Raw genomic sequence first — 115,343 nt, forward strand, 5'->3', positions numbered from 1 at the left:
GCCGAAGGCTCGGCTTTCGGCGCACCTTAAAATCTTAAGGTTGTCTTAAAACAGAGCTGGCACTATACCCTTATCTCTTCCTGTGGGTATGTACTATGTCGTTATTGCCTCTGCGTCGGCCGGTCGTCAGCCGCACGACTTATCTGATTATTTTCGCGGTCTATATCGGGCTTTTTCTTAACCTCGCCTTCTACCGCCAGGCGTATACGCTGCTGCCGGTGAACAACCTGCACACCGCGCTGGTGTTTCTGAGTATGCCGCTGGTGGCATTCAGCGTGATGAATATCCTCACCACCCTCGCCTCGTTCCTCAAGCTTGACCGGCTGGTGATTAGCCTTTTTATTCTGCTCAGCGCATCGGCGCAGTACTTCATCTGGAGCTTCGGCGTGGTGATCGACCGCAGCATGATCACCAACATCCTCGACACCACCCCAGCGGAGAGCTTTGCCCTGCTCTCCGGCGAAATGATCGTTGTCCTTGGACTCTCCGGGGTGCTGGCGGCGCTGGTCGCCTGGTGGGTTAAAATTCGTAAACCGGCCACGCTATGGCGCGGCGTGGCCTGGCGCCTGGTGAATATGGTGGCCTCCGCGCTGCTGATCGTCCTGATTGCCGTCCTCTTTTATAAAGACTATGCCTCGCTGTTTCGCAACAACAAGGAGCTGGTGAAATCCCTGAGTCCCTCCAACAGCATTGTGGCGGTGAACTCCTGGTATGCGCACCATCGCATGGACAACCTGCCGCTGGTGAAGATTGGCGAAGATGCCAAACAGAAACCGGTGATGCATAACGGTCCCCGTAAGAACCTGACGATTGTGGTGCTGGGCGAAACTTCCCGGGCGGACAACTTCTCGCTGGGCGGATATCCGCGCGACACCAACCCGCTGATGCAACAGGACGGGGTGATCTACTTCCCGCACACCACCTCCTGCGGAACCGCCACGGCGGTCTCGGTGCCGTGCATGTTCTCCAACATGCCGCGCGCGCACTATGACGAAGAGCTGGCCCATCATCAGGAAGGGGTGCTGGATATTCTGCAGCGCGCCGGCATTCAGGTGTTGTGGAACGACAACGATGGCGGCTGCAAGGGGGCCTGCGATCGGGTACCGCATCAGAACGTGACCGATCTGAAGCTAACCGGGCAGTGCATCGACGGCGAGTGCTACGATGACGTGCTGTTCCATCATCTCGACAGCTATATCGATAACCTGCAACAGGATGGCATTATTGTGCTGCATACCATCGGCAGCCATGGGCCGACGTACTACAATCGCTATCCGGCTGAATTCAAAAAATTCACCCCAACCTGCGACACCAATGAGATCCAGGGCTGTACCCGGGAGCAGTTGACCAACACGTATGACAACACCATCCTGTACGTCGACCACGTGGTGGATAAAGCGATAAAACTCCTGCAGGCGAAACAGGACAAATTCACTACCAGCCTGGTCTATCTTTCCGACCACGGCGAGTCGTTAGGGGAAGATGGGGTCTATTTGCATGGTCTGCCATACTCTATCGCGCCCGATACGCAGAAACACGTGCCGATGGTGATGTGGCTCTCTGCCGACTACCAGCAACGCTACGGCATTTCCGCGCAGTGTCTGCAGCAGCGAGCGAAAAAAGAGAATTACTCGCAGGATAATCTGTTCTCCACCCTGCTCGGCCTGCTCGGCGTCAGCACCCACGAGTACCAGGCGGCAGATGATATTTTAACGCCATGTAGAGAGGCTGGTTGATGAAAATCTTAGTCATTGAAGACGATGCGCTGCTGTTGCAGGGGTTAATCCTGGCGATGCAAAGTGAAGGATACGTGTGCGACGGCGTCTCCACAGCGCACGAAGCGGCGCTGTCGCTGGCCAGCAATCACTATAGCCTGATCGTGCTCGATCTTGGCCTGCCGGACGAAGACGGCCTGCATTTTCTCGCCCGCATGCGACGGGAGAAAATGACTCAGCCGGTGCTGATCCTCACCGCCCGCGATACCCTTGAGGATCGCATTAGCGGTCTCGACACCGGCGCGGATGACTATCTGGTGAAACCCTTTGCCCTGGAAGAGCTGAACGCGCGCATTCGCGCCCTGCTCCGTCGGCATAATAATCAGGGCGATAACGAAATCAGCGTCGGCGACCTGCGCCTCAACGTCACCCGTCGCCAGGTGTGGCTCGGTGAGACGGCGCTGGATCTGACGCCGAAGGAGTATGCCCTGCTATCGCGACTGATGATGAAAGCCGGCAGCCCGGTACATCGCGAGATCCTCTACAACGATATCTACAGCTGGGACAATGAGCCAGCGACCAATACCCTGGAAGTGCACATCCACAACCTGCGCGATAAGATTGGCAAATCGCGGATCCGCACCGTCAGGGGCTTCGGCTATATGCTGGCTAACCACAACGAGACGGAATAGACCATGGCTCTGTTTGCAACCGAAAACTGGACCATGCGCCACCGGCTGCTGTTGACCATCGGCGCCATTCTGGTGGTCTGTCAGCTGATCAGCGTCTTCTGGCTATGGCATGAGAGCAAAGAGCAGATCCAGTTGCTGGTGGCCAGCGCCATCGAAGGGCACAACAATCAGAAGCATGTGGAGCATGAGGTAAGGGAAGCGGTCGCCAGCCTGCTGGTGCCGAGCCTGTTGATCGTGGGTCTGGCGCTGTATATCAGCATGCTGGCGGTACGCAAAATCACCCGCCCGCTTTCACGTCTGCAAAGCGAGCTGGAGAGTCGCACGCCGGACAACCTCACCCCCATCGTGCTCAGCGAATCGGTACCTGAGGTGACGGCGGTGACCACCGCCCTGAATCAGCTGGTTTCCCGCCTCAATCTGACCCTTGACCGCGAACGGCTGTTTACCGCCGACGTGGCGCATGAGCTGCGCACCCCGCTGGCCGGGCTGCGGCTGCACCTTGAGCTGCTGGCGAAAGTGCATGGCATGGGCGTCGACCCGCTGATCCAGCGCCTCGACCAGATGACCACCAGCATTTCGCAGCTGCTGCAGCTGGCACGCGTCGGTCAGTCCTTTTCCGCCGGCAGCTATCAGCAGGTGCTGCTGCTGGATGACGTGGTCAAACCGCTGCAGGATGAGCTGGAGACCATGCTGGCCGAGCGCCAGCAACGGCTGCTGCTGACGGATGTCGAAAGCGAGGCCGTCGTCTCTGGCGACGCGACGCTCATCCGCGTCATTCTGCGCAATCTGGTGGAGAATGCCCATCGCTACAGCCCGCAAGGGTCGACGATCCGCGTGTCGGTGAAAGCGGGTCTGATGCCGGTGATGGCAGTGGAAGATGAAGGACCGGGAATTGATGAGGCGAAAAGCGGCGAACTCAGTAAGGCCTTTGTACGCATGGACAGTCGCTACGGCGGCATAGGGCTTGGACTGAGCATCGTCACGCGCATTGCTCAGCTGCATGACGCCCAGTTCTTTTTGCATAACCGCCAGCCGGGGCCAGGGGTCCGCGCGTGGGTGTTATTCCCGCGGCGTGCGGGTCAGAACGTCAGCACCCACTGATGGAAGAAGGCAACAATAATGACCAGGGCGGTGGCGACCGCCAGATATTCACGGAAGTTGATTTTTTGCATGGGCACTATCCTCATCAGGTTGAGGATAGTGTCGCCTGGCGAGATTAAGCAAACATTAAGAAGGCCGCTTTGCGGCCTTTTTTCTTCTCCGCCGTGGGTTATCTGGCTGCGGAACGGTCAGCGCAGCGCCGTACCTTCACTGCCCCCTCGCCTATCCCCGTCCGGCGGTATGCGCCAACACTCAGGAGGCGGCGATAAACAGTTCGCGCAGCTGATGCAGCTGGTCGCGAATTTGCGCCGCCTCTTCGAACTCGAGGTTCTGCGCGTGCTGCATCATCTGCCCTTCCAGCTCGTGGATTTTCTGCTGCAGCGCTTTTGGCGTCATATCCACGCCGCTGAGCCCGGCAGGCTCGACGGCCTTCGCTTTACCGCGCCCTTTGGCTTTGGTTTTCGCCAGGCTCTGGCCCAGCTGCAGGATATCCACCACTTTCTTGTTCAGCCCCTGCGGCACGATGCCATGCTCTTCGTTGTAGCGCTGCTGCTTCTCCCGTCGCCGCTCCGTCTCACCGATGGCTTTCGCCATCGAGGGAGTGATCTTATCGCCGTACAGAATAGCCTTGCCGTTGACGTTGCGCGCCGCGCGGCCGATGGTCTGGATCAGCGAGCGTTCGGAGCGCAGGAAGCCCTCTTTGTCCGCATCGAGGATCGCCACCAGCGACACCTCCGGCATATCCAGCCCCTCACGCAGCAGGTTGATCCCCACCAGCACGTCAAACTCGCCAAGACGCAGGTCGCGGATAATCTCCATACGTTCGACGGTGTCGATATCCGAGTGCAGATAGCGCACCCGCTCGCCGTGCTCCTCAAGGTACTCGGTTAAGTCTTCCGCCATCCGCTTGGTGAGGGTGGTGACCAGCACGCGCTCGTTGATGGCCGTGCGCAGGCGGATCTCCGACAGCAGGTCGTCGACCTGGGTGGCCACCGGCCGCACTTCGATGATCGGGTCCAGCAGACCGGTCGGACGCACCACCTGATCCACCACCTCGCCGCCGGATTTATCCAGCTCGTAGGCGCCGGGGGTCGCCGACACGTAGATGGTTTGCGGCGCCAGCGCTTCGAATTCTTCAAACTTCATCGGCCGGTTATCCAGCGCCGACGGCAGGCGGAAGCCGTACTCCACCAGCGTCTCTTTGCGCGCCCGGTCGCCGCGGTACATGCCGCCGATCTGCGGCACCGTGACGTGGGATTCGTCGATCACCAGCAGGCCGTCTGCCGGCAGGTAGTCGAACAGGGTGGGAGGCGGCTCGCCGGGCCCGCGCCCGGAGAGGAAGCGCGAGTAGTTTTCAATGCCCGAGCAGTAGCCCAGCTCGTTCATCATTTCGAGGTCGAACTGGGTGCGCTGGGTTAAGCGCTGCTCTTCCAGCAGCTTGTTGTTGGCCAGCAGCACCTTGCGCCGCTCCGCCAGCTCCAGCTTAATCTCTTCCATCGCCTGGACGATGCGTTCCCGCGGCGTCACGTAGTGCGTCTTGGGATAAATGGTGTAGCGCGGCACCGTCGATTCCACATGGCCGGTAAGCGGGTCGAACAGCGACAGGCGCTCAACCTCTTCGTCAAACAGCTCAATGCGCAGGGCGATATCGTCGGATTCCGCCGGGAAGACGTCGATCACCTCGCCGCGCACGCGGAAGGTGCCGCGCTGGAAGGCCTGATCGTTGCGGGTATACTGCAGCTCGGCCAGGCGGCGCAGGATCGCCCGCTGGTCAATCAGCATCCCCACCGTCAGATGCAACATCATTTTCAGATACAGGTCCGGGTCGCCGAGGCCGTAGATAGCCGAGACCGAGGCCACCACCACCACATCGCGCCGCTCAAGCAGCGCTTTAGTGGCCGACAGGCGCATCTGCTCGATATGTTCGTTTACCGAGGCGTCCTTCTCAATGAAGGTATCTGAGCTGGGGACGTAGGCTTCCGGCTGGTAGTAATCGTAGTAGGAGACGAAATACTCGACGGCATTCTCGGGGAAAAATTCTTTCATCTCGCCGTAGAGCTGGGCCGCCAGGGTTTTGTTTGGTGCCAGCACCATCGTCGGCCGCTGCAGATCGGCAATCACGTTGGCGATGGTAAAGGTTTTACCGGAGCCGGTGACCCCCAGCAGCGTTTGATGCGCGAGCCCATCCTCCAGCCCCTCTTCCAGGCGGCGGATGGCTTCCGGTTGGTCTCCGGAGGGGCGAAAGGCGGAATGCAGAACAAACGATTTACTCATCAATCAGAACCTGAAAAAGATTTAGCGGCCGGTGTTTAATTCTACCCCTCGGGCCGTTTTTTGCCAACAAAATATACTGGATATTTAAACAGTACGTGATTATGATAGCGCCACGATTTGGCCTTTTTTGCCGGCAACCGGGATATAAAACGCGCGCCGGGCGGAATAATCCTCCGGCCGTCAGGGTTATCCCCAGAAATTTTTACCTTTTAACATTTGTCAAGCGGACGGGTGAAAGTTTTATGGCAGAAGATGACGCTTTTCTTACACCCATTGATTTTATCTAACAAGCTGATATTTAATGCTTTTAAAGAAAAGACGCCTTTCGCGCCAATTCAGCCGCAAGCCGCGTACGCTCTAGCTTACCGCAGGTTTTCTAACTCTAATACACAAGGTTATCCACAGGAATAGTGGATAACTGTCTGCAGCCCAAGACCGCCGCCGCCCGGCGCAAATCGTCTGGCTGCCTAAACCGCGCGGCGAAAAATTTTTATCGAACTATTTTTGATAACTATCCGCTTAAAGCCGCTCGATTTTTGCTGCTTTTTGCACCACCCTTTAGCGTCGGGCACCGGAAAAGTGCAGCCCCGGCGCTGGCTGTGCCTGATGGTATCGGCGTTTAGCGTTTTTTTCCGAGCGTTCTTTTTCCTGGCAAGAGTTTTGCAGCATCTTTCTGTCGCCCTGACGCCAGGATAAGGAGAAAACGTCCATGTTGAATTTACAGGCAGTAAATCACTTTTACGGCAACCAGCATTCGCTGTGGAATGTCGATCTTGAACTACGCCCGGGGGAGTGCATTGGCGTACTGGGACGCGAGGGCATGGGAAAAACCACCCTGGTTAACTGCATTGCCGGGCACCTGCCGGTGGCCAGCGGCCGGATGACCTGGCATGACATTGGCGCCCCGCCGCAGGATCTCACCCCCCTGTCGGCCCAGTCGCGCAGCGCCATCGGTATCGGCTATGTGCCGCAGGATAAACGCATCTTCTCCCAGCTCAGCGTGGAAGAGAATCTACATATTGCCCTCGCGGCCGGGAAACCCGGGGCTAACGCCAGCGGCGGCGAAATCTATGAACATTTTCCCGAACTCTATGCCCTACGGCAGCGCAAAGGCGCCTCGCTGAGCGACGACGATCAGTACCAGCTGGCGCTGGCCAGGGCGCTGATTGTCCAGCCGCGGCTGCTGATCCTTGATGAACCCTCGCGCGGCAGAGGGCCGCGCTGTCTGCAAAAGCTGGCGGATCTGCTGCTGCGGTTGAATCGCGATATCGGCCTGACGGTGCTGCTCGCCGAGCAGCACCTGCCCTTTATCCGCCGGGTGGCGGATCGTTTCTGTGTTTTGCACCGGGGCCGTAACGTCGCCGAAGGCGATATTATGGCGCTGGATGAACCGCTGCTGGCGCAGTGGATGACGCCGGATCCAGCGCCCTGAGGTCCAGATACTGGCCGAGATCGTCGCGCTGCGCGATATCGGCAAGCCACGGTATTTCACCGAGGAACGGCGCGGCCAGCCGGTTTTTCAGCGTCGCCAGATACTCGGCGTGGCGCTTGCCCGGCGGCAGCACGTCATTGGCGATCCACCCCGCGAGCGGCAGCCCCGCCTGGCGTACCGCCTGGGCGGTAAGCATCGCGTGGTTGATGCAGCCGAGCTTGACGCCCACCACCAGAATCACCGGCAGCTGCTCCGCCTGCGCCCAGTCGGCGAAGGTCAGGGTTTCCGAAAGCGGCGTAAACCAGCCGCCGGCCCCTTCCACCAGCACCCAGTCGGCGAGGCGTTCTAACTCGCGCAGCCCGCTGGAGAGCCTCGCCGCGGCGATCGGCCGTCCTTCGTCGGCGCTGATGATATGCGGTGAGGTCGGCTCGGCGAAGGTATACGGGTTAACCTGCTCATAGCGCAGCGCGACCCGGCTATGACGCTGCAGCGCCAGCGCGTCTTCATTACGCAGCCCGGCGGCGGTAAGCTCGCTGCCGGAAGCCACCGGCTTATAGCCGGCGGTGTGAAAACCCAGCTGATTCGCCGCCTGCAGCAGGGCGCTGCTGGCGATGGTTTTCCCGACTTCAGTGTCGGTCCCGGTGACAAAAAAACGTTTAGTCACGCTCAATGACTCCTGTAAAAAGAGAATACGTCAGCGGGCAGACGCCCTGCCGCTGCGGCCAGGCCAGCTGTAGCTCGCGCAGTTTGCCGCGGCTAAGCGGGGCCGATGCCCGCCCCTGGTGCAAATGGGTGGCGCCGATGCCCTTCAGCGATCGCATGGCGCTCAGCGCATCGACGAACGGCAGGCTAATCTGATGCACCTCGCCGGACGCCCGCAGGCCGCTCAGCGCCTCGCGCACCGCCGCTTCGCTGAGAAAACGGTTGGCATGCGGCCGGTCGTCGATGGCCCGCCACGCCTGATTGAGCTCCGGCAGCGAGTCGGCCAGCAGCGTGCTAAACGCCACGCTGCCGCCGGGACGCACCACCCGGTACAGCTCGCCAAGGGCTGCGCGCAGATCGTCGCACCACTGCACCGCCAGATTGCTCCACGCCAGATCGAGGCAGGCGTCAGGCAGCGGCAGCGCCTCAATGTCGCCCAGCAGGTAATGCTGGGCGGCGTCGTTACGCTGCGCCTGGGCCAGCATCCCGGGGGAGAGATCCAGCGCGGTCACCACGCTGCCTGCCTCACGCCAGCGGCGGCTCATGCTGCCTGGGCCGCAGCCGGCATCCAGCACCCGGGGAAAATCGCGACGCGCCAGCTGGCGCAGCAGCAGTTCCGCGCTGCGCCGCTGCAGTTCATCATGTTGCGAATAGCCGCTGGCCGCCCGGCCAAACGCCGCGGCGACCGCCTGCTTATTCACCGTGGCCATGCAGCACCTCCAGTAAACGGTTAATGTCCTCAGCCTGATGGGCGGCGGTCAGGGTCAGGCGCAGACGAGCGCTGCCGACCGGCACCGTCGGTGGACGGATCGCCGTTGCCCAGCAGCCCGCGTCGCGCAGACGGCTGGCCAGGCTCAGCGCCCGCCCGTTATCGCCGACGATCAGCGGCTGGATCGCGCTGACGGAGTCGGTCAAACCCAGCGACGTCTCGCCCATCCCCGCGCGGAACTGACGGATACGGGCGGCCAGGGTGTCGCGGCGGCGCTGGCCTTCATCGCTGCGAATCACCCGCAGCGCGGCGCTCAGCGCCACCGCCTGGGCGGGCGGCATCGCGGTGCTGTAGATCAGATGGCGGGCAAACTGCAGCAGATAATCGGCCAGCGCGTCATCGCACAGCACCGCCGCGCCGCTGACGCCGAACGCCTTGCCGAAGGTAACCACCAGCAGCTCAGGGCGCACCGCCTGCGCGGCGCAGCTCCCGCGTCCTTTGTCGCCGACCACGCCGACGCCGTGGGCATCATCCACCAGCAATAGCGCCCCGGCGGCCTGCGCCGCGGCGTGAATGGCCGCCAGCGGCGCGCTGTCGCCGTCCATGCTGAAAATGCCTTCGGTGACCGCCAACTGTTCGCCCGCCAGCGGCTTAGCCAGCAGTTGAGCGAGCTCTTGCGGATCGTTGTGGCCGAAACGGCGTAGCTGCGCCGGACTCAGACTGGCCGCCTCCAGCAGGGAGGCGTGGCTCAGGCGGTCGGCCACAATCCGATCCTCTTTATCGGCCAGGGCGGCGATCAGCGCCTGATTGGCGGCAAAGCCGGAGATAAACAGCAATGCGCGCGGGTAGCCCAGCCAGTCGGCAAGTTCCTCTTCCAGCGCACGGTGGGCCTCGCTATAGCCGCTTACGTGTCCCGAGCCGCCGGAACCGACGCCATAACGTTCCGCCCCCTGCTGCCAGGCGGCGATAATCGCCGGATGCTGGCTCAGGCCGAGATAGTCATTGCTGGAGAAGTTAAGCCAGCGCTCCCCTTCCCGCTCCAGCCAGCGCCCGGCGCCGTGCGTCACCGGCAGGCGGCGGCGAAGGGCATCCGCCGCCCGTCGCTCGTCCAGCGCCCGATCGATTCGCTGCTGCCAGGTCATAGCGCCGCCGCGTTGTAATATTCCTCAGTGTCCGGGGTGAGTAAGGCCTGCTCCAGACGCTGCTGCTGCTCATTGTCGCCTTCCAGCACCGCCGTCTGTTGCGGGTTGATCCCCAGCTTGCGGAACAGCTGCAGATCGTTGTCCTCTTCCGGGTTCGGCGTGGTCAGCAGCTTGCAGCCGTAGAAAATGGAGTTCGCCCCGGCCATAAAGCACATCGCCTGGGTCTGCTCGTTCATCTGCTCGCGGCCGGCGGAGAGACGCACGTAAGAGGTGGGCATCATGATGCGCGCGATGGCGATAGTGCGAATAAAATCGAAAGCGTCGACGTCGTCGTTATCCGCCAGCGGCGTACCTTTGACTTTTACCAGCATGTTGATGGGCACGCTTTCCGGCGGCGTGGGCAGGTTGGCCAACTGCAGCAGCAGGCCAGCGCGGTCTTTCACGGTCTCCCCCAGCCCGACGATACCGCCGGAGCAGACTTTGATCCCGGCGTCACGCACTTTGTCCAGGGTATCCAGGCGCTCCTGGTAGGTGCGGGTGGTGATGATGTTGCCGTAAAATTCCGGCGAGGTATCAAGGTTGTGGTTGTAGTAATCGAGGCCCGCCTCGGCCAGGCGCTGCGCCTGGCTGTCGGTCAGAGTGCCGAGCGTCATGCACGACTCCAGCCCCAGAGCCTTCACCCCTTTCACCATCTGCTCCAGATAGGGCATATCGCGATCGTGGGGGTTTTTCCACGCTGCTCCCATGCAAAAACGCGTGGAGCCGGCGTTTTTTGCCTGACGGGCGGACTCCAGAACCTGCTCGACCTCCATCAGGCGCTCGGTTTCGAGACCCGTTTTATAACGCGCGCTCTGCGGACAATATTTACAATCTTCCGGACAGGCGCCGGTCTTGATCGACAGCAGGGTGCTGACCTGCACCTGGCGCGGATCAAAGTGTTGACGGTGGATTTGCTGCGCTTCGAATAGCAGGTCGATCAGCGGTTTATTAAATAATTCCGTAACTTGCGACATTGTCCAGCGGGGTTGGTGAGCCATTTTCCTCTCCAAAGGTCGTACACTTCTTATTTCACACAGCCTCTTTGTTGGCTGCACTCGCACACCCCAGTCAGATAGTGAACTATGCTGCTGGGGATGTTCTCGCTTGCCGCCTCGATGCTGCGCGAAATATTTTGTGTACGTTTCATTGTAAGTAAGTTCAGTGTAGACTTGTAAACCTAAATGTTTTCAAAATGGTTTACAAGTCGCTTATGACCCTGGACGATCTCGCCTTCGATCGGCGCCACATCTGGCACCCCTACACCTCTATGACTTCCCCCCTGCCGGTCTACCCGGTGGTTTCCGCCCACGGTTGCGAGCTGTCCCTCGCCAGCGGAGAACAGCTGATTGACGGTATGTCCTCCTGGTGGGCGGCGATCCACGGCTACAATCACCCGCGTCTTAATGCGGCGATGAAAGCGCAAATCGACCAGATGTCGCACGTGATGTTCGGCGGGATCACTCACCCCTCGGCGGTGGCGCTGTGTCGTCAGCTGGTGGCAATGACCCCGCAATCGCTGGAGTGCGTATTCCTCGCCGACTCCGGTTCGGTAGCGGTTGAAGTGGCGATGAAAATGGCCCTGCAGTACTGGCAGGCGAAAGGCCAACCGCGTCGTCGTTTCCTGACCTTCCGCAACGGCTATCACGGCGATACCTTCGGCGCGATGTCGGTCTGCGATCCGCAGAACTCGATGCACAGCCTGTGGCAGGGCTATCTACCGGATAACCTGTTCGCCCCCGCGCCGCAGAGCCGCTTTGACGGCGAGTGGGATGAAATGGATATGGTGCCCTTTGCCCGTCTGATGGCCGCGCACCGTCACGACATCGCCGCGGTGATCCTCGAACCGATCGTTCAGGGCGCGGGCGGGATGCGGATGTACCATCCGGAGTGGCTGAAGCGGGTGCGTAAAATGTGCGACCGGGAAGGAATACTGCTGATCGCCGATGAGATTGCCACCGGCTTTGGCCGCACCGGCAAGCTGTTCGCCTGCGAGCACGCCGGTATCGCCGCCGATATTCTGTGTCTGGGCAAGGCGCTGACCGGCGGCACCATGACCCTCTCCGCCGCGCTGACCACCCGCGAGGTGGCGGAAACCATCAGCAACGGTGAAGCCGGCTGCTTTATGCACGGCCCAACCTTTATGGGCAACCCGCTGGCCTGCGCGGTGGCCAGCGAAAGCCTGCGCCTGCTGGAGAGCGGTGAATGGCAGCGGCAGGTGGCGGCGATTGAAGCCCAGCTGCAGACCGAGCTGGCTCCGGCGCGGGGATCCGCCCTGGTCGCCGACGTCCGCGTGCTGGGCGCTATTGGCGTGGTTGAAACCTGTCGCCCGGTCAATATGGCTGCCCTGCAGCGCTTTTTCGTCGAGCAGGGGGTGTGGATCCGACCGTTTGGCCGCCTGATCTACCTGATGCCGCCGTATATCATCACGCCTGAACAGCTGTCCCGCCTGACCCGCGCCGTTAACCTGGCGGTGCAGGACGAAACATTTTTTAGCGAATAAATAGCGGAATTGCGTCGTGGTGCAGGCTACACTTCCTGGTTAATCAGCGCATTATCAATGAGGATGAAGCATGAAACTGATCAGTCACGATCTCCAGGACGGCGGTAAGCTGCCTAATCGTCACGTCTTCAACGGCATGGGCTACGATGGCGACAATATTTCGCCGCATCTGATGTGGGATGATGTGCCCGCAGGAACCAAAAGCTTTGTGGTGACCTGCTACGATCCGGATGCGCCGACCGGCTCCGGCTGGTGGCACTGGGTGGTGGCTAACCTGCCTGCGGATACGCGCGTCCTGCCGCAGGGGGCCGGTTCCGGCCAGGCGGAGCTGCCGGAAGAGGCCGTTCAGACCCGCACCGATTTTGGCAAGGCGGGATACGGCGGCGCGGCGCCGCCGAAGGGCGAGACCCACCGCTATATCTTTACCGTCCACGCCCTGGACGTTGAGAAAATTGAGGTGGATGCCGAGGCCAGCGGCGCAATGGTCGGCTTTAACGTCCATTTCCATTCCCTCTCCAGCGCCTCCATCACCGCCCTGTTCAGTTAATCTTCCCCCGGATAGCGGCTTGCGCCTTATCCGGGCTACCTGCTCACAGGCTCATACCTCGTAGGCCCGGTAAGCGCAGCGCCACCGGGCGATGACAGCAGGCACAGAGCCGATTTTGTGCCGGGTGGCGGCTGCGCCTTACCCGGCCTACAGGGTCCTCTCCCAGGCCAACACCTCGCAGACCCGGCAAGCACAGCACCGCCGGGGAAAGTATTGATTACCTTCCAGACAACCTTGTTGCATGGTTGTTTTGCCGGGTGGCGGCTACGCCTTACCCGGCCTGGAGTTCGTGCGACCTGTCGTTCATTTATTCACCAGCCTTGCTGAAACTGCCGGTGCTGGCGGCCTCAAAATCGCTGAGACGTTCCCGGAAGGTCGGGGCAGCCCGCATGGATGCGGGCTGAGGGCCGTGTTTTGCACGGACGCTGCCTCGGCCCGACCCGAAGCCTGAAGGGATAAGTCGAAGGTACCGCGTAGCGGCGATTTTGCTGGCCGGAGCCCGGGGGTACAGGGGGCGGCGGCGACTGGCCGCCCCCTGTGCGCTCCCTGCGCCATGATTGACATAACGCAGACGATTAGCCGGGAGCGCAATCTGCCCGGAATTAACATAGAAGTTGTAGCCCTGCCAGGCGCAGTGCGAACAAGACATTTCCGGTTGTGCCGTTATTTTGCCGGGTGGCGGCTGCGCCTTACCCGGCCTACAGTTCCCTCTCACAGGCTCATACCTCGTAGGCCCGGTAAGCGCAGCGCCACCGGGCGATGACAGCAGGCACAGAGCCGATTTTGTGCCGGGTGGCGGCTGCGCCTGACCCGGCCTACAGGGTCCTCTCCCAGGCCAACACCTCGCAGACCCGGCAAGCGCCGCGCCGCCGGGGAAAGTATTGATTACCTTCCAGACAACCCTGTTGCATGGTGATTTTGCCGGGTGGCGGCTGCGCCTGACCCGGCCTGGAGGGTCCTCTCACAGGCCAACACCTCGTCGCCCCGGCAAGCGCCGCGCCGCCGGGGAGATCTGATTTACTGCTCAGTGACAACCTGCAGCGCGGTTTTACGCACCCGCGCGTACCACACCACCGTCAGCAGCCCGAGCCAGACCAGGCCGGCGATCAGCGCCATCCGCGTCTCGGCAAACATCCCCAGCACAGCGATGACCAGCCCCATAAACAGCAGCGTTAACAGCGGCGCCACCGGCCAGAACGGAACGGGGAAGGCAATCTGGCTGCGCTCTTCGGCAGACAAACTACGGCGCATGGCGAAATGGGAGAGCAGGATCATCAGCCATACCCACACCGTGGCGAATGCCGCCAGCGAAGCAATCAGCACAAATACCTGCTCGGGGATCAGATAGTTCAGCACCACCGCCGCCAGCAGCGCGCCGCCCATGACCACCACCGTCATCCAGGGTACGCCGTTGCTGGCGATGCGCTGGAAGCTTTTCGGCGCCAGCCCCTCCTTCGACATGCCATACATCATGCGTCCGGCGCCGAAGATATCGCTGTTAATCGCCGAGATGCTGGCGCTGATCACGATGATGTTAAGGATTGTCGCCGCCGCCGGGATCCCCAGACCGTCGAAAATCAGCACAAACGGACTCCCCTGCTCGCCAAAGCTGTTCCACGGGAAAATCGCCATCAGCACCGCCAGGGTGCAGACGTAAAACAGGATAATGCGCAGCGGAATGGTATTGATGGCCTGCGGGATGACCTTCTTCGGATCCTTCGCTTCCGCGGCGGTGACGCCGATAATCTCCACCCCGCCGAAGGCGAACATCACGATGCCAAGCGAAGCGATAACGCCCTGCCAGCCGTTAGGGGCAAAGCCGCCGTGGCTCCAGAGATTTTCCAGCCCGGTGGCCGGGAAGCTATGGCCGAAGCCAAAGAAGATGATCCCCGCCCCCGCCAGCATCATGGCGATAATCGCCACCACCTTCACCAGCGACAGCCAGAACTCCATCTCGCCGAACACCCGCACGTTGCACAGGTTCATGGCGCCGATAAAGAAGATGATGCTGAGGATCCAGATCCAGCGCGGGACATCGGGATACCACAATCCCATATAGATGCCGAAGGCGGTCACGTCGGCCAGGGCGACGATTACCATTTCAAAAGTGTAGGTCCAGCCGGTAATAAACCCGGCCAGCGGGCCGAGATACTGGCGGGCATAGCTGCCGAAGGAGCCGGAAACCGGGTTGCGCACCGCCATCTCGCCCAGCGCGCGCATGACGATAAACACCGCCGCGCCGCCAATCAAATAGGCCAGCAGCACCGCCGGGCCCGCCGCCTTGATGGCGGAAGCCGAGCCATAGAACAGCCCGGTGCCGATCGCGGAGCCGAGCGCAATAAATCGAATGTGTCGGGCATTGAGCCCGCGCAGCAGATGTGGCTTGTGTTGTTGTTGCATATACAGGTGTCCTGGTTTTTTTATTTGACGACAAATATGCGATGTAGGGCGGTCGGGGGAATGATTTCCCCCGACGCGGGTACAGAGAACAACGGTGATTAGTGCAGGCCTGGCAGTACCGCAGGCAGCAGACGCGTCAGGTGACGGGCCGCCAGAAGCGCTATGGCATTATCGATATCCGGGGCGAAGTAGCGATCCTGCGTATAGTGAGGGACGCGTTCGCGCAGCAGATGGCGCGCCTCTTCCAGCAGCGGGCTGGTGGTCAGCCCTTCGCGCATATCCAGCCCCTGCGCCGCCGCCAGCCACTCGACGGCCAGTACGCCGCGGGTGTTCTCGGCCATCGCCCACAGGCGGCGACCGGCCGCCGGCGCCATCGAGACGTGGTCTTCCTGGTTGGCGGAGGTCGGCAGGCTGTCGACGCTGTGCGGGTGCGACAGCGCTTTGTTTTCACTGGCCAGCGCCGCCGCCGTGACCTGGGCAATCATAAACCCGGAGTTCACCCCGCCGTTTTTGACGAGGAACGGCGGTAGCTGCGACATATGGCTGTCCATCATCAGCGCGATGCGACGCTCGGAGAGCGAGCCGATTTCGGCAATCGCCAGCGCGATATTATCCGCCGCCATCGCCACCGGCTCGGCGTGGAAGTTACCGCCGGAGATCACGTCATTCTCGGCGGCGAAGACCAGCGGGTTATCGGACACCGCGTTGGCTTCGGCCAGCAGCACCTCAGCCGCCTGGCGGATCTGGGTCAGGCAGGCGCCCATCACCTGCGGCTGACAGCGCAGGGAGTACGGGTCCTGCACCTTGCTGCAGTTATGGTGCGACAGCGAGATCGCGCTGTCGTCGGTCAGCAGATGGCGATACAGCGCCGCCGCGTCAATCTGCCCGCGCTGGCCGCGCACTTCATGGATGCGCGCATCAAACGGACGACGGGAGCCCAGCGCCGCTTCGGTGGTTAACGCCCCGCAGACGACCGCGGAGGCGAACAAATCTTCGGCTTCGAACAGACCGCGCAGGGCAAAAGCGGTCGACGCCTGGGTGCCGTTGAGCAGCGCCAGCCCCTCTTTCGCCGCCAGGGTAATCGGCTCCAGCCCCGCCTGACGCAGCGCTTCGGTGGCCGGCAGCCAGTCGCCGCCGCGTACCCGCGCTTTACCTTCGCCAAGCAGGGTCAGCGACATATGGGCCAGCGGCGCGAGGTCGCCGGAGGCGCCGACGGAGCCTTTCGCCGGGATCCACGGCGTCACGCCGGCATTCACCAGGCCAATCAGCGCCTGGATCACGCTCAGGCGGATCCCGGAGAATCCGCGAGACAGACTGTTAATCTTCAGCACCATAATCAGGCGCGCCAGGTCATCGTCCAGCGGCTCGCCTACGCCCGCCGCATGGGACAGCACCAGCGAACGCTGCAGGTTCTCCAGATCTTCCGTCGAGATACGGGTCTGCGCCAGCAGGCCAAAACCGGTGTTGATGCCGTAGGCGGTCCGCCCTTCGGCAAGGATAGCGTTGACGCAGGCCACGCTCTCGTCAATGGCGGCAAACGCGCCGCTGTCGAGGGCAATATTCACCGGGTGGCTGTAGATGTCGCGGAGCTGCGACAGGCTGAGTTGACCCGGGATCAGAGTTAAAGATTTCATTTCGCGTTCCCCTGCGTTGCCGCCACCATCGGAAGATTCAGACCCTGTTCTGCCGCGCATTCAATGGCAATCTCGTACCCCGCGTCGGCATGACGCATCACGCCGGTGGCCGGGTCGTTGTGCAGGACGCGGGCGATACGCGCTGCCGCTTCATCGGTGCCATCGCAGACGATAACCATCCCGGAGTGTTGCGAGAAGCCCATGCCTACCCCGCCGCCGTGGTGCAGCGACACCCAGGTCGCGCCGCTGGCGGTGTTGAGCAGCGCATTCAGCAGCGGCCAGTCAGAGACCGCGTCAGAGCCGTCGCGCATCGCTTCGGTTTCGCGGTTCGGGCTGGCGACGGAGCCGGAGTCAAGATGATCGCGGCCAATCACGATCGGCGCGGAGACTTCGCCGCTGCGCACCATTTCGTTAAACGCCAGGCCCAGCTTCTGCCGCCATTCCAGACCGACCCAGCAGATACGCGCCGGCAGTCCCTGGAAGCTTATGCGCTCGCGTGCCATATCCAGCCAATGGTGCAGATGCTTATCATCCTTGATGATCTCTTTCACTTTCGCGTCAGTCTTGTAGATATCCTGCGGATCGCCGGAGAGCGCCACCCAGCGGAACGGACCGATACCGCGGCAGAACAGCGGGCGGATATAGGCCGGCACGAAGCCCGGGAAATCGAAGGCGTTGCTGACGCCCACTTCCTGAGCCATCTGGCGAATGTTGTTACCGTAGTCGAAAGTCGGCACCCCCATCTCATGGAAGGCCAGCATCGCCTGCACATGGTCGGCCATCGAGCGTTTCGCCGCCAGAATGGTGCCCTGCGGATCGGATTCAGCTTTCTGCTGATACGCTTCCCAGCTCCAGCCTTTCGGCAGATAGCCGTGCAGCGGGTCGTGGGCGCTGGTCTGGTCGGTGACCATATCCGGGCGCACGCCGCGTTTCACCAGCTCCGGCACGATCTCCGCGGCGTTGCCGCACAGCGCGATGGAGATAGCCCGGCCTTCGGCGGTGTATTTCTTGATACGCGCCAGGGCGTCATCCAGAGAAGTGGCTTGTTCGTCCACGTAGCGGGTGCGCAGACGGAAATCGATGCGGCTCTGCTGGCATTCAATATTCAGCGAGCAGGCGCCGGCCAGCGTCGCGGCCAGCGGCTGCGCGCCGCCCATGCCGCCCAGCCCGGCGGTTAGCACCCAGCGGCCTTTCAGGCTGCCCTGATAGTGCTGGCGACCGGCTTCGACGAAGGTTTCGTAAGTGCCCTGGACGATGCCCTGGCTGCCAATGTAGATCCAGCTGCCGGCGGTCATCTGGCCGTACATCGCCAGCCCTTTGGCATCCAGCTCGTTAAAGTGTTCCCAGGTCGCCCAGTGCGGAACCAGGTTGGAGTTAGCGATCAGCACGCGCGGCGAGTGTTCATGGGTTTTGAAAACGCCCACTGGCTTGCCGGACTGGACCAGCAGGGTCTCGTCGCTTTCCAGGTTCTTCAGCGCCTTCACGATAGCGTCATAGCATTCCCAGTTGCGCGCTGCGCGACCAATACCGCCATAGACCACCAGTTCGTGCGGGTTTTCGGCGACATCGGGATCGAGGTTATTCATTAACATACGCAGCGGGGCTTCGGTCAACCAGCTCTTCGCGGTCAGCGTCGTGCCTCTTGGCGCACGGACGTCCAGCTGGCGATATTTGCTTTGCGACATCGGGGTTTCTCCTGACAATGAACGTTGTTTACGTAGATACATATACTTGTCTATACAAGCATGCGCAAGCCAGGATTTAACAGAAATGATACAATTTTGTTATATTGCGTCAGCAATCACGTTTTGCTGACGCCAGCGTGGATCAGGAGCCAAAGCGGCCCTGCAGACGATAGCGGCTACCGGGGAACAGCAGGCGCGCGTGGGAGACGATGTGGGTTGTCGACCAGGTGCGGCGGCGGATCAGCAGGCAGGGATCGTGGGCGTGAATATGCAGCAGCGCGCACTCTTCCGCCGTGGCCTGCACCGCTTCAACAATATGTTCACCTTCTGTTAACGGGGCGATCAGCGACAGATAATCATGGGGCGTGGTGGCGGTATAATCCTGCTGGAGATAGTCCGGCACCACCGCGGCATTGACGCAGCGATCTTCGATTTGCACCGGCACCTCGTTTTCGTAATGCACCATCAGCGAGTGAAAGATGCGGGTGCCTTCCGCTACGCTGAGCGCCGCCGCCTGAATATGATCCGCCCGGGTCTCCTCCAGCAGCAGCACCTCGCAGCGGTGCTGATGGTGACGGGCAATAATTTCTTCGGCAATGCTGCGCACCTCAAACAGCGCCGACTGCCCTTTCGGTTCGGCGACAAAGGTCCCCACCCCTTGCAACCTGACCAGCAGGCCTTCATCCGTTAGCTCGCGCAGCGCGCGGTTGATGGTCATCCGGCTGAAGCCGAACTGGGCCACCAGCTCCGCTTCCGAAGGGATACGGTCATGCGGTCGCCAGACGCCGCTGTGAATTTTTTCACCGATAGCCTGCTTCACCTTCTCATAAAAAGGCGCGGGCGCGGAACGGGGTTGCTGTGAAAACATAGCCTGGCTTTCCTTTTGCAAAATGGGCGGCGAAACACCCAGAATATACCGGAATGGCTACTGCCACCAATGGGCGATTTGCCATGCCAGACGGGCCGCCGCGCGGGCGCCCTGACCGTCAATGTCAAACTGCGGGTTGAACTCCACCAGATCCACCGCCTGTAGCTTACCGCTGCGGCACAACGGCTCTACGATACGCAGCAGGGTCGCCAGCGGCACGCCCAGCGCCGCCGGCGCGGATACCGCCGGCATTTCGCGCGCCGGCAGCACGTCGAGATCGATAGTCAGATACAGACGGTCGAATTGCGCGATATTGCGCTCAAGCTCGGCCAGCACCCGGGTTTCGAAGGCCTGTAATACCTGTAGATCCTCCACAATAGCCACCTCGCGCCGCGCCGCTTCTTCCCAGAGCGCCTGGGTGTTGGCCGCCCGACTGACCCCAATGCAGGTATAGTGAAAACCGCGCTGCTGCGCGTCACACTCCAGCGCCAGCTGGCGGAACGGCGTCCCGGAGCTGGCGCACTCGGCAAAGCGCAGATCCAGATGCGCATCGAGGTTAATAATGCCCACTTTTTCGCCGGGGAAGGCATCCAGTATCCCGGCGCCGTGACCGAAGGCGGTCTCGTGGCCGCCGCCCAGTACCAGCGTGCGTTTGCCGGCGCGCTGGCAGGCGGTCACCGCCTCGCGCAGCGCCTGATGCGCGGCTTCCAGCTGGTCGCCTTCGACGCTAATCGTGCCAATATCCACGCAGCGGTCGTGGCCCTGATGGCTGGCCATATTGGCCAGCGCCCGGCGTAGGGTCGCCGGGCCGTCAGCCGCTCCGGTACGCCCTTTGTTGCGCCGGACGCCTTCGTCACAGGCGAAGCCGAGCAGCGCGATATCGCCGGGCATCTCCTGCGGCGCGAAGCGTTCGGCGCGGGGAATGGTCTGGAACAGACGCAGCGCATTCGGCGCTTCCGCGCTGTCGTCGCGACCTTGCCAAAGGTTAGCGGGGGTAGCTTGCCACAGCATCATTGTAGTTCTCCTCGTACCACACGCTGCCAGAGCGGACTGCGCCCCGGCTCATACACCATCTCGACCGGATGCTCGGCATCCCAGATGGCAAAGTTCGCCACAAAGCCCGCCGCCAGCTGGCCGTGGCTGTTCTGCCGCCCCAGCGCCCGCGCGGCATGGCGCGTCACGCCGGCCCACGCCTCTTCCGGCGTCAGGCCAAATTTGACGCAGGCCATGTTCATCGCCAGATGCAGGCTGGCGAAGGGGCTGGTCCCGGGGTTGAAATCCGTCGCCACCGCCATCGGCACCTGGAACTTGCGCAACAGTTCCACCGGCGGTTTGCGGGTTTCATTGAGGAAGTAGAACGCGCCGGGCAGCAGGGCCGCCACGGTGCCGCTCTCGCGCATCGCCGCCACCCCCTCTTCCGTCAGATATTCGATATGGTCGGCGGACAGTCCGTGATAACGGCTCACCAGCTGCGCGCCGCCCAGCGAGGAGAGCTGCTCAACGTGACCTTTAACCGGAATGCCTAGCGCCTGCGCCGCCTGAAACACCCGCTCGGTTTGCTGCGGGCTGAAACCGACGTTTTCGCAGAAGACGTCGACGCTTTCAAACAGCCCCTCCCGCCACAGCGTCGGCAGGATCGTCTCGCAGACCAGCGTAATATAGCCGTCGGCGTCGCCTTGATATTCCGGCGGCGTGGCGTGGGCAGAGAGCAGCGTCGCCGAAAGCTCGACGCCATTGTCGTCGGCCAGCTGGCGGGCGACCCGCAGCATTTTGCGCTCGTTTTGCAGATCGAGACCGTAGCCGGATTTGATCTCCAGAGTGGTCACCCCTTCACGCAGCAGGCGGGCCAGCCGCGGCTGGGCCAGCGCCAGCAGCTCGGCTTCGCTGCTGTCGCGGGTGGCGCGCACGGTGGCATTAATCCCCCCACCGCTGGCGCTGATGGTCTGATAGGAGACGCCGTTCAGACGCTGCTCCCACTCCTGGGCCCGGCTGCCGCCGAAGACGAGATGGGTGTGGCAGTCGATTAATCCCGGCGTGACCAGCCGGCCTTCGAGATCGATCCTGCGCCCGCTGGGGAGGTCATTTTCGGGGACGATCGCCGCAATGCGACCGTCGCGGACCAGCAGCGCGTGGCGCTCCAGCAGACCGTATGGTTGAGCGTGGTCGGGGTTCAAGGTGGCGAGACGGGCGTTTCGCCAGATAACGCGTTCGGAGGTGGCTTCAGTCATAGCGTTCAACTTGTCATGGGTTGTATAGACATTTATTTTCATAACGCCGGGAATGTCAACAAAAGCGCGACTAAATGTTATTTATTTGTGACTAGGGACCGTCCCGGAACAGCGTTCATTGCGTAAAGAAGGTAAGTTTTTCAGCCCGCATCTTCCCGTTTCGTTCAAGTTAGTATAAAACAGCAGGTTTTAAAGGACTTATACCCTGGCGTCTCAGCCGGGGTATTTCACTACGCTTAATTTTGCCCGGAGCAACATGAACACATATTCCGTTTCCCGTCTGGCGCTGGCGCTGGCCTTCGGCGTGACGCTGTCCGCCTGTAGCTCGACGCCTGCCGATCAACAGCCCTCAACGCAGACTGCACCGGGCACCACCGCGCGTCCCATTCTGAACGCCGATGAAGCGAAAAACTTTACCCCGGCGGCCTATTTCCAGTCGCTGAACCCCAATGCCGCGGCCTGGACGCCGTCCGCCATCAGCCTGCCGGCGCAACCTGACTTTATCGTCGGCCCGGCGGGAACCCAGGGCGTGACCCATACCACCGTCCAGGCAGCGGTGGATGCGGCAATTGCCCGCCACTCTAACCGTCGCCTGTTTATCGCCATCATGCCGGGCGAATACCCGGGCACCGTCTACGTTCCGGCGGCGCCGGGCGCCCTGACCCTGTATGGTACCGGCGATAAACCGATCGACGTGAAGATCAGCGAAGCCATTGATTCCGAAATGGATCGCAACACCTGGCGTCGTCTGGTCAATCCGGGTGGCAAATACATGCCGGGCAAACCAGCGTGGTATATGTTCGACAGCTGCCAGAGCAAATCCACCGCCACCGTCGGCGTGATGTGCTCCGCGGTCTTCTGGTCGCAGAATAACGGCCTGCAGCTGCAGAACCTGACCATCGCCAACAACCTGGGCGACAGCGTCGATGCCGGCACCCACCAGGCCGTTGCCCTGCGCAGCGATGGTGACCAGGTGCAGATTGATAAAGTGAACATTCTTGGCCGCCAGAACACCTTCTTCGTGACCAACAGCGGCGTGCAGAACCGTCTGCAGGACAACCGTCAGACCCGCACCCTGGTGACGAACAGCTATATTGAAGGCGACGTGGATATCGTTTCTGGCCGCGGCGCCGTGGTGTTTGATAACACCGACTTCCGCGTGGTGAACTCGCGTACTCAGAAAGAAGCCTACGTCTTCGCGCCGGCCACCCTGAAGAGCGTGACCTACGGCTTCCTGGCGACCAACAGCCGCTTCACCGCCTCCGGGGATAACGTCGCGCAGCTCGGCCGCGCGCTGGACGTTGACGGCAACAGCAACGGCCAGGTCGTGATCCGCGACAGCGCCATCAATGAAGGCTTTAACATCGCCCAGCCGTGGGCGGCGGCGGTAGGCTCCGGCCGTCCGTTCAGCGGCAACACCGGCAGCGCGGATGACAAAGGCAATCTGCAGCGCAACCTCAACGACAACGGCTTCAACCGTATGTGGGAATATAACAACCGCGGCGTGGGAAGCAGCGTGGTCGCCGAGCCGAAACAGTAACGCGCAACAAGCGTGAACCATAATAAAAGAGAGGGCGATGCCCTCTCTCAGACTGCTGACAACGTGCAATCTTCAGGAATTGCCCGGCGGCGCTGCGCTTGCGCGGGCCTACAGCTAACTGCATAACGGTTTGATATTGAAGTCTTTCGTAGGCCGGGTAAGGCGAATGCCGCCACCCGGCAGAAATGCGAGCACAATGACGAAACAGGTTTGTCGTCAGCCAGAGAGGGGGCGATGCCCCCTCTTTCCTTTTTCGTTCAACGCTTCACGCCGTCAGGCGGTTCGCCATTTGCGGGTCAGCGGTTTTTCCAGCTCCACAATCAGGAACATGGCGAAGCCGATGATAAAGGTGATCACCCAGTAGCGGAACGGCAGCCCGGTGGTGCCGAACAGCATCTGCATAAACGGCGCATAGATAATCAGCAGCTGCAGCACCAGCAGCACGCCGCTAACGATCCAGATCCCTTTGTTAGCCAGCAGACCTTTGGTCAACGAGAAACCATCCGACACGCGGCAGTTCAGCATATAGAACCACTGGGCGGTGACCAGAGTCTGCAACAGCACGGTACGGATAAACTCCGGCGAATAGCCGCGGGGCTGCAGCCAGGCTTCGAGAATAAAAGCGCTGACCGCAATCATCGACCCCACAAACGCCACGCGCCAGATGGCAAAGCCGTCCATCACGTGCAGTTTCGGGTCGCGCGGCGGCCGCCGCATAATATTTTTCTCACCGGCTTCAAACGCCAGACCAAACGACAGCGTGGCAGAGGTGGCCATGTTCATCCACAGGATCAGCACCGGCGTCAGCGGCAGTACGTTGCCCGCCAGCAGCGCGATCACGATCAGTAACCCCTGCGCAAGGTTGGTCGGCATGACAAAAAGAATGGTTTTTTTCAGGTTGTCATACACCCGGCGCCCCTCGCGGACCGCGCTGGCGATGGTGGCGAAGTTGTCATCGGTCAGCACCATATCGGCGGCTTCCTTGGTCACTTCGGTCCCCTTGATCCCCATCGCCACGCCGACGTCAGCCTGCTTCAGCGCCGGGGCATCGTTCACCCCGTCTCCGGTCATGCCGACAATCTCTTTCTTGCTCTGCAGAGCCTGCACCAGACGGAACTTATCTTCCGGGCTGGTGCGGGCGAAGATATCGTACTGCTGCGCGGCCACGCTCAGCTGCGCGTCGTCCATCACCTCCAGCTCGCGCCCGGTAATGGCGTTCCCCGCATTGCCAATCCCCAGCATTTTGCCGATGCTCATCGCCGTTTGCGGGTGGTCGCCGGTGATCATCTTCACGCGGATCCCGGCCTGCAGGCAGTCGGCAATCGCCGTGATCGCTTCCGGACGCGGCGGATCCATCATCCCGGCAACCCCTAATAAAATGACCCCCTGCTGTAGATCCTGATGGGTCAGCTCGGTCTGGCCTGCGGCAGCCGGCTTCCAGGCCGCGGCCACCATTCGCAGCCCCTCCCGGGCGTACTCTTCAATTTTGCTTTCCCAGTACGGGAGATCCAGCGGCTGCAACCCGCTGTCGCTCTGCTGATACTGGCACAGGCGGAACAGAACATCCGGCGCGCCGGTGACCAGCACCACCTCCTCTTCGCCCAGCCGGTAAAGCGTCGACATGTATTTATATTGCGAATCAAAAGGAATTTTACTGCGCAACTCGCTGGGCTGCGGCGGCAGGGTTATCTTCGCCGCCAGCACCTTCAATGCCCCCTCGGTGGGGCCGCCGGTGATTTTCCACAGCCCGCTTTCCTCTTTGATAAGCTGGCTGTCGTTACACAGATCGATGGTGCGCAGATAGCGCTCAAGAAGCGATCCTGGCGCCACCGCAACCGGCGTCGGGTCGTCGATAGCATGGATTTTACCGACCGGCTCATAGCTGTCCCCTTCCACCCGATAGACGCTGTCCGCGGTGATCACCGCCTTCACCGTCATTTCGTTCATGGTCAGGGTCCCGGTTTTATCCGAACAGATAACGGTCATCGCGCCGAGGGTTTCTACCGTCGGCAGCTTGCGGATAATCGCTTTCTGGCGGGCCATCGCCTGCACGCCGAGCGACAGAATAATCGAGATAATCGCCGGCACCCCTTCCGGGACCGAGGCCACCGCGAGGCTAATCAACGACAGCATCAGTTCGGAGACCGGCATATCACGGAACAGCAGGCTAAAGACGAACAGCGCTGCCATCATCACCAGAATCAGGATGAAGATGGCTTTGCCCAGCTTGTCCATCTGCACCAGCAGCGGCGTGCGGTGCTTCTCAATGCCCGCCATCATTTGGTTGATGTGGCCCAGCTCGGTATCGCCGCCGGTGGCCACCACGATCCCTTTCCCCGCCCCTGAGCTGACGGTGGTCCCGGAAAACAACAGGTTGCTGCGATCGCCGAGCGGTAAATCGCCGCTTAGCGGCTCGGTGGTTTTTTCCACCACCGTCGACTCGCCGGTGAGGATCGCCTCTTCCACCCGCAGGTTGTGCGCCTCAATCACCCGTAAATCGGCGGGGATACGGTCGCCGGCGCGGATCACCACGATATCGCCGGGTACCAGCGAGGTGGTGGGGATGGTTTCATGGTTGCCCTGTCGGATCACCACCGCCTCGCTGGACAGCATATTGCGGATACTCTGCAGCGATTTTTCCGCATTACTCTCCTGAATGAAGCCGATCAGCGCATTGACCACCGCCACCGCGAGGATCACTGACATGTCGATCCAGTGGCCCATTACCGCCTTCAGCAGCGCCGCCGCCAGCAGAACGTAGATCAGCACATCGTTAAAATGCACAATAAAACGCAGCCAGGCGGGTTTACCCGGCTTCTGCGGCAGGGCGTTTTCGCCATACTGCTGCAGGCGCGTGGCCGCCTCTGTTCCGCTAATCCCGTCCGGCGAACTCTGTACGCTGGCGAGCGTCTCCTCGACGGAGCGCTGATAATAGGGCGCCCCCGGTTTATCTGTATTCATACTCTCTCCCTCGATTTCTGAAGCGGAAGTCAGGACGACATCCCGCCGTCATCAGCGCACAACGAAAACCGGTACATGGGCATAGCGCACGATATTGGCCGCTTCCGAGCCCAGCAGGTGAGTCTGAATCCCCGGATTGCGCGAACCGACAATCACCACGTCCGCTTGTAGCTCATCGGCCAGAGCAATCACTTGATCGCGAACATTGCCACTGCGCACATAAAGATGGCTGGCGTCTTCCGCAAGGCCATTTTTTTTGACCAGCTCAGTCAGTTTTTCCTTAGCGGTATTAATCAAATGGTCTTCCATCTTTCGCGCATCAGAGATAAATCCGCGCGTTAACACCGGAGAGAATGCCGGAATGACATGGACAAGATGAATTTGCCCGGAAGAATGCTGGGCGAGGAATTTCGCATGAGAGAGGGCTTTGTCGGCCAGGCCTGCATCAAACACGTCAACGGGAACAACGATATTTTTATACATGAGATAATCCTTTTATTACCAATACAATGCGTAGTGATGAATAACCCCATACTTGGGGAGGAACGAAATCTCAACAACAGAAGCGGCGAGCGGAATAGATGTTATTAAACGTAGCACAGGAAAATTAACATTAGAAAATGACGGATTAATAGACTGAAAAATATTATAAAAACCATATATTCCCTGCAGATCTCCTGCGTTTTCCCCAACAGTGCCGCTGCCGCTCGCGGTATGCTCTTTTTTAACACTTCACCTTTTCTCCGACTATGCTGATTACAAGCAGGAGTGCCGCTCCGAATGTCCGGTGGTCACCGTGGGGGCCGAATTAAATGACATTCGCGGTTCGGGTGGGAGTAAAGGGAGAAAATCATGTTTGGTTATAGCCTGTTACGTCTGGGATTATTTGTCGCGCTGGCCATTGTCGCCTGCACGCTGGTGGGACTATTCACCTATCTGGTTGTCGCCGCCCTCGCCGAATAAGCGTGCGCCGCGTAATAAAAATGTAAAATAAATCCTGAATCTGAGGGGAATACTGTGAACCGTTATTTTTCTCTCATCCCGGTTGTTATTTTATTTACAACCGCTTGCGATCAGAAATCGCCGTCCGTCGAGTCCGCCCCGCGCATGGTCAAGGTGGCGCAGGTGACCGCCGTGGGCAATACCCAGCAGCGAACATTTCCGGCACGTATCGAGTCTGGCGACTCCACCGAGCTGTCGTTTAAGCGGGGGGGCCAGGTGGAATCGCTGGATATTCGCCAGGGGGCGACCATCGCCCAGGGGCAAACGCTGGCGCGCCTGAATGCCCGCGAGGCCCAACAGCGGGTCAATGAACGACAAACGGCGGCTACGCTCGCCCAGCGTCAGTTTGATCGCTTCCAGACCCTGGCGGGACGTCAGGCGATTTCCCAGGCGGAGATGGACGTGCAGCGCGCCAATCGCGATGCCGCCAACGCGGCCTTAAAAATCGCCCGTGAAGAGCTGGCGCAAATGAGCCTCACCGCGCCCTTCGGCGGGATTGCCGCCGGCGTGCATATCCGCAACCATCAGGTGGTCGCCGCCGGCCAGCCGGTGATCACCCTGACGCGTACCGACCTGCTGGATGTGGTCTTCAGCATTCCCGAAAATCTGTTCACCTCCCTGGATATCCGCAATACCGCCTACCGCCCCGTCGTCAGGATCAATACCCTGCCGGGCCGCGAATTTACGGCGGAATACAAAGAGCATACCGGCAGCAGCGACAACAGCACCCTTACCTGGCAGATCATTTTAACCATGCCGCGGCCGGATGATTTTCCCACCGTCGGCGGGGTCAGCGGCACCGTGACGGTCAATCTCGGCAATTTACCGGCCAGCGCCGGAAGGGAAACGCTTATGGTGCCGGTAGAGGCGGTGTTTAACCCGGATAACCGGCCGAAGAATGAACCGGTCGTCTGGGTGGTAAAAGGCGACAACGCGCATCGGTTTCTTGAGGAGCGCAAGGTCACGGTCGGCGAGGTGACCTCGCAGGGAGTGGCCATCACCGACGGTCTCCGCGCGGGTGAAGAGGTGGTCGCGGCGGGCGTGAGCGAGCTGCATGCCGGGCAGCCGGTGCGGATCTGGACGCGTGAACGAGGATTATAAATGGACATTTCCCGTCAGTTTATTAATAACCCGACCCGCGTCTGGTTAGCCATTCTGCTGCTGGGGGTGGGTGGTCTGTTCGCCCTGCTCAATATCGGCCGTCTGGAAGATCCTGCCTTCACCATTAAAACGGCGGTGATCGTGACCCACTACCCGGGCGCGTCCGCTCAACAGGTGGAGGAGGAGGTGACCCTGCCGCTGGAAAACGCGATTCAGCAGCTTCCCTCACTGGATAACGTCAGCTCCATCTCCTCAAATGGCTTATCGCAAATTACGGTGAATATCGCTTCGCAGTACCATTCCAGCGAGCTGCCGCAAATCTGGGATGAGCTACGTCGCCGCGTCGGTGACGCCAGCCGACTTTTCCCCCCTGGCGTAGTGACCCCCTTCGTCAACGATGACTTTGGCGATGTGTTTGGCTTTTTCTTCGCTATCTCGGGCGACAGTTTTACCAACCCCGAGCTGGTGCGCTATGCCGAACAGCTGCGTCGGGAGCTGGTGCTGGTTCCTGGCGTCGGTAAAGTCGCTATCGGCGGCGTCATTCCGCAACAGATCAATGTTGATATCTCGCTGGCGAAAATGGCGGCGCGCGGGATCACGCTCAACCAGCTCGCCGCTATCCTGACCCGGCTCAACGTGGTGTCCAGCGCCGGAGAGATCCGCGTTGGCAGCGAATCGATCCGCCTACACCCCACCGGGGAGTTTCAGAGCATCGATGAACTGGGGGATCTGCTGGTCAGTCCTCATGGCGCCAGCGCCACCACCCGACTGCGGGATATTGCCACGCTGTCGCGCGGGCTGACTGACTCGCCGTCCAGTATTTATCATGCCAACGGCCGCCAGGCGGTGACCATGGGGGTCTCTTTTATTCCTGGCGTCAACGTCATTGACGTCGGGCACGCCCTTGAAGCCCGCCTCCAGCAGATGGCCGCCGACAAACCGGCGGGTATCGACATCGCCATTTTTTACGATCAGGCGGCTGAGGTCGCCCACTCGGTCAATGGCTTTATTACCAACTTCCTGATGGCCCTGGCGATCGTGGTCGGCGTGCTGCTGGTGTTCATGGGAGTACGCAGCGGGATCATTATCGCCCTGTCGCTGGCGCTCAACGTCCTCGGCACCCTGCTTATCATGTTTGTCTGGGGGATCGAGTTACAGCGGATCTCCCTCGGGGCGCTGATCATCGCCCTGAGTATGCTGGTGGATAATGCCATTGTCATTGTCGAAGGGGTGCTGATCGCCCGCCAGCAAGGATCGCCGCTGCTGGGCGCCATTAACTATGTGATCCGCCGCTCCGCCCTGCCGCTGCTCGGCGCCACGGTCATCGCCATCCTCGCCTTCGCGCCGATTGGCCTCTCGCAGGACTCCACCGGAGAGTATTGCAAATCCCTGTTCCAGGTGCTGCTGATCTCCCTGATGCTCAGCTGGTTCTCCGCCCTGACCATCACTCCGGTGCTCATTAAGTGGTGGTTGTTTAAACACGCCCCGCCGGCCGCCGCGCCGGCGGAGAAAGCCGATCCCTACCGCGGCCGCTTTTACCGTGGCTATCAGCAGACGCTGAGAATACTGCTGCAGCAAAAGACCCTGACCCTGGTGCTGATGGGCGCCCTGCTGGCCGCGGCGATCTGGGGCTTCACCTTCGTGCGGCAGAATTTCTTTCCGTCATCGAATACGCCCATTTTCTTTGTCGACCTGTGGCTGCCCTACGGTACCGATATTAACGCCACCGAGCAGATGACCCGCGATATTGAGCGGTCGATCGCCGGCCAGCCGGGGGTGGTCACCACCGTCGCCACCATTGGCCAGGGCAGTATGCGTTTTATTCTTACCTACAGCGGTCAGCGGCAGTACAGCAACTACGCGCAGATTATGGTGCGGATGGACGACCAGCGCGGCATCGCCCCCGTCACCCGCCACGTCGAAACCTGGATCGCCAGAAACTACCCGCAGGTGAACGCCAGCACCAAACGCATTATGTTCGGCCCCTCCGGGGATAGCGCGATTGAAGTGCGCATTAAGGGCCCTGACCCGGATACGCTGCGCGCGCTGGCCAGTCAGGTGAGCGATATTCTCGCTGAGGATCCGGCGACCGACAGCGTGCGTAACGACTGGCAGAACCGCAGCAAGGTGATCCGCCCGCAGTACTCCCTAGCGCTGGGGCGCGAGCTGGGGGTGGATAAACAGGACATTGATAACGCGCTGGAGATGAATTTCTCCGGCAGTCGCGCCGGGTTATATCGCGAGGGCGCCGATCTGCTGCCGGTGATCGTCCGGCCGCCGGCAGCGGAGCGACAGGATGCCAACCATCTGCATAACGTGCTGGTCTGGAGCCAGAGCCGCCAGCAGTATATCCCGTTGAGTAACGTCATCCATGGCTTCTCCCTGGAGTGGGAAGATCCCTTGATTCTCCGCCGGGATCGCACCCGGGTGCTGACGGTCCAGACCGATCCCAGCCCGCAAAGCGGCCAAACCTCGGGTGATATTCTCGCCCGGGTGAAACCGCGCATTGACGCATTGACGCTGCCGCATGGCTATCGCATCGAATGGGGCGGCGATGCCGAGAACTCCAGTGAAGCACAGCAAGGGCTGTTCACGACCCTGCCGCTTGGCTATCTGGTGATGTTTATCATTACGGTGCTGATGTTCAGTTCGCTGAAAAACGCTGTCGCCATCTGGCTGACCGTCCCGCTGGCGCTGATCGGCGTCACGCCCGGCTTTTTGCTGACCGGCATCCCCTTCGGCTTTATGGCCTTAATCGGCCTTCTCAGCCTCAGCGGCATGCTGATCCGCAACGGCATTGTGCTGGTGGAAGAGATAGAGCAACAAAAACAGGAGAAAGATCAACGACAAGCGATCATTGATGCGGCAACATCTCGTCTGCGGCCGATCCTGCTGACCGCCTTCACCACCGTGCTTGGCCTTGCCCCGCTGCTGCGCGATGTTTTTTTCCAGAGTATGGCAGTGGTGATTATGTTCGGTCTGGCCTTCGCCACCGTGCTAACGTTGCTGGTTCTGCCGGTGATTTACGCCTGCTTTCACCATAAGGATATGACGCCTCAACGATGAACAGTACCGGTCTGAGCATTATTAAGACACTCGGCTGTATGACAGCGGTGACTTTTTTCACCATCTATAACACCTGGGATCGCTTTGATTATGACTATCACTGGATCCTCGGGCTGCTGACCTTTGTCTCGACCATCGCCACGCCGCTGTTTTTTGTGGTGGCTGGCTATCTTGATGCGCAAACGCGACACGACGCCAACTGGCAAATTGGTAAAATTAAAAGCGTGGTGATCGTCTTTCTGTTTTGGGTGACGGTCTATTATGTCTGGGAGCCTTACCAGCGCGGCTACCTGATCCAGCCCTGGTTTATTTTCGCCCTGATTGTCATCTATACCTTCCATCCCCTGATTGCCTGGCTCAGCCAGCGGCGCGGTCTGTTTTTCTCCGTGGTCCTGACGCTACTGTGCTGCTCTTATGGTTACGACCTGCTCTCGGTGCTCTACCCGGAAAGACATCTTTTCAGCCTGGCGCCGCAGTATCGTCTGTGGACGTGGCTACTTTTTTATTTAACCGGGCAGTTGTTTAACGATCCGCGGGTCACGGAGTGGATACGCGACCCGCGGGTGATTAAAGCCGCCATTATCGCCCTGCCCTTTGTCTATTTATTTACCTGGTTTTATGAACGCCACTTTTTCTTCGCGTTGTTTAAAGCCGATCGCAATGCGTTCATTCTCACGGGGTCGCAGATTTATATTCTGATCGTCCTGCTGGTGATCGCCGCTAACGCCGTACAGTTTAAAAAGAACCGCGAGCTGAAGGAGGCCGTGCTGGCGACGGTTAGCAAAGCGATGACCGGGGTCTATATTTTGCACTACTCCGTTTTTCACCTGCTGGTGATGCTGATCCCTATTCACTCGTTAGCCACCAAGCTGGGAGTGATTGCCCTAACGTTTGTCCTGTCGGTGCTCATTTCCCTCGCCGCGCTCTCCAGTACGCTGCTCAGGAAGGTAATAACCCTGTAACAAACGACGCCGTAACTTAGCGGAAGCTCCACTGGATGCTGATCACAAACACGCTGGGAATAATAATGCCGCTCTCAAGGGCGAAATAGTCGGTAAAGTTGTACTGGATAGCATGGTAGATATAGGGTGAAAAGCCGATCCCGGTGGCGTCCTTAAAATCTTTATAGGAGCCATGATCGCCGCAATGCTCGAAGGCGTCGAAGAAGAATTCGCCGGTATAGCCGTAAACGCCTTTGAAGGTCCACCCGCTGCCGTTGTGGTACCAGTCTCTTCTCACCCCCAGCGCCAGACAGCGATCGTCGAAACTGTTATTCATGGTGCCAATCAGCAGGCTGTATTTCGAGTCGGCAGAGAATTTCCGCTCCACCGAGAAAAAGTGGTTCTCGAAATTCTCAGTATATTGACCGTGATTATTGGTCAGATGGTAAACATAGGAACCGGTATTCACCGAATAGAGGTTAATCTCTTTCGCCTGCGCGAAAGTCGCTAACCCGGCCAGGAGCATCACGCTTTTACCGCGCATTTCCCCTCCTCACACCTCAACGCCTGTCTATAGACAGACTGCCTTTGCCGTATTTACCGGTCGTGACAGAGGTAAAAGACCCGACAGGGAAATGGGAGAAAGATAACGATGCCGAACCGTCGCATCGCTATTAAAAGCCTAGCACACGCCTTATCCGCCAACAAACCGACCGAAGCGTTAACGAAATGGCCGATGTGTTGCTCTTTACCTGATTGTGCAAAAAACAGACAAAACCTCACCTGATATCCGCTATGATCAGCGTCCGACGCGGAAGAAAGCCACCTGTCGACGACAGAGTTGCTGTGTACCCCTTCCTGCGTCGGCGCGATTTCATCCAACACGCCAGCCAGCACAATACCTTCCCATTGAGCTCACGCCTGTCGTCAGCCTCTTCCCGCTAGTTTTACAGGTGGATCCTGCACAAACCGGATTTTATGTACAAGTTATGAAAGCAATTAAACTATTTAAAATCAATAACTAAAAACACAAACTAAAAATCAGCCGTTCTGTTGTACATATAGTTCTGAAAAAAGTTGTACATAATGGGATCACCGTCTATAGTTTGGAGTGTTAACTGCTTGTTGCGCAACGAAGCGGGGATGTTTAACGGTGGCGCGGCAAGTCAGGCGGTGGTTCCTGGTTTTGCATTTCCTGTTCGTGACTTGGCGCGTACCGATGGTACGTAGCGACTTTTATTGTCAGTTTGCGTTATACGTGGGAGAGTTCGAGCTATGCATATTAAAAATACCATTCCAGCAGAGTTTGTCTTCAATTCGGCCCTGATGAAGAATATTGAAAATACGCTCATTAAGCAGCACAGAACGATAAATAATGAGCGGATGATTACGGAAATTCAGCATCGCCTGAAAACGGAAAGTAATGAAATACTCTCCGACCTCTATTTGCAGGCGCTGGATATGCTGTACAGCAAACCTCATCATTAATTAAACTCGCGGAGCTGGCAGCAGGCTTAAGCCTGCGGTGCCGGCACGCCTGGGTCTCTATCGGCTAACTGAGGCAAATAAAATGTCACACCATAATACCTGCTATCGTACTGAACATTACGATCTGTGGTTTGATAATCGTTTTCTTCTCTATGGGATGTCGCTGATCCTGAATAGTCTGCCGGCATCTTACTTTCGCAAAAAACACGTTTTCTTTACCAGCGACAATTATTTCGCGGTACTGCAGCACAACTATAATCGTCGGGATACGTTATTTATTCTGTTAACCGAAGGCAACGATCTTAATTTTCTTAGTGAACTGCCTATGCTGCGCTTACCGGCCAATTCAACGCCGGAAGAGTTAAAGATATTTCTGCACCAGCCAACCCGCTACTATAAAACCCACCCGGCGCCGGGCGCCTCGGTGCAGTTTACCGAGCGGGAAAAGAAAGTGATTCAACTTATCAGCAATGGCGAAGCGGTCGCCAGCATTGGCCGGTCGCTGAATCTGCATATTAAAACCATTTATCAGATCCGGCTGAATCTGATTAAAAAGCTCGGCTGTAGCGGTAGGACCGATTTTTTTAATATCAGCCGCAGCGAAACCTTTAAATCCTGGAGCCAGATCCACCTGTAACCCGGCGCGTTAGCCCCGGTCTGCTTTGCGGATCGGGGCGATTAATTATTACCGTGAAAATGGATGCTGAAGCCCTGCTCCTGCCAGTGGCTGAGCAGCTCTTCCTGGAGAGGGGTGGCGGCGCGTCCGGTCCAGACGAAGATATGCTGCCCGGGGAACAGCTCGGGCCGCGGCGACTCCAGCGGTTCGGCGAGGACGTTGACGTGCCAGCCGCGCTGGGAAAGACGCCATGCCTCCAGCCACAGACGCGTCCTGTCCTCATTGCTCCAGCCCACCAGCAGCGTCTCCCTGCCGTTCTTTTTACGCGCTTCGGCGAGAAACAGCGCCACGCAGTCAATCAGCAGACCATCCAGCAAACTACTAATCACCAGAGAGGTATTCTGATCGAGCTTCAGACGCTGACGTACCGGCACTAACAGGCTGTCGATGAGCGTGTCGACGGGGTGTTGATGGCTTAGCGCCAGTAATTTGGCACGGATTCTGGCGGGCTGCATATAACGCAGAATGGACATCATCTCTTCCTGAAGATGCGCGGATTCGTCGCGCGCCGCCGGCAGGTTACCCTCCAGCAGCGCTTTGACTTTCCCGACGGATACGCCGCGCTCGATCCAGCGCTTGATCTCTTCAATGCGCAGGATATCTTCTTCATCAAACTGCCGATGCCCGCCTTCGCTACGCTGCGGTTTCAGTAGACCGTAACGACGCTGCCAGGCGCGCAGTGTGACCGGATTGATTCCGCAACGTTCGGCGACTTCACCGATACTGTAAAACGCCATAGCAGCCTCACATCAACCTGATACTTTAATACCTAAACTAACGAATTCAGGCATCCTGTACAACTCTATTTTCTTGTACAGATAAAGATAACAGGTTGTGGCTCACAGCGCTTGGGAAAAAGATGAAAAAATAGTTGGCTGATTTCGCGGTGGATTATTTTTTTTCCGGCCAGGCGACGGCGGGTAAGCCCCCCAGGCGCGCGCTGGCGAACAAATTCCCCTGAAACTGCGAAATACCGGCTGATTCCAGCCACATCCACTCTTCAGCACGCTCAACGCCGACGGCAGAGACCGCAATCTCCAGCGAAAAACAGCATTTGATAATCGCCTGTACAATTGACTGACGCGGTCCATCCTGGTGGATATTGCGGATCAGCTCATGGTCGATTTTAATTCTGTCGGGCTGGTATTGCGCCAGCAGCGACAGCCCGGCAAACCCTGCGCCGAAGTGATCGATGGCAAGATTGATGCCCGCCCCTTTTAGCTTTCGCACCGCATCGGTAAAATCATCCATCCGCGAAATCACTTCCCGTTCGGTAAACTCGACAATAATCTGTTCAGGAATAAGATCATTACGCTGAATTTGATCGAGCAGGAAACCCACCGCGTTCGGCGCTTTAACCAGCGTCATCGGCAGTAAATTAATACTTAACGCCTTATTGCGTAAGCCTAATTTCCCGGCCAGCGACAGCGCGACGCGTTTACTGTGCAGATCGGCGAGATAAATATCGTCCCCGGAAAGCCCGGCAAAATAGGCGCCAGGCGACTGGCCGTCCGGTGTGCGTAACAGCGCTTCCCACGAAATAATTTCGCAGGCGAAAGGGTCGACGATCGGCTGGAAGGCAAAGGACCAGCTTTCCTTATTGTCAATTATCGGCGTATCAGGATAGAAAGTATTCTGATCGGGGATAAATACCCAGCTGTCAGCGGAAGGAATCTCAAAATAGTTCGCTTTTTCCGTTGATTCGACAAAGGTGCGGAAAAATTGCAGTGCCCGGTCGTCATAGGTGAGCTGATATTTTGTGGTCCCGCGGTCCATCACCGTCTGCAGCACCTCCTCGCGATCATGTTCCCGTAAATCAAACAGTTCCATACCGACCTTACCGAAACGGCGGGACGGCGCATAATCGCACAGAAGCTCTACCAGGTTATAATGGCGGGGATCGCGGCAAATATGCTGATAAATATCCTGAACCTTTTCTTCAGGCCCCTCAATGAGTTGAAAAAAATGCGTCCCGTTAAAAAGTAAAATACCGGTGACGTCCGCCTGCCCATTTCTTTCGTTTGCCCTGGCAACCATGGCCTCGATCGATTTGAATGAGACATTGTCGCAAATATGGCTGCGATAAATGATGGTGGTTAGCATAGTGATTCCAGATGGGAGGGTAAGCATTCACAGTAGCAGTTATCAGGCTAATCGTCTTGTAAAACTACGTTTTGTCTTAACAAAAAAGATACACTAAAAATCCCTTTTTTGTGCAAGGCTTTTTCATTTTTCTTTTCTTGTACAACGTGCACCGTTAAATCCTACCTTTACAAGCCAGAATCGCACAAAACACATAAAAATAAATTATTAAAAATCAATGATTTAACTATGCCTGAATCATTATTGTTCAACTTTGTGTGTACAGGTTAACAATTATTGTATAAGTTTAATGGCAGTTAACAGATGAGTGAAATGTAAGGAGCAGATATGCAGCAGAATGGTTACATTCCAGATACAGCGAACGCAATTGCCCAGTATTTCAACAAAGCATCGTTACCTTCCCAGCAGGAAACGCTGGGTCAGATTGTGATGGATATTCTCAACGAAGGGCGTCATCTCAACCGCAAGGCGCTGTGCACTAAACTGTTGAGCCGCCTCGATCGGGCCCGTGCCCCCGAGGAAGAGAGTCACTATCAGACCTTAATTGGTCTGCTGTTTGCCGATCAGGAATAACGTCATCGATCGTCGCCTGTTGCAACCGCAGTAGCAGATGAGGGGCGATCGCTTCCATAAACCTGCTGCTGACCTGAATGTCCGTTCGCAGATTCAGGGAGAGAGTGGCATGCAGTGAGACGGTTATGAATAGCAGTGAAACTGAGGAAATCACCGATGAGATCATCGGCGAGGCGGTACTCGCGCTTCTGAAAACGAATCGCCCTATTACCACCCCGACCCTGCTGGTTCGACTTCGGTTGATGCAGGCGACAGAGTCAGACCGACAGCGAAGAAAGGTTATCGCTGCCGTGATTGAAGAAATTTGCGCGAAGCTTGCCCGTCAGCGGAAGCAAGCGCCTTTGCAGGTAAAGAAAATCAATGGCCGTTGGGAAACCCGAGGATCGCCGGCGCAAAGCGCCATGGCGCCGGAAGGTAAAAAGATCCACTGAGTATCCTAACCGTGGTGAATAACACAGAGTGAGAATGTGATGAGACAGACTATGCATCAGCAACCCGATATTTACGCAGGACTGCAGGACACCGCGCTCTCCGACTATTTCCGTAACGCCGGTGATAAGCTGGTTGATGAGTCCGCCGTGATGTCGCTGGCCATCAACAGTATTCTCCAGTCAGAAGGTCACCTGAACAATAAGGCCATTATTTTATGGCTGATTCAGGCGCTGGAAAGCACCGATGACGTGGTGACCGCAGACGTGATCCGTAAAACGCTGGAGATTGTCGTCGGCTACACCATGGACGATATCTAAGGCCGTCACGCTTCAGGCCCGCCAGGGCAACCCCTTTCCGACAGAGCCTGTCCGCTCTGTTAAAAAAAACCTCGCTGACGCGAGGTTTTTTCTTTTACGCCTGACGGATCAGTGGGCGTTGACTACCACCCACATCGGCCCCTGCCCGACCGCATAGCGACCTTTCTCCTGCAGCAGCCCCTGCTCGCCGGTAATTTCGTACACCGCGATATGGTGCGACTTCTGCCCGGCGGCAATCAGATACTTACCGCTGTGATCGAGATTAAAGCCGCGCGGCTGGGTTTCGGTGGGCTGATAGCCCTCCACCGCCAGCACGCTACCATCTTCCGACACGCTGAACACCGTGATAATGCTGGCGGTACGATCGCAGGCGTACAGGTGACGACCGTCCGGAGTGATATGAATATCCGCCGCCCAGCGCACGCCGGTGAAATCAGACGGCATCATATCCAGCGTTTGTACACATTCGATGTTGCCATTCGGGTCTTTCAGCTCCCAGACGTCAATTGAGCTGTTTAGCTCATTGACGCAGTAACCATACTGCTGGTTCGGATGGAACACCATGTGGCGCGGACCCGCCCCTTCGACGGTGGTGACTTCCGCTGGCTCCTGGGCGGAGAGGAAACCATCCTCGCTGAGGGTAAACAGGCAGATGCGATCCTGCTTCAGCGCCGGCACCCACAGGGTACGATTGTCCGGAGAGATATTGGCCGAGTGGCAGCCTTCCAGCCCGTCCACCACGGTGATGGTTTCGCCCGGCAGACCATCCTGCAGCGGGGTCACGCTGACGCAGCCCTGATTGTAAGAGGCACTGAAGACAAAGCGACCATGATGATCGGTAGAGATGTGGGTCGGGCTGCCCGGCAGCGCCGCTTCCCCTGCGAAGGTCAACGCCCCGTTATCCGGCGTGATGCGATAAGCTAACACGCGAAACTCCGGACGAACGCCAACGTACAGATACTCCTTATTGGGGCTGACCACCATCGGCTGGACCTGCCCCGGGGCATCAACCACCTGCACCAGCGTCAGTTTGCCGTCCGCTTCAAGACTCCAGACGTGGATTTGTTGGCTTTCCGGGCTGGCGGTATAAACGGTTTGTTTCATGACTACTCCTTCCCTCACTGCACGTGGATTTTTCATTTTCAGGATAACTGCACCCTGAAAATTATAAGACATCCGCCCATGATACTCGCATCGCCCGCCGAATTACCGACGGACGGCGGCACAAAGGGCATACAGACATTCACGGCAGATGTGGAAAAATTGGTCCTGACGCCACGGCGGTGTACCATCATGGCCAGGTCACTTTTCAACATCAACCGGAAATAACACATGACAACACGCGTGATTGCCCTGGATTTAGACGGCACCCTGCTCACCAGCAAAAAAACCATCCTGCCCGCTTCGCTGGAAGCGCTGGCCCGCGCCAGAGAGGCGGGCTACCAGGTGATCGTCGTTACCGGACGTCATCACGTCGCTATTCATCCTTTTTATCAGGCACTGGCTCTCGATACACCTGCAATTTGTTGTAATGGCACTTATTTGTATGATTATCACGCAAAAAAGGTTTTGGCGGCCGATCCTATGTCGGTGGAACACGCGGTAAGCCTCACCGCCATGCTCGCCGAACAGCAGATCCACGGCCTGGCCTATGTGGATGACGCGATGCTTTACGAACAGCCCACCGGGCATGTGATCCGCACCCGCAACTGGGCGCAGGCGTTACCGGAGGATCAGCGCCCGGTCTTCAGCCAGGTCGACTCGCTGGCGCAGGCGGTCCGCGAGGTCAAGGCGGTATGGAAATTCGCCCTCACCGACGACGACATACCCCGTCTGCAGCGCTTTGCGCAGGAGGTCGGCGAGACGCTGGGCCTCGAGTGCGAATGGTCGTGGCACGACCAGGTGGATATCGCTCGCGCCGGCAACAGCAAAGGCAAACGCCTGGCGCAGTGGGTCGCTGACCAGGGGCTGTCGATGCAGAACGTGGTGGCCTTCGGCGATAACTACAACGATCTGAGTATGCTGGAAGCGGCAGGCACCGGGGTGGCGATGGGTAATGCGGTGGACGACGTCAAAGCCCGCGCCAACGTGGTCATCGGCGACAATGAGTCCGCCAGCATCGCCGAGTTTATCTACCGTCAGCTGCTGTGATCAGGCGGCAATCGACACGCTTTTGATCTGGGCAAATACCTGCTGGCCTGGCGCTATCGCCAGGTCATCCCGCGCCCACGGGCTGATTCGAGCCCACAGCGGATGGCCGCTCACCCTGAGCTGAACCTCAATCTGCCCGTTGACCTCCAGACACTGAACCACCTCGGCGCGTAAGATATTGCGGATGCTGGTTGCGGACGGCTGGGCCAGCACCAGCGAGACGTCCGACGCCTGGATGCGGATCCGCGCGCTCTCCCCGGCGGGACGATCGAGCCGGTTAACCCACAGCATTTGATCCCCCAGCGTCAGCGCGGTCATCGCGTACTGCGGATGCTGCGCGGCGACGGTGGCGCTGAGGATCGTACTCTGCTGTTCCGCCGGCAGCCAGGGGTGCATCACGCTGCTGCTCCAGACCTCCTCCAGCGGACCGAAAGCCTTCACCTTACCGGCCTCCAGCACCAGCACGCGATCGGCCAGATGCTGGATCTCGTCCAGCGAGTGGCTGACGTAGAGCATCGGAATATGGATCTCCTGCGCCAGCCGCTGCAGATAGGGCAACAGTTCGCGTTTGCGCGGAATATCCAGCGAGGCCAGCGGCTCGTCCAGCAGCAGCAGCTCCGGCGCGGTCAGCAGGGCGCGGCCGATGGCCACGCGCTGCTTTTCGCCGCCGGATAACCGGCCCGGCAGCCGATCCAGCAAAGGCGCAATTCCCAGCAGTTCCACCAGCTTATCGAACTGGCTGACCATGGATTTCGCCATTCCGTACTGCAGATTGCCGCGCACTTTATAGTGGGGAAACAGGCGCGCATCCTGAAATACATAGCCGATCCGCCGCTGCTCCGGCGCCAGGCAGATACGCTGCGCGGTGTCGTTCAGCACCCTGCCGTTGAGGACGATCCGTCCCGCCTGCGGCCGGGTCAGGCCGCTGATAGCGTTGATCAACGACGTTTTCCCGGCGCCTGAGACGCCAAAGATGGCGGTGATCCCGCTGCTGGGCAGCGTTTCACGGATCTGCAGACAGTGGCTGCCGAGGGTCTGGGTAAAGTCCAGCTCGAGCATCATGATCCTCCCATTCGCTGGCGGCTCACGCGGGCCAGCCATTCTGAAATCAAGAGCGAGACCAGCGCCAGACCGATAGCGATGAGGCAGAGGCGGGCCGCCGCCCCCTCCCCGCCCGGGGTCTGGATCAAGGTGTACATCGCCGAAGGCAGGGTGCGCGTTTCACCGGGAATATTGGAGACGAACGTGATGGTCGCGCCAAACTCCCCTAACGAGCGGGCGAAGGCCAGCACCGTGCCGACAATAATTCCCGGCAGAGTCAGCGGCAGCGTAATGGTGAAAAATACCCGCCAGCGGCTGGCCCCGAGGGTTCTCGCCGCCTGCTCCAGTTTGATGTCCACCCCCTCCAGCGCCAGGCGGATGGCGCGCACCATCAGCGGGAAAGACATCACCGCCGCCGCCAGCACCGCCCCGCGCCAGCTGAAGGCAAAGCTGATGCCGAACCAGTCATACAGCCAGCTGCCAATAAACCCGCGCCGCCCCATGGCCACCAGCAGCAGATACCCCACCACCACCGGCGGCAGCACCAGCGGCAGATGGAGAAGGCTGTCGAGCAGCGCCTTGCCGGGGAAGGTGCGGCGGACCAGCAGCCAGGAAAAAAAGATGCCAAAGGGCAGGCTCAGGGCCACCGCCAGGGAGGAGACTTTCAGGCTCAGCAGCACCGCCTGCCATTCGGGTTCGCTCAGAAACATCAGCGGGTGGTAAATCCGTAACGTTGAAAAATCGCCGACGCTTCCGGCCCTTTCAGGTAGTCATAGAAAGCGCTCACGGCCGCATTGCGGTGGCCATCGACAATCGCCAGCGGGTACTCGACTTTCTGATGCGACGCCTCCGGGAAAGTACCAACCACTTTCACCCCTTTGCTGGCCACGGCATCCGATCCGTAGACGATGCCCAGCGGCGCTTCGCTACGCTCCACCAGCGCCAGCGCGCCGCGCACGTCTTCCGCCGGGGCGAGCTTCGGCGACAGGGTCTCCCAGGCGCCCAGTTTCTGCAGCGCTTCTTTGGCGTAGATACCTGCCGGAACGTGCTGCGGATCGCCCACCGCCAGACGGCCCCCTTTCAGCAGGCTGGTCCAGTCGGTTTTCTCATTAATGGTTATCGCCCCCTGCGCGCTGGCTTTCGGCGCCACAACCACCAGGCTGTTGCCAAGCAGGGTGGCGCGGGTCGCCGGATCGATGGCCTTTTTGTCTGCCGCGTAATCCATCCACTTTTGATCGGCGGAGATAAACAGGTCCGCCGGGGCGCCTGCCTCAATCTGCCGCGCCAGCGTCGACGACGAGGCAAACGACGAGACGACCTCGACGTTTTTCGCTTTCTTATACGCCTGGGCGATATCCTGCATCGCGTTAGTTAACGACGCGGCCGCGAAAACGGTCACTTTCCCTTCTGCCGCCAGCGCCTGACCCGCGACGCACAGCGTGAGCGATACCCCGACCACCCCGCGTAACCAAGAACCTGTCATCTGAATCTCCTGTCAATGCGTTATGTACTCGACAATATAACGATATGCGAAGCGTTTTTATAGTGACGCAGGACAATAAAATGAAGGGAAATGATACAGGAGGGAAATAGCACAGCGCCCGGTTAAACCGGGCGCCGGGAAATCAATGATTTTGCTGGCTGCGATCTTTGTGGCCGACGCCGGAGAAGAGGTTGAACACTTCGCCAAGACCGTAAATCAATCCCAGGATGACCGCCATCACCACCGGTACCATGATGACCGCAAAAACCAGACTTTTCAAAAGCTCTAACATGGTTCACTCCAGATAGTATGATTCCCTGATTGTAACGGTTTCAGCCGAAAAAACACGCCCCATTTGTGCGGTGGTTAATGACAAACCGCGCAGAGAGGTTTTGCAACGGGGTGACTATCGGTCACAATACGCTTTTTTGTCAGGAAACGATTATGCAGGCCGAAATTCTTCTCACCCTTAAGCTTCAGCAGCGCCTGTTTGCCGACCCCCGGCGGATCGCCCTGCTCAAACAGATTGACCAGACCGGTTCGATAAGCCAGGGGGCGAAGCACGCGGGTATCAGCTATAAAAGCGCGTGGGATGCCATCAACGAGATGAACCAGCTCAGCGAACAGCCGCTGGTGGATCGCGCCACCGGCGGCAAAGGCGGCGGCGGCGCGGTGCTGACCCGCTACGGGCAGCGTCTGATCCAACTGTACGATCTGCTGGCGCAGATCCAGCAGAAAGCGTTTGATGTGCTCAGCGATGACGACGCCCTGCCGCTGGACAGCCTGCTGGCGGCCATCTCGCGCTTTTCCCTGCAAACCAGCGCCCGCAACCAGTGGTTCGGCACTATCACCGGCCGCGATCGCCAGCAGGTGCAGCAGCACGTCGAGGTGCTGCTGGCCGACGGGCAGACCCGCCTGAACGTCGCCATTACTGCCCAAAGCGCTGAAAAGCTGGGGCTCGATGAGGGCCAGGAGGTGCTGGTCCTGTTGAAAGCGCCCTGGGTTGGCATCACCCTCGACCCGGCGGTGGCCCGCCAGGCCGAGAACCAGCTGTCGGGTCGCATCAGCCATATCGAATGCGGCTCCGGGCAGTGCGAAGTGCTGATGACCCTTGCGGACGGCCAGACCCTGTGCGCCACCCTGCCGCAGGCCCAGACCTCTGGCCTGACCGAAGGGACGGAGGCGATCGCGTACTTCAACGCCGATCGCATCATTCTCGCTACATTATGCTGACCCCATTGACATTGCGCGCCTGACGTCGTATCCCTGATGCACATCGCTGCAAAAAATGGGATACATCATGTCATCATTGCAAATTTCGCAAGGCACGTTTCGCCTGAGCGATACAAAAACCTTAAAAATAGACCACCTGAGCGTGGCGGCGGGTGAAAGCTGGGCGTTCGTCGGCAGCAACGGCAGCGGCAAGTCCGCCCTCGCGCGGGCCCTGGCCGGCGACCTGACCCTGCTCAGCGGCCAGCGCGACAGCCTCTTCTCCCGCGTAACCCGCCTCTCCTTCGAACAGCTGCAGAAGCTGGTCAGCGACGAGTGGCAGCGCAATAACACCGACCTGCTCAGCCCCGGAGAAGAAGATACCGGACGCACTACCGCGGAGATTATTCAGGATGAGGTGAAAGATCCGGCCCGCTGCGCGCAGCTTGCCGAACAGTTTGCCATCAGCGCCCTGTTGGACCGCCGCTTTAAGTATCTGTCCACTGGCGAAACGCGTAAGACCCTGCTGTGCCAGGCCCTGATGAGCGATCCGCAACTGCTGATCCTCGACGAGCCGTTCGACGGCCTCGACGTCAACTCCCGCCAGCAGCTGGCCGCCCTGCTGGCCGACCTGCATCGCGCCGGCATCACCCTGGTGCTGGTGCTCAACCGTTTCGATGAGATCCCGGACTTTGTGCAATACGCCGGCGTGCTGGCTGATTGCCTCCTCAGCGAGACCGGCGAGAAGCACGCTCTGCTGCAGCAGGCGCTGGTCGCCCAGCTGGCGCACAGTGAAAAACTGGACGGTATCACCCTGCCGGAGCCGGATGCCCCACCGGCCCGCCATACGCTGACGGAGACGGCGCCGCGTATCGTCCTCAATGACGGGGTGGTCTCCTACAACGATCGCCCGGTCATCAACCACCTCTCCTGGACCGTAAACCCTGGAGAACACTGGCAGATCGTCGGCCCCAACGGCGCGGGTAAATCCACCCTCTTAAGCCTTATCACCGGCGATCACCCCCAGGGCTACAGCAACGATCTCACCCTCTTTGGCCGTCGGCGCGGCAGCGGCGAGACCATCTGGGATATTAAAAAGCATATCGGCTACGTCAGCAGCAGCCTGCATCTGGACTACCGGGTCAGCACCAACGTCCGCAACGTGATTCTGTCGGGCTATTTTGACTCGATCGGCATTTATCAGGCGGTGTCGGATAAACAGCATAAGCTGGTGCAGCAATGGCTGGATATTCTCGGCATCGATAAGCGCACCGCCGACGCGCCGTTTCACAGCCTGTCGTGGGGCCAGCAGCGGCTGGCGCTTATCGTCCGCGCGCTGGTGAAGCATCCAACCCTGCTGATCCTTGATGAACCGCTGCAGGGGCTGGATCCCCTCAATCGCCAGCTGGTGCGCCGCTTCGTCGACGTCCTGATTGGCGAAGGCGCCACGCAGCTGCTGTTTGTCTCGCACCATGCGGAAGATGCCCCGGACTGTATTACCCATCGCCTGGCGTTCGTTCCCAGTGGAGACGGTTACACTTATCAGCTCGGCCCCGTGGCCTGACGCCCCCTGCCGGGGATCGCAAGATCCCTGGTATTTTTCAGAAAAATAGCGCCTTACTCATCTAACAAGATGTATTTTAAACAAAATATATTAAACGATGCCGTTTCACTCTTGAGTGTAAACGATTCCACTAACTTGTTCTGTGTCACACTTTTCACTTCTTTGATATGCTATCTTCCTCATACACGATAAGCCGAATGGAGCGAATCATGAAAGTTCTGGTTACAGGTGGTAGCGGTTACATTGGAAGTCATACCTGCGTTCAACTGCTGCTGCAGGGGCATGAGGTGGTGATCCTCGACAATCTCTGCAACAGCAAGCGCAGCGTACTGCCGGTGATTGAGCGTCTCGGCGGCAAAGAAGCCACCTTTATTGAAGGCGATATTCGTAACGAAGCGCTGATGACCGAGATCCTCCACGATCACGCCATTGAAGCGGTGATCCACTTCGCCGGGCTGAAAGCCGTCGGGGAGTCCGTCGCCAAGCCGCTGGAATATTACGACAATAACGTCACCGGCACACTGAAATTAGTCTCCGCCATGCGCGCCGCGGGCGTGAAGAACTTCATCTTTAGCTCCTCCGCCACCGTCTACGGCGACCAGCCGAAAATCCCGTATGTCGAAAGCTTCCCGACCGGCACCCCGCAAAGCCCCTACGGTAAAAGCAAACTGATGGTGGAGCAAATACTGACCGACCTGCAAAAAGCGCAGCCGGAGTGGAGCATTGCGCTGCTGCGCTACTTCAACCCGGTCGGCGCCCACCCGTCGGGCGACATGGGCGAAGACCCGCAGGGGATCCCGAATAACCTGATGCCCTACATCGCCCAGGTCGCCGTTGGCCGCCGCGAATCGCTGGCCGTGTTTGGTAACGACTACCCGACCGAAGATGGCACCGGCGTGCGCGATTATATCCACGTGATGGACCTTGCCGACGGCCACGTCGCGGCCATGGAAAAACTGGCTGACAAAGCCGGGGTCCATATCTACAACCTTGGCGCCGGCGTCGGCAGCAGCGTGCTCGACGTGGTCAATGCTTTCAGCAAGGCCTGCGGCAAACCGATTAACTACCATTTCGCGCCGCGCCGCGATGGCGACCTCCCGGCCTACTGGGCGGATGCCGCCAAGGCCGACCGCGAGCTGAACTGGCGCGTGACGCGCAACCTGGACGAAATGGCGCAGGACACCTGGAACTGGCAGTCCCGCCATCCGCAGGGTTATCCAGACTAAGGAACCTTCATGAGCGTATTTAACCCCGTTGACCATCCGCATCGTCGTTATAATCCGTTAACCGGGCAGTGGATTCTGGTTTCTCCGCATCGCGCCAAGCGCCCCTGGCAGGGAGCGCAGGAGACGCCGGCGAAACAGACCTTGCCGGCCCACGATCCGGACTGTTTCCTGTGCCCGGGCAACACCCGGGTCACCGGCGACACGAATCCGAATTACACCGGCACCTACGTGTTTACCAACGACTTTGCGGCCCTGATGACCGACACGCCGGATGCCCCGGAGAGTGACGATCCGCTGATGCGCTGCCAAAGCGCGCGCGGCACCAGTCGGGTGATCTGCTTCTCGCCAGACCACAGCAAAACGCTGCCGGAACTGAGCCTTGAAGCGCTGGAAGGCGTGGTTAAAGCGTGGCAGGAACAGACCGCGGACCTCGGGAAAAGCTACCCGTGGGTGCAGGTCTTTGAAAACAAAGGAGCAGCGATGGGCTGCTCCAACCCACACCCGCACGGTCAGGTATGGGCCAACAGCTTCCTGCCTAATGAAGCGGAACGGGAAGACCGTCTCCAGAAAGCGTATTACGCCAGCCAGGGCCAGCCGATGCTGCTGGACTATGCCCGGCGCGAACTGGCCGACGGCAGCCGCACGGTGGTCGACACCGATCACTGGCTGGCGGTCGTGCCCTACTGGGCCGCATGGCCGTTCGAAACGCTGCTGCTGCCGAAAGCGCCCGTGCAGCGTATTACCGATTTAACCGACGCCCAGCGCAGCGATCTGGCGCTGGCGTTGAAAAAGCTGACCAGCCGTTACGACAACCTGTTCCAGTGCTCATTCCCCTACTCCATGGGCTGGCACGGCGCGCCGTTTAACGATGAAGACCATAACCACTGGCAGCTTCACGCCCACTTTTATCCGCCGCTGCTGCGCTCCGCGACGGTCCGCAAGTTTATGGTTGGCTACGAAATGCTGGCCGAAACGCAGCGCGATCTCACCGCCGAGCAAGCTGCCGAACGACTGCGCGCCGTCAGCGACGTCCATTTTCGTGAATCCGGAGTGTAATGATGAGTCTGAAAGAGAAAACCCAAACCCTGTTTGCTGAGGCCTTCGGCTACCCGGCCAGCCATGTCATTCAGGCGCCAGGCCGCGTCAACCTGATCGGCGAGCATACCGATTACAACGACGGCTTTGTGCTGCCCTGCGCCATCGACTACCAGACGGTGATCAGCTGTGCGCCGCGCGACGATCGTACCGTGCGGGTGATTGCCGCCGATTACGACAATCAGACCGACGAATTCTCTCTCGACGCGCCGATTCTCAGCCACGACACCCAGCAGTGGTCGAACTATGTCCGCGGCGTGGTGAAGCATCTGCAACAGCGGAACAGCCACTTCGGCGGCGCAGATCTGGTGATCAGCGGCAATGTGCCGCAGGGCGCAGGCTTAAGCTCCTCAGCCTCGCTGGAGGTTGCCGTCGGCACCGTGTTCCAGCAGCTCTACCATCTGCCGCTGGACGGCGCGCAAATCGCCCTCAACGGCCAGGAGGCGGAAAATCAGTTCGTCGGCTGCAACTGCGGGATCATGGATCAGCTGATTTCGGCGCTGGGCAAAAAAGACCATGCGCTGCTGATCGACTGCCGCTCGCTGGGCACCAAAGCCGTCTCGATGCCGAAAGGCGTCGCGGTGGTGATCATCAACAGCAACTTTAAGCGCACCCTCGTCGGCAGCGAGTACAACACCCGTCGCGAACAGTGCGAGACCGGCGCGCGCTTCTTCCAGCAGCCCGCTCTGCGCGATGTCACCCTTGAGCAATTCAACGCTGTCGCCCATGAGCTGGATCCGGTGGTGGCGAAGCGGGTACGTCATGTGCTGACGGAGAATGCCCGCACCGTGGAAGCCGCCAGCGCCCTTGAAAAAGGCGACCTGAAGCGGATGGGCGAGCTGATGGCCGAATCCCACGCCTCGATGCGCGATGATTTCGAGATCACCGTCCCGCAGATCGACACCCTGGTGGAGATCGTCAAGGCGACAATCGGCGATAAGGGCGGCGTGCGCATGACCGGCGGCGGTTTTGGCGGCTGTGTGGTAGCGCTGGTCCCGGAAGATCTGGTCGATACCGTTCAGCAGGCCGTTGCCAACGAGTATGAAGCGAAAACCGGAATTAAAGAGACGTTTTATGTCTGCAAACCGTCACAGGGGGCTGGTCAATGGTAACGCAAACTACCGCGCTGGCGCCGGACGGCCAGCCATGGCAGCAGGTAACCCTGCGCAATAAGGCGGGGATGACCGTCACCGTGGCGGACTGGGGCGCGACGCTGCTCAGCGCCGAGGTGCCGCTGGCCGATGGCAGCGTGCGCCATCCGCTGCTGGGCTGCGCAAAGCTGGAAGACTATGCCCGCCAGGCCGCGTTTCTTGGCGCCTCGGTAGGCCGCTACGCCAACCGTATCGGCAATAGCCGCTTCCCGCTTGACGGCCAGCTCGTCACCGTCACGCCGTCAAACGACGCGGGCCACCAGCTTCACGGCGGCCCGGAAGGTTTTGATAAACGCCGCTGGCGCATCGTCCGCGCTGACGAGCAGGAAGCGCTGTTCGCCCTGACCTCGCCCGATGGCGATCAAGGCTTTCCGGGCACTCTGCAGGCCACCGCGCACTATCGTCTGACCGACGATAACCGCATCGCGATTACCTATCGCGCCACCGTGGACCAAGCCTGCCCGGTGAACATGACCAATCACGTCTATTTCAACCTCGACGGTGACCAGGGCGACGTGCGCCAGCACCAGCTGCAGATCCTCGCCCATCGCTATTTGCCGGTGGAAAGCGATGGTATCCCGGGCGGCGGACTCAAAGACGTCGCCGGCACCAGCTTTGATTTCCGCCAGCCGAAAACCATCGCCGCCGACTTCCTCGCGGATGCCGATCAGCAAAAGGTAAAGGGTTACGACCATGCCTTCCTGCTGGACGCCAGAGGCGACGCCAGTCAACCTGCGGCGCAGGTCTGGTCGCAGGACGGTAAGCTGCAGATGACGGTCTATACCTCCGCTCCGGCGCTACAGTTTTATTCCGGCAACTATCTCGGCGGCACCCCGTCGCAGACGACGGAACCCTACGCCGACTGGCAGGGGCTGGCGCTGGAGAGCGAATTCCTGCCGGATTCGCCGAATCATCCGGAATGGCCGCAGCCGGACTGTGTGTTACGTCCAGGCCAGGAGTACGTCAGCCTGACGGAATATCAGTTTATTGCCCGCTAATCGCCAGCGCCCTCCGCCGGGGGCGCTGAGTTTCGTCCCCGCCCTCCTCTCTACCGACTCTTTTTTCAGCAATCTGCTCTATTTTCCGTCATCAAAGGACAAAAAAATAACCTGTGTTTTACAAGCACCTTACACTGAGCCACTATTTTCGCTATGGTTAGGGATAAGCATTGCCGTGAGCCAAATCACGGCAATATAATGAGAATAGTTATCAATCAATAACACATACACCAACATATTCAGCGCACCGTTCGCGGCGCGAGGGATGGCGTGTAGAGAGGAGTAAGAGAATGGCTGTAACTAAGCTGGTACTGGTTCGTCATGGCGAAAGCCAGTGGAACAACGAAAACCGCTTCACCGGTTGGTACGACGTTGATCTGTCCGAGAAAGGCGTTAGCGAAGCGAAAGCAGCAGGTAAACTGCTGAAGGCTGAAGGCTTCAGCTTTGATTTTGCTTATACCTCCGTGCTGAAACGTGCCATCCACACCCTGTGGAACGTGCTGGACGAACTGGATCAGGCCTGGCTGCCGGTTGAGAAATCCTGGAAGCTGAACGAGCGTCATTACGGCGCGCTGCAGGGCCTGAACAAAGCGGAAACTGCTGAGAAATACGGTGACGAGCAGGTTAAACAGTGGCGTCGCGGCTTCGCCGTTACTCCGCCGGAGCTGACCAAAGACGACGAGCGCTACCCGGGCCACGATCCGCGCTATGCAAAACTGACCGACGCGGAACTGCCGACCACTGAAAGCCTGGCGCTGACCATCGACCGCGTCGTGCCTTACTGGAACGAAACCATTCTGCCGCGCCTGAAAAGCGGTGAGCGCGTGATCATCGCCGCTCACGGTAACTCCCTGCGCGCGCTGGTGAAATACCTCGACAACATGGGCGAAGACGAGATCCTCGAACTGAACATCCCGACCGGCGTACCGCTGGTGTATGAGTTCGATGAAAACTTCAAGCCGATCAAACATTACTATCTGGGCAATGCGGAAGAGATCGCGGCGAAAGCGGCTGCCGTCGCCAACCAGGGTAAAGCGAAGTAATTTCCCCCGGTGAAAATAAAAAAGCGTGGAAATCTCCACGCTTTTTTTATGACCTGCGCGAGCGCAACGTAGCTTAGCCGCGGCGGGTTTTCACCGCTTCCGCCAGCTGACGCAGGATCGCTTCGGTATCCTCCCAGCCGATGCAGGCGTCGGTGACGCTCTTGCCGTAGGTCAGCGGTTCACCGCTCTCGAGGCTCTGGTTGCCTTCCACCAGATGGCTTTCAATCATCACGCCCATAATGGCGCGCTCGCCGCCGGCAATCTGCTGGCATACGTCGGTGCCTACTTCCATCTGCTTCTTGAACTGCTTGCTGGAGTTGGCGTGGCTGAAGTCGATCATCACCTGAGCCGGCAGGCCCGCTTTCGCCAGACCGATTTTCACCTCCGCCACGTGCTTCGCGCTGTAGTTCGGCTCTTTGCCGCCGCGCAGAATAATATGGCAGTCGCCGTTGCCGCTGGTATTGACGATAGCGGAGTGGCCCCACTTGGTGACCGACAGGAAACAGTGCGGCGCGCCGGCGGCGTTAATCGCGTCGATAGCCACCTTGATGGTGCCATCGGTACCGTTTTTAAAGCCCACCGGGCAGGAGAGCCCCGAGGCGAGCTCGCGGTGCACCTGGGATTCGGTGGTACGCGCCCCAATGGCGCCCCAGCTCATCAGATCGGCGACATACTGCGGGGTGATCATATCGAGGAATTCCCCCGCCGCCGGCAGGCCGCTGTCGTTAATGTCCAGCAGCAGCTTGCGCGCAATGCGCAACCCGTCGTTGATGCGGAAGCTGTTATCCATATGGGGATCGTTGATAAGCCCTTTCCAGCCGACGGTGGTGCGCGGTTTCTCAAAATAGACGCGCATGACGATCTCGAGCTCGCCCTTCAGCGCCTCGCGCAGGGTCAGCAGACGGGAAGCGTACTCTTTCGCCGCCGCCGGGTCGTGAATAGAACAGGGCCCAATCACCACCAGCAGGCGGTCATCATCACCTTTGAGGATCTGGTGGATCGCTTTGCGAGCATGTGCAACGGTGTTTGCAGCATTTTCGGTAGCAGGGAATTTTTCCAGGAGCGCAACGGGAGGTAATAATTCGTTGATCTCTTTAATGCGTAAATCGTCGTTCTGATAATTCATCTTCTTTCCAGCGTTGCCATACTTATTCAATGAAATGCAATCCCTCCAATCTATCTCTTCGCTGAAATAGTGTAAACGTGATTTTACAGTAGTGATGGAATAATCCTGGAAATAGGCAAAAATACGCCATAAAGTAGCGAAACCAGACTCATGAACTACAATATTTAACTGTTAAAGCTAATTAAGTCTTACGTTTCAGGATTATATAGTGACACTGCGATCGTCTGCGGAGTCTTTAACCATAGCGAGTCAGATCCCTGGCACACTTACCGCTGGAGGCGTAGTTACCGCTTCCCGACCCAACAGGAGTATCCGATGAACATGAAAAAACTGACGACCCTTTTGCTCACCGCCACCTTAGGTCTTGCCAGCGGCGCGGCCCTGGCGGCAGACACCGGCGCCCAGTCCAACAATGGCCAGGCCAACTCTTCCGCTGATGCCGGTCAGGTGGCGCCGGACGCCCGTGAAAACGTGGCGCCGAATAACGTCGATAATAGCCAAATCAATTCTGGCTCTGGCACTGGCACTGGCACTGGCACTGGCACTGGCGGCACCATGCTTCATCCTGACGGCTCGACGATGAGCCAGGACAATATGTCGAGCGATGAGGTCCATAAAAACTCGATGTGTAAAGACGGCCGCTGTCCGGACACCGGTAAGAAGCTGGACAACGGCGACAGCATGAACCATGACAACAGCAAAACCGACGGCACTACCCAATAATTGATGCGGTGAGTGCAAACAGAGAAAAGGCGAGCCGGGCTCGCCTTTTCTCTGTTTGTTATCGTTCTCTGTTTATGATGTCATAGCGTGATAATGATAACTATCAAGGGACGACACTATGGCGCACTCGCATTCGCACTCCCCTGCCCAGGCTCCGGATAACGGCAACGCCCGCCGGCTGCTCTGGGCGTTCATCGTCACCGCCGGTTTTATGCTGGTAGAAGCCATCGGCGGCGCGATCTCCGGCTCGTTGGCCCTGCTGGCGGATGCCGGCCATATGCTCACCGACTCCGCCGCCCTGCTGTTTGCGCTGCTGGCGGTTCGCTTCGCCAGCCGTCCCCCGAATGCCCGCCATACCTTTGGCTGGCTGCGTTTGACCACCCTGGCGGCGTTTCTCAATGCCATTGCTCTGGTGGTGATCACCATGCTGATTGTCTGGGAGGCCATTCAGCGCTTCCAGCACCCGCAGCCGGTTGCCGGCGTGACGATGATGGTGATTGCGGTCGCTGGCCTGCTGGCCAACGTGCTGGCTTTCTGGATCCTGCATCGTGGCAGCGAAGAGCGGAACCTCAACGTGCGCGCCGCGGCGCTTCACGTGCTCGGCGATCTGCTGGGCTCGGTTGGCGCGATTGTGGCCGCCGTGGTGATCCTCACCACCGGCTGGACACCTGTCGACCCGATCCTTTCCGTGCTGGTTTCCTGCCTGGTGTTACGTAGCGCCTGGCGTCTGCTGAAGGAGAGTCTGAATGAGCTGCTGGAAGGCGCGCCGCGTTCGCTGGATGTGACGGCCCTGCAGCGGGATATCCGCCGCTCTATCCCGGAGGTGCGCGATGTTCACCACGTCCACGTCTGGCTGGTGGGGGAAAAACCGGTGATGACGCTGCATGTGCAGGTTGTGCCGCCGCACGATCATGATGCGTTACTCAACCGCATCCTGCATTTCCTGGAACATAAATATGAAATTGAGCATGCCACGGTGCAGATGGAGTACCAGCCCTGCAGCGGCCCGGAGTGCCATCTCAACACGATGCACGCCGGGCACGATCATCATCACCACCATTAGCCAGAAAACGCGTGAGAACCTCGCTCACGCGCGCTGTTTATCCACATCCGGCTGCCGTTCAGCGCAATGAACGTCAGCAAGAGATATTCCAGCGACATCGCATAGACGCCCTGACGGGCAAAAATCACCACGCTGATGACGTTGACGATGACCCACAGCAGCCAGTTCTCAACGTATTTGCGGGTCATTAAGATCATCGCCACTACCGACAGCACCGTCATACAGGAGTCCCAGAACGGGAAGGCGTCCGGCTGCAGTTCCGGCATAGTGACCTGCAAACCGAGCGCTTGCATCAGGCTGACCGCGATCCGCGTCAGGAAAGCAAAAAACGGATTGATAAACAGGGTCAGCAAGCCGATCGCCACCACGCAGGCCGCCAGCCAGCCCAGGGCTTTACTGCGCGGTAGCCAGCGGATCTGCAGCTCAACCTCATGGTTGCTGCTTTGCCGCGACCAGGCATACCAGCCGTAAACGTTAGCGGCAAAGAAGAACAGCTGCAGCAACAGGCTGGCGTACAGCTGGATCTGAAAGAAGATGATGGCGAACAGCGTGACGTTGACCAGACCGAAGGCATAGTTACTGATCTTCTCCAGGCTCGCCAGCCAGATGCACAACAGCCCGGCGATGGTCCCCACGGCCTCTATCCAGGAGAGATCGTACCCCCCGGCGCCGATGGGTATATGTACTAAAATATTCTGCGTGCTAAAAAAATCCATTTTATCCTCTCAGCGCCAGATGACGCGGTAATAGGTTATCCCCGTAGTGTAGCCGCAAAATCCAGCATCCGGTTAAGGGGAATTAATGCGCCAGTCCGCAGCGCTTCGTCGACGTGGATTTCATGTTCAGCGCCGCCCTGCTCGAGACCCTCGGCAATGGCTTTCAGGCCGTTCATCGCCATCCACGGACAATGCGCGCAGCTGCGGCAGGTCGCCCCTTCACCGGCGGTGGGCGCTTCCAGCAGCGTTTTCTCCGGCACCGCCTGCTGCATTTTATAAAAGATACCGCGATCGGTCGCCACGATCAGCTGGCGCTGGGGCAGGCTTTTCGCCGCCGCGATCAGCTGGCTGGTGGAGCCTACGGCATCGGCCATCTCGACGATCGCCTGCGGCGACTCGGGATGGACCAGCACAGCGGCTTCGGGATGCAGAGCCTTCATCCGCATCAACGCCTGGGTTTTAAACTCGTCGTGCACGATGCACGCCCCCTGCCAGGAGAGCACATCTGCGCCGGTCTGACGCTGAACGTAACGGCCAAGATGGCGGTCCGGCGCCCAGAGGATTTTTTGACCAAGGCTATCCAGGTGGTCAATGAGTTCCACGGCGATGCTGGAGGTCACCACCCAGTCGGCGCGAGCCTTCACCGCGGCAGACGTATTGGCATAGACCACCACGGTGCGGTCAGGATGAGCGTCGCAAAAGGCGTTGAACTCCTCAATCGGACAGCCCAGATCCAGGGAACACTCGGCGTTCAGAGTCGGCATCAGAATGGTCTTTTCCGGGCTGAGGATTTTGGCGGTTTCCCCCATAAAACGCACCCCGGCGACCAGCAGCGTGGAGGCCGAATGGCGGGCGCCAAAGCGCGCCATCTCCAGCGAGTCGGCAATACAGCCGCCGGTCTCTTCAGCCAGCTGCTGAATTTCAGGATCGGTGTAGTAATGCGCCACCATCACGGCATCGCGCTCGCGCAGCAGACGCTTGATTTTTTCGCGGTAAAACTGCTTTTCATCGACGGTCAGCGGCTGCGGTTTCGGTGGGAAGGGATAAATCGCCGTTTCAGGATCAAACATTACGCTCATCATGCAATCTCGTTTTACTGGCTTAACTCTAAGACCGTTAGTATGGCCTGCCCGCGCCATGATACGGTCATGGTGTTTTATATGCTAAACAAGATAGCCGATTACGCGCCAAAAGTCGTGATGAATTTTGTACATCAGCGCCTGTTCCAGGGGACGATGCTGCGTCGCTGTCCGGGCTACCGGTTCGCGCCCTGTGCAGGCGTGGTAAGCGCAGCGCGAGCGTGGGAAAGCTCTGCATACAATATTGTGGAAATTGATGGGCGGGCAGATAGCAAAAAGGCGCCTTTAGGGCGCCTTTTTACATTGGTGGGTCGTGCAGGATGACTCGGCTTCGCCTCGCCCTTCGGGCCGTCGCCGCAAGCGGCTCCGTTGTCTCACTGCGTTCGACCCGAACCTGCTGCAGGTTCGAATCGTTGAGTTCCGCGCATAGCAAAAAGGCGCCTTTAGGGCGCCTTTTTACATTGGTGGGTCGTGCAGGATGACTCGGCTTCGCCTCGCCCTTCGGGCCGTCGCCGCAAGCGGCTCCGTTGTCTCACTGCGTTCGACCCGAACCTGCTGCAGGTTCGAATCGTTAAGTTCCGCGGATAGCAAAAAGGCGCCTTTAGGGCGCCTTTTTACATTGGTGGGTCGTGCAGGATTCGAACCTGCGACCAATTGATTAAAAGTCAACTGCTCTACCAACTGAGCTAACGACCCCTTGCGGGATTTTGCTACTGTCACCATTCAGGATGGTGGGTCGTGCAGGATGACTCGGCTTCGCCTCGCCCTTCGGGCCGTCGCTGTCGCAACGTTATCCTTCACGTTTCTACCAGTTACCATCATTAAAGATTGGTGGGTCGTGCAGGATTCGAACCTGCGACCAATTGATTAAAAGTCAACTGCTCTACCAACTGAGCTAACGACCCGCTCTGGTACTACCTGAATAATTTCACTCGACACCAATATTGGAATTGGTGGGTCGTGCAGGATGACTCGGCTTCGCCTCGCCCTACGGGCCGTTGCTGACGCAACGTTATCCTTCACGTTCAACATCTGAGTTAAATGCTGAAATTGGTGGGTCGTGCAGGATTCGAACCTGCGACCAATTGATTAAAAGTCAACTGCTCTACCAACTGAGCTAACGACCCGAGTGGTGGGTGATGACGGGATCGAACCGCCGACCCCCTCCTTGTAAGGGAGGTGCTCTCCCAGCTGAGCTAATCACCCGATATTACGCTGGATACTGCTGATACTGCCTCCACCGACCCCATCATTAAAATGGTGGGTCGTGCAGGATTCGAACCTGCGACCAATTGATTAAAAGTCAACTGCTCTACCAACTGAGCTAACGACCCGGTGGTGGGTGATGACGGGATCGAACCGCCGACCCCCTCCTTGTAAGGGAGGTGCTCTCCCAGCTGAGCTAATCACCCGATACTACGCTGGATACTGCTAATTGGTGGGTCGTGCAGGATGACTCGGCTTCGCCTCGCCCTATGGGCCGTTGCTGTCGCAACGTTATCCTTCACGTTTTACTATCGCGTTCCACCAGAACGATTGGTGGGTCGTGCAGGATTCGAACCTGCGACCAATTGATTAAAAGTCAACTGCTCTACCAACTGAGCTAACGACCCACTCTGGCGTCGCTTTGGGCTTGTTTGATATCCCTTGGCAACGGCGGCATATATTACTGATTTCAGAATTCAGCGCAACTAAAATTTCGATAAAGATCACTTAACTGCTGGCGATTCAGGCGACAAGACCAGAAATAACGCGATTTCTGGTCATGCCGTAATCAACCAAGAGCATTAAGTCGTTTTTGCGCTTGTTTCGCACCGTCGGTGCCGGGGAATTTGCTGATCACCTGCTGGTAAACCGCTTTCGCTTTCGCGGTATCACCTTTGTCCTGCATGATCACGCCGACCTTAAACATGGCGTCCGGCGCTTTTGGCGATTTCGGGTAGTTCTTCACCACCGAGGCGAAGTAAAACGCCGCATCGTCTTTTTTCCCCTTATTGTAGTTCAACTGTCCGAGCCAATAGTTGGCGTTCGGCTGATAAGTTGAATCCGGGTACTTTTTAACGAAGTTCTGAAACGCCACCATGGCGTCATCCTGGCGTGAAGCATCCTTCACCAGGGCAATGGCCGCATTGTAATCGGTGTTCGCATCGCCGGTCATCGCCGGAGCGCCTGACGAGGCCGCTGGCGCTGCGCTGGCGGTAGCCGCACTCTGATCGCTGGAAGACGACGACGCCTGAGCGCCCGCCGCCGCTGCGCCACTTCCGCTCGTCAGCCCGTCAATCTGCAGCAGAATCTGCTTCTGACGCTCAACGATCTGATTCAGCTGATACTGGTTCTCCTGGATCTGACCACGGAGAGAATCAATGTCAGTCTGGTTATCAGAGAGTTGTTGCTGGAGTTGGGTTAAAAGCTGGCTGTGAGCATTGGAAATACGCTCGAGTTGAGTGACACGGTCTTCGACCGAGCCTGAGCCGACACTACTGATTGGCGCCTGAGCAAAAGCGGCCCAGGGGGCCGCTATGCCAACCAGTAACGACAGACTCAATAAATGATGTCTGAAGTTACTGCTCATGCAATTCTCTTAGTATACCAGTACGGCGCGACGGTTTTTGGCATATGCCGCTTCGTCATGACCCAGTACTGCTGGTTTTTCTTTACCGTAAGAAACGATGGAGATCTGATCGGCAGAAACACCTTTGCCCTGCAGATACATCTTAACGGCGTTAGCACGACGCTCACCCAGCGCGATGTTGTATTCCGGGGTACCGCGCTCATCCGCGTGACCTTCTACAGTCACTTTGTAGGACGGGTTGCTGCGCAGGAAGTTAGCGTGCGCGTCCAGCATTGCAGCGAAGTCAGAACGGATATCGTACTTGTCCAGATCGAAGTAAACGATGTTGTTCTGCTGCAGCTGCTGCATCTGCAGACGAGCTTGCTCTTCAGAAGACATGTTGCCGCCGTTACCGTTAGCGTCCATACCAGTGCCGGCACCCAGCATGCCTTCACCGCTCTGGTCGTTGCTGGCGTTCTTGTTAGAAGAACATGCCGCGATTGCCATAACCGGCAGAGCGATCATCAGCCCTTTCAGCACTTTGTTCAGTTGCATTTCTTTGATTCCTTTAATAATCAATTATTTATTATCACAGATACGGCGACCAGGCAGGCGATTTTACCTGTCCATCAGTTGCCGGAAGACGCGCTTTGAAACGCCCATCTGTAGAAACCAGATTCAGCACGGATCCCATCCCCTGAGAAGAGCTGTAGATTACCATAGTGCCGTTAGGTGCCAGACTTGGCGTTTCGTCTAAAAACGTTGATGACAGAACCTGTACACCACCCGCTTCCAGATCTTGTTTGGCAATGTGCTGCTGGCCGCCGGCCGAGCTGACCATTACCATCGTTTTACCATCCGCGCTCACGTCAGCGTCCTGGTTCTGCGAACCTTCCCAGGTGATACGCTGCGGCGTGCCGCCATTAATATTGACTTTATACACCTGCGGACGACCGGCCTGGTCAGAGGTAAAGGCCAGGTTCTGGCTGTCCGGGAACCAGCTTGGTTCGGTGTTGTTGCTGCGACCGTTGGTCACCTGACGAATCTGACCCGAGCCCAGATCCATCACGTACAGGTTCAGGCTACCGGTTTTCGACAGCGCGAAGGCCAGTTTAGAACCATCCGGCGAGAACGCCGGCGCGCCGTTGTGCTGCGGGAAGGAGGCAATCTGACGCACAGCGCCGTTCGCCAGGGTCTGCACCACCAGCGCAGAGCGACCGCTCTCGAAGGTGACGTAAGCCAGTTTTGAACCGTCCGGTGACCAGGCCGGGGACATCAGCGGCTGGGAGGAGCGGTGAACCACAAACTGGTTGTAGCCATCATAATCGGAAACGCGCAGCTCATACGGGAACTGACCGCCATTGGTCTGCACCACGTAGGCGATACGAGTCCGGAAGGCGCCTTTAATACCGGTCAGCTTTTCAAATACCGCGTCGCTGGCAGTGTGCGCGGCATAGCGCAGGTACTGTTTAGTGACTTTGAAAGAGCCTTGCGCCAGCGTTGTGCCCGGCGCACCGCCGGTATCCACCAGCTGATACGCTACCTGGTAAGAACCATCCGGGTTTGACGTCACCTGACCGACGACCACGGCGTCAATGCCCAGCGCAGACCAGGCAGCAGGCTGCACTTCCTGGGCACTGGTCGGCTGCTGCGGCAGACGCGAGCGATCCAGCGGGTTGAATTTACCGCTGTTGCGCAGGTCAGCCGCCACGATACCGCCAACATCTTCCGGCGCAGCGCCCTGGCCGGCCCACTGGAACGGTACCACGCCGATGGGGCGCGCCGAGTCCACCCCCTGGGTGATCTCGATACGTACTTCTGCGTGCAGCACCGCCGCCCACAGCATTAAAAAACCAAATGCTACTCGTAATGCCTGCTTCATCATATCTCCCTTATCCGGGCGGAAAGCCCACGATAATTTAGCAGAATGTTAACAAACTCAAATACACAAAACTACCAAAACCCATGACCGCCCTATTTTCTTTCCCCCCGCTGACGCGGGGGAAAAAGCGCTTAAGGTTTGAAGTCCAGTGGCGCATTTTTGAACGTTTCATAAACAGCCTGCGACGGCGGTTTAGGGAATTTGCTCATCCGACTGGTGGCCGCCAGCATTTGCTGGCAGAACGCCGGATCGCCGCCTTCCGATTTCACACTCAACAACGTTCCATCCTGAGCCAGGTTTACGCGCAACGTACATACTTTACCCTTGTACGTATCCCAGTCATAGAGATGTCCTTTAATCGCGGCCTGCACCTGCGAAATATAGCTGGCAATCTCCGCCTGAGACGCACCGCCCTGCCCCGGTTTACTTCCTTTAGCAGGTGAAGAGCCACCTGTGCTACCGCTGGTGCTACCTTTCGGCGCATTCTTACCTGAACTCAGATCGCCGAGCAGGTCGTCCACGCCGTCCGCTTCTTTCGCAGCAGCCGCTTTCTTCGCTGCCGCGGCTTTTGCTGCTGCCGCTTTGGCCGCTTTATCGGCCGCTGCCTTCTCAGCAGCAGCCGCTTTGGCTGCTGCGGCTTTTTCAGCTGCGGCGGCTTTCTCGGCGGCGGCCTTCTCCGCGGCCGCTTTTTGCGCGGCGGCCTTCTCAGCGGCTTTTTCAGCGGCTTTTTCTGCTGCCGCTTTTTCAGCCGCGGCCTGCTTAGCCGCTTCCTGCTGGGCCTTCTTCTCCGCTTCCTGTTGCGCTTTCTTCGCCGCTGCCGCTTCCGCTTTCTTCTGCGCCTCTGCCGCGGCTTTCGCCGCTTCGGCTTCCGCCTGTTTCTTCGCATCGGCCGCCGCTTTCGCGGCGGCGGCTTCGGCCTGTTTCTTCGCGTCAGCCGCCGCTTTCGCTGCCGCCAGTTCAGCCGCTTTCGCCTGGGCATCCGCCTTCGCTTTCGCCTCGGCGGCCGCTTTGGCCGCCGCTTCCTGCGCTTCTTTGGCCTGCGCATCCGCTTTGGCTTTCGCCGCCGCGGCAGCCTTGGCAGCGGCTTCCTCAGCCTGCTTCTGTTGTTCCTTCGCTTCTTTCGCCGCTTCCTGCGCCTGCAGCCGCTCCTGTTCGAGCTGTTTCAGCCGTTCCTGTTCCGCCGCCTGCTTCTCACGTAACTCTTCCGCCTGCTGCTGCGCCTGTTTTTCACGCTGTTCAGCGGCGCGACGTGCGCTGGCCTGCTGCTGTTGCTGACGGTTATAATTGTTTACCACCGCCCCCGGATCGACCATGACGGCATCAATCGACGATCCCCCGCCGCCGCCGGCAGAGGCATCCAGATGCTCGTCAAACGAACTCCATATCAGCAGCGCGATCAGTATGATGTGCAGCGCGACTGAAATGATGATCGCTCGTTTAAGCTTGTCGTTTTGTTCGGTTGCCTTTGACACTATCGGTTCCCAAAAACTGTTCGCCTGTACCCGCGATGCGCACCGACGGCGAGCGATACTCGCCGCCGAACGCCGTGCGGACGCACCTACCTGAAGCGATTAAATAGGTTTGGTCATCAAGCCGACCGATTTAACCCCTGCGCTATGCAACAGGTTCAGCGCTTTAATAATTTCATCGTAAGGGACGTCTTTCGCACCGCCGATCAGGAATACCGTTTTCTCATTGGCTTCAAGACGACGCTTCGCTTCGGCAATCACCTGCTCCGGCGGCAGCTGGGACAGCGTCTCCTGCCCCACTTTCACGCTGTACTGCCCTACCCCGGAGACTTCCACAATCACCGGCGGATCGTCATTGCTTTTCACCGCTTGCGATTCCGTGGCGTCCGGCAGATCGACTTCCACGCTCTGCGTAATGATCGGCGCCGTTGCCATAAAGATCAGCAACAGCACCAGCAGGACATCCAGCAGCGGAACGATGTTGATCTCGGACTTCAGTTCGCGACGTCCGCGTCCACGTGCTCTGGCCATGGCTTACCCCTTATTGCTTTCGCTGGTGGTAAAGGCCTGACGGTGCAGAATAGCGGTGAACTCTTCCATAAAGTTGTCGTAATTCAGTTCAAGCTTGTTCACCCGCTGGTTCAGGCGGTTGTACGCCATCACCGCCGGGATAGCGGCGAACAGACCGATCGCGGTGGCGATCAGCGCTTCGGCGATACCCGGCGCCACCATCTGCAGGGTGGCCTGCTTCACCGCGCCAAGGGCGATAAAGGCGTGCATGATCCCCCAGACGGTGCCGAACAGACCGATATACGGGCTGATGGAGCCTACGGTGCCGAGGAACGGAATATGGGTCTCCAGCGTTTCCAGCTCGCGGTTCATCGAAATACGCATCGCGCGCGATGCCCCTTCGACGATCGCCTCCGGCGCATGGCTGTTGGCCCGATGCAAGCGCGCAAACTCTTTGAAGCCGCTGTAGAAGATCTGCTCCGAACCGGTCAGATTATCGCGACGCCCCTGGCTCTCCTGATACAAACGGGACAGTTCAATCCCGGACCAGAATTTGTCCTCGAACGCTTCAGCTTCGCGCGCGGCCGAGTTAAGGATACGCGTTCTCTGAATAATGATAGCCCAGGAAGCGATAGAAAAACCAATCAAAATCAACATGATAAGTTTAACCAGAAGGCTCGCCTTCAGGAACAAATCAAGGATATTCATGTCAGTCACTGCTTAAACTCCGCGACAATAGACTTGGGAAGCGCACGTGGCTTCATTAAGAGTGGATCAACGCACACAATGAGAACCTCAGCTTCGTTTAACACTGTATTCTCGGCGTTGACGATTCGCTGCGTAAAAACCAAAGAGGTGCCGCGCATCGAGGTAATTTCCGTCTGGACTTCGAGCATGTCGTCGAGTCTGGCGGGGGCAAAATACTCCAGCGTCATTTTGCGAACCACGAAGGCAACGCGTTCAGCCAACAGAACCTGTTGACTAAAGTGATGGTGGCGCAGCATCTCTGTGCGTGCTCTTTCATAAAAAGCGACGTAACTGGCGTGGTAAACCACACCACCGGCGTCGGTATCTTCGTAGTAGACCCGAACCGGCCATCGAAACAGCGTTGTATTCACTTTACATCCCGGTAATGCAAAAAAAGGTTAGAGCTTTCAAACTTCGCTACTATACGCGCGGGAAAGGTGGTTTGGAATGGGGGAAAGTAAACGGGGAGTAAATTTTTATGGGCTTATGCAAGCCCATAGCATTAACAGAGATCTCTTATTCAAAAGAAGAAAAAGAAGAGACCTAAAGCGAGCACGATATCAGCGATAAGCGGACAAAAAATCCCCTGCCAGTGAACGGCACGCGGGCGGAAGCCCACGCCGTGAATTACGCCGCTGCAAACCGCCCACATCAGCAAGAAACCGTGCCAGATTTCCAGCTCGCTGGTCTTCGCGGCAAAGCGCGACGGATCCCAGAAAATGCAGCCTGCCAGCAGCAGCGCCATCAACAAGGAAAGCGCCCTTAACGGGCGCTTGTCCATTATCGCATACATATACTTTATCATTCACATCGCCTCTTTGTTGGCTACGTCTGCTTACCCCAGTCACTTACTGGTGTAAGCTCCTGGGGATTCACAGACTTGCCGCCTCGATGCAACCCGAATGATTTCGTATATCGCATCACGATAATACTCATCAGTGTTCTTCTTTACCTGCTTTGGTGGCTTCCACGTGCTCAAGCGCCAGCGCGGTAATCACCCCAAAGGCACAGGCAAGAAGCGTTCCCAAAATCCATGCGAAGTACCACATATATAGCTCCTTACCTTAGTACAGCGAGTGGGTGTTCTTTTCGATGTCTTCACGGGTGATGCGGCCAAACATCTTCCAGTAACACCAGCTGGTGTAGCCCAGAATGATCGGCACGAAGACAATCGCCACGTAGGTCATCAGGTTCAGCGTCCGCTGGCTGGAGGTCGCGTCCCACATCGTCAGGCTGGCGTTCAGCATGGTGCTGGACGGCATGATGAACGGGAACATCGCGATACCGGCAGTCAGAATGATGCAGGCCAGGGTCAGCGAGGAGAACAGGAATGCCCAGGCGCCTTTATCCGCTTTGGTCGAAACGACGGTCAGCAGCGGCAGCACCACGCCCAGGGCAGGGATCGCCCACAGCGCTGGCATATTGTTAAAGTTCACCATCCACGCGCCAGCCTCACGCACCACTTCTTTGGTCAGCGGGTTAGACGGGCCGGTATGGTCAATCACCGATTTCACCACATAGCCGTCGATGCCGTAGTAGACCCACACGCCCGCCAGCGCGAAGCAGACCAGCGTCACCAGCGCCGCCACCGTGGAGACGGTGCGGGTGCGCAGATGCAGTTCGCCTACGGTACGCATCTGCAGGTAGGTCGCGCCCTGGGTGAGGATCATCGCCACGCTGACGATACCGGCCAGCAGACCAAACGGGTTCAGCAGCTGGAAGAAGTTACCGGTATAGAACAGACGCAGGTATTCGTCGACATGGAACGGCACGCCCTGCAGCAGGTTGCCGAAGGCCACGCCAATCACCAGCGGCGGCACGAAGCTGCCGATGAAGATGCCCCAGTCCCACATGTTGCGCCAGCGGGTGTCCTCGATCTTGGAACGGTAGTCGAAACCGACCGGACGGAAGAACAACGAGGCCAGCACCAGAATCATCGCCACATAGAAACCGGAGAACGCCGCGGCGTAGACCATCGGCCAGGCAGCGAACAGCGCGCCGCCGGCGGTGATCAGCCACACCTGGTTACCGTCCCAGTGCGGGGCGATGGCGTTGATCATAATCCGACGCTCGGTGTCGTTACGGCCGAGGAAGCGGGTGAGCATGCCCACCCCCATGTCGAACCCGTCGGCGACGGCGAAGCCAATCAGCAGGATGCCAATCAGCAGCCACCAGATAAAACGCAATACTTCATAATCGATCATTTGACGACTCCTGTCTTAGCGTGCCGACTGAATAGCCGCAGAGGACTGTTCAAAATGATAGCGGCCGGTTTTCAGGCTGCTAGGTCCTTTGCGGGCAAACTTGAACATCAGGAACAGTTCAGCCACCAGGAACAGCGTGTACAGACCGCAGATCAGCAACATAGAGAAGATCAGATCGCCCGCGGTCAGCGACGAGTTGGCCACCGCCGTCGGCAGGACTTCACCAATCGCCCACGGCTGACGGCCGTATTCGGCAACAAACCAGCCCGACTCCACGGCAATCCACGGCAGCGGCAGGCCATAGAACGCGGCGCGCAGCAGCCATTTTTTCTCGCCGATACGGTTACGAATCACGCTCCAGAAGGAGGCGCCGATAATCAACAGCATCAGGATGCCGCACGCCACCATGATACGGAAGGCGAAGTACAGCGGTGCGACGCTTGGAATAGAGTCTTTGGTGGCTTTGGCGATCTGCTCTTCCGTGGCGTCAGCGACGTTCGGGGTATAGCGTTTCAGCAGCAGACCATAGCCGAGATCTTTCTTCACGTTATTGAACTGGTCGCGAACGGCCTGGTCGGTGGAACCGGCGCGCAGTTGCTCCAGTAGCGCGTAGGCTTTCATGCCGTTACGGATACGCTCTTCGTGCTGAACCATCAGATCCTTCAGACCGATAACCGGCTTATCCACCGAGCGGGTGGCAATGATGCCCAGCGCGTAGGGGATCTGGATAGCGAAGTGGTTAGTTTGCGCATTCTGATCGGGAATACCAAACAGGGTAAAGGCCGCCGGCGCAGGCTGGGTTTCCCACTCTGCTTCGATAGCCGCCAGTTTGGTTTTCTGCACGTCACCCATTTCGTAACCGGATTCGTCACCCAGCACAATAACGGAGAGGATCGCCGCCATACCGAAGCTGGCTGCGATGGCGAAGGAGCGCTTAGCAAAGGCAAAGTCACGGCCTTTCAGCATGTACCAGGAGCTGATAGCCAGGATAAACATCGCACCGGTGACATAGCCAGACGCCACAGTGTGAACGAATTTCACCTGAGCAACCGGGTTGAGCACCAGTTCGGAGAAGCTGACCATCTCCATACGCATGGTTTCAAAGTTGAAGTCCGATGCGATAGGGTTCTGCATCCAGCCGTTAGCGACGAGGATCCACAGCGCGGAGAGGTTGGAGCCCAGAGCGACCAGCCAGGTGACGGCCATATGCTGAACTTTACCCAGACGATCCCAACCGAAGAAGAACAGACCTACAAAGGTGGATTCGAGGAAGAAGGCCATCAGACCTTCAATGGCCAGCGGCGCACCGAAGATATCGCCCACGTAGTGTGAGTAATACGACCAGTTAGTCCCGAACTGGAACTCCATGGTCAGACCGGTCGCCACACCCAGCGCGAAGTTGATACCAAACAACTTGCCCCAGAATTTGGTCATATCTTTATAAATCTGTTTGCCGGAAAGGACGTAGACCGTTTCCATGATGGCCAGCAGGAACGCCATACCGAGCGTCAGTGGCACAAACAGGAAGTGGTACATCGCGGTCAAGGCAAACTGTAAGCGCGACAGTTCGACTATATCTAACATCATGACTCCTTGCTCATCGCATGAAGACTCCGAAAATGAACCGAGAAGCTCTGGCTCATACGCATGCCCCAATACAAATTTTTATTTGTCGCCCGCCCGGAGCGGGTTTCAACCGAAAGTGAAACCACGCCAGGACAAGGTTACAAATACGTTAACGAAAAACCCAATTGATTCCCCAATATATTACGCCGCAATAACCTTACAATAAATATGTTTTTATTGTTCCAGTTTTACATTTTTCGACGGTGATCAATATATAGCGAAGATGGCCGGTTTAGGCCAATTTGACTTGAGACAATTTAACGTTTTTTGAAGGATTTTTCCAAGCATTAAGTATTGATATAAATCAATTTTTACTCTGCGTGTTAATTATGTAGCTCAATAAAGAATATTGGTAAACCCAATGTTAATGCTGTGTTTAAAGTATGCCTTGATTGGTTACTAAAAAGGGAAAGATGAGAATCATAGGTAATATTATTTAACGCCACAGGAAAAAAATAAAAAAAAGAGCCGATCCGATTAATGCTAGACCGCTCACAGTATTTTTTCCTGCTTTCTTCTCCCCTCCCCCACTCTTTTTTTTACTGTCTGTTTCGTTACCCTGCGGTACGACCAGGGCAAATTTTCATTTCCGACAACCGCGCGTCGATAATATTTATGAAATAATTCATAAAATCAATATGATAGATAAGGTTTTTGCCAAACGCAGGGTTTGCTGACGCAGCGGCTTTCGGAACAAGCGGACAACGGCCAAAAAAAAGGCCACCTGACGGTGGCCAACCATGTCGAAATCGGACAGATTTCTGCTTGCGGATAAGCAGAGAGGGTTTACTTGATGATAGCTTTCAGCGCTTCGCCGATATCGGCCAGGCTGCGAACGGTTTTCACACCGGCTGCTTCCAGGGCTGCGAATTTCTCATCGGCAGTACCTTTACCGCCAGCGATGATGGCGCCAGCATGGCCCATACGCTTGCCCTTCGGCGCGGTCACGCCCGCGATGTAACCGACAACCGGCTTGGTCACGTGCTCTTTGATGTAGGCAGCCGCTTCTTCTTCCGCGCTACCGCCGATCTCACCGATCATCACAATCGCTTCGGTCTGCGGGTCTTCCTGGAACAGCTTCAGGATATCGATGAAGTTAGAGCCCGGGATCGGGTCGCCGCCGATACCGACGCAGGTAGACTGACCGAAGCCGTAGTCGGTGGTCTGCTTAACTGCTTCATAGGTCAGGGTACCGGAACGGGAAACGATGCCCACTTTACCCGGCTTGTGAATGTGACCCGGCATGATGCCGATTTTGCATTCGCCCGGAGTGATCACGCCCGGGCAGTTCGGCCCGATCATGCGCACGCCCGCTTCGTCGAGCTTCACTTTCACGGTCAGCATATCCAGCGTCGGGATACCTTCGGTGATGGTGATAATCAGCTTAATGCCAGCATCGATAGCTTCCAGAATAGAATCTTTGCAGAACGGCGCCGGAACGTAGATGACGGATGCGGTTGCGCCGGTGGCTTCGACCGCTTCGCGAACGGTATTGAATACCGGCAGGCCCAGATGCGTGGTGCCGCCTTTGCCCGGGGTGACGCCGCCGACCATTTGCGTACCGTAAGCGATGGCTTGTTCAGAGTGGAATGTGCCCTGGCTACCGGTGAAACCCTGGCAGATAACCTTGGTGTCTTTATTAATTAAAACGGACATTATTTCCCCTCCACTGCGGCAACAACCTGCTGAGCTGCATCCGTCAGACTTTTCGCTGCAATAATATTCAGGCCGCTGTCAGCCAGTTTCTTCGCGCCCAGTTCGGCGTTGTTACCTTCCAGACGAACCACGACCGGAACGTTAACCCCAACTTCCGCTACCGCACCGATGATGCCGTCAGCGATCAGGTCGCAACGTACGATACCGCCGAAGATGTTCACCAGCACCGCTTTCACGTTGTCATCAGAGAGGATGATTTTGAACGCTTCGGTGACGCGCTCTTTGGTCGCACCGCCGCCCACGTCGAGGAAGTTAGCCGGTTCGCCGCCGTGCAGTTTAACGATGTCCATGGTACCCATCGCCAGGCCTGCGCCGTTAACCATGCAGCCGATGTTGCCGTCCAGCGCGACGTAGTTCAGTTCCCACTGCGCCGCCTGCGCTTCACGCGGATCTTCCTGCGACTGGTCGCGCATTTCGCGCAGATCCGGCTGGCGGAACAGCGCGTTGCCGTCAGCGCCCAGTTTGCCGTCGAGGCAGATCAGGTCGCCCTGCTTAGTGATAACCAGCGGGTTGATTTCGATCAGCGCCAGGTCGCGCTCCAGGAAAATGGTCGCCAGGCCCATGAAGATCTTGGTGAACTGCTGAACCTGTTTACCTTCCAGACCCAGTTTGAACGCCAGTTCACGACCTTGATAAGGCATCGGGCCCGCCAGCGGATCGATGGCGATCTTGTGGATCAGGTGCGGGGTCTCTTCCGCCACTTTTTCGATTTCCACGCCGCCTTCGGTAGAGGCCATGAACACTACGCGACGGGAGCTACGGTCAACGACCGCGCCCAGGTACAGCTCTTTGTCAATATCGGTCGCCGCTTCAACCAGGATCTGGTTAACCGGCTGGCCGTTCGCATCTGTTTGATAGGTCACCAGACGTTTGCCCAGCCAGTGCTCGGCAAATGCGCGGATCTCTTCTTTGCTCTTCACCACTTTCACACCGCCCGCTTTGCCGCGGCCACCAGCGTGAACCTGACATTTCACTACCCACGGACCCGCGCCGATTTTTGAAGCGGCTTCTTCTGCTTCACGCGGAGTAGTACAGGCATAACCCACCGGCGCCGGTAAGCCATAGCGGGCAAAAAGTTGTTTTGCCTGATATTCATGTAAGTTCATGTGTTCAGTCCATCCTTCAGGGTGTAATTATCTTTAAACCTGTAGGCCTGATAACGGCGTTAACGCGTGTTATCCGGCCTACGGTAGGTAATACGCTTGCTGACTACACGTCCAGCAGCAGACGGGTCGGATCTTCCAGCAGCTCTTTAATCGCCACCAGGAAGCCTACCGATTCACGTCCGTCGATCAGACGGTGGTCGTAGGAGAGCGCCAGGTACATCATCGGCAGGATCTCTACCTTGCCATTCACCGCCATCGGACGGTCTTTAATGGCATGCATACCCAGGATGGCGCTCTGCGGTGGGTTGATGATCGGCGTGGACATCAGGGAGCCGAACACGCCGCCGTTGGTAATGGTGAAGTTACCGCCGGTCAGGTCGTCTACGGTCAGCTTGCCGTCACGGCCTTTCACCGCCAACTCTTTAATATTCTTTTCGATATCCGCCATGCCCAGCAGGTCAACGTCACGCAGAACCGGGGTGACCAGGCCGCGTGGAGTGGATACGGCCATGCTGACGTCGAAGTAGTTGTGGTACACCACGTCGTCGCCATCGATAGAGGCGTTCACTTCCGGATAGCGTTTCAGCGCTTCCACGACCGCTTTCACGTAGAAGGACATAAAGCCCAGACGGATGCCGTGACGTTTTTCGAACGCGTCGCCGTACTGCTTACGCAGATCCATGATTGGCTTCATGTTGACTTCGTTGAACGTGGTCAGCATGGCGGTGGAGTTTTTCGCTTCCAGCAGACGCTCGGCCACGCGTTTACGCAGGCGGGTCATCGGGACGCGTTTTTCAGAGCGGTGGCCCAGCTGCGGCGCCGGCGCGGCTGCCGGGGCAGCGGCTGGCGCTTTGGCTTCTGCCGCCGCCGGGGCTTTCGCCAGATGTTTCTCGACATCTTCGCGGGTCAGGCGGCCGCCGACGCCGGTGCCTTTGATGGCCGCCGCGTCGAGGTTGTGTTCAGCCAGCAGACGACGGATCGCCGGGCTCAGCGCATCGTTGTTCTGCTCTTCCAGAGAGGCCTGCTGACGCTGCGCCGGCGTGGACGCTTTCGCATCGGCTTTTTCGCTGCTTTCTTTACCTGCGCTGTTACCTTCGCGCAGGCGGCCAAGGATCTGGCGAGACAGGACGGTAGCGCCCTCGTCTTCCAGCACTGCATCCAGAATGCCGTCCGCTGATGCCGGTACTTCCAGTACCACTTTGTCAGTTTCGATTTCGACCAGGACTTCGTCACGGACGACCGCGTCGCCCGGTTTTTTGTGCCAGGTGGCGACGGTTGCGTCAGCTACGGACTCAGGCAGGTCGGGAACCAGAATATCTACGCTACTCATTGTGTATCCTTTAATTAATCGACGTTCAGCGCGTCATTGACCAGATCTTGTTGCTGTTTCTGGTGAACGGACATATACCCTACCGCCGGAGAGGCGGAGGCCGGGCGGCCTGCATAACGCAGAGAGGCCCCAAACGGAATCACTTCACGGAAGTGATGCTGGCTGCAGTACCATGCGCCCTGGTTGAGCGGCTCTTCCTGGCACCAGACAAAATCATGTACGTGCGCATACGCTTTCAGCGCATCCTGCACCGCCTGATGCGGGAACGGATAGAGCTGCTCGATACGAACGATAGCGACATCTTTTTGCTCGTTTTTACGGCGCTGTTCCAGCAGGTCGTAGTAAACCTTACCAGAGCACAGCACCACGCGCTTCACAGCCTGCGGATCAAGTTGATCGATTTCACCGATGGCCGGCAGGAAAGTGCCGTTCGCCAGCTCATCCATGCTGGAGACCGCCAGCGGATGACGCAGCAGCGACTTCGGCGACATCACCACCAGCGGACGACGCATACCGCGCAGCGCCTGACGACGCAGCATGTGGTACACCTGCGCCGGCGTGGACGGCACGCATACCTGCATATTCTGCTCAGCGCACAGCTGCAGATAACGCTCCAGACGGGCGGAGGAGTGCTCCGGGCCCTGGCCTTCGTAGCCGTGCGGCAGGAGCATCACCAGGCCGCACATCCGGCCCCACTTCTGCTCACCGGAGGAGATGAACTGGTCGATCACCACCTGCGCGCCGTTGGCGAAGTCGCCAAACTGCGCTTCCCAGATGGTCAGAGTACGCGGCTCTGCGGTGGCGTAACCATATTCAAACGCCAGCACCGCTTCTTCAGACAGCACGGAGTCCCAAACGCGGAACTGGCCCTGACCGTTATGGACATGCTGCAGCGGGGTGTAGGTTGAACCATTGGTCTGGTTATGGATCACCGCATGACGGTGGAAGAAGGTGCCGCGACCGGAGTCTTCCCCGGACAGACGCACCGGAATACCTTCGTCAACCAGCGTGGCGTAGGCCAGGTTTTCAGCGCCGCCCCAATCGAACAGCTTCTCACCTGCCGCCATCGCCTGGCGGTCGGCGTAAATTTTCGCCACGCGGGACTGCATTTCGATACCTTCCGGCACCGTGCTGATGCGTTTGGCCAGCTCCTGCAGACGCTTCGGCTCCACTTTATCCGGATAGCTCTCGTCCCACTCATGGTTGAGGTACGGCGACCAGGTAAAGGAGTGCATGTTCATCGGACGCCATTCCTTCACCACGCATTCGCCGGCATCCAGCGCATCGCGGTAGAGGTTAACCTGCTCGGTAGCATCTTCCAGGGTCGCGACCTTGTCCTGCTCCAGCTTGTCAGCATAGATTTTGCGCGGAGTCGGGTGCTTTTTGATCTTCTGATACATCAGCGGCTGGGTTGCGCTCGGCTCATCGGCTTCGTTATGGCCGTGACGGCGGTAGCACACCAGGTCGATGAAGACATCGCGTTTGAAGGTATTGCGGAAATCCAGCGCCAGACGGGTGACGAAAGCGACCGCTTCCGGGTCGTCGGCGTTGACGTGGAAAATCGGCGCCTGCACCATTTTACCGATGTCGGTGCAGTACGGGGTCGAACGCGCATCCAGCGGGTTAGAGGTCGTGAAGCCCACCTGGTTGTTGATAACGATGCGCACGGTCCCGCCCACTTCGTAACCGCGGGCTTTGGACATGTTCAGGGTTTCCTGAACCACGCCCTGACCGGTCACCGCGGCGTCGCCGTGGATAGTGATCGGCAGAACCTTGTTGCTGCTCGGCTCGTCCAGACGATCCAGACGGGCGCGTACGGAACCGATCACCACCGGGCTGACGATCTCGAGGTGCGACGGGTTAAACGCCAGCGCCAGGTGCACCAGACCGCCTTCGGTTTCTATATCGGAAGAGAAGCCCATGTGGTACTTCACATCGCCGGTACCGAGGTGTTCTTTATGTTTGCCGGCAAACTCGTCGAACAGGTCCTGCGGTTTTTTACCCAGCACGTTGACCAGCACGTTGAGACGGCCACGGTGCGCCATGCCCAGCACCACTTCACGGGTGCCGCTCTTACCCGCATGGCGGATCATCTCTTTGAGCATGGGGATCAGGGCGTCGCCACCCTCCAGCGAGAAGCGCTTCGCCCCCGGGAATTTGGCGCCGAGGTAGCGCTCCAGCCCTTCCGCGGCAGTCAGTTCGCCGAGGAAACGCTTTTTCTCTTCCGCGGTAAAGCTCGCTTTGCCGGCTACCGATTCAATGCGCTGCTGGATCCAGCGTTTTTCTTCGGTAGAGGTGATATGCATGTATTCCGCGCCGATGGAGCCGCAGTAGGTTTGCTTAAGGGCGGCAATCAGCTCGCCCAGCTTCATCGTGTCTTTACCGATGGCAAATGAACCTACGTTATAGCTTTCCTGGAAATCGGCCTCGGTCAGATCGTGGTAGGCCGGATCGAGATCCGCCACTCTCTCTTGCTTCCACAGCCCCAGCGGATCGAGATTCGCATGCTGGTGGCCACGGAAACGGTATGCGTTGATGAGCTGCAGGACTTTAACCTGCTTCACATTGGTGTCTGGGTCGGAAATCGAAGAAGTGTAACGTGAGGCATCCTTCGCCAGTCGACGGAAATAATCACGCGTTTTGGAATGAAATTGATCCGGTTTAACTCCGGTGCCAGGTAACTGCTGGAACATTGAACGCCAGTTGGCGTCAACAGAGTCAGGATCGGTTAAGAAGTCTTCATAGAGCTGTTCTATCCAGCTCTGGTTCGAACCAGAGAGGTAAGAAGAGTCCAGCCAGGCTTTCATTGCGCCGTTCTGCATCGTGATCCCTTAAGCATTCATATGCTTATTTCGCCGTAGAAACTACCACGCACACCGAGTGCACGTGCCGGGGTTCACTTGTTGCGGACGAGTTGTGGTTTCTATCCGCTAAGGAACCTTTAAAAACTGCCATTAATCTTCGGCGTTCAGGCTGCGGTTGCGTTAGCTGCCTTCACTTACCCCGGTCATATAGTTCACTATGCTCCCGGGGATGCGTTCAGTTGCCGCCTTACCTCGCTCTGAACGCCTTGATTACTGGTACATATTTGGCGGTTTTTAAAGATTTCCTGCTATATCTATTGCCTGATGGCGCTTCGCTTATCAGGCCTACAAAATATGCTCCTGTAGGCCGGATAAGACGTTTACGTCGCCATCCGGCAACTAAAACAACTTACGCGCTGCGCTGCAGCAGCATCGACTTAATATGGCCGATGGCGCGCGTCGGGTTCAGCCCCTTAGGACACACACTGACGCAGTTCATAATGCTGTGACAGCGGAATACGCTGAAAGCATCGCTCAGGCCGTCCAGACGCTCGCTGGTTTCGGTATCGCGACTGTCGATCAGGAAGCGATACGCCGCCAACAGGCCGGCCGGGCCGATGAACTTGTCCGGGTTCCACCAGAACGACGGGCACGAGGTCGAACAACATGCGCACAGAATACACTCGTACAGGCCATCGAGCTTCTCACGCTGCTCAGGCATCTGCAGATGCTCGCGAGCCGGAGGATTTTGCCCATTATTCAACAAGTAAGGCTTAATCTTCTCATATTGTGCATAGAATTGCCCCATGTCCACCACCAAATCACGGATAACCGGTAATCCTGGCAGCGGGCGGATAACAATCTTCTTGCCCGGCTGATTCAGCGCGGAGATCGGCGTGATGCACGCCAGACCGTTTTTCCCGTTCATGTTCAGGCCATCGGAACCGCAGACCCCTTCACGGCAGGAGCGGCGGAACGACAGCGACGGATCTTTTTCTTTCAGCTGGATCAGCGCATCCAGCAGCATCATGTCACGACCTTCTTCCGCGTCGAGGGTGTAATCCTGCATGTGCGGAGCGTCGTCAACATCCGGGTTATAGCGATAAATTGAAAACTCGAGTTTCATTTTCCTGTCTCCGCATTAATAAGTACGAATCTTCGGCGGGAATGCCGGACGCAGTTTCGGTTCCATGTTGACGCTACGACGCGTCATGGATTCCGACTCTGGCAGATACAGGGAATGGCACAGCCAGTTTTCATCATCACGATCCGGGAAGTCGAAGCGGCTGTGAGCGCCACGGCTCTCGGTACGGAAGTTAGCGGATACGGCGGTCGCGTACGCGGTTTCCATCAGGTTATCCAGCTCCAGGCACTCAACGCGCTGGGTGTTGAACTCGCTGGAGGTATCGTCGAGACGGGCGTTTTTCAGGCGCTCGCGGATCACTTTCAGCTGTTCCAGACCTTTGTGCATCGCATCGCCTTCGCGGAACACCGAGAAGTTATGCTGCATACATTCCTGCAGCGCTTTGCGGATCGCCACCGGATCTTCACCGGAACGGGTGTTGTTCCAGCGGTTGAGGCGGTCCAGCGAGCCTTCGATATCGGATTCGCTGGCGTCGCGCAGCGTGCCCTGCTCGGCGATAGACTCCTGCAGATGCAGGCCCGCCGCGCGGCCGAAGACCACCAGGTCGAGCAGCGAGTTGCCGCCCAGACGGTTGGCGCCGTGGACCGATACGCAGGCGATTTCGCCCACCGCGAACAGACCCGGGATCACCACGTCTTCACCCTTCTCATTGACGGTCAGCGCCTGGCCGGTCACTTTGGTCGGAATACCGCCCATCATGTAGTGGCAGGTTGGGATAACCGGGATCGGCTCTTTCACCGGATCGACGTGAGCAAAGGTGCGGGACAGCTCAAGGATACCCGGCAGACGAGATTCCAGAACCTCTTTACCCAGGTGATCCAGTTTCAGTTTCGCGTGCGGGCCCCACGGACCGTCGCAGCCGCGGCCTTCGCGGATCTCGATCATGATGGAACGCGCCACCACGTCACGACCCGCCAGGTCTTTCGCGTTCGGCGCATAACGCTCCATAAAGCGCTCACCGTGTTTATTCAGCAGATAACCGCCTTCGCCGCGGCAACCTTCGGTGACCAGAACCCCGGCCCCGGCGATACCGGTCGGGTGGAACTGCCACATTTCCATATCCTGCACCGGCACGCCGGCGCGGATGGCCATCCCGACGCCGTCACCGGTGTTGATGTGGGCGTTGGTGGTGGACTGATAGATACGGCCTGCGCCGCCGGTCGCCAGCACGGTGGCGCGGGCTTTAAAGTAGACCACTTCGCCGGTCTCGATGCACAGGGCGGTACAACCCACCACCGCGCCGTCCTGGTTTTTCACCAGATCGAGGGCATACCATTCGGAGAAGATAGTGGTGTGGTTTTTGAGGTTCTGCTGGTACAGGGTGTGCAGCAGGGCGTGGCCGGTACGGTCAGCCGCCGCCGCGGTACGCGCCGCCTGCTCGCCGCCGAAGTTCTTCGACTGGCCGCCGAACGGGCGCTGATAAATACGGCCGTCGTCAAGACGGGAGAACGGCAAGCCCATATGCTCCAGCTCGAGAATCGCTTCCGGGCCGGTCTTACACATATATTCGATGGCGTCCTGGTCGCCGATATAGTCCGACCCTTTTACGGTGTCGTACATATGCCATTCCCAGTTATCTTCATGGGAGTTACCGAGCGCGACGGTGATACCACCCTGCGCGGATACGGTGTGCGAACGGGTCGGGAAAACTTTGGAGAGCAGCGCACAGGTCTGTCCGCTCTGGGAAATTTGCAGCGCCGCGCGCATACCTGCGCCGCCGGCACCGATGACAACAGCATCAAACTCTCTGACTGGCAATTTCATTACACACCCCACACCACAACAAATCCATAAAGAACGTAAGCCACCAGCGCCACAACGATAGCCAGTTGCAGAACCAGGCGCAGAGCCAGTGGTTTAACGTAGTCCGTTAACACCTGCCACATCCCGATCCAGGCATGGATAAGAATGGAAACGAGAGCCAGCAGAGTGAAGACTTTAGTGAAGCCGGAGGCAAAGAATCCGGTCCACACTTCCCATGAGATTTCACCGGTGGTCGCGAAGAAGCCAACCATGTAGATGATGTAGAGGGTCAGAACGATGGCGGTAGCACGGACCAGAATAAAGTCATGTACGCCGTTGCGTCCCAGTGCTGAGGCGTTGCTTACCATACGAGGACTCCTGCGAGAAGTGAAAGCACGACAGTAATAACAAAAGAAATCTTGGCGGAACGTTTCCCTGCTTCGAGGGTTTCGTCCAGGTAGCCAAAGTCCATCATCAGATGGCGGATACCAACAACGACGTGATAGGCCAGCGCGGTGAGAATGCCCCACATGATGAACTTCACAAAGAAGCTATCCATGATCGAGGCCGCCGTCAGAAAACCTTCAGGGGAGGAGAGGCTGGTGCCCAGCAGCCAAAGCAGAATTCCGACCGCCACGAAGGTGATGACACCGGAAACGCGATGGAGAATGGACGCTATCGCCGTGATTGGGAACCGTATCGTTTGTAGATCCAGATTGACAGGTCTTTGTTTTTTCACATTTCTTACCATGAATAACGCCCACATGCTGTTCTTATTGTTTCCTTCCTCCGGTCTGCTTGCGGGTCAGACAGCGTCCTTTCTATAACCAGAAGTCATGTTAAAACGTCTTTTCAGGCATTAAAACATCACTAAACAACGCTGGGTGGCTCGGGATTGCAGGGTGTTCCGGAGACCTGGCCGCAGTATAGGCCGTTCACAAAATCATTACAATTAACCTACATATAGTTTGTTGGGTTTTCTCCGGAACAGTGATCAATGTCACGATAACAACATTTTTTTAATTTTTAATCACCTGATTTGACAAATATTAAACATTCTTGTTACAACCATTACCAGTTAAATGCAATAATGCTCAAAAGTTATGAGGTCATGCTTTCACCTGAGAATAAGTTATGTAACAGTGTGTCAGTATTGACCGATGTAATCAGGACAGTTATTAGTGGTATACAGGTTTTAATATTCGGACTGCTAAAACGCTGATTTGCTGTTGTTTCACCGCAGCCCTGAAGAACGTGCCATCAAGCGCCGTTGCTCTGTACCCTGCCCTTTTCGCTGACGCAGAGCTGTGTGCAACATAACAAACTGGTAACGTATACGGGCGCGGGCCGAAAGCAAATCCACCACCCGGCAGTCTTAAGCAATAAAGGCGCTAAGGAGACCATAAATGTCTGATGCTAAAGCAAAAATCACCCTGGGTGGTGACACTGCTATTGAACTGGATGTGCTAAAAGGCACGCTCGGTCAGGATGTTATTGATATTCGTAGTCTTGGTTCAAAAGGCGTATTTACTTTTGACCCAGGTTTCACATCTACCGCTTCCTGTGAATCTAAAATTACGTTTATCGATGGTGACGAGGGGATCCTGCTGCACCGTGGCTTCCCGATCGACCAGTTAGCGACCGAATCAAACTATCTTGAAGTTTGTTACATTCTGCTAAACGGTGAAAAACCGACCCAGGCAGAATATGACGAATTCAAAACCACCGTCACCCGCCACACCATGATCCATGAGCAGATTACTCGTCTGTTCCATGCGTTCCGTCGCGATTCTCACCCGATGGCCGTTATGTGCGGGATCACCGGCGCCCTGGCGGCGTTCTATCACGACTCCCTCGACGTGAATAACCCGCGTCACCGTGAAATTGCCGCCTATCGCCTGCTGTCCAAAATGCCGACCATGGCAGCCATGTGTTACAAGTATTCTATCGGCCAGCCGTTTGTTTATCCGCGCAATGACCTCTCCTACGCCGGCAACTTCCTGCGCATGATGTTCGCCACGCCGTGCGAAGAGTACGAAGTCAATCCGGTGCTGGAGCGCGCAATGGACCGTATTCTGATCCTGCACGCCGATCACGAACAGAACGCCTCGACCTCGACGGTACGTACCGCGGGCTCTTCCGGCGCTAACCCGTTCGCCTGTATCGCAGCCGGCATCGCCTCCCTGTGGGGACCGGCGCACGGCGGCGCCAACGAAGCGGCGCTGAAAATGTTGGAAGAGATCAGCTCCGTTGAGCACATTCCGGAATTTGTTCGTCGTGCGAAAGACAAGAATGACTCTTTCCGCCTGATGGGCTTCGGCCATCGTGTGTACAAAAACTACGACCCGCGCGCCACCGTGATGCGTGAAACCTGCCATGAAGTGCTGAAAGAGCTGGGCACCAAAGACGACCTGCTGCAGGTGGCCATGGAGCTGGAGCATATCGCGCTGAACGACCCGTACTTCATCGAGAAGAAACTCTACCCGAACGTCGACTTCTACTCCGGTATCATCCTGAAAGCGATGGGTATTCCGTCCTCCATGTTTACCGTTATCTTCGCCATGGCGCGTACCGTGGGCTGGATTGCGCACTGGAACGAAATGCACAGCGATGGCATGAAAATCGCCCGTCCGCGTCAGCTCTATACCGGCTACGAAAAACGCGATTTCCAGTCCGACATCAAGCGTTAATCTCGCTGTCCGGATGATAAAAACGCGCCTGATGGCGCGTTTTTTTATGCCTGACGATGAGGTCTGGCGCTGCCTGGCCGCCGGCTTAATGCTGGCAGTGCGGGCACCAGTAAAAGGGCCGCGAGGAGAGCATCGTCTTCTCAATCACGCCCCCGCAGCGCTCGCACTGTTCGCCATCGCGATGGAACACCTTAAAGCGGAACAGCGCGCCGTGGTGCTTGTTGTCATCGGGCTGGCCGCGGGTACGATAAGAAAGCCGCGGGATATCAAGCAGCGCGTGCGCCAGCGCATCCAGTTGTATTGCATTCAGCTCCGAGGCCTTATGCTGCCCGGTCAGCCCCACCTGCCAGAGGATTTCCACCCGCAGATAGTTTCCCAGCCCGGCAAGAAAAGCCTGATCCAACAGCAGGCCGGAAAACTGACGATGGCGGAATTTGGCCGACAGCAGCCGCGCTTTCACCTGCTCCGCGGTTAACGTCATATCCAGTACGTCCGGACCGATGCGCAGCAAGAACGGATGGTTGGCCACCTGCTCCGCTGTGAGCATCTCAATGTCCGACGCGCTGTAGAGCAAAATCGCCTTGCTGGCGGTCTGGAGCCTGACGCGCAGCACCCGGTTAGAGGCGGGCTGTTCGCCAGCGTCAACCACGCGCCAGACGCCGTACAGCTGATTATGGCTGTACAGGGTCAGGCCGCCGGAGAAGCGGGTCAGCAAGGCTTTGCCCCGGGTGTCGATATGGGTAACCCGCTGACCAATCAGCGGGGTTTGGTAGGGTTGCAACCGGGGAAAGGCGAACCAGACGTCGGTTAAGGGTTCGTCTTTGATTGCCGCCTCCAGTGTATCCGCCGCGCGGCGGATCTCCGGACCTTCCGGCATACTGTCATCCTTTTGTCAGTGGGTGGCGCCGCCGCCCAGTTTACTGTCCACAGGCTGGCGCAGGGCCACGGCAATGGCCGTCTCCAGCGCCTCCCGCACGGTGGCGATCGCCATACTCGGCTCGCCGGGATGGGCCGCCGCCTGCGCCGGTAGCCATGGAATATGGATAAAACCGCCTCTCACCTCAGCCTGACCCTGCAGCCTGTGCAACAGGCCGTACATGACGTGGTTGCAGACGAAGGTGCCGGCGGTCTGCGACACCGAGGCCGGGATCCCGCGATCGCGCAGCGCGTTGACGATCGCTTTGATCGGCAAGGTGCTGAACCACGCCGCCGGCCCGCCGTCGACGATCGGCGTGTCGATGGGTTGCTGGCCTTTGTTATCGGGGATGCGCGCATCATCGACGTTGATCGCCACACGTTCGACGCTGATATCGACCCGACCGCCGGCCTGCCCCACCGCGATAACCAGCTTCGGCTGCAGGTCTTCTATCGCCGCGTCGAGCGCCGACAGCGCCTCGCCAAACACGCAGGGAAGCTGCCGGGCGGTCACCGGCTGGCCAGCAATCATAGTGCCGTCAAGCTGCTGCACCACTTCCCAGGAAGGGTTCACCGTCTCGCCGTCAAAGGGTTCGAAACCGGTTAGTAATACTCCCGCCACCATCCTCTCCTTCGCGGTCATGCCGATTGTCATATCTCAGCCTCTGGCTGAGCGCTGACCAGAATATGGCGCCCGGCGAACGCCGCCCGCAAACGGCGGGCAAAATCGAGGGCATGCGGACCATCACCGTGCAGACATACCGTCTGCGCCACCACGTTCGCCCATTCGCCGCTGACGCTGCGCACCCGGTGGTGTTGCACCATCTCGAGGGTTTGCGCCAGGGCCTGCTCTTCGCTGTCAATCAGCGCCCCGGGCTGGCTGCGCGGCACCAGGCTGCCGTCGGCCAGATAACCGCGATCGGCAAACACCTCCTGACGCGTCGTCAGACCATAGCGCTGTCCGGCGCGGATCAATTCGCTGCCCGCCAGACCCACCAGCACCAGCTGCGGGTTAACATCGCGGACCGCGCGGGCGATCGCGTCGGCCAGCGGCGGCGATTTGGCCGCCTGGTTGTAGAGCATGCCGTGCGGCTTCACGTGCTGCAGCTCGCCGCCCTGCGCCTGAACGATCGCCGCCAGAGCGCCAATCTGATACAGCGTCTGGGCATAGACCGTTTCCGGCGGTAGATCCATCGCCGTGCGGCCAAAATTTTCCCGGTCGGGATATCCCGGATGGGCGCCCACCGCCACGCCGTACTTCAGCGCCTCGCGCACGCTCTGCACCATCAGCCCGGCGTCGCCGGCGTGAAAACCACAGGCGATATTCGCCGATGACACCAGCTGGAGCAGCGCGCTATCGTTCGCCCCGCCTTCCCCGAGATCGGCATTAAGATCAATCATCATCGTGGAGTCTCCAGGCCAGTTGTTCCAGATAACGCTGGCGATCGGCCCGCGCCTTCAGCGCCTCCTCCAGCGAGCAGGCCACGAAATGGATTGGCTGCCCCAGCGGGATCTGCGCCAGCTGATACATATCGGCATCGATAATGCAGGCGATCCGCGGATAGCCGCCGGTGGTTTGCGCGTCGTTCATCAGCACAATGGGCTGGCCGTTGTGCGGCACCTGCACCACGCCCGGCAGCAGGCCGTGCGACAGCATTTCACGATCGGTGGTGCGTTTCAGCGGCTGCCCCTGCAGACGGTACCCCATGCGGTTACTCTGCGGACTGAGCTTCCAGGGGGCGCGCCAGAATGACGCCTGCGAGGCCTCGTCAAATTCATGGTACTCCGGCCCGGGCAGCGCACGAATGCGGTTGCCCAGCGGCAGCTGCTTGACGCCGCGCGGGGTGGTGAAGCAGCGGGCGGCTTTCCCGAGCTTCAGTTTGTCGCCATCCTGCAGGCGGCGTCCTTCCAGACCGCCAATCCCCGCCTTGAGATCCGTGCAGCGCGAGCCAAGGACCTCGGGGACCGCAATCCCGCCCGCCACCGCCAGATAGCTACGAATGCCATGCTGGGGCGTTTTCAGCACCAGCCGCTGCCCGGCCCGGTAGGCGGTGCGCCAGCCCACCCAGACCGCTTTACCGTCCAGCGTCGCTTCGCAGGCGGCGCCGGTCAGCGCAAACCAGCCGCTGCGGGCAAATTCGATCTCCACCTGGCCGAGGGTAATCTCCAGCCCGGCGGCATTCGCCTCGTTGCCAACCAGCAGATTGGCAATCACCAGCGAGGGATAATCCAGGGCGCCGCAGCGGCTGATGCCAGACTGGCGCAGGCCTTCTCGTCCACCGTCCTGTACCGAGGTGTACAGGCCGGCGCGGATCAAGGTCAACATACCCCCTCCTTTTGCGGCACAAAGCGAATTTTATCGCCCACGCGCAGTAGCGCAGGCTCCTTCCGCGCCGGGTCGAACAGCGTCAGCGCGGTCCGCCCCAGCAGCTGCCAGCCGCCGGGCGTCGCCAGCGGATAGATACCGGTTTGCGCGCCGCCGATACCCACCGATCCGGCCGGGACGAGCACGCGCGGTTCGGCGCGACGCGGTGTCGCCAGCGCCGCAGGCAGCCCGCCCAGGTAGGGAAATCCCGGCTGAAAACCAATAAACCAGACCAGATATTCCACCGAAGCGTGCAGCTCCACGACCTGTTTTTCACTCAGGCCGCTGTGCTGCGCCACCACCCCGAGGTCCGGTCCGGCCTCGCCGCCGTAGACGACCGGAACAGACAGCGAGCGCGACTCCGGCTCGATCGCGAGGCTCTCCTCCCACCAGCGCTGCAGACGGTCTATCGCCTCCCACGCAACCTCCTGCGGGCGGCGGAGCACCACAGTGATATTGTTCATGCCGGGAATGGCGTCAATCACCTCTTCATGGTTGGCCAGACGCTGGGCTAATCCCCAGATCCGTTGCTGGCTTTCAAGGGTAACCGGCGGCTCCAGCTCCAGCACGACAGCCGTTTCTCCTAACAGATAACAACGCGCTCGCTGCACTTTTCTCTCTCCCGTCAGGCAGGGTTAGGAATATCAATAAAGGTGACATCCAGGTCGGTGGTTTCCGTCAGCCATTCGCTGAGGGCGCGAATGCCGCCCCGCTCGGTGGCGTGGTGGCCGGCGGCATAAAAATGCAGGTCCTGCTCGCGGGCAGAGTGGATGGTTTGTTCCGACACCTCGCCGGTGATAAACGCGTCCACGCCAAAGCGCGCCGCGGCGTCGATAAAGCTCTGGCCGCCCCCGGTACACCAGGCGACGCGGCTGACGGTGTCCGGCCCGGTATCGCCGCACCACAGTGGCTTGCGTCCCAGCCGCGCTTCAATCCACGAGGCCAGCTCGAGGCCGGACACCGGCATCGACAGTTCGCCCCAGGGCACCAGCGGTTCGATTTCGCCCAGCACGTTAATCCCCAGCAGATGCGCCAGCTGCGCGTTATTGCCCAGCTCGGGATGGGCATCCAGCGGCAGGTGCCAGCCGTAGAGATTGATATCGTTGGCCAGCAGGGTTTTCAGGCGCCGGCGCTTCATGCCGCGGATCACTGGCGATTCGTTTTTCCAGAAATAGCCGTGATGGACGATTACCGCATCCGCCTGCAGGCGGACGGCCTCATCCAGCAGCGCCTGGCTGGCCGTGACTCCGGTGACGATCTTGTGCACCGTGTCGCGCCCTTCCACCTGCAGACCGTTAGGGGCGAAGTCACTGATGGCTGCGCTATTGAGCTTGTCGTTTATCAGTTGTTCCAGTTCGCTATTTTTCATCGCCACTCCAGCAGATAATCAGGGTATACAAAGGCATAACATAACCAGATCCATTCGGGTCGTCGATAGTCCGCCTCCGACACTGACGATGACTTTTTACCGAATAGCGCAATTTGTCTATTCATCCCGCCGCGCATTCGTGTATATTTATGCACTAATAAAGCATATTAAATAATCAGAAAGCCCCTCAAGCCATGAATATGACTAATTAAACGCTATTCATGCAGAACGATCGACTTTCGCTTTACGCCAGGAAACACACTTCTCATGAAGACAACATCATCGCAACCGCGGGCGATTTACTACGTCGTGGCGCTGCAAATCTGGGAATACTTTAGCTTCTACGGCATGCGCGCCCTGCTGATCCTCTATCTCACCAATCAGCTTAAATATGACGATAACCACGCTTACGCCCTGTTCAGCGCCTACTGTTCGCTGGTCTATGTGACGCCGATCCTCGGCGGCTATCTGGCCGATAAGCTGTTAGGCAACCGGATGGCGGTCATGCTCGGCGCGCTGCTGATGGCCATTGGCCATCTGGTGCTCGGGGCCAGCGAAACCGCCCCGGTCTTCCTCTACCTGTCGCTGGCGATCATCGTCTGCGGCTACGGGTTGTTTAAATCCAACGTCAGCTGTCTGCTGGGCGAGCTGTACGAACCCGCCGATCCGCGTCGCGATGGCGGTTTCTCGCTGATGTATGCCGCGGGCAATATCGGCTCGATCATCGCGCCGATCGCCTGCGGCTACGTCCAGGAGGAGTATAGCTGGGCGATGGGCTTTGCCCTGGCGGCCATCGGCATGGTGGCGGGACTGGTGATTTTCCTCTGCGGCAACCGTCACTTCCAGCATACCGCCGGCGTGAACCGCCAGGCGCTGTGCGCCCGTCGCTTCCTGCTGCCGAACTGGGGCTGGCTGCTGGTGCTGCTGGTCACTGCTCCGCTGCTGATTGCCGTGCTGTTCTGGCAGGAGTGGTCGGTATATGCCCTGATCGTGGCCACGGCCATTGGCCTCGCGGTGCTGGCGCGGATCTACCTGCGCGCCGAGACCGATAAACAGCGCAAGGATCTGCGCCTGATCGTCGTCCTGACCGCTTTCAGCCTGCTGTTCTGGGCCTTCGCCCAACAGGGCGGCAGCTCCATCAGCCTGTATATTGACCGCTTCGTTAACCGCCATATCATGAGCTACGAAGTCCCTACCGCTATGTTCCAGTCGATCAATGCCTTCGCGGTGATGCTCTGCGGCATGGTGCTGGCGTGGCTGGTGAAAGAGAGCGTCGGCGGTAATCGCACCGTGCGCATCTGGGGAAAATTTGCCCTCGGTCTGGGCCTGATGAGCGCCGGGTTCTGCATCCTAACCCTCAGCGCCCGCTGGTCGGCGGCCTATGGTCAGTCGTCCATGCCGCTGATGGTGCTGGGGCTGGCGGTGATGGGTTTTGCCGAACTGTTTATCGACCCGGTCGCGATGTCGCAAATCACCCGCATTGAGATCCCGGGGGTCACCGGGGTGTTGACCGGCATCTATATGCTGCTCTCCGGGGCTATCGCCAACTATCTGGCCGGCGTTATCGCCGACCAGACCTCGCAGGCGTCATTCGACGCCGCCGGGGCGATGAACTACTCCATTGACGCCTACATCAACGTCTTCAGCCAGATCACCTGGGGCGCGCTGGCCTGCGTCGGCGTGGTGCTGGTCATCTGGCTGTATCACTCGCTGAAGGTCAGGACCCGCCGTCTGGCGGTGGAGTAATCCCCTTTCTGGCGGCCTCCCAGGCCGCCAGCGTCTCCTGCCGCGCCTGCTTGTGATCGACTATCGGGCGCGGATAATCCAGCGTAATCCCCTGTTTATCCGCCCACGCCCACGGCTGATGCAGCGCCTTCTCCGGCACCTTTGCCAGCTCCGGCAGCCAGCGACGCATAAACACCCCCTGCTTATCAAACTTCTCGCCCTGGGTGGTGGGATTAAATATGCGGAAATAGGGCGCGGCGTCGGTGCCCGTCGAAGCCGCCCACTGCCAGCCGCCGTTGTTCGCCGCCAGGTCGCCATCAATCAGCTGGCTCATGAAATAGCGCTCCCCTGCCCGCCAGTCGAGGCGCAGATCTTTAGTCAGGAAGCTGGCGACGATCATGCGCAACCGGTTATGCATCCAGCCGGTGGCGTTAAGCTGGCGCATGGCGGCATCGACAATCGGATAGCCGGTCTCCCCGCGCTGCCAGGCCTGCAGGGCGACATCCTCTTCGCGCCAGGCGACCTTATCGGTCCAGGCGACAAACGGCCGTCCTTTACAGAGTTTCGGATAGTAGACCATCAGATGGCGGTAAAACTCCCGCCAAATCAGCTCATTAAGCCAGGTGGCGCCTGCCCCGCCGTCCAGCGCGGCGGGGTGTTCCGTCAGCAGCCGATGCAGACACTGGCGCGGCGACAGCACCCCGGTGGCCAGGCAGGGCGACAGGCGACTGGTCCCTTCCACGGCCGGGAAGTCGCGCTGCCCCTCATAATCCGCCGCCGGTTGCTGACAAAACGCGCGCAGCCGCGCCAGCGCCGTTTTTTCATCCGCGGCAAACAGCAGCCCATCGAACGGCGTTTGCGGATAGTTGAGCTCCGGCGGCGGCGGCGCCTGGCGGGCGGGTGCCTCGCGCGGCTTTGGCGCGGCCACGCACGCCGGCAGCCCTTCCCGCAGCCGGCGAATAAACGCATTCTTAAACGGAGTGAAGACTTTATACATTTCGCCGCCGCCGGTCAGTACGCTGCCGGGCGGCAACAGGACGCTGTCGTCAAATCCCTGGCAAATCACTTCGCTCAAGGTGTTCTCAACGGCGGCATCGCGCTGGCGTTCATTGAATTCGTACTGATAGTTGTAGAACAGGTGACTGACCTGGTGCTGCTGGCAAAAATGGGCCAGCCGCTCGACGCTGGCGCTAAAATCGTCCGCCTCTTCTACCCACAACGGTATGCCACGCTCCGCCAGCGCGGCGTGCAGACTGTGCAAATGGCTGGCGATAAAAGCGGCCTGCCGCGGCGCCATATGATGCTCGCGCCACTGCCCTGGGGTGGCAATATAGAGCGCCAGCACCTGCGCCTGCGGATCGCGGCAGGCGGCGGCCAGCGCCAGGTTATCGTGAATGCGTAAATCCGTGCGTAACCAGACCAGATGGGTGGCCATATCACTCCTCATTATCCGTCAGCAAAACTCATCTCATGATCTAAGCCGGAAAAAATAGCGCGCTCCGGCAAAATAAGCACCTGCCAATTCCGCTGCGGCGCTTGCAACGAGTGTAGACAAGCGACGAAAAAAAACCGCCGGGGGCAACCGGCGGTTATTGGCTTTCATTGCAGCAGGGCGAATCAGTAGAAGTCGTGAGCGGCTTTTTCCGCCTGCGCCATCCACACCGGCTGCTCGCTGGTTTTCGACCACACCCGGTGCAGCCAGCTGTAATAGCGGGCGCGATCTTTCCAGAACAGCATCACCGGCAGCGCCGCGACGCCAGCCACGACGGCGAAAGCCCGACGCAGCAAAATAATATGAGCAGGATAAGCTTTGTACAACGCCATCATTTCTCTCCCCTTTGTCAGGCCGGCAAGTCGCGCCGGTAAAAAATTACCATGTTTGTTTGAGCAAAATAGTACCGCGTTGGTTGTAATTTTACTACTCATCCGACCACTAAAAAGCACGTATTTATACTTAATTTACATTCATCCCGTAAATTAGTTACGAAAAAGTTAAATTAATACTAACCATCAGTTAAATTGTGCCTTTGCCATTTTTATACTTTTTTTACACCGCGCCCGCGGATTTTTGCGAAATCTTTGCGCCGTAATTTCTATTCTCCTGGTAAATCAAAAACACACCCGGAGGTGGATTGTGACTGCAGGCGTACTCACTGGCGTTGGGCTGGTGTTCCTGTTACTGGCTTATCTGGTTTATGCCTTGATACATGCGGAGGCATTCTGATGGCTGCCCAGGGATTTTTATTATTAGCCAGCTACCTGCTGGTATTGCTGGCGCTGGCGCGCCCGCTGGGGATGTGTCTGGCGAGAATGGTGAACAACATCCCGCTTCCCGGCCTGGCCGGCGTCGAGCGCGTCCTGTGGCGCGTGGCCGGGATCCGCGCCGATGAGATGGGCTGGCTGCAGTATTTGCTGGCGATCCTGCTGTTTAACGCCCTCGGCGGCCTGCCGCTGTTTGCCCTGCTGATGCTCCAGGGCGTGCTGCCCTTTAACCCGCAGCACCTGCCGGGGCTGCCGTGGGATCTGGCGCTCAACACCGCGGTCAGCTTTGTCAGTAATACCAACTGGCAGGCTTACGCCGGCGAAAGCACCATGAGCTATCTCAGCCAGATGGTGGGGCTGACGGTGCAGAATTTCCTCTCCGCCGCCACCGGCATCGCCGTGGTCTTCGCCCTGACCCGCGCCTTCGCCCGACAGAAAATGTCCACCCTCGGCAATGCCTGGGTGGACCTGACGCGCATTACCCTGTGGCTGCTGCTGCCGCTCTCTCTGCTGGTGGCCCTGTTCTTTATTCAGCAAGGCGTGCCGCAGAACCTGCAGGCTTACCAGCCCTTTACCACCCTCGAAGGGGCGCACCAGCTGCTGCCGATGGGGCCTGTCGCCTCACAGGAAGCGATTAAGCTGCTGGGCACCAACGGCGGCGGTTTCTTTAACGCTAACTCCGCCCATCCGTTTGAAAACCCGACGGCGCTGACCAATCTCGTGCAGATGCTGGCCATCTTCCTGATCCCGGCGGCGCTGTGCTTCGCCTTCGGCGAGGTGGTGAGCGATCGCCGCCAGGGGCGCGCTATTCTGTGGGCGATGACGCTGATCTTTATCCTCTGCGTCGCCGTGGTGATGTGGGCGGAAACCCGCGGCAACCCGCACCTGTTGACGCTGGGCGCCGACAGCAGCCTGAATATGGAAGGTAAAGAGAGCCGCTTCGGTATTCTCGCCAGCAGTCTGTTCGCGGTGATCACCACCGCCGCCTCCTGCGGCGCGGTCAACGCCATGCATGACTCCTTCACCGCGCTGGGCGGGATGGTGCCGATGTGGCTGATGCAGATTGGCGAAGTGGTGTTCGGCGGAGTCGGCTCGGGTCTCTATGGCATGCTGCTGTTCGTTATGCTGGCAGTGTTTATCGCCGGGCTGATGGTCGGCCGCACCCCGGAGTACCTCGGGAAGAAAATCGATGTCCGGGAAATGAAAATGATCGCCCTGGCCATTCTGGTCACCCCGACGCTGGTGCTGCTTGGCACGGCGCTGGCGATGATGACCGAGGCCGGCCGCGCCGGGATGTTCAACCCCGGACCACACGGCTTTAGCGAGGTGCTGTACGCCGTCACCTCGGCGGCCAATAACAACGGCAGCGCCTTCGCCGGCCTGGGCGCGGCGACGCCCTTCTGGAACCTGCTGCTGGCGTTCTGCATGCTGGCTGGACGCTTCGCCGTCATCATTCCGGTGATGGCTATCGCCGGCTCGCTGGTGGCGAAGAAAATTCAACCGGCCAGCCCCGGTACCCTGGCCACCCACGACGCCCTGTTTATCGGTCTGCTGATCGGCACCGTGCTGCTGGTGGGCGCCCTGACCTTTATTCCTGCGCTGGCGCTTGGCCCGCTGGCCGAACACTTTTCCTTACTTTGAGCGATGCGGAGCCCCCTGTTATGAGTCGCAAACAATTAGCCCTGCTGGAGCCGACGCTGGTGCGCCAGGCGCTGCTGGATGCCGTGAAAAAACTCAGCCCGATGGTGCAGTGGCGCAATCCGGTGATGTTTATCGTCTGGGTGGGCAGCCTGTTAACCACCCTGCTGGCCATCGCCATGGCTGGCGGCGCTCTGACCGGCAGCGCCACGTTTGCCGCCGCCATCAGTATCTGGTTATGGTTTACCGTGCTGTTCGCCAACTTTGCCGAAGCGATGGCGGAAGGCCGCAGCAAAGCCCAGGCCAATAGCCTGAAAGGGGTGAAAAAAACGGCCTTCGCCCGTAAGCTGCGCGCCCCGCAGCACGACGCGACGGTCGACCATGTGCCGGCGGAAGACCTGCGCAAAGGCGACGTGGTGCTGGTGGAAGCCGGGGATATTATCCCCTGCGATGGCGAAGTCATCGAAGGCGGCGCCTCGGTGGACGAAAGCGCCATTACCGGCGAGTCCGCGCCGGTGATCCGCGAATCCGGCGGCGATTTCGCCTCGGTGACCGGCGGGACGCGCATCCTCTCCGACTGGCTGGTGATCCGCTGCAGCGTCAACCCGGGAGAAACCTTCCTCGACCGGATGATCGCCATGGTGGAAGGCGCCCAGCGCCGTAAAACGCCGAACGAAATCGCCCTGACGATCCTGCTGATCGCCCTGACGCTGGTGTTCCTGCTGGCCACCGCCACCATCTGGCCATTCTCGGCCTGGAGCGGCAATGCGGTGAGCGTCACCGTGCTGGTCGCTCTGCTGGTGTGCCTGATTCCGACCACCATCGGCGGTCTGCTGTCGGCGATCGGCGTCGCCGGGATGAGCCGTATGCTGGGCGCCAACGTGATCGCCACCAGCGGCCGCGCGGTGGAGGCCGCTGGCGATGTCGATGTCCTGCTGCTGGATAAAACCGGGACCATTACGCTCGGCAACCGCCAGGCCTCCGCTTTCCTGCCGGCGCGCGGTGTGGAAGAGCGAACCCTCGCCGACGCCGCCCAACTCTCCTCGCTGGCGGACGAAACCCCTGAGGGACGCAGCATCGTGGTGCTGGCGAAGCAGCGCTTCAACCTGCGCGAACGCGATCTGCAGTCGCTGCACGCCACCTTTGTCCCCTTTACCGCGCAAACGCGGATGAGCGGCATCAATATCGATCAGCGCATGATCCGTAAAGGCTCGGTGGACGCGATTCGCCGTCACGTGGAGGCCAACGGCGGCCACTTCCCTGCCGATGTCGAGAAGCAGGTGGAAGAGGTCGCCCGCCAGGGGGCAACGCCGCTGGTGGTTGCCGAAGGTGAAAAGGTGCTGGGGATTATTTCGCTCAAAGATATCGTCAAAGGCGGCATCAAAGAGCGTTTCGCCCAGATGCGCAAAATGGGCATTAAAACGGTGATGATCACCGGCGATAACCGCCTCACCGCCGCGGCGATCGCCGCCGAGGCCGGCGTCGACGATTTCCTCGCCGAAGCGACGCCGGAAGCCAAGCTGGCGCTGATCCGCCAGTATCAGTCGGAAGGTCGGCTGGTGGCGATGGCCGGCGACGGCACCAACGACGCGCCCGCGCTGGCCCAGGCCGACGTCGCGGTGGCCATGAACTCAGGCACCCAGGCGGCGAAAGAGGCGGGCAACATGGTCGACCTGGATTCCAACCCCACCAAACTGATTGAGGTGGTCCATATCGGCAAACAGATGCTGATGACGCGCGGCTCGCTGACCACCTTCAGTATTGCCAACGACGTGGCGAAATATTTCGCCATTATTCCGGCGGCATTTGCCGCGGTCTATCCCCAGCTGGCGATGCTGAACGTGATGGGCCTGCATTCGCCATCGTCGGCGATCCTCAGCGCCGTTATCTTCAACGCGCTGATCATCGTCTTCCTGATCCCGTTGGCCCTGAAAGGGGTGAGCTATCGCCCGCTCTCCGCCTCGGCGATGCTGCGCCGCAACCTGTGGATCTACGGCCTCGGCGGTCTGCTGGTGCCATTTATCGGTATTAAAGCCATTGACCTGCTGCTGACCCTGAGCGGTCTGGTGTGAGGAACAAACTATGTCATTGATTCGTCCAGCACTTGTGCTATTTATTCTGTTAACCCTGCTCACCGGCGGCGTTTATCCTCTGCTGACCACCAGCCTGGGACAGTGGTGGTTTAACTCACAGGCCAATGGCTCGCTGATCCGCCTGAACGGCGAGGTGCGCGGCTCGGCGCTGATTGGCCAGAACTTTACCGCCGCAGGCTATTTCCAGGGCCGCCCGTCAGCCACCGCGGAGACAGCGGATAACCCGATGGCCTCTGGCGGCAGCAACCTCGCCGCCAGCAACCCGGCGCTGGATAAGGCGGTAAGCGAGCGGGTACAGGCCCTGCGCGCCGCGAACCCGGATGCCGACCCGCGGGTGCCAGTCGAACTGGTCACCACCTCGGCGAGCGGTCTCGATAACAACCTGACCCCGGCCGCCGCGCTGTGGCAGGCGCCCCGGGTGGCCAAAGCGCGCCAGCTGAGCGTCGACCAGGTGACCGCGCTGGTTAACCAGGCCACACAAACGCCGCTGCTGAGCTTCCTTGGCCAGCCGGTGGTCAATATACTGCAACTCAATATGGCGCTGGATGCCCTGAAGGATAAGTAAATGAGTGACGAGCCGCTGCGTCCGGACCCTGACCGCCTGCTGCAGCACACCGCCGCCCCGCATCGCGGCAAACTGAAAGTCTTCTTCGGCGCCTGCGCCGGGGTGGGGAAAACCTGGGCGATGCTGGCGGAAGCGCAGCGGCTGCGGGCCCAGGGGCTGGATATTCTGATTGGCGTGGCGGAGACCCACGGCCGGAAAGAGACCGCCGCGATGCTGCAGGGCCTGAGCACCCTGCCGCCGCGGCGGCTCGCTCACCGCGGGCGCTACGTGTATGAGTTCGACCTCGACGCCGCCCTCGCCCGCCGCCCGGCGCTGATTCTGGTGGATGAACTGGCGCACAGTAATGCCCCCGGCTCCCGCCATCCGAAGCGCTGGCAGGATGTGGACGAACTGCTGGAAGCCGGGATTGACGTCTTCACCACGGTTAACGTTCAGCATCTGGAAAGCCTGAACGACGTTGTCAGCGGGATCACCGGCGTGCAGGTGCGGGAGACCGTCCCCGATCCCTTTTTTGACGCCGCGGACGACGTGGTGCTGGTGGACCTCCCCCCTGACGATCTGCGCCAGCGGCTCAATGAGGGCAAAGTCTACATCGGCGGCCAGGCCGAGCGCGCTATCGAGAACTTTTTCCGCAAAGGGAACCTGATTGCGCTGCGCGAACTGGCTCTGCGCCGTACCGCCGATCGCGTCGATGAGCAGATGCGCGCCTGGCGCGACCGCCAGGGCCAGGAGAAAGTCTGGCACACCCGCGACGCCATTCTGCTCTGTATCGGGCACAACACCGGCAGCGAAAAGCTGGTGCGTACCGCCGCCCGCCTCGCCGCCCGTCTGGGCAGCGTCTGGCATGCGGTATATGTCGAAACGCCTTCCCTGCACCGCCTGCCGGAATCCCGGCGGCGGGCCATCCTCGCCGCGCTGCGTCTGGCCCAGGAGCTGGGCGCCGAAACCGCCACCCTCTCCGACCCGTCTGAAGAGAAAGCGGTCCTCCATTACGCGCGCGAACATAACCTCGGAAAAATTGTCATCGGCCGCCAGAGCAAGCGCCGCTGGTGGGATCGCAGCGGCTTCGCCGACCGTCTGGCTCGTCACGCGCCGGACCTCGATCTGGTGGTCATCGCCCTGGATGAAAAGCCCTTCCCCCTTCCGGCGCGCGCCAGCGACACTCGTCCGGCGCTGGAGAAATGGCGGCTGCAGCTGCAGGGCTGCGCGTTGGCGGTGGCCCTGTGCGCCATCATTACTCTGGTGGCCATGCAGTGGCTGATGGCCTTCGAAGCCGCCAACCTGGTCATGCTCTATCTGCTGGGGGTGGTGATCATCGCCCTGCTCTATGGCCGCTGGCCGTCGGTGCTGGCGACGGTGATCAACGTTATCAGTTTCGATCTCTTTTTTGTCGCCCCGCGCGGCACGCTGGCGGTGTCAGATGTCCAGTATCTGCTCACCTTCGGCGTGATGCTCACCGTTGGCCTGCTTATCGGTAACCTCACCGCCGGCGTGCGCTACCAGGCGCGGGTGGCGCGCTATCGCGAGCGGCGTACCCGCCACCTGTATGAAATGTCCAAAGCGCTGGCGGTGGGTCGTAGCCAGCAGGATATCGCCACCACCAGCGAGCGGTTTATCGCCTCCACCTTTCAGGCTCGCAGCCAGCTGCTGCTCCCGGACGCCCAGGGGAAACTGCTGCCCTTAACCCACCAGCCCGGGCTGACGCCGTGGGATGACGCCATCGCCCGCTGGAGCTTTGATAAGGGGCAACCCGCCGGCGCCGGCACCGATACCCTGCCCGGCGTGCCGTATCAGATCCTGCCCCTGAAGAGCGCCGCCCGCACCTGGGGACTGCTGGTGGTGGAGCCGGCGAATCTGCGCCAGCTGATGATCCCGGAGCAGCAGCGGCTGCTGGAGACCTTCACCCTGCTGGTGGCCAGCGCCCTGGAGCGTCTCACCCTGACCGCCAGCGAAGAGCAGGCCCGGCTGACCAGCGAGCGCGAAAGCCTGCGTAACTCGCTGCTCGCCGCCCTGTCCCACGATCTGCGTACCCCGCTCACCGTGCTGTTTGGCCAGGCGGAAATCCTGACCCTCGATCTGGCCAGCGAGGGCTCGAAGCATGCCCCGCAGGCCAATGAAATCCGCCAGCATGTGCTCAATACCACCCGGCTGGTGAACAACCTGCTGGATATGGCGCGGATCCAGTCCGGCGGCTTTAATCTGCACAAGGAGTGGCTGACGCTGGAGGAAGTGGTCGGCAGCGCGCTGCGTATGCTCGAGCCGAGCCTCGGCGGCCAGCACGTTCAACTGGATTTACCCGACCCGCTGCAGCTGGTGCATGTCGACGGGCCGCTGTTCGAGCGGGTGCTGATCAATCTGCTGGAGAATGCCCATAAGTATGCCGGCGCCCGGGCGGACATCGGTATTCGCGCCGAAGCAGACGCCCGGCAGCTGTCGCTGGAGGTATGGGATAATGGTCCGGGGATCCCGGCGGGTCAGGAACAGGCTATCTTTGATAAATTCGCCCGCGGCAACAAAGAGTCGGCGATCCCCGGCGTCGGGCTGGGCCTTGCCATCTGTCAGGCCATCGTCGACGTCCACGGCGGGACCATCTCCGCCAGCAACCGGCCGGAAGGCGGCGCCTCATTCCGTGTTACACTGCCGGGAGAAACGCCCCCTGAACTGGAAGAGCTATCTGAGGAATTGTGATTAACGTTCTGATTATCGAAGACGAACACGCTATCCGTCGCTTTCTGCGCACCGCGCTGGAAGCCGACGGCATGCGCGTATTTGAAGCGGAAACCCTGCAGCGCGGGCTGATCGAAGCCGCCACCCGTAAGCCCGACCTCGCGATACTCGATCTCGGCCTGCCGGATGGCGACGGCATTGATTTTATTCGCGACCTGCGCCAGTGGAGTCAGATGCCGATTATCGTCCTGTCAGCGCGTAGCGAAGAGCACGACAAAATTGCCGCCCTGGATGCCGGCGCCGATGACTACTTAAGTAAACCCTTTGGCATCGGCGAGCTGCAGGCCCGCCTGCGCGTCGCACTGCGTCGTCACGGCGCGGCGCAGTCCGACGAGCCGGTGGTGCGCTTCTCCGACCTGGAGGTCAATATCCCCGCCCGCCGCATCCTGCGCGGCAGCGAAGAGATCCACCTGACGCCCATCGAGTTTCGCCTGCTGGCGGCGCTATTGAATAATCCCGGCAAAGTGCTTACCCAGCGCCAGCTGCTGAATCAGGTGTGGGGCCCTAACGCCGTGGAGCACAGCCATTATCTGCGGATCTATATGGGTCACCTGCGGCAAAAGCTGGAGGCCGATCCGGCGCGCCCGCAGCATCTGCTGACCGAAACCGGGATTGGTTATCGCTTTATGCCCTGAGCCCCGCCTCTGCAGTACCAGAGGCTGGCGATTTTCAACCCTTCAGAGAGCAGCAGGAAGCCTCCCAGGATCGCGAAATGCCGGACGCCGGCGGCCTGAATCAGCCACAGACCCACAGAAAGCGAAGGCTGCATAAACACCAGCCTGAGCGGCGCCTGCCCCCAGGCCAGCCACAGCCCATAGCGGCTCTGACGGAAAAAGAGGATCATCGACAGCGGGATGCTGATAATCAGCAGCACATTCAGCGGATAGAGCCAGACCGCCGCAGCGCCCCAGTCGTGCAGCAGCTGGAGATAAGCCAGCAGGTCGTCGTAAAAAGGGAGTCGGCGGTGGGCAATATTCCACCATAAGAATTGCAGGACGAAAAAGAGATCCATCCACGCCCAGAACAAAAACAGGGACTTCCGTTGTATTTTCATCGCTATCCTTGCGAAAAAAATCAGGCCCGCGAGGGGCCTGATGGTCGTGCGCCTTTAGGCGTTCTTCAGCACTTCACTGACAATCTCTACCGCTTCTTTTTCGATCAGTTTGCGATGTTCTTCGCCGAGGAAGCTTTCGCAGTAGATCTTGTAGGCGTCTTCGGTGCCTGACGGACGCGCCGCGAACCAGCCGTTGTCGGTCATCACTTTCAGGCCGCCAATCGCCGCCCCGTTGCCCGGCGCTGCGGTCAGACGGGCGGTGATCGGATCCCCCGCCAGGGTGTCAGCGCTGACCATTTCCGGCGACAGCTTAGACAGCGCCGCTTTCTGCGCGGAGGTCGCGGAAGCCTGCAGACGGTTGTAGCTCGGCGCGCCAAAGCGCTCCGCCAGCTCGTTATAGTGCTCCTGCGGGTTTTTGCCGGTCACTGCGGTGATTTCCGCCGCCAGCAGGCACATGATAATGCCGTCTTTATCGGTGGACCACGGCGTGCCGTCGAAGCGCAGGAAGGAGGCCCCGGCGCTCTCTTCGCCGCCGAAACCGAAGCTGCCGTCGAACAGGCCGTCGACGAACCACTTAAAGCCCACCGGCACTTCCACCAGCTTGCGGCCCAGATCGTTCACCACGCGGTCAATCATCGCCGAGGAGACGAGGGTTTTACCGACCGCCACCTCTTTGCCCCACTGCGGACGATGCTGGAACAGGTAGTTAATCGCCACCGCCAGATAGTGGTTCGGGTTCATCAGCCCGGCTGGGGTGACAATCCCGTGACGGTCGTAATCCGGGTCGTTGGCAAACGCCAGATCGAACTTATCGCGCAGCGCCAGCAGGCCCGCCATCGCACATTCCGAGGAGCAGTCCATGCGGATGGCGCCGTCTTTATCGAGGTGCATAAAGCGGAAGGTCTGGTCTACCTGGTCGTTCACAATGGTCAGATTGAGCTTGTAGTGCTCGCCAATGCGCTTCCAGTATTCGATACCGGAACCGCCCAGCGGATCGACGCCCAGCGTCAGGCCCGCTTTCTGGATCGCCGCCATGTCGACGATATCCGCCAGGCCTTCAATAAACGGCTGCACCAGATCCTGCTCTTTGACGTGGCCGGAAGCCAGCGCCGCGTCCAGAGGAAGGCGTTTCACGCCCTGCAGGCCAGCGGCCAGTAGTTCGTTGGCGCGGTTTTCCACCACTTTGGTGACGTTGGTATCAGCCGGACCGCCGTTTGGCGGGTTGTACTTGATACCGCCATCTTCCGGCGGGTTGTGTGACGGGGTGATCACAATGCCGTCCGCCAGCGGACCGCCTTTTTTGTTATGCACCAGAATCGCGTTGGAGACCGCCGGCGTCGGGGTGAAGCCGTTGTTTTCCTGCACGATCACGTCAACACCATTGGCGGTTAACACTTCCAGCACCGAAATAAACGCCGGCTCGGACAGGGCGTGGGTATCTTTACCGACATAGCACGGACCGGTGATCCCGTTCTTCGCACGATCTTCCGCAATCGCCTGGGCGATGGCCAGGATATGCGGTTCGTTGAAGTTGTGACGCGCCGCGCTGCCGCGATGGCCGGAGGTGCCGAATTTGACCGCATGCTCCGCATTACCGACTTCAGGCTTCAGCACGTAGTACTGAGCAGTCAGTTGGGCGACGTTAATCAAATCACTCTGTTGCGCAGGCTGCCCCGCACGTTTATCGATTGCCATTGCCTGATCCTTCTGGTGCAAATGTTAAAAAGCTAGATCGTGCCGCAAACCTTTTCAATCAGCTCCGCAGGGAACTGCATCGACTGCATGATGTGCTCAATCATGCTGCATTTACGGCCGGTATTGGTATTGGTGATCACCCACCACGGTGTACCAGGAACCTGTTTCGGTTTGGTCTGATTACCGCTTTTCAGCAGCGTACGCGCATCTTCCGCGAAGTAGACGCGCGTGCGGCCATGCAGAGACTCCGTCGCCTCGGCAAATGCTTTACTGTCCAGGGAGTAGAGGGTGGTCAACACCAGCATAAAACGGTTCACCGCGCGCTTCTGCTCGGCGTATTCATCAGATAACAGCATCTCGCGCATGGCGCGGACTTTATCTTTCGCCGGGTTAGCGGGTTTCACCTCAACGGCAGGCGCGGGCGCCAGCGCCGGCGCGGCTTTGCTGACCTGTGTAGCCGGTTGGGAAACGGCGGAAAATTTCAGCATGCGCCGTAAAATGTCGGATGCGCTCTCGCCGATATGCAGAGTGTGGCTGGCAATATAGCGATAGAGTTCATCATCAACTTCAATTGTTTTCATCTTAATCCAGTGCGATATCTTTTCTGAATACAAATCGTTGGGATTATAAGTACAAATCCCAACCGCGGATAGCGTCAAACCAGGATGGCGGTAAAACTCAGAAAACTTCTGGGTCTTGCAGCCGGATGGCAGAATGTCCAACATAATACCCTAACCCGACGGAGCGAAAAAAAGAACTTTGCCATGAAATTAAATAGCCGAGCGCAATCTGCACAGAATCCGCACAACCACTCCCCGATCGTGCTGGTCCACGGTCTGTTTGGCAGCCTGGACAACCTGGGCATCCTCGCCCGCGACCTGGTCGCCGACCACGATATTCTGCAGGTCGATATGCGCAACCACGGTTTGTCGCCGCGGTCGCCAGAGATGACCTACCCCGCGATGGCGCAGGATCTGCGCGATACGCTCGACGCGCACCAGATTGAGCGCGCCACCTTTATCGGCCATTCGATGGGCGGCAAAGCGGTGATGGCGCTGACCGCCCTGGCGCCGGAGCGCATCAACGGTCTGGTGGCGATCGATATCGCCCCGGTGGATTATCATGTTCGCCGCCATGATGAGATCTTCGCCGCTATCCGCGCCGTCAGCGAATCCGCCGCCAGCACCCGCCAGCAGGCGGCGCAGGTGATGCGCGAGCATCTGCAGGAAGAGGGAGTGATTCAGTTCCTGCTGAAATCTTTCGTCGACGGCGACTGGCGCTTCAACGTCCCGGTGCTGTGGGACCAGTACCCGCATATCGTCGGCTGGGAAACCATACCGGCCTGGCCGCACCCGACGCAGTTTATTCCCGGCGGCAACTCACCCTACGTGACCGACGCCTACCGCGACGCGCTGCTGGCCCAGTTCCCGCAGGCCCGGGCCCACGTCATCGCCGGCGCCGGACACTGGGTCCATGCCGAGAAACCCGAAGCGGTGTTGCGCGCGATCCGCCGCTATCTCACGAGCATTGGCGCCTGATTGGCTAAAATATGCCCGACCGCGCCGCAGAATGCCCGCGGTCGTTGGCGCAGCCGTTCGCCTGATGTATGATGGCGCGCTATCTGCGCCGGCTAGAGCCCGGCAGCTTGTTTCCCCGAAGTCACTCAGAATCATGGCAAAAGAACAAACGGACCGTACGACATTAGATTTGTTCGCAAACGAGCGTCGCCCGGGAAGACCAAAAACCAATCCGCTGTCGCGCGATGAACAACTGCGCATCAACAAACGTAATCAGCTGAAACGCGATAAAGTGCGCGGGCTGAAGCGCGTGGAGCTAAAGCTCAACGCCGACGCGGTCGATGCCCTTAACGAACTGGCGGAAGCGCGTAATATGAGCCGCAGCGATCTCATCGAAGAGATGCTGATGACGCAATTAACCGCCCTGCGCAGCCAGGGAAAAGTCTAACTTTCCGCGAAAAATCCGCATTCATGTAGCAGAGTGTGCAGTCGGGCGTGATTGCTGTTTCCGCGTCCTTGCCTGTTCTGCTATGATTGCCGTTATCTGTGGGCATCGCGTCCCTACCACATCATTTAAGTTTCAAGAGGTTATTTTACTCATGGCAATCATCGGCATCTTTTTTGGCAGCGACACCGGCAACACCGAAAATATTGCAAAAATGATTCAAAAGCAGCTTGGTAAAGATGTTGCTGATGTTCACGACATTGCCAAAAGCAGCAAAGAAGATCTGGAAGCCCACGACATCCTGCTGCTCGGCATCCCGACCTGGTACTACGGTGAAGCCCAGTGTGACTGGGACGACTTCTTCCCGACGCTGGAAGAGATCGACTTTAACGGCAAGCTGGTGGCGCTGTTCGGCTGCGGCGACCAGGAAGACTACGCAGAGTACTTCTGCGATGCGCTGGGCACCATCCGCGACATCATTGAGCCGCGCGGCGCGACCATCGTTGGCCACTGGCCGACTGCCGGCTATCACTTCGAGGCCTCCAAAGGCCTGGCGGATGACGACCACTTCGTCGGCCTCGCCATTGATGAAGACCGTCAGCCGGAACTGACCAACGAGCGCGTTGAGAAGTGGGTGAAGCAGGTGGCTGAAGAGCTGCACCTCGAAGAAATCAAAAACGCCTGATAATTAAGCGGCGCAATCGTTGAGTTGCGTCGTATTAATAGACAAAAGCAATCAAACTAATAGCTACAAGTTTTTAACTTTTAATCACATATCTGTACAATGTCCTCTGATTCTACGAGGCACGTGACGCAGTTTGTAGCTGGTGCCTCGTTTTTGACAGCAAACCAGGCCCGATGCTTGCAGTTTTCATTTACCAGTGGCAGTTCTATAATGAGACGCATTACGTCGGGTTAATTTCTGTATGACTTCCGTTGAAGGAAGTAGATCGTTTAGCAACAGGACAGATTCCGCATGACTGACAACAATACCGCATTAAAGAAGGCTGGCCTGAAAGTCACACTTCCTCGACTGAAAATCCTTGAAGTGCTGCAGGAACCGGATAACCATCATGTCAGTGCGGAAGACTTATATAAACGCCTGATCGACATGGGCGAAGAGATTGGTCTGGCGACCGTTTACCGCGTCCTCAACCAGTTTGATGACGCCGGTATCGTGACTCGTCATAATTTTGAAGGCGGTAAATCCGTTTTCGAACTGACCCAGCAGCATCACCACGATCACCTGATCTGCCTCGACTGCGGCAAAGTGATCGAATTCAGTGATGACTCTATCGAAGCGCGCCAGCGTGAAATCGCTTCCCGTCACGGCATCCGCCTGACCAACCACAGTCTGTATCTGTACGGTCACTGTGCGGAAGGTGATTGCCGCGAGGACGAACACGCCCACGACGCAGTGGAAAAGTAATTCCCTGCTTCGCCTGCTCTGAAAAGCCAACCAGCCGGTTGGCTTTTTTATGGGCGCTTCTGCCGCGCTTCCCGCTCACGTCCCGGCGGCGACCCTCGCGAGTCCCCGCTTTGTCCGGAGAGTTGATATGGAACTTCGCCAGCTACGCTATTTTACGCGCATTGTTGAAACCGGCAGCATGGGCCGCGCCGCGCTCGATCTGAATATCGGCGTCTCGGCGCTCAGCCAGCAGATCGCGCGTCTGGAAAATGAGCTGTCCATTCGCCTCCTGCAGCGAACCTCTCGCGGCGTGACGCCCACCAGCGCGGGCCTCGCTTTCTACTCACAGGCGCAGCTGGCGCTGCGTCATGCCGATGATGCCATCCTCGCCGCCCGCGAGGCGCGGCTGTCGGGCCACGTCAGCGTCGGCATGGCCCCCAGCACCGCCTCCGTTCTTGGCGTACCGTTCATCAACGCGATGCGCGAGAGCTACCCCGACGTCCGCCTGCACCTGGTGGAAAGCCTCTCCGGGAATCTGGAGCGGATGATCAACACCCGCCAGCTGGATTTAGCCATCGTCTTCCAGCAGGAGAAGATCCTGCGCTGGAGCGCCAGACCGGTGCTCGAAGAGCGCCTGTTCCTGATTGGCACCCATGCGCTGTTGGCCTCGCTGCCGGATGACCCTGTTTCCCCTGACCAGCTCACCACCCTGCCGCTGATTATGCCAAGCCAGGGCCACGGCCTGCGCGGCAGGCTGGAGGCGGTTTGCCAGCAGCACAGCCTCAGCGTTGAGGTGGTGGCGGACATTGACGGTCTGGCCCTGCTGATGCAGGCCGTGCGCAGCGGACTGGGCGCCACTCTGCAGCCCGGGGCCGCTATTTCCCATCTCGACCATCAGGCGCTGAGGGTGATCGGCATCGCTAATCCGGTCCTCAGCCGCCCCAACTTTCTGGTCAGCCTGTCGGATGATGAGCTCACCCCGGCAGGCCTTGCGGCACGGGTCATACTAAGCAAAGTCATGCGCCAGCTGGTGGAGTCCGATCGCTGGCCAGGCGCCACCCTTTACGTTAACTAAACCCCTCTTTAGCGTTACGCCATAGCGCCCCGTCGCCGTTACCGCCTACATTCCCATTACAAATTTAACAATCCATTAAATTGTAAGGGAGCCGATAATGGTGGATGTACTGGTCATTGGCGGCGGCAATGCCGCGCTATGCGCCGCCTTAACCGCCCGGGAAGCCGGCGCCTCGGTGCTGCTGCTGGAGGCGGCGCCGCGGGAGTGGCGAGGCGGCAATTCGCAGCACACGCGTAACCTGCGCTGTATGCACGATGCGCCGCAGGACGTGCTGGTCGACAGCTATCCGGAAGAGGAGTACTGGCAGGATCTGCTGCGCGTCACCGAAGGGAACACCAACGAAGCGCTGGCCCGGCTGGTGATCCGCACCTCGTCACAGTGCCGGGACTGGATGCGTCAGCACGGGGTTAACTTTCAGCCGCCGCTCTCCGGCGCCCTGCACGTGGCCCGCACCAACGCCTTTTTTATGGGCGGCGGCAAAGCGCTGGTCAATGCCTATTACCGCAGCGCAGAGCGGATGGGGGTGCAGATCCGCTACAACACGCCGGTGCAGGCTCTGGAACTGCGCAACGGTGAATTTGTCGCCGCGCTGGCGGGCGAGGAACGGATTGTCGCGAGAAGCTGCGTCCTCGCCGCCGGCGGATTTGAATCCAACCGCGAGTGGCTGCGCGAGGCCTGGGGGCAAAATGACCGCGGCGAATGGCCCGCCGATAACTTTCTCATCCGCGGCACGCGCTTCAACCAGGGGGTGCTGCTCAAGTTTATGATCGACGCCGGGGCCGATATCATCGGCGATCCTTCCCAGTCCCACTGCGTCGCCATTGACGCCCGGGCGCCGCTCTATGACGGCGGGATCTGCACCCGCGTCGACTGCGTTTCGCTGGGGGTGGTGGTCAACCGCGATGCCGTGCGCTTTTATGATGAGGGGGAAGATTTCTGGCCTAAACGCTACGCCATCTGGGGCCGACTGGTCGCCCACCAGCCTGGACAGATCGGCTACTCGATCATCGACAGCAAAGCCATCGGCCACTTTATGCCCCCCGTCTTTCCCGGCGCTCAGGCCAATACCATCGAGGAACTGGCTCGCCAGCTGGGGCTGGACGGCGAACGGTTAGCGCAAACCATCGCCGACTATAATGCCGCCTGCGCGCCGGGCCAGTTCGATCACACCCGCCTGGATAACTGCGCGACCTCTGGCCTCACGCCGGCGAAAACCCACTGGGCGCGCCCCATCGATACGCCGCCTTACTACGGCTACGCCCTGCGGCCGGGGATCACCTTCACCTACCTCGGGCTCTACGTCGACGACACCGCCGCCGTCCATTTCGCCGGTCAACCTAGCCGTAATCTGTTCGTCGCCGGGGAAATGATGGCCGGCAACGTGCTGGGCAAGGGCTACACCGCCGGCGTCGGGATGTCGATCGGCACCACCTTCGGCCGCATCGCCGGCCAGCAAGCCGCCCGGGCGGCGCAGCAGGAGAAACACCATGAAGTCGCTTGAAAAGCTGATCATTGACGCGCAGATCATCACCGAGCCGGAGGCGGAAGTCGAACGGGTGATGCAGGTGTGTAACGCCTGCCGCTACTGCGAAGGGTTTTGCGCCGTGTTCCCGGCGATGACCCAGCGCCTGGCCTTTGGCAAGGCGGATATCAACTATCTGGCTAACCTGTGCCATAACTGCGGCGCTTGCCTGCATGCCTGCCAGTATGCGCCACCGCACGAGTTCGCCATTAACGTGCCGAAGGCGATGGCCGAAGTCCGGCTCGAGACCTATCAACACTACGCCCAGCCCGCCGCCTTTGGCAGCCTGTACCGCCGGGCCGGCATGACCACCGTGCTGGCGCTGGTCGGCGGCCTGATTGTCTTTCTGCTGCTGGCGATGGGGCTCAAAGGCTCGCTGCGCCATCCGCCGCTGGCGGGCGACTTCTACCAGATATTCCCCCATAACCTGCTGGCGTGGATGTTTGGTTCGGTCTTTGTGCTGGCGATTGGCTTACTGATGAGCGGGGTGATCCGCTTCTGGCGCGAGATCTCCCCGGGCCAGCCGCAACCGATTGATATTGCGAAGGCATCCCATGATGCGCTGACGCTGAAATATCTCGACGGCGGCCACGGGAAAGGCTGCAACGAAGCCGATGACGCCTTCACCCTGCTGCGCCGCCGTTTCCACCACTGCACCTTCTACGGCTTTATGCTCTGTTTCGCCGCCACCGTGGTGGCCACGGGCTATCACTATATCGCCGGCCAGGAAGCCCCCTACCCGTTCTTCAGCCTGCCGGTGCTGCTCGGTACCCTCGGCGGCATCGGCCTGCTGGTCGGCCCGGCGGGCCTGCTGTGGCTGAACCTGCGCCGCTCGCCGCTGCACGGCGACGCGCGGCAGAAACCGATGGATCGCGGATTTATTCTGCTGCTGCTGCTGACCAGCTTCACCGGCCTGGCGCTGCTGGCGGGGCGGGATACTTCGTGGATGGGCGTCCTGCTCGCCATCCACCTCGGGGTGGTGATGGCCCTGTTCTTAACCCTGCCGTATGGAAAATTTGCCCACGGATTTTATCGCTGTGCGGCGTTACTCAAGTGGGCGATTGAGAAACGCCGCGGAAAACAGGCGGGCGTCGCCGGCGACTGACCTGCCCCTCTGCACCCGATAACAACAAGATAAAGACAATGGAGATCACCCCCTATGACCCAACAACCCACCCGCGCCGGCACCGTCGGCGCTATCCTCCGCGTGACCAGCGGTAATTTTCTCGAACAGTTCGACTTCTTCCTGTTTGGCTTTTACGCCACCTATATCGCCCGCACCTTCTTTCCGGCGGAGAGCGAGTTCGCGGCGCTGATGCTCACCTTTGCGGTATTTGGCTCGGGCTTCCTGATGCGTCCTATCGGCGCGGTGGTGCTCGGCGCTTATATCGACAGAATCGGTCGCCGCAAAGGGCTGATGGTCACCCTGGCGATCATGGGCTGCGGGACGCTACTCATCGCCCTGGTCCCTGGCTATCAGACTATCGGCGTGCTGGCGCCGATCCTCGTGTTAGTGGGCCGTCTGCTGCAGGGGTTCTCGGCGGGCGTCGAGCTTGGCGGAGTGTCGGTCTATCTCTCTGAAATCGCTACGCCGGGCAATAAAGGCTTCTATACCAGCTGGCAGTCCGCCAGCCAGCAGGTGGCTATCATCATGGCGGCGCTGATCGGCTATGCGCTGAACGCCACGCTGGAACATGAGGAGATTGCCGCCTGGGGCTGGCGCATCCCCTTTTTTATTGGCTGTATGATCATTCCGCTGATTTTCGTGCTGCGCCACTCGCTGCAGGAGACCGAGGAATTCCTGCAGCGTAAACATCGCCCGGATACCAAAGAGATCCTGACCACCATCGCCAGAAACTGGCGCATTATTACCGCGGGGACGCTGCTGGTAGCGATGACCACCACCACTTTCTACTTTATTACCGTCTATACGCCAACCTACGGCAGAGCAGTGCTACACCTCAGCGCCCGCGACAGCCTGCTGGTCACCATGCTGGTGGGCATCTCCAATTTTATCTGGTTACCGATTGGCGGCGCGATCTCTGATCGGATCGGTCGTCGCCCGGTGCTGATGGGGATTACCGTGCTGGCGCTGCTCACCACCTGGCCGGTGATGCACTGGCTCACCGCCGCGCCGGATTTCACCCGTATGACGCTGGTCCTGTTGTGGTTTTCCTTCTTCTTTGGCATGTATAACGGCGCGATGGTGGCGGCGCTCACTGAAGTGATGCCGGTTTATGTCCGCACCGTGGGCTTTTCGCTGGCCTTCAGCCTCGCCACCGCCATCTTCGGCGGCCTGACGCCGGCTATCTCCACTGCCCTGGTCGAGCTTACCGGCGATAAAAGCGCGCCGGGATGGTGGCTGATGTGCGCTGCGCTGTGCGGGTTCATCGCCACCGCGCTGCTGTTCGTGCGCCTGAGTCGCGGCTATCAGCCGGCGGAGAGTCAGCGCTAAAAAAACAAACGGGCGGAGATAGACTCCGCCCGTTTGCCGCTGCCGTCTGGCTTAATGGGTGGTGTTATTGTTGCGGATCTCTTTCCAGATCTGGTCGCAGCGCGCTTTCACCGCCTGATCGTTACCGGTACGGGTAGCCTGGATACACTGCTGATAATCCAGTACCCGGACGCTCTCCTGGTTAGCAAACTGCTGGTGCTGTTTATCCTCTTTCAGGACATTCAGTACGCTCTGGCAGGCTTCAATTTTGTCCGGATTGCCTTCCGCCGTATTAATACAGGCGCTATAGGCATCTTTCAGTTTGGTGTCTTCTTTCGGTGCCGGCGACGTGGTGCAGGCCACCAGAGCCGATGCCATCATGGCAATAAGCAGCATTTTTTTCATTGTCGTTCTCCCAGAGGTGCGGCAGGCTCACGCCCGCCGCGCAGGCATCAGAAAATTGTGAACGGGGCGATAACCATGAACTTCACGTCGCGCTCATCCTGGAAGATGTTGCCGTAGCCGCCGCTCCAGCTCGGAATATCGGAATGGTTGTCGTACTGGGTAAAGTGCAGTTTAAACAGCGTGCCCTTCGCCCGGCCTTCCTGCACGGTATACAGCGCATCCAGGCTGTAGGCCGACTCTTTCAGACGGTAATCAGCGTCATAGTAGGCGTCCGGGGAGGACATTTTGCCCGGCTTCGCATCCCAGGCGTACACATAAGACGCGCCAAACGCCCAGCCCGGCATATCCCAGTTTTTCATGTCATACATCGCGCCGAAGAAGACCGCTTTTTCGCCGTTGGCGTTGAAGTCGGAACGGTTATCCCACCAGATATCGAGACGACCGTTGGAGGAGGCGTAGGTCGGGGTCATACGCTGCAGGAAGTAGCCCTGCTGGCCATCGGCCTTCACCCAGGTCCCTTCCAGACGCAGATCCAGCACATCCGCCACTTTATAGCCAAAGGTTAACGCCTGCAGCCATGCGGTGCCGTCATAGATGTCGTTGACCCCGCCGTTGCTGACCTTATCGCGAGTGCCGTAGAACTGGTAGCTGGTGCTCAACGGCGCGCCGGCGACGTCAAACTTGTAGCTGGCTTTAGCAAAGTACTGATCGATATAGCCCTGAGCCTGACCAAATGCCGCCTCCAGCACCAGGTCGTTTTTGAAATCATATTTGGCGCCGACGGAGTGGAGATAATCGACTTTGGTCTTCTTATCGTTCTGGTAGAAATCATCCATCTCGATATGCCATGGCGCTTTATACTCGTTCGTCCACATGTAGGAGAAACTTAACGCGCCCGCGGTGCCATAGTCGAAGTTGGCCCCGGCTTCCGCCCCCTGATAGGTACCCGGCATAAAGCTCCAGTGCGGCGCCAGCAGGGTCTGACCGGTTGGCTGGATGTAGCCCGCGCGCGCCCACGCCGGACCGTATTTGAATTTCGCAGCGGCTTTATACAGGCTGATGCCGCTCTTATCGCCGGAGTAGTCTTCGTCATAGGCTTTGTTACGCGACGAGAAGGCGATTTCGTTCGGGTGGCCGCTGTCGCCGTTCTCCGCCATTTCAATCGCGGTAAACGCCGCAATATCAAGGCCAAACATATCGGCGGCATAGCCGGACTGGAAGTCCAGGTTGGCGTTCCAGGTGGAGTGGGAAAGGTTGGTTTTGTATTTGTCGCCGTCGGTCACATCTTTACGGTCACGCTCACGCTGCCAGTAATAGATACCGCCGGTTAAAGTAGAATCATCGATAAAGCCTGCTGCGCTGGCCTGCGGAATCACAACCCAGCCCGACATCGCGGTGACGGCGGCAATAGCCAGCGCCAGCGTACTACGTTTGCCACTAAACGTACGCATGTGCATATCCTCTTTGACGTTTTAAAAGGCGAAGACCAGGGGGTCATTCGCTAAAAAAAATAAATAACACTGCAAAATGTGGGGCGGTGAAAAAGGCCGCGAAACCACTGTAGATAGACTATTTTTCGTGACGCGAATTATCAATGTTTTTCGTGAGGCAAAGCTTAAGATTATGACAAAGCGCACATAATTTATGTCGTTTTGTTACAGTCTTATCTCTGATGATTTTGTCATGGAAGTCATTGCAAAATCAGGGAAAAACGCAAAACCTGAAAGCGATTACATTGGTTTTTTGTATGAGACAGGAAATATCAGAAGCGTTATTTATTTCCGGTTTGAAACAGAATTAATTCGCTTCGCGAAAATAAAAAGAGTAATTTGCTGATTCTGAAACAAAAAAAGCGCCGCAGAGTGCGGCGCTTTGACGGTAGGGAAAATGTTATTCGCCCGCTTTCGCCCAGGTATCGCGCAGACCGACGGTGCGGTTAAACACCAGACTGGTTGCGGTTGCATAGCGGCTGTCGAGGCAGAAGTAACCTTCACGCTCAAACTGGTAAGCTTTACCGGCTTCCGCCTGCGCCAGGCTCGGCTCCGCGTAACCCTGTTTGATCACCAGCGATTCCGGATTGATCACCGCGAGGAAATCCTCCGCTGCACCCGGGTTTGGTACGCTGAACAGGCGATCGTAGAGACGGATCTCTACCGGCAGCGCATGCGCCGCGCTCACCCAGTGGATCACGCCTTTGACCTTGCGGCCGTCAGCCGGATCTTTACTCAGGGTGTCGGCATCGTAGGTGCAGAAGATAGTGGTGATATTGCCTTCGGCATCTTTCTCCACGCGTTCCGCTTTGATGACGTAGGCGTTGCGCAGACGCACTTCTTTGCCCAGCACCAGACGCTTGTACTGCTTGTTGGCTTCTTCACGGAAGTCCGCGCGGTCGATCCAGATTTCCGCGCTGAACGGCACTTCGCGGCTGCCCATCTCCGGCTTGTTCGGATGGTTCGGCATCGCCACCATTTCGCTTTCGCCCTGCGGGTAGTTCTCGATAACCAGTTTCACCGGATCGATCACTGCCATCGCGCGCGGCGCGTTTTCGTTGAGATCTTCGCGAATGCAGGACTCCAGCGACGCCATCTCAATAGTGTTGTCCTGCTTGGTCACGCCGATGCGCTTGCAGAATTCGCGGATGGATTCGGCGGTGTAGCCGCGACGACGCAGACCGGAGATGGTCGGCATACGCGGATCGTCCCAACCTTCCACGTGCTTCTCGGTCACCAGCTGGTTCAGCTTACGCTTGGACATCACCGTGTATTCAAGATTCAGGCGCGAGAATTCGTACTGGCGCGGGTGAACCGGGATGCTGATGTTGTCCAGCACCCAGTCGTACAGACGACGGTTGTCCTGGAACTCCAGGGTACACAGCGAGTGGGTAATGCCTTCCAGCGCATCGCTGATGCAGTGGGTGAAGTCGTACATCGGGTAGATGCACCACTTGTTGCCGGTCTGATGATGCTCAGCGAACTTAATGCGGTACAGCACCGGATCGCGCATCACGATGAACGGCGACGCCATATCGATCTTCGCGCGCAGGCAGGCCTTGCCCTCTTCGAAGCCGCCGCTGCGCATTTTTTCGAACAGCGCCAGGTTTTCTTCCACGCTGCGGTCGCGATACGGGCTGTTCTTACCCGGCGCTTTCAGGGTGCCGCGATATTCACGAATTTCATCAGGAGAGAGTTCATCAACATAGGCCAGGCCTTTGTTGATCAGCTCAACCGCATACTGATGCAGCTGATCAAAGTAATCAGACGAGTAGCAAACGTCCCCGGACCAGTGGAAACCTAACCACTGCACGTCGTTTTTAATCGACTCCACGTATTCGATATCTTCTTTCACCGGGTTGGTGTCATCGAAACGCAGGTTGCATTGGCCCTGATAATCCTGGGCGATGCCGAAGTTCAGGCAGATGGATTTCGCATGGCCAATGTGCAGATAACCGTTCGGCTCCGGCGGGAAGCGGGTGTGAACGGTGGTGTGCTTACCGGTAGCCAGATCTTCATCAATGATCTGACGGATAAAGTTAGTCGGGCGGGCTTCTGCCTCACTCATCACGGGTTCCTCAAAGCGTAAACAACGTATAACGGCACATGATCTTACAAGCAGGGCGTAGTGACAACTATTAGTTACGTAAAATAGGTATCAGAAGAGGATTATGGGGCCGATTGCTGCAAAAAAAAGCGGCGAAGGTTTCCCTTCGCCGCTGAGGCATAAACTCGACTCAGGAGCCTTACTTGCCTTTAATCTCATACAGCGGCGTCTGGCCGGCAACGACCTTACCGCTCGCCAGTATCACCAGCGCGCTGTAGTCATCGCTGTTGCTGCAGACCACCGGGCTAATCATCGAGCGCGCATTGGCGTTGAGGAAGTCCAGATCCATTTCCAGAATCGGCTCGCCCGCCTTCACGTCCGCGCCCTCTTCAACCAGACGTTTGAAGCCCTTGCCTTCCAGCGCCACGGTGTCGATACCCATGTGGACAACGATTTCCGCACCGTTGGTGGTTTCGAGGCAGAACGCGTGGTTAGTGTTGAAAATTTTCACCACGGTACCGGCGGCCGGGGCCACCACGATGTTGCTGGTCGGTTTCACCGCGATACCGTCGCCGACGGCTTTGCTGGCGAAGGCTTCGTCCGGCACCTGTTCGAGGGCCACCACGTCACCGGTAATCGGCGAAACCAGCGACTCAACGGTCTTCGCGTTCGCTACCGCCTGCGGTTTAGCCGCGGGCGCTGCGGTGGCGACGTTGCCAGCCGGCGCGGCTGCCGCTGCCGCTACCGGGCCGCGGGTCACCACTTTTTTCATCTCATCGCCGATAGACTCTGCCTTCGCGCCGACGATAACCTGGATGGTTTGCTTATTCAGTTTCACCACCCCGGACGCGCCGAGACGTTTACAGGCGGCGTCGTTGACTTTCGCCGAATCGCCCACGGTCAGGCGCAGACGGGTGATACAGGCGTCAATCGCTTTCAGGTTGTCCGTTCCGCCCACCGCGGCGATATAGCTGGTAGCCAGTTGGGTCAGGCCTTCTTCAGTGTTGCTGTTCGCTTCTTCCGTTACCACGTCAGCGGCTTTGTCTTCACGACCCGGCGTTTTCAGGTTGAACATGCGGATCACCGCGCTGAACAGCAGGAAGTAGACGAAGAAGAACACTACGCCCATCACCAGCAGCATCCAGACGTTTTTGCTGGCGGCCGGCAGGCTGTACATCAGCACGTAGTCAATAGCGCCTGCGGAGAAGGAGAAGCCCGCATGAATGCCCAGCGCCGTTGCGATGAACAGGCTGATACCGGTCAGTACCGCGTGCAGGAGGTACAGCAGCGGAGCCAGGAACATGAACAGGAATTCCAGCGGCTCGGTTACCCCGGTCAGGAACGCGGTGATGGCAACAGACAGCAGCATACCGCCCACCATCGGACGACGCGCTTTCGGAGCGGCCAGATACATCGCCAGCGCCGCGCCCGGCAGACCAAACATCATGATCGGGAAGAAGCCGGACATGAACATCCCCGCGGTGCCGTCGCCGGCGTAGAAGCGGTTGATGTCGCCGTGGAACACGGCGCCTGCGGCGTTCGTGAACTCACCAATCTGGAACCATGCGATGGTGTTCAGCACCTGATGCAGACCGGTCGGGATCAGCAGACGGTTGATAAAGCCGAAGATACCGGAACCCAGCGCCCCTGCGGAAACGATCCACTCGCCGCCCGCATGGATAGCGTGCTGCACCGGCGGCCAGACGTAGCCGAAGAGCGCCGCGAGGATCAAACAGAAGAAGCCGGTGGCGATCGGCACGAAGCGTTTGCCGCCGAAGAAGCTCAGGAAGTCCGGCAGCTTGATGCCGGCCCAGCGATTGTACACCGCCCCTGCTACCAGACCGGTAATGATACCGGCCAGTACGCCCATGTTGATTTCCGGATTGATGGTGACCATCGCTTTGGTCATCACGAAATAACCTACTGCCCCGGCCAGCGCCGCAGAGCCGGCGTTATCCTTGGACCAGCTTGACGCCACACCGATAGCAAAGATCAGCGCCAGGTTGTCGAAGATAGCCCCACCCGCTTGCGCGATGAAGGGTACATTCAACAGGTCTGGTTGCCCGAAACGCAGCAGCAATGCCGCGACCGGCAGCACTGCGATAGGGAGCTGTAACGCCCTACCCAGTCGCTGAAAGAAACCTAAAATATTCATCTTATTCCCCCTATGAGACCCCGATGAGGCTCATTTTCAAAGCCACTTTTTTATTGTGTAACAAGGTCGGTTTTATCACTTACCGGCAAAGTGTGTGAAAAATTAATTCGTATCGCAAATTAAACGGGTATTTTTTGTGATAATTATCACCAAATATCGTATTCACCCCTCCCTTAGACTGGCTAACATCGAAAACTTATTTTATCATTCAAAAAATCAACACGGATTGACCCCGGTCGGCGCAGTTGCTGCAATACTCTCCTCAGAGTGCTGGCGCCAATCCGCCAGATTCTACTTTTAACTATAGAGGTGAAGAATGAGACTGATCCCCCTGGTAACCGCTGAGCAGGTCGGTAAATGGGCTGCCCGCCATATCGTGAACCGCATTAATGCATTCAAACCAACCGCGGACCGTCCGTTCGTGCTGGGTCTGCCGACCGGCGGCACCCCGCTCACCGCCTACAAGGCGCTGGTTGAAATGCATAAAGCAGGCCAGGTTAGCTTCAAACACGTTGTCACCTTCAACATGGATGAATACGTTGGCCTGCCGAAAGAGCATCCGGAAAGCTATCATAGCTTCATGCACCGTAATTTCTTTGACCACGTTGATATTCCGGCAGAAAATATCAACCTGCTGAATGGTAACGCGCCGGACATCGATGCGGAATGCCGTCGCTATGAAGAAAAAATTCGTTCCTACGGTAAAATCCACCTGTTTATGGGCGGCGTGGGCAACGATGGCCACATCGCGTTCAACGAACCGGCCTCTTCTCTGGCGTCCCGCACCCGTATTAAGACCCTGACCCATGACACCCGTGTGGCGAACTCCCGCTTCTTCGACGGCGACGTGGATCTGGTGCCGAAATATGCGCTGACCGTCGGCGTGGGCACCCTGCTGGATGCAGAAGAAGTCATGATTCTGGTGCTGGGCCATCAGAAAGCGCTGGCGCTGCAGGCGGCAGTTGAAGGTAACGTCAACCACATGTGGACCATTACCTGTCTGCAGCTGCATCCGAAGGCGGTGATCGTCTGCGACGAACCGTCCACCATGGAGCTGAAAGTGAAGACGCTGAAATATTTCAACGAATTAGAAGCTGAAAATATTAAAGGTCTGTAATGTAGTCGCGTCCCGCGACTTTGCGCGGGACCATCTTTTTCTTTGTATGCATCATCAGGCCGGCGGCAAACGAACGTTCCCGGGCCTGATGAGACGTATATACCGGGGGTCGTAATGTATGCATTAACCCAGGGCCGGGTTTATACCGGTCATGAAATTCTCGATGACCATGCGGTTGTTATCGCTAATGGCCTTATCGAACGTCTTTGTCCGCTGGCAGATTTGCCGTCTGACATCGAGCAGCGCTCAGTCAACGGCGCGATCCTCGCCCCCGGTTTTATCGACGTCCAGCTCAACGGCTGCGGCGGCGTGCAGTTTAACGACAGCCCTGACGCGGTCACTGTCGAAACGCTGGAGATCATGCAGAAGGCCAACGAACGCTCAGGCTGCACCAGCTTCCTGCCGACGCTGATTACCTCCAGCGACGATCTGATGAAGCAAGGCGTCCGCGTGATGCGCGAATACCTGCAAAAGCACCCGAACCAGGCGCTGGGTCTGCATCTTGAAGGACCCTGGCTGAATATCGTTAAGAAAGGCACCCACAATCCCGACTACGTGCGTAAACCGGACGCGGCGCTGGTCGATTTCCTGTGCGACAACGCCGATGTGATCACCAAAGTGACCCTCGCCCCTGAGCGCGTCGAGCCGGAAGTGATCCGCAAACTGGTCGCCGCCGGGATCGTCGTCTCCGCGGGCCACTCCAACGCCACGCTGAAAGAGGCGAAAGTGGGCTTCCGCGCGGGCATTACCTTCGCCACCCACCTGTATAATGCAATGCCGTACATTACCGGCCGCGAACCGGGTCTGGCCGGGGCGATTTTTGACGAGCCGGATGTCTACTGCGGTATTATTGTCGACGGGATGCACGTCGATTACGCCAACGTGCGCAACGCCAAGCGCCTGAAAGGCGACAAACTGTGCCTGGTCACCGACGCCACCGCGCCGGCGGGGGCGAATATTGACCAGTTCATTTTTGCCGGGAAAACAATATACTACCGCAACGGGCTGTGCGTAGATGAAAACGGCACCCTCAGCGGATCTTCCCTGACCATGATTGAAGGGGTGCGTAATCTGGTTGAGCATTGCGGTGTGGCGCTGGACGAAGTATTGCGGATGGCGACGCTCTATCCCGCGCGCGCCATTGGTGTGGACAAGCAGCTCGGCAGCATTGCGCCGGGTATGGTCGCTAACCTGACCGCCTTTACACGCGATTATAAAATCACCAAGACCATCGTTAATGGTAACGAGGTCGTCACTGAGTAAGTAAAAGTATGACAGCAGGCGGACAAGCTCAAATTGGTAACGTTGACCTCGTAAAACAACTGAACAGCGCGGCCGTGTACCGCCTGATTGACCAGCATGGGCCTATCTCGCGCATTCAGATCGCGGAACAAAGCCAGCTTGCCCCTGCCAGCGTGACCAAAATCACGCGTCAGCTTATTGAGCGCGGCCTGATCAAAGAAGTCGATCAGCAGGCCTCCACCGGGGGGCGCCGCGCCATCTCCATCATTGCGGAGACGCGTAACTTCAACGCCATTGGCGTGCGCCTTGGCCGCTATGACGCCACCCTGACCCTCTATGATTTAAGCAGCAAGACCCTGGAGGAGGAGCATTTCCCGCTGCCCGAGCGCACCCAGGAAACGCTGGAACACGCCCTGCTGAATATCATCGCCACTTTTATCGAAAACTGTCAGCGCAAAATCCGCGAGCTGATCGCCATCTCGGTGATCCTGCCGGGGCTGGTGGATCCAGAAAGCGGCGTGATCCGCTATATGCCGCACATTGCGGTGGAAAACTGGGGCCTGGTCGGGGCGCTGGAAAAACGCTTCAACGTTACCTGCTTTGTCGGGCACGATATCCGCAGTCTGGCGCTGGCCGAGCACTATTTTGGCGCAAGCCAGGACTGCGAAGACTCCATTCTGGTGCGCGTGCACCGCGGCACCGGGGCGGGGATCATCTCCAACGGACGCATTTTTATTGGCCGTAACGGCAACGTGGGCGAAATTGGCCATATTCAGGTCGATCCGCTGGGCGAACGCTGCCACTGCGGCAACTTCGGCTGCCTGGAGACCGTCGCGGCGAACGCCGCCATCGAACATCGCGTTCGCCATCTGCTGGACCAGGGCTACCAGAGCCGCCTGACCCTCGATGACTGCACGATCAAAACCATCTGCAAAGCGGCCAACAAGGGCGATGCCCTGGCCTGCGAGGTGATCGAGTACGTAGGGCGTCACCTCGGAAAAACGATCGCCATCGCCATCA

The 115,343-nt window shown here is 58.7% G+C and carries 104 protein-coding genes, 7 tRNA genes, 2 other RNA genes and 1 pseudogene (1 of these 114 running past the window's edge); 47 read left to right on the forward strand and 67 right to left on the reverse strand.

The features are described from left to right. The first annotated feature begins 95 nt into the window (after positions 1-95). From eptA to pmrB, 3 genes are read left to right on the forward strand one after another with little or no spacing between them, the layout of a single operon-like run. Complete coding sequence (gene eptA / locus LGM20_RS17510; RefSeq protein ID WP_044521791.1) at positions 96-1,736, forward strand: phosphoethanolamine transferase EptA; 1,641 nt, start codon at positions 96-98, stop codon at positions 1,734-1,736. Next, positions 1,736-2,407, forward strand: a complete 672-nt coding sequence (pmrA, locus tag LGM20_RS17515) for a two-component system response regulator PmrA (protein ID WP_023288918.1) — start codon at positions 1,736-1,738, stop codon at positions 2,405-2,407. The genes eptA and pmrA overlap by 1 nt, the downstream gene beginning before the upstream one ends. A gap of 3 nt (positions 2,408-2,410) precedes the next feature. Continuing rightward, positions 2,411-3,508 (forward strand): two-component system sensor histidine kinase PmrB, encoded by a 1,098-nt coding sequence (gene pmrB, locus LGM20_RS17520; protein ID WP_023288917.1) that lies wholly within the window; start codon positions 2,411-2,413, stop codon positions 3,506-3,508. A gap of 252 nt (positions 3,509-3,760) precedes the next feature. Here pmrB and uvrB read toward each other — a convergent pair whose 3' ends face one another. Further along, the gene (uvrB, locus tag LGM20_RS17525; protein ID WP_004886127.1) at positions 3,761-5,782 is read right to left on the reverse strand and encodes an excinuclease ABC subunit UvrB; all 2,022 of its coding nucleotides are present in this window, start codon (positions 5,780-5,782) and stop codon (positions 3,761-3,763) included. Between the two features lie 410 nt (positions 5,783-6,192). On the opposite strand from uvrB, the gene LGM20_RS17530 reads away from it, so the two are divergent. Both LGM20_RS17530 and LGM20_RS17535 read left to right on the forward strand, forming a co-directional pair. Next, positions 6,193-6,405, forward strand: coding sequence for a hypothetical protein (locus LGM20_RS17530; protein ID WP_044521787.1), 213 nt, complete (start codon positions 6,193-6,195; stop codon positions 6,403-6,405). Between the two features lie 86 nt (positions 6,406-6,491). Then, positions 6,492-7,214: an ABC transporter ATP-binding protein gene (locus LGM20_RS17535; RefSeq protein WP_017900923.1), complete on the forward strand. Its 723-nt coding sequence runs from the start codon at positions 6,492-6,494 to the stop codon at positions 7,212-7,214. On the opposite strand, the gene bioD is transcribed toward LGM20_RS17535, so the two are convergent. Genes bioD through bioB form a run of 4 tightly spaced genes read right to left on the reverse strand, consistent with a single transcriptional unit; the run spans position 7,156 to position 10,804 of the window. Then, positions 7,156-7,878 (reverse strand): dethiobiotin synthase, encoded by a 723-nt coding sequence (bioD, locus tag LGM20_RS17540; protein ID WP_023288916.1) that lies wholly within the window; start codon positions 7,876-7,878, stop codon positions 7,156-7,158. The genes LGM20_RS17535 and bioD overlap by 59 nt on opposite strands. Then, entirely contained in the window at positions 7,871-8,626 is a 756-nt protein-coding gene (gene bioC / locus LGM20_RS17545; RefSeq protein WP_044521785.1) for a malonyl-ACP O-methyltransferase BioC, read from the reverse strand. The genes bioD and bioC overlap by 8 nt, the downstream gene beginning before the upstream one ends. After that, the gene (gene bioF, locus LGM20_RS17550; RefSeq protein WP_044521783.1) at positions 8,610-9,767 is read right to left on the reverse strand and encodes an 8-amino-7-oxononanoate synthase; all 1,158 of its coding nucleotides are present in this window, start codon (positions 9,765-9,767) and stop codon (positions 8,610-8,612) included. Before bioF ends, bioC begins: the two co-directional genes overlap by 17 nt. Continuing rightward, positions 9,764-10,804: a biotin synthase BioB gene (bioB, locus tag LGM20_RS17555; protein WP_032455193.1), complete on the reverse strand. Its 1,041-nt coding sequence runs from the start codon at positions 10,802-10,804 to the stop codon at positions 9,764-9,766. Before bioB ends, bioF begins: the two co-directional genes overlap by 4 nt. Positions 10,805-11,016: 212 nt before the next feature. Between bioB and bioA the strand changes: the two genes are divergently transcribed. Together bioA and LGM20_RS17565 are read left to right on the forward strand one after the other, a co-directional pair. Then, a complete protein-coding gene (bioA, locus tag LGM20_RS17560; RefSeq protein ID WP_044521799.1) occupies positions 11,017-12,306 on the forward strand; it encodes an adenosylmethionine--8-amino-7-oxononanoate transaminase in 1,290 nt (429 codons plus the stop codon). A 70-nt stretch (positions 12,307-12,376) separates the two neighbouring features. Further along, a complete protein-coding gene (locus tag LGM20_RS17565; protein ID WP_023288911.1) occupies positions 12,377-12,853 on the forward strand; it encodes a kinase inhibitor in 477 nt (158 codons plus the stop codon). A gap of 1,017 nt (positions 12,854-13,870) precedes the next feature. Here LGM20_RS17565 and LGM20_RS17570 read toward each other — a convergent pair. From LGM20_RS17570 to hutI, 6 genes are all read right to left on the reverse strand, one after another. Beyond that, complete coding sequence (locus LGM20_RS17570) at positions 13,871-15,253, reverse strand: amino acid permease (protein WP_023288910.1); 1,383 nt, start codon at positions 15,251-15,253, stop codon at positions 13,871-13,873. Between the two features lie 98 nt (positions 15,254-15,351). Further along, a complete protein-coding gene (gene hutH, locus LGM20_RS17575) occupies positions 15,352-16,887 on the reverse strand; it encodes a histidine ammonia-lyase (protein ID WP_032455192.1) in 1,536 nt (511 codons plus the stop codon). Continuing rightward, positions 16,884-18,572 carry a urocanate hydratase gene (gene hutU, locus LGM20_RS17580; protein WP_023288908.1) on the reverse strand — a complete coding sequence of 563 codons (1,689 nt, stop codon included), beginning with the start codon at positions 18,570-18,572 and terminating at the stop codon, positions 16,884-16,886. Before hutU ends, hutH begins: the two co-directional genes overlap by 4 nt. A 142-nt stretch (positions 18,573-18,714) precedes the next feature. Continuing rightward, the gene (locus tag LGM20_RS17585; RefSeq protein WP_023288907.1) at positions 18,715-19,440 is read right to left on the reverse strand and encodes a histidine utilization repressor; all 726 of its coding nucleotides are present in this window, start codon (positions 19,438-19,440) and stop codon (positions 18,715-18,717) included. Between the two features lie 57 nt (positions 19,441-19,497). Continuing rightward, the gene (gene hutG, locus LGM20_RS17590) at positions 19,498-20,454 is read right to left on the reverse strand and encodes a formimidoylglutamase (RefSeq protein ID WP_044521706.1); all 957 of its coding nucleotides are present in this window, start codon (positions 20,452-20,454) and stop codon (positions 19,498-19,500) included. After that, positions 20,451-21,710 carry an imidazolonepropionase gene (hutI, locus tag LGM20_RS17595; RefSeq protein ID WP_162823546.1) on the reverse strand — a complete coding sequence of 420 codons (1,260 nt, stop codon included), beginning with the start codon at positions 21,708-21,710 and terminating at the stop codon, positions 20,451-20,453. The genes hutG and hutI overlap by 4 nt, the downstream gene beginning before the upstream one ends. Positions 21,711-21,924: 214 nt before the next feature. Between hutI and LGM20_RS17600 the strand changes: the two genes are divergently transcribed. Next, positions 21,925-23,208 (forward strand): putative acyl-CoA thioester hydrolase, encoded by a 1,284-nt coding sequence (locus LGM20_RS17600; RefSeq protein ID WP_044521701.1) that lies wholly within the window; start codon positions 21,925-21,927, stop codon positions 23,206-23,208. 273 nt (positions 23,209-23,481) lie between these two features. On the opposite strand, the gene LGM20_RS17605 is transcribed toward LGM20_RS17600, so the two are convergent. Both LGM20_RS17605 and LGM20_RS17610 read right to left on the reverse strand, forming a co-directional pair. Then, positions 23,482-26,169, reverse strand: coding sequence for a cation-transporting P-type ATPase (locus LGM20_RS17605; protein WP_044521699.1), 2,688 nt, complete (start codon positions 26,167-26,169; stop codon positions 23,482-23,484). A gap of 51 nt (positions 26,170-26,220) precedes the next feature. Beyond that, positions 26,221-26,652: a universal stress protein gene (locus LGM20_RS17610; protein WP_023288902.1), complete on the reverse strand. Its 432-nt coding sequence runs from the start codon at positions 26,650-26,652 to the stop codon at positions 26,221-26,223. 534 nt (positions 26,653-27,186) lie between these two features. Here LGM20_RS17610 and LGM20_RS17615 point away from each other — a divergent pair. Genes LGM20_RS17615 through LGM20_RS17625 form a run of 3 tightly spaced genes read left to right on the forward strand, consistent with a single transcriptional unit; the run spans position 27,187 to position 32,300 of the window. Then, complete coding sequence (locus LGM20_RS17615; protein ID WP_023288901.1) at positions 27,187-28,272, forward strand: efflux RND transporter periplasmic adaptor subunit; 1,086 nt, start codon at positions 27,187-27,189, stop codon at positions 28,270-28,272. Then, positions 28,273-31,338 carry an efflux RND transporter permease subunit gene (locus tag LGM20_RS17620; protein ID WP_023288900.1) on the forward strand — a complete coding sequence of 1,022 codons (3,066 nt, stop codon included), beginning with the start codon at positions 28,273-28,275 and terminating at the stop codon, positions 31,336-31,338. Between the two features lie 38 nt (positions 31,339-31,376). Further along, positions 31,377-32,300 (forward strand): acyltransferase, encoded by a 924-nt coding sequence (locus tag LGM20_RS17625; protein WP_072199205.1) that lies wholly within the window; start codon positions 31,377-31,379, stop codon positions 32,298-32,300. Between the two features lie 16 nt (positions 32,301-32,316). On the opposite strand, the gene LGM20_RS17630 is transcribed toward LGM20_RS17625, so the two are convergent. Further along, entirely contained in the window at positions 32,317-32,823 is a 507-nt protein-coding gene (locus LGM20_RS17630; RefSeq protein WP_023288898.1) for a hypothetical protein, read from the reverse strand. A gap of 731 nt (positions 32,824-33,554) precedes the next feature. Here LGM20_RS17630 and LGM20_RS17635 point away from each other — a divergent pair. Both LGM20_RS17635 and LGM20_RS17640 read left to right on the forward strand, forming a co-directional pair. Then, a complete protein-coding gene (locus LGM20_RS17635) occupies positions 33,555-33,767 on the forward strand; it encodes a biofilm development regulator YmgB/AriR family protein (protein ID WP_044521698.1) in 213 nt (70 codons plus the stop codon). 82 nt (positions 33,768-33,849) lie between these two features. After that, positions 33,850-34,404: a helix-turn-helix transcriptional regulator gene (locus tag LGM20_RS17640; protein ID WP_017899620.1), complete on the forward strand. Its 555-nt coding sequence runs from the start codon at positions 33,850-33,852 to the stop codon at positions 34,402-34,404. Positions 34,405-34,445: 41 nt separating this feature from the next. Here the strand turns inward: LGM20_RS17640 and LGM20_RS17645 are convergent, their stop codons facing one another. Both LGM20_RS17645 and LGM20_RS17650 read right to left on the reverse strand, forming a co-directional pair. Continuing rightward, complete coding sequence (locus LGM20_RS17645) at positions 34,446-35,180, reverse strand: MerR family transcriptional regulator (protein WP_023288896.1); 735 nt, start codon at positions 35,178-35,180, stop codon at positions 34,446-34,448. Positions 35,181-35,334: 154 nt separating this feature from the next. Further along, the gene (locus LGM20_RS17650) at positions 35,335-36,546 is read right to left on the reverse strand and encodes a diguanylate phosphodiesterase (protein ID WP_023288895.1); all 1,212 of its coding nucleotides are present in this window, start codon (positions 36,544-36,546) and stop codon (positions 35,335-35,337) included. A 327-nt stretch (positions 36,547-36,873) separates the two neighbouring features. On the opposite strand from LGM20_RS17650, the gene ycgZ reads away from it, so the two are divergent. From ycgZ to LGM20_RS17665, 3 genes are all read left to right on the forward strand, one after another. Then, complete coding sequence (ycgZ, locus tag LGM20_RS17655) at positions 36,874-37,119, forward strand: regulatory protein YcgZ (protein WP_023288894.1); 246 nt, start codon at positions 36,874-36,876, stop codon at positions 37,117-37,119. 125 nt (positions 37,120-37,244) lie between these two features. Continuing rightward, positions 37,245-37,550 (forward strand): hypothetical protein, encoded by a 306-nt coding sequence (locus tag LGM20_RS17660; RefSeq protein ID WP_023288893.1) that lies wholly within the window; start codon positions 37,245-37,247, stop codon positions 37,548-37,550. Positions 37,551-37,601: 51 nt separating this feature from the next. Beyond that, complete coding sequence (locus tag LGM20_RS17665) at positions 37,602-37,868, forward strand: biofilm development regulator YmgB/AriR family protein (protein ID WP_004886050.1); 267 nt, start codon at positions 37,602-37,604, stop codon at positions 37,866-37,868. Positions 37,869-37,976: 108 nt separating this feature from the next. Here the strand turns inward: LGM20_RS17665 and pgl are convergent, their stop codons facing one another. Beyond that, positions 37,977-38,972 (reverse strand): 6-phosphogluconolactonase, encoded by a 996-nt coding sequence (gene pgl, locus LGM20_RS17670; protein WP_023288892.1) that lies wholly within the window; start codon positions 38,970-38,972, stop codon positions 37,977-37,979. 228 nt (positions 38,973-39,200) lie between these two features. Between pgl and LGM20_RS17675 the strand changes: the two genes are divergently transcribed. Next, entirely contained in the window at positions 39,201-40,019 is an 819-nt protein-coding gene (locus LGM20_RS17675) for a pyridoxal phosphatase (protein ID WP_044521692.1), read from the forward strand. On the opposite strand, the gene modC is transcribed toward LGM20_RS17675, so the two are convergent. The 4 genes from modC to LGM20_RS17695 all read right to left on the reverse strand — a co-directional run bounded on the left by modC (position 40,020) and on the right by LGM20_RS17695 (position 42,835). Continuing rightward, entirely contained in the window at positions 40,020-41,078 is a 1,059-nt protein-coding gene (gene modC / locus LGM20_RS17680) for a molybdenum ABC transporter ATP-binding protein ModC (protein ID WP_044521712.1), read from the reverse strand. It abuts the gene before it with no gap. Beyond that, entirely contained in the window at positions 41,078-41,770 is a 693-nt protein-coding gene (modB, locus tag LGM20_RS17685) for a molybdate ABC transporter permease subunit (RefSeq protein ID WP_023288889.1), read from the reverse strand. Before modB ends, modC begins: the two co-directional genes overlap by 1 nt. Continuing rightward, entirely contained in the window at positions 41,770-42,543 is a 774-nt protein-coding gene (gene modA, locus LGM20_RS17690) for a molybdate ABC transporter substrate-binding protein (RefSeq protein WP_044521689.1), read from the reverse strand. Before modA ends, modB begins: the two co-directional genes overlap by 1 nt. 142 nt (positions 42,544-42,685) lie before the next feature. Further along, positions 42,686-42,835 carry an AcrZ family multidrug efflux pump-associated protein gene (locus LGM20_RS17695; protein ID WP_002895156.1) on the reverse strand — a complete coding sequence of 50 codons (150 nt, stop codon included), beginning with the start codon at positions 42,833-42,835 and terminating at the stop codon, positions 42,686-42,688. A 152-nt stretch (positions 42,836-42,987) separates the two neighbouring features. Here LGM20_RS17695 and modE point away from each other — a divergent pair, with 152 nt between their 5' ends. From modE to gpmA, 7 genes are all read left to right on the forward strand, one after another. Further along, the gene (gene modE / locus LGM20_RS17700; protein WP_004886029.1) at positions 42,988-43,776 is read left to right on the forward strand and encodes a molybdenum-dependent transcriptional regulator; all 789 of its coding nucleotides are present in this window, start codon (positions 42,988-42,990) and stop codon (positions 43,774-43,776) included. 67 nt (positions 43,777-43,843) lie between these two features. After that, complete coding sequence (gene modF, locus LGM20_RS17705) at positions 43,844-45,316, forward strand: molybdate ABC transporter ATP-binding protein ModF (RefSeq protein WP_044521688.1); 1,473 nt, start codon at positions 43,844-43,846, stop codon at positions 45,314-45,316. A 209-nt stretch (positions 45,317-45,525) separates the two neighbouring features. Next, complete coding sequence (gene galE, locus LGM20_RS17710; protein ID WP_023288886.1) at positions 45,526-46,542, forward strand: UDP-glucose 4-epimerase GalE; 1,017 nt, start codon at positions 45,526-45,528, stop codon at positions 46,540-46,542. A gap of 9 nt (positions 46,543-46,551) precedes the next feature. Then, on the forward strand, positions 46,552-47,598 hold the full coding sequence (gene galT, locus LGM20_RS17715) for a galactose-1-phosphate uridylyltransferase (protein ID WP_044521687.1): 1,047 nt from the start codon (positions 46,552-46,554) through the stop codon (positions 47,596-47,598). Between the two features lie 2 nt (positions 47,599-47,600). Further along, positions 47,601-48,749 carry a galactokinase gene (gene galK / locus LGM20_RS17720; RefSeq protein ID WP_032455171.1) on the forward strand — a complete coding sequence of 383 codons (1,149 nt, stop codon included), beginning with the start codon at positions 47,601-47,603 and terminating at the stop codon, positions 48,747-48,749. Then, on the forward strand, positions 48,743-49,786 hold the full coding sequence (galM, locus tag LGM20_RS17725; RefSeq protein ID WP_044521685.1) for a galactose-1-epimerase: 1,044 nt from the start codon (positions 48,743-48,745) through the stop codon (positions 49,784-49,786). Before galK ends, galM begins: the two co-directional genes overlap by 7 nt. A gap of 290 nt (positions 49,787-50,076) precedes the next feature. Then, on the forward strand, positions 50,077-50,829 hold the full coding sequence (gene gpmA / locus LGM20_RS17730; protein WP_002895089.1) for a 2,3-diphosphoglycerate-dependent phosphoglycerate mutase: 753 nt from the start codon (positions 50,077-50,079) through the stop codon (positions 50,827-50,829). A gap of 73 nt (positions 50,830-50,902) precedes the next feature. Here the strand turns inward: gpmA and aroG are convergent, their stop codons facing one another. Beyond that, on the reverse strand, positions 50,903-51,955 hold the full coding sequence (gene aroG, locus LGM20_RS17735; protein WP_044521684.1) for a 3-deoxy-7-phosphoheptulonate synthase AroG: 1,053 nt from the start codon (positions 51,953-51,955) through the stop codon (positions 50,903-50,905). Between the two features lie 315 nt (positions 51,956-52,270). Between aroG and LGM20_RS17740 the strand changes: the two genes are divergently transcribed. Continuing rightward, positions 52,271-52,678, forward strand: a complete 408-nt coding sequence (locus tag LGM20_RS17740) for a YbgS-like family protein (RefSeq protein ID WP_044521683.1) — start codon at positions 52,271-52,273, stop codon at positions 52,676-52,678. Between the two features lie 118 nt (positions 52,679-52,796). Then, complete coding sequence (zitB, locus tag LGM20_RS17745) at positions 52,797-53,741, forward strand: CDF family zinc transporter ZitB (RefSeq protein ID WP_032455168.1); 945 nt, start codon at positions 52,797-52,799, stop codon at positions 53,739-53,741. Here the strand turns inward: zitB and pnuC are convergent. Together pnuC and nadA are read right to left on the reverse strand one after the other, a co-directional pair. Next, entirely contained in the window at positions 53,738-54,457 is a 720-nt protein-coding gene (pnuC, locus tag LGM20_RS17750; RefSeq protein WP_044521681.1) for a nicotinamide riboside transporter PnuC, read from the reverse strand. The two genes, zitB and pnuC, sit on opposite strands and share 4 nt — an antisense overlap. A gap of 35 nt (positions 54,458-54,492) precedes the next feature. Further along, a complete protein-coding gene (gene nadA / locus LGM20_RS17755) occupies positions 54,493-55,536 on the reverse strand; it encodes a quinolinate synthase NadA (protein ID WP_044521711.1) in 1,044 nt (347 codons plus the stop codon). 69 nt (positions 55,537-55,605) lie between these two features. Here nadA and LGM20_RS17760 point away from each other — a divergent pair. Further along, positions 55,606-55,752: pseudogene (locus tag LGM20_RS17760) on the forward strand (hypothetical protein); the annotation flags it as partial. A gap of 88 nt (positions 55,753-55,840) precedes the next feature. On the opposite strand, the gene LGM20_RS17765 reads toward LGM20_RS17760, so the two are convergent. From LGM20_RS17765 to sdhC, 28 genes are all read right to left on the reverse strand, one after another. After that, a non-coding RNA gene (locus LGM20_RS17765) (RtT sRNA) lies at positions 55,841-55,976 on the reverse strand. Positions 55,977-55,998: 22 nt separating this feature from the next. Beyond that, a non-coding RNA gene (locus tag LGM20_RS17770) (RtT sRNA) lies at positions 55,999-56,126 on the reverse strand. Positions 56,127-56,156: 30 nt separating this feature from the next. Then, a tRNA-Lys gene (locus LGM20_RS17775) sits at positions 56,157-56,232 on the reverse strand. 133 nt (positions 56,233-56,365) lie between these two features. Then, positions 56,366-56,441, reverse strand: a tRNA-Lys gene (locus LGM20_RS17780). A 146-nt stretch (positions 56,442-56,587) separates the two neighbouring features. After that, positions 56,588-56,663, reverse strand: a tRNA-Lys gene (locus LGM20_RS17785). A 3-nt stretch (positions 56,664-56,666) separates the two neighbouring features. Continuing rightward, positions 56,667-56,742, reverse strand: a tRNA-Val gene (locus LGM20_RS17790). 52 nt (positions 56,743-56,794) lie between these two features. Further along, a tRNA-Lys gene (locus tag LGM20_RS17795) sits at positions 56,795-56,870 on the reverse strand. 2 nt (positions 56,871-56,872) lie between these two features. After that, positions 56,873-56,948, reverse strand: a tRNA-Val gene (locus LGM20_RS17800). A gap of 125 nt (positions 56,949-57,073) precedes the next feature. Beyond that, positions 57,074-57,149, reverse strand: a tRNA-Lys gene (locus LGM20_RS17805). 161 nt (positions 57,150-57,310) lie between these two features. Then, on the reverse strand, positions 57,311-58,108 hold the full coding sequence (cpoB, locus tag LGM20_RS17810; protein ID WP_044521679.1) for a cell division protein CpoB: 798 nt from the start codon (positions 58,106-58,108) through the stop codon (positions 57,311-57,313). A 9-nt stretch (positions 58,109-58,117) separates the two neighbouring features. Then, positions 58,118-58,642 carry a peptidoglycan-associated lipoprotein Pal gene (gene pal / locus LGM20_RS17815; protein ID WP_002895068.1) on the reverse strand — a complete coding sequence of 175 codons (525 nt, stop codon included), beginning with the start codon at positions 58,640-58,642 and terminating at the stop codon, positions 58,118-58,120. 34 nt (positions 58,643-58,676) lie between these two features. Beyond that, positions 58,677-59,969 (reverse strand): Tol-Pal system beta propeller repeat protein TolB, encoded by a 1,293-nt coding sequence (gene tolB, locus LGM20_RS17820; RefSeq protein WP_023288877.1) that lies wholly within the window; start codon positions 59,967-59,969, stop codon positions 58,677-58,679. A 131-nt stretch (positions 59,970-60,100) separates the two neighbouring features. Then, positions 60,101-61,441 carry a cell envelope integrity protein TolA gene (gene tolA, locus LGM20_RS17825; RefSeq protein WP_004885996.1) on the reverse strand — a complete coding sequence of 447 codons (1,341 nt, stop codon included), beginning with the start codon at positions 61,439-61,441 and terminating at the stop codon, positions 60,101-60,103. 99 nt (positions 61,442-61,540) lie between these two features. Next, a complete protein-coding gene (tolR, locus tag LGM20_RS17830; protein ID WP_002895061.1) occupies positions 61,541-61,969 on the reverse strand; it encodes a colicin uptake protein TolR in 429 nt (142 codons plus the stop codon). A gap of 3 nt (positions 61,970-61,972) precedes the next feature. Further along, positions 61,973-62,665: a Tol-Pal system protein TolQ gene (gene tolQ, locus LGM20_RS17835; protein WP_004152221.1), complete on the reverse strand. Its 693-nt coding sequence runs from the start codon at positions 62,663-62,665 to the stop codon at positions 61,973-61,975. Then, positions 62,662-63,066 (reverse strand): tol-pal system-associated acyl-CoA thioesterase, encoded by a 405-nt coding sequence (ybgC, locus tag LGM20_RS17840; protein ID WP_002895056.1) that lies wholly within the window; start codon positions 63,064-63,066, stop codon positions 62,662-62,664. The genes tolQ and ybgC overlap by 4 nt, the downstream gene beginning before the upstream one ends. Before the next feature lie 149 nt (positions 63,067-63,215). Further along, the gene (gene ybgE, locus LGM20_RS17845) at positions 63,216-63,500 is read right to left on the reverse strand and encodes a cyd operon protein YbgE (RefSeq protein ID WP_008805691.1); all 285 of its coding nucleotides are present in this window, start codon (positions 63,498-63,500) and stop codon (positions 63,216-63,218) included. A 130-nt stretch (positions 63,501-63,630) separates the two neighbouring features. Beyond that, positions 63,631-63,744: a cytochrome bd-I oxidase subunit CydX gene (gene cydX / locus LGM20_RS17850; RefSeq protein ID WP_004100325.1), complete on the reverse strand. Its 114-nt coding sequence runs from the start codon at positions 63,742-63,744 to the stop codon at positions 63,631-63,633. Between the two features lie 15 nt (positions 63,745-63,759). Continuing rightward, positions 63,760-64,899: a cytochrome d ubiquinol oxidase subunit II gene (gene cydB, locus LGM20_RS17855; RefSeq protein WP_004885993.1), complete on the reverse strand. Its 1,140-nt coding sequence runs from the start codon at positions 64,897-64,899 to the stop codon at positions 63,760-63,762. A 15-nt stretch (positions 64,900-64,914) separates the two neighbouring features. After that, positions 64,915-66,483, reverse strand: a complete 1,569-nt coding sequence (gene cydA / locus LGM20_RS17860; protein ID WP_002895047.1) for a cytochrome ubiquinol oxidase subunit I — start codon at positions 66,481-66,483, stop codon at positions 64,915-64,917. Positions 66,484-67,311: 828 nt separating this feature from the next. Beyond that, the gene (sucD, locus tag LGM20_RS17865; protein WP_000114633.1) at positions 67,312-68,181 is read right to left on the reverse strand and encodes a succinate--CoA ligase subunit alpha; all 870 of its coding nucleotides are present in this window, start codon (positions 68,179-68,181) and stop codon (positions 67,312-67,314) included. After that, positions 68,181-69,347 carry an ADP-forming succinate--CoA ligase subunit beta gene (sucC, locus tag LGM20_RS17870; RefSeq protein WP_002895039.1) on the reverse strand — a complete coding sequence of 389 codons (1,167 nt, stop codon included), beginning with the start codon at positions 69,345-69,347 and terminating at the stop codon, positions 68,181-68,183. Before sucC ends, sucD begins: the two co-directional genes overlap by 1 nt. Positions 69,348-69,450: 103 nt before the next feature. Further along, a complete protein-coding gene (gene odhB, locus LGM20_RS17875) occupies positions 69,451-70,677 on the reverse strand; it encodes a 2-oxoglutarate dehydrogenase complex dihydrolipoyllysine-residue succinyltransferase (RefSeq protein ID WP_023288876.1) in 1,227 nt (408 codons plus the stop codon). 14 nt (positions 70,678-70,691) lie between these two features. Then, positions 70,692-73,499 carry a 2-oxoglutarate dehydrogenase E1 component gene (gene sucA, locus LGM20_RS17880; RefSeq protein ID WP_023288875.1) on the reverse strand — a complete coding sequence of 936 codons (2,808 nt, stop codon included), beginning with the start codon at positions 73,497-73,499 and terminating at the stop codon, positions 70,692-70,694. 391 nt (positions 73,500-73,890) lie between these two features. Then, positions 73,891-74,607: a succinate dehydrogenase iron-sulfur subunit SdhB gene (gene sdhB / locus LGM20_RS17885; protein WP_023288874.1), complete on the reverse strand. Its 717-nt coding sequence runs from the start codon at positions 74,605-74,607 to the stop codon at positions 73,891-73,893. A gap of 15 nt (positions 74,608-74,622) precedes the next feature. Next, complete coding sequence (gene sdhA, locus LGM20_RS17890; RefSeq protein WP_004179067.1) at positions 74,623-76,389, reverse strand: succinate dehydrogenase flavoprotein subunit; 1,767 nt, start codon at positions 76,387-76,389, stop codon at positions 74,623-74,625. Further along, positions 76,389-76,736, reverse strand: coding sequence for a succinate dehydrogenase membrane anchor subunit (gene sdhD / locus LGM20_RS17895; RefSeq protein WP_002894949.1), 348 nt, complete (start codon positions 76,734-76,736; stop codon positions 76,389-76,391). Before sdhD ends, sdhA begins: the two co-directional genes overlap by 1 nt. Further along, a complete protein-coding gene (gene sdhC / locus LGM20_RS17900; protein WP_004142216.1) occupies positions 76,730-77,134 on the reverse strand; it encodes a succinate dehydrogenase cytochrome b556 subunit in 405 nt (134 codons plus the stop codon). The genes sdhD and sdhC overlap by 7 nt, the downstream gene beginning before the upstream one ends. Positions 77,135-77,479: 345 nt before the next feature. On the opposite strand from sdhC, the gene LGM20_RS26710 reads away from it, so the two are divergent. Beyond that, positions 77,480-77,590, forward strand: coding sequence for a hypothetical protein (locus LGM20_RS26710; RefSeq protein ID WP_420914695.1), 111 nt, complete (start codon positions 77,480-77,482; stop codon positions 77,588-77,590). A gap of 184 nt (positions 77,591-77,774) precedes the next feature. After that, on the forward strand, positions 77,775-79,058 hold the full coding sequence (gene gltA, locus LGM20_RS17905) for a citrate synthase (protein ID WP_023288873.1): 1,284 nt from the start codon (positions 77,775-77,777) through the stop codon (positions 79,056-79,058). An 85-nt stretch (positions 79,059-79,143) separates the two neighbouring features. Here gltA and nei read toward each other — a convergent pair whose 3' ends face one another. The 6 genes from nei to LGM20_RS17935 are packed head-to-tail and all read right to left on the reverse strand — an operon-like array spanning position 79,144 to position 83,707. Continuing rightward, complete coding sequence (gene nei / locus LGM20_RS17910; protein ID WP_023288872.1) at positions 79,144-79,935, reverse strand: endonuclease VIII; 792 nt, start codon at positions 79,933-79,935, stop codon at positions 79,144-79,146. A gap of 15 nt (positions 79,936-79,950) precedes the next feature. Then, positions 79,951-80,595 (reverse strand): pyroglutamyl-peptidase I, encoded by a 645-nt coding sequence (pcp, locus tag LGM20_RS17915; RefSeq protein WP_044521708.1) that lies wholly within the window; start codon positions 80,593-80,595, stop codon positions 79,951-79,953. Between the two features lie 29 nt (positions 80,596-80,624). Further along, positions 80,625-81,377 carry a 5-oxoprolinase subunit PxpA gene (gene pxpA, locus LGM20_RS17920; RefSeq protein ID WP_044521673.1) on the reverse strand — a complete coding sequence of 251 codons (753 nt, stop codon included), beginning with the start codon at positions 81,375-81,377 and terminating at the stop codon, positions 80,625-80,627. After that, positions 81,367-82,299 carry a 5-oxoprolinase subunit PxpC gene (pxpC, locus tag LGM20_RS17925; protein WP_044521672.1) on the reverse strand — a complete coding sequence of 311 codons (933 nt, stop codon included), beginning with the start codon at positions 82,297-82,299 and terminating at the stop codon, positions 81,367-81,369. Before pxpC ends, pxpA begins: the two co-directional genes overlap by 11 nt. Continuing rightward, complete coding sequence (gene pxpB, locus LGM20_RS17930; protein WP_044521671.1) at positions 82,293-82,949, reverse strand: 5-oxoprolinase subunit PxpB; 657 nt, start codon at positions 82,947-82,949, stop codon at positions 82,293-82,295. The genes pxpC and pxpB overlap by 7 nt, the downstream gene beginning before the upstream one ends. Positions 82,950-82,963: 14 nt before the next feature. Further along, positions 82,964-83,707 (reverse strand): type 2 GTP cyclohydrolase I, encoded by a 744-nt coding sequence (locus LGM20_RS17935; protein WP_044521664.1) that lies wholly within the window; start codon positions 83,705-83,707, stop codon positions 82,964-82,966. A gap of 267 nt (positions 83,708-83,974) precedes the next feature. On the opposite strand from LGM20_RS17935, the gene LGM20_RS17940 reads away from it, so the two are divergent. Beyond that, a complete protein-coding gene (locus LGM20_RS17940) occupies positions 83,975-85,453 on the forward strand; it encodes an MFS transporter (RefSeq protein ID WP_044521662.1) in 1,479 nt (492 codons plus the stop codon). On the opposite strand, the gene phrB is transcribed toward LGM20_RS17940, so the two are convergent. Continuing rightward, positions 85,425-86,867: a deoxyribodipyrimidine photo-lyase gene (gene phrB / locus LGM20_RS17945; protein ID WP_044521661.1), complete on the reverse strand. Its 1,443-nt coding sequence runs from the start codon at positions 86,865-86,867 to the stop codon at positions 85,425-85,427. The two genes, LGM20_RS17940 and phrB, sit on opposite strands and share 29 nt — an antisense overlap. A 182-nt stretch (positions 86,868-87,049) precedes the next feature. Further along, complete coding sequence (locus tag LGM20_RS17950; RefSeq protein WP_004142243.1) at positions 87,050-87,259, reverse strand: DUF2517 family protein; 210 nt, start codon at positions 87,257-87,259, stop codon at positions 87,050-87,052. Positions 87,260-87,566: 307 nt separating this feature from the next. Between LGM20_RS17950 and kdpF the strand changes: the two genes are divergently transcribed. From kdpF to kdpE, 6 genes are read left to right on the forward strand one after another with little or no spacing between them, the layout of a single operon-like run. After that, positions 87,567-87,656 carry a K(+)-transporting ATPase subunit F gene (gene kdpF / locus LGM20_RS17955; protein WP_020323459.1) on the forward strand — a complete coding sequence of 30 codons (90 nt, stop codon included), beginning with the start codon at positions 87,567-87,569 and terminating at the stop codon, positions 87,654-87,656. After that, on the forward strand, positions 87,656-89,335 hold the full coding sequence (gene kdpA / locus LGM20_RS17960; protein ID WP_044521658.1) for a potassium-transporting ATPase subunit KdpA: 1,680 nt from the start codon (positions 87,656-87,658) through the stop codon (positions 89,333-89,335). The genes kdpF and kdpA overlap by 1 nt, the downstream gene beginning before the upstream one ends. A 20-nt stretch (positions 89,336-89,355) precedes the next feature. Next, positions 89,356-91,404, forward strand: coding sequence for a potassium-transporting ATPase subunit KdpB (kdpB, locus tag LGM20_RS17965; protein WP_044521657.1), 2,049 nt, complete (start codon positions 89,356-89,358; stop codon positions 91,402-91,404). Between the two features lie 10 nt (positions 91,405-91,414). Continuing rightward, a complete protein-coding gene (kdpC, locus tag LGM20_RS17970; RefSeq protein WP_023288862.1) occupies positions 91,415-91,990 on the forward strand; it encodes a potassium-transporting ATPase subunit KdpC in 576 nt (191 codons plus the stop codon). Further along, a complete protein-coding gene (gene kdpD, locus LGM20_RS17975; RefSeq protein ID WP_032455149.1) occupies positions 91,991-94,678 on the forward strand; it encodes a two-component system sensor histidine kinase KdpD in 2,688 nt (895 codons plus the stop codon). Next, positions 94,675-95,352, forward strand: a complete 678-nt coding sequence (gene kdpE / locus LGM20_RS17980; RefSeq protein ID WP_044521655.1) for a two-component system response regulator KdpE — start codon at positions 94,675-94,677, stop codon at positions 95,350-95,352. The genes kdpD and kdpE overlap by 4 nt, the downstream gene beginning before the upstream one ends. On the opposite strand, the gene LGM20_RS17985 is transcribed toward kdpE, so the two are convergent. The 3 genes from LGM20_RS17985 to seqA are packed head-to-tail and all read right to left on the reverse strand — an operon-like array spanning position 95,334 to position 98,047. Beyond that, entirely contained in the window at positions 95,334-95,771 is a 438-nt protein-coding gene (locus LGM20_RS17985; protein ID WP_044521653.1) for a hypothetical protein, read from the reverse strand. The genes kdpE and LGM20_RS17985 overlap by 19 nt on opposite strands. Positions 95,772-95,825: 54 nt before the next feature. After that, complete coding sequence (gene pgm / locus LGM20_RS17990) at positions 95,826-97,466, reverse strand: phosphoglucomutase (alpha-D-glucose-1,6-bisphosphate-dependent) (protein ID WP_023288859.1); 1,641 nt, start codon at positions 97,464-97,466, stop codon at positions 95,826-95,828. A 32-nt stretch (positions 97,467-97,498) separates the two neighbouring features. Further along, entirely contained in the window at positions 97,499-98,047 is a 549-nt protein-coding gene (gene seqA, locus LGM20_RS17995) for a replication initiation negative regulator SeqA (RefSeq protein ID WP_032428668.1), read from the reverse strand. A 183-nt stretch (positions 98,048-98,230) separates the two neighbouring features. Here seqA and ybfF point away from each other — a divergent pair, with 183 nt between their 5' ends. The 8 genes from ybfF to tcuC all read left to right on the forward strand — a co-directional run bounded on the left by ybfF (position 98,231) and on the right by tcuC (position 105,888). Then, positions 98,231-99,004, forward strand: coding sequence for an esterase (ybfF, locus tag LGM20_RS18000; RefSeq protein WP_044521651.1), 774 nt, complete (start codon positions 98,231-98,233; stop codon positions 99,002-99,004). A 133-nt stretch (positions 99,005-99,137) separates the two neighbouring features. Next, positions 99,138-99,431 (forward strand): LexA regulated protein, encoded by a 294-nt coding sequence (gene ybfE, locus LGM20_RS18005; protein WP_002894767.1) that lies wholly within the window; start codon positions 99,138-99,140, stop codon positions 99,429-99,431. Positions 99,432-99,582: 151 nt separating this feature from the next. Further along, positions 99,583-100,113 (forward strand): flavodoxin FldA, encoded by a 531-nt coding sequence (gene fldA / locus LGM20_RS18010; RefSeq protein WP_002894765.1) that lies wholly within the window; start codon positions 99,583-99,585, stop codon positions 100,111-100,113. A 291-nt stretch (positions 100,114-100,404) separates the two neighbouring features. Beyond that, positions 100,405-100,857, forward strand: coding sequence for a ferric iron uptake transcriptional regulator (gene fur / locus LGM20_RS18015; protein WP_004885952.1), 453 nt, complete (start codon positions 100,405-100,407; stop codon positions 100,855-100,857). Positions 100,858-100,984: 127 nt separating this feature from the next. Next, the gene (gene tcuR / locus LGM20_RS18020) at positions 100,985-101,911 is read left to right on the forward strand and encodes a tricarballylate utilization LysR family transcriptional regulator TcuR (protein ID WP_023288855.1); all 927 of its coding nucleotides are present in this window, start codon (positions 100,985-100,987) and stop codon (positions 101,909-101,911) included. 97 nt (positions 101,912-102,008) lie between these two features. Then, positions 102,009-103,412, forward strand: coding sequence for an FAD-dependent tricarballylate dehydrogenase TcuA (gene tcuA, locus LGM20_RS18025; protein WP_032455143.1), 1,404 nt, complete (start codon positions 102,009-102,011; stop codon positions 103,410-103,412). Continuing rightward, complete coding sequence (tcuB, locus tag LGM20_RS18030) at positions 103,399-104,538, forward strand: tricarballylate utilization 4Fe-4S protein TcuB (RefSeq protein WP_023288853.1); 1,140 nt, start codon at positions 103,399-103,401, stop codon at positions 104,536-104,538. Before tcuA ends, tcuB begins: the two co-directional genes overlap by 14 nt. Positions 104,539-104,592: 54 nt before the next feature. Beyond that, a complete protein-coding gene (gene tcuC, locus LGM20_RS18035) occupies positions 104,593-105,888 on the forward strand; it encodes an MFS transporter (RefSeq protein WP_044521649.1) in 1,296 nt (431 codons plus the stop codon). A gap of 51 nt (positions 105,889-105,939) precedes the next feature. On the opposite strand, the gene LGM20_RS18040 is transcribed toward tcuC, so the two are convergent. The 4 genes from LGM20_RS18040 to nagE all read right to left on the reverse strand — a co-directional run bounded on the left by LGM20_RS18040 (position 105,940) and on the right by nagE (position 111,964). Next, positions 105,940-106,272 carry a ChiQ/YbfN family lipoprotein gene (locus LGM20_RS18040; protein ID WP_044521647.1) on the reverse strand — a complete coding sequence of 111 codons (333 nt, stop codon included), beginning with the start codon at positions 106,270-106,272 and terminating at the stop codon, positions 105,940-105,942. 47 nt (positions 106,273-106,319) lie between these two features. Beyond that, positions 106,320-107,723, reverse strand: coding sequence for a chitoporin ChiP (gene chiP, locus LGM20_RS18045; protein ID WP_023288850.1), 1,404 nt, complete (start codon positions 107,721-107,723; stop codon positions 106,320-106,322). A gap of 439 nt (positions 107,724-108,162) precedes the next feature. Continuing rightward, on the reverse strand, positions 108,163-109,830 hold the full coding sequence (gene glnS, locus LGM20_RS18055) for a glutamine--tRNA ligase (protein WP_004885933.1): 1,668 nt from the start codon (positions 109,828-109,830) through the stop codon (positions 108,163-108,165). Between the two features lie 178 nt (positions 109,831-110,008). Further along, positions 110,009-111,964: a PTS N-acetyl glucosamine transporter subunit IIABC gene (gene nagE / locus LGM20_RS18060; RefSeq protein WP_044521644.1), complete on the reverse strand. Its 1,956-nt coding sequence runs from the start codon at positions 111,962-111,964 to the stop codon at positions 110,009-110,011. A 316-nt stretch (positions 111,965-112,280) separates the two neighbouring features. On the opposite strand from nagE, the gene nagB reads away from it, so the two are divergent. From nagB to nagC, 3 genes are all read left to right on the forward strand, one after another. Then, complete coding sequence (gene nagB / locus LGM20_RS18065; protein WP_012542446.1) at positions 112,281-113,081, forward strand: glucosamine-6-phosphate deaminase; 801 nt, start codon at positions 112,281-112,283, stop codon at positions 113,079-113,081. Between the two features lie 114 nt (positions 113,082-113,195). Then, positions 113,196-114,344, forward strand: coding sequence for an N-acetylglucosamine-6-phosphate deacetylase (gene nagA, locus LGM20_RS18070; protein ID WP_032455137.1), 1,149 nt, complete (start codon positions 113,196-113,198; stop codon positions 114,342-114,344). Between the two features lie 8 nt (positions 114,345-114,352). Beyond that, positions 114,353-115,343 carry the 5' portion of a DNA-binding transcriptional regulator NagC gene (nagC, locus tag LGM20_RS18075; protein ID WP_032455136.1) on the forward strand. The gene runs 230 nt beyond the window's last position, so the window shows 991 of its 1,221 coding nt (coding positions 1-991); it begins with the start codon at positions 114,353-114,355; the stop codon falls past the right edge of the window.

The sequence above is a fragment of the Klebsiella quasipneumoniae subsp. quasipneumoniae genome, from assembly GCF_020525925.1.
Lineage (GTDB): Bacteria > Pseudomonadota > Gammaproteobacteria > Enterobacterales > Enterobacteriaceae > Klebsiella > Klebsiella quasipneumoniae.

Excerpts from the sequence above, each read along its gene's own strand:
- eptA (WP_044521791.1), top strand. The coding sequence starts at position 96 with ATGTCGTTATTGCCTCTGCGTCGGCCGGTCGTCAGCCGCACGACTTAT.
- pmrA (WP_023288918.1), top strand. The coding sequence starts at position 1,736 with ATGAAAATCTTAGTCATTGAAGACGATGCGCTGCTGTTGCAGGGGTTA.
- pmrB (WP_023288917.1), top strand. The coding sequence starts at position 2,411 with ATGGCTCTGTTTGCAACCGAAAACTGGACCATGCGCCACCGGCTGCTG.
- uvrB (WP_004886127.1), bottom strand. The coding sequence starts at position 5,782 with ATGAGTAAATCGTTTGTTCTGCATTCCGCCTTTCGCCCCTCCGGAGAC.
- LGM20_RS17535 (WP_017900923.1), top strand. The coding sequence starts at position 6,492 with ATGTTGAATTTACAGGCAGTAAATCACTTTTACGGCAACCAGCATTCG.
- bioC (WP_044521785.1), bottom strand. The coding sequence starts at position 8,626 with ATGGCCACGGTGAATAAGCAGGCGGTCGCCGCGGCGTTTGGCCGGGCG.
- bioF (WP_044521783.1), bottom strand. The coding sequence starts at position 9,767 with ATGACCTGGCAGCAGCGAATCGATCGGGCGCTGGACGAGCGACGGGCG.
- bioB (WP_032455193.1), bottom strand. The coding sequence starts at position 10,804 with ATGGCTCACCAACCCCGCTGGACAATGTCGCAAGTTACGGAATTATTT.
- bioA (WP_044521799.1), top strand. The coding sequence starts at position 11,017 with ATGACCCTGGACGATCTCGCCTTCGATCGGCGCCACATCTGGCACCCC.
- LGM20_RS17565 (WP_023288911.1), top strand. The coding sequence starts at position 12,377 with ATGAAACTGATCAGTCACGATCTCCAGGACGGCGGTAAGCTGCCTAAT.
- LGM20_RS17570 (WP_023288910.1), bottom strand. The coding sequence starts at position 15,253 with ATGCAACAACAACACAAGCCACATCTGCTGCGCGGGCTCAATGCCCGA.
- hutH (WP_032455192.1), bottom strand. The coding sequence starts at position 16,887 with ATGAAATCTTTAACTCTGATCCCGGGTCAACTCAGCCTGTCGCAGCTC.
- hutU (WP_023288908.1), bottom strand. The coding sequence starts at position 18,572 with ATGTCGCAAAGCAAATATCGCCAGCTGGACGTCCGTGCGCCAAGAGGC.
- LGM20_RS17585 (WP_023288907.1), bottom strand. The coding sequence starts at position 19,440 with ATGTTTTCACAGCAACCCCGTTCCGCGCCCGCGCCTTTTTATGAGAAG.
- hutG (WP_044521706.1), bottom strand. The coding sequence starts at position 20,454 with ATGATGCTGTGGCAAGCTACCCCCGCTAACCTTTGGCAAGGTCGCGAC.
- hutI (WP_162823546.1), bottom strand. The coding sequence starts at position 21,710 with ATGAAAATAAATGTCTATACAACCCATGACAAGTTGAACGCTATGACT.
- LGM20_RS17600 (WP_044521701.1), top strand. The coding sequence starts at position 21,925 with ATGAACACATATTCCGTTTCCCGTCTGGCGCTGGCGCTGGCCTTCGGC.
- LGM20_RS17605 (WP_044521699.1), bottom strand. The coding sequence starts at position 26,169 with ATGAATACAGATAAACCGGGGGCGCCCTATTATCAGCGCTCCGTCGAG.
- LGM20_RS17610 (WP_023288902.1), bottom strand. The coding sequence starts at position 26,652 with ATGTATAAAAATATCGTTGTTCCCGTTGACGTGTTTGATGCAGGCCTG.
- LGM20_RS17620 (WP_023288900.1), top strand. The coding sequence starts at position 28,273 with ATGGACATTTCCCGTCAGTTTATTAATAACCCGACCCGCGTCTGGTTA.
- LGM20_RS17625 (WP_072199205.1), top strand. The coding sequence starts at position 31,377 with ATGACAGCGGTGACTTTTTTCACCATCTATAACACCTGGGATCGCTTT.
- LGM20_RS17630 (WP_023288898.1), bottom strand. The coding sequence starts at position 32,823 with ATGCGCGGTAAAAGCGTGATGCTCCTGGCCGGGTTAGCGACTTTCGCG.
- LGM20_RS17635 (WP_044521698.1), top strand. The coding sequence starts at position 33,555 with ATGCATATTAAAAATACCATTCCAGCAGAGTTTGTCTTCAATTCGGCC.
- LGM20_RS17640 (WP_017899620.1), top strand. The coding sequence starts at position 33,850 with ATGTCACACCATAATACCTGCTATCGTACTGAACATTACGATCTGTGG.
- LGM20_RS17645 (WP_023288896.1), bottom strand. The coding sequence starts at position 35,180 with ATGGCGTTTTACAGTATCGGTGAAGTCGCCGAACGTTGCGGAATCAAT.
- LGM20_RS17650 (WP_023288895.1), bottom strand. The coding sequence starts at position 36,546 with ATGCTAACCACCATCATTTATCGCAGCCATATTTGCGACAATGTCTCA.
- ycgZ (WP_023288894.1), top strand. The coding sequence starts at position 36,874 with ATGCAGCAGAATGGTTACATTCCAGATACAGCGAACGCAATTGCCCAG.
- LGM20_RS17660 (WP_023288893.1), top strand. The coding sequence starts at position 37,245 with ATGAATAGCAGTGAAACTGAGGAAATCACCGATGAGATCATCGGCGAG.
- LGM20_RS17665 (WP_004886050.1), top strand. The coding sequence starts at position 37,602 with ATGCATCAGCAACCCGATATTTACGCAGGACTGCAGGACACCGCGCTC.
- pgl (WP_023288892.1), bottom strand. The coding sequence starts at position 38,972 with ATGAAACAAACCGTTTATACCGCCAGCCCGGAAAGCCAACAAATCCAC.
- LGM20_RS17675 (WP_044521692.1), top strand. The coding sequence starts at position 39,201 with ATGACAACACGCGTGATTGCCCTGGATTTAGACGGCACCCTGCTCACC.
- modC (WP_044521712.1), bottom strand. The coding sequence starts at position 41,078 with ATGCTCGAGCTGGACTTTACCCAGACCCTCGGCAGCCACTGTCTGCAG.
- modB (WP_023288889.1), bottom strand. The coding sequence starts at position 41,770 with ATGTTTCTGAGCGAACCCGAATGGCAGGCGGTGCTGCTGAGCCTGAAA.
- modA (WP_044521689.1), bottom strand. The coding sequence starts at position 42,543 with ATGACAGGTTCTTGGTTACGCGGGGTGGTCGGGGTATCGCTCACGCTG.
- LGM20_RS17695 (WP_002895156.1), bottom strand. The coding sequence starts at position 42,835 with ATGTTAGAGCTTTTGAAAAGTCTGGTTTTTGCGGTCATCATGGTACCG.
- modE (WP_004886029.1), top strand. The coding sequence starts at position 42,988 with ATGCAGGCCGAAATTCTTCTCACCCTTAAGCTTCAGCAGCGCCTGTTT.
- modF (WP_044521688.1), top strand. The coding sequence starts at position 43,844 with ATGTCATCATTGCAAATTTCGCAAGGCACGTTTCGCCTGAGCGATACA.
- galE (WP_023288886.1), top strand. The coding sequence starts at position 45,526 with ATGAAAGTTCTGGTTACAGGTGGTAGCGGTTACATTGGAAGTCATACC.
- galT (WP_044521687.1), top strand. The coding sequence starts at position 46,552 with ATGAGCGTATTTAACCCCGTTGACCATCCGCATCGTCGTTATAATCCG.
- galK (WP_032455171.1), top strand. The coding sequence starts at position 47,601 with ATGAGTCTGAAAGAGAAAACCCAAACCCTGTTTGCTGAGGCCTTCGGC.
- galM (WP_044521685.1), top strand. The coding sequence starts at position 48,743 with ATGGTAACGCAAACTACCGCGCTGGCGCCGGACGGCCAGCCATGGCAG.
- gpmA (WP_002895089.1), top strand. The coding sequence starts at position 50,077 with ATGGCTGTAACTAAGCTGGTACTGGTTCGTCATGGCGAAAGCCAGTGG.
- aroG (WP_044521684.1), bottom strand. The coding sequence starts at position 51,955 with ATGAATTATCAGAACGACGATTTACGCATTAAAGAGATCAACGAATTA.
- LGM20_RS17740 (WP_044521683.1), top strand. The coding sequence starts at position 52,271 with ATGAACATGAAAAAACTGACGACCCTTTTGCTCACCGCCACCTTAGGT.
- zitB (WP_032455168.1), top strand. The coding sequence starts at position 52,797 with ATGGCGCACTCGCATTCGCACTCCCCTGCCCAGGCTCCGGATAACGGC.
- pnuC (WP_044521681.1), bottom strand. The coding sequence starts at position 54,457 with ATGGATTTTTTTAGCACGCAGAATATTTTAGTACATATACCCATCGGC.
- nadA (WP_044521711.1), bottom strand. The coding sequence starts at position 55,536 with ATGAGCGTAATGTTTGATCCTGAAACGGCGATTTATCCCTTCCCACCG.
- cpoB (WP_044521679.1), bottom strand. The coding sequence starts at position 58,108 with ATGAGCAGTAACTTCAGACATCATTTATTGAGTCTGTCGTTACTGGTT.
- pal (WP_002895068.1), bottom strand. The coding sequence starts at position 58,642 with ATGCAACTGAACAAAGTGCTGAAAGGGCTGATGATCGCTCTGCCGGTT.
- tolB (WP_023288877.1), bottom strand. The coding sequence starts at position 59,969 with ATGAAGCAGGCATTACGAGTAGCATTTGGTTTTTTAATGCTGTGGGCG.
- tolR (WP_002895061.1), bottom strand. The coding sequence starts at position 61,969 with ATGGCCAGAGCACGTGGACGCGGACGTCGCGAACTGAAGTCCGAGATC.
- ybgE (WP_008805691.1), bottom strand. The coding sequence starts at position 63,500 with ATGATAAAGTATATGTATGCGATAATGGACAAGCGCCCGTTAAGGGCG.
- cydX (WP_004100325.1), bottom strand. The coding sequence starts at position 63,744 with ATGTGGTACTTCGCATGGATTTTGGGAACGCTTCTTGCCTGTGCCTTT.
- cydB (WP_004885993.1), bottom strand. The coding sequence starts at position 64,899 with ATGATCGATTATGAAGTATTGCGTTTTATCTGGTGGCTGCTGATTGGC.
- cydA (WP_002895047.1), bottom strand. The coding sequence starts at position 66,483 with ATGTTAGATATAGTCGAACTGTCGCGCTTACAGTTTGCCTTGACCGCG.
- sucD (WP_000114633.1), bottom strand. The coding sequence starts at position 68,181 with ATGTCCGTTTTAATTAATAAAGACACCAAGGTTATCTGCCAGGGTTTC.
- sucC (WP_002895039.1), bottom strand. The coding sequence starts at position 69,347 with ATGAACTTACATGAATATCAGGCAAAACAACTTTTTGCCCGCTATGGC.
- odhB (WP_023288876.1), bottom strand. The coding sequence starts at position 70,677 with ATGAGTAGCGTAGATATTCTGGTTCCCGACCTGCCTGAGTCCGTAGCT.
- sucA (WP_023288875.1), bottom strand. The coding sequence starts at position 73,499 with ATGCAGAACGGCGCAATGAAAGCCTGGCTGGACTCTTCTTACCTCTCT.
- sdhB (WP_023288874.1), bottom strand. The coding sequence starts at position 74,607 with ATGAAACTCGAGTTTTCAATTTATCGCTATAACCCGGATGTTGACGAC.
- sdhA (WP_004179067.1), bottom strand. The coding sequence starts at position 76,389 with ATGAAATTGCCAGTCAGAGAGTTTGATGCTGTTGTCATCGGTGCCGGC.
- sdhD (WP_002894949.1), bottom strand. The coding sequence starts at position 76,736 with ATGGTAAGCAACGCCTCAGCACTGGGACGCAACGGCGTACATGACTTT.
- sdhC (WP_004142216.1), bottom strand. The coding sequence starts at position 77,134 with ATGTGGGCGTTATTCATGGTAAGAAATGTGAAAAAACAAAGACCTGTC.
- LGM20_RS26710 (WP_420914695.1), top strand. The coding sequence starts at position 77,480 with ATGCTTTCACCTGAGAATAAGTTATGTAACAGTGTGTCAGTATTGACC.
- gltA (WP_023288873.1), top strand. The coding sequence starts at position 77,775 with ATGTCTGATGCTAAAGCAAAAATCACCCTGGGTGGTGACACTGCTATT.
- nei (WP_023288872.1), bottom strand. The coding sequence starts at position 79,935 with ATGCCGGAAGGTCCGGAGATCCGCCGCGCGGCGGATACACTGGAGGCG.
- pxpA (WP_044521673.1), bottom strand. The coding sequence starts at position 81,377 with ATGATGATTGATCTTAATGCCGATCTCGGGGAAGGCGGGGCGAACGAT.
- pxpC (WP_044521672.1), bottom strand. The coding sequence starts at position 82,299 with ATGTTGACCTTGATCCGCGCCGGCCTGTACACCTCGGTACAGGACGGT.
- LGM20_RS17935 (WP_044521664.1), bottom strand. The coding sequence starts at position 83,707 with ATGAAAAATAGCGAACTGGAACAACTGATAAACGACAAGCTCAATAGC.
- LGM20_RS17940 (WP_044521662.1), top strand. The coding sequence starts at position 83,975 with ATGAAGACAACATCATCGCAACCGCGGGCGATTTACTACGTCGTGGCG.
- phrB (WP_044521661.1), bottom strand. The coding sequence starts at position 86,867 with ATGGCCACCCATCTGGTCTGGTTACGCACGGATTTACGCATTCACGAT.
- LGM20_RS17950 (WP_004142243.1), bottom strand. The coding sequence starts at position 87,259 with ATGATGGCGTTGTACAAAGCTTATCCTGCTCATATTATTTTGCTGCGT.
- kdpA (WP_044521658.1), top strand. The coding sequence starts at position 87,656 with ATGGCTGCCCAGGGATTTTTATTATTAGCCAGCTACCTGCTGGTATTG.
- kdpB (WP_044521657.1), top strand. The coding sequence starts at position 89,356 with ATGAGTCGCAAACAATTAGCCCTGCTGGAGCCGACGCTGGTGCGCCAG.
- kdpC (WP_023288862.1), top strand. The coding sequence starts at position 91,415 with ATGTCATTGATTCGTCCAGCACTTGTGCTATTTATTCTGTTAACCCTG.
- kdpD (WP_032455149.1), top strand. The coding sequence starts at position 91,991 with ATGAGTGACGAGCCGCTGCGTCCGGACCCTGACCGCCTGCTGCAGCAC.
- LGM20_RS17985 (WP_044521653.1), bottom strand. The coding sequence starts at position 95,771 with ATGAAAATACAACGGAAGTCCCTGTTTTTGTTCTGGGCGTGGATGGAT.
- pgm (WP_023288859.1), bottom strand. The coding sequence starts at position 97,466 with ATGGCAATCGATAAACGTGCGGGGCAGCCTGCGCAACAGAGTGATTTG.
- seqA (WP_032428668.1), bottom strand. The coding sequence starts at position 98,047 with ATGAAAACAATTGAAGTTGATGATGAACTCTATCGCTATATTGCCAGC.
- ybfF (WP_044521651.1), top strand. The coding sequence starts at position 98,231 with ATGAAATTAAATAGCCGAGCGCAATCTGCACAGAATCCGCACAACCAC.
- ybfE (WP_002894767.1), top strand. The coding sequence starts at position 99,138 with ATGGCAAAAGAACAAACGGACCGTACGACATTAGATTTGTTCGCAAAC.
- fldA (WP_002894765.1), top strand. The coding sequence starts at position 99,583 with ATGGCAATCATCGGCATCTTTTTTGGCAGCGACACCGGCAACACCGAA.
- fur (WP_004885952.1), top strand. The coding sequence starts at position 100,405 with ATGACTGACAACAATACCGCATTAAAGAAGGCTGGCCTGAAAGTCACA.
- tcuR (WP_023288855.1), top strand. The coding sequence starts at position 100,985 with ATGGAACTTCGCCAGCTACGCTATTTTACGCGCATTGTTGAAACCGGC.
- tcuA (WP_032455143.1), top strand. The coding sequence starts at position 102,009 with ATGGTGGATGTACTGGTCATTGGCGGCGGCAATGCCGCGCTATGCGCC.
- tcuB (WP_023288853.1), top strand. The coding sequence starts at position 103,399 with ATGAAGTCGCTTGAAAAGCTGATCATTGACGCGCAGATCATCACCGAG.
- tcuC (WP_044521649.1), top strand. The coding sequence starts at position 104,593 with ATGACCCAACAACCCACCCGCGCCGGCACCGTCGGCGCTATCCTCCGC.
- LGM20_RS18040 (WP_044521647.1), bottom strand. The coding sequence starts at position 106,272 with ATGAAAAAAATGCTGCTTATTGCCATGATGGCATCGGCTCTGGTGGCC.
- chiP (WP_023288850.1), bottom strand. The coding sequence starts at position 107,723 with ATGCGTACGTTTAGTGGCAAACGTAGTACGCTGGCGCTGGCTATTGCC.
- glnS (WP_004885933.1), bottom strand. The coding sequence starts at position 109,830 with ATGAGTGAGGCAGAAGCCCGCCCGACTAACTTTATCCGTCAGATCATT.
- nagE (WP_044521644.1), bottom strand. The coding sequence starts at position 111,964 with ATGAATATTTTAGGTTTCTTTCAGCGACTGGGTAGGGCGTTACAGCTC.
- nagB (WP_012542446.1), top strand. The coding sequence starts at position 112,281 with ATGAGACTGATCCCCCTGGTAACCGCTGAGCAGGTCGGTAAATGGGCT.
- nagA (WP_032455137.1), top strand. The coding sequence starts at position 113,196 with ATGTATGCATTAACCCAGGGCCGGGTTTATACCGGTCATGAAATTCTC.